This is a genomic window from Dokdonella sp. (assembly GCF_019634845.1).
Taxonomy (GTDB): Bacteria; Pseudomonadota; Gammaproteobacteria; order Xanthomonadales; family Rhodanobacteraceae; genus Dokdonella_A.
This window is the reverse complement of the sequence record NZ_JAHCAQ010000015.1, coordinates 1-98,149: the sequence shown is the minus strand read 5'-3', so window position 1 is coordinate 98,149 and position 98,149 is coordinate 1. Positions and strand designations below refer to the sequence as shown.

The 98,149-nt window shown below is 68.5% G+C and carries 84 protein-coding genes, 4 tRNA genes and 3 pseudogenes; 33 read left to right on the top strand and 58 right to left on the bottom strand.

The window, feature by feature from the left end:
* Positions 1-295: 295 nt before the first annotated feature.
* Entirely contained in the window at positions 296-2,686 is a 2,391-nt protein-coding gene (ligA, locus tag KF903_RS11595; protein ID WP_291214889.1) for an NAD-dependent DNA ligase LigA, read from the bottom strand.
* Positions 2,687-2,774: 88 nt separating this feature from the next.
* Between ligA and KF903_RS11590 the strand changes: the two genes are divergently transcribed.
* Positions 2,775-3,617 (top strand): hypothetical protein, encoded by an 843-nt coding sequence (locus tag KF903_RS11590; protein ID WP_291214886.1) that lies wholly within the window; start codon positions 2,775-2,777, stop codon positions 3,615-3,617.
* 6 nt (positions 3,618-3,623) lie between these two features.
* Here KF903_RS11590 and tadA read toward each other — a convergent pair whose 3' ends face one another.
* The 5 genes from tadA to KF903_RS11565 form a co-directional block, all read right to left on the bottom strand.
* On the bottom strand, positions 3,624-4,106 hold the full coding sequence (tadA, locus tag KF903_RS11585) for a tRNA adenosine(34) deaminase TadA (RefSeq protein WP_291214883.1): 483 nt from the start codon (positions 4,104-4,106) through the stop codon (positions 3,624-3,626).
* Between the two features lie 242 nt (positions 4,107-4,348).
* Positions 4,349-5,914, bottom strand: coding sequence for a glutamine-hydrolyzing GMP synthase (guaA, locus tag KF903_RS11580; RefSeq protein WP_291214880.1), 1,566 nt, complete (start codon positions 5,912-5,914; stop codon positions 4,349-4,351).
* A gap of 3 nt (positions 5,915-5,917) precedes the next feature.
* Positions 5,918-6,526 (bottom strand): hypothetical protein, encoded by a 609-nt coding sequence (locus KF903_RS11575; RefSeq protein WP_291214878.1) that lies wholly within the window; start codon positions 6,524-6,526, stop codon positions 5,918-5,920.
* A 2-nt stretch (positions 6,527-6,528) separates the two neighbouring features.
* A complete protein-coding gene (gene guaB / locus KF903_RS11570; protein ID WP_291214875.1) occupies positions 6,529-7,986 on the bottom strand; it encodes an IMP dehydrogenase in 1,458 nt (485 codons plus the stop codon).
* Between the two features lie 53 nt (positions 7,987-8,039).
* Entirely contained in the window at positions 8,040-8,759 is a 720-nt protein-coding gene (locus tag KF903_RS11565) for a pseudouridine synthase (RefSeq protein ID WP_291214872.1), read from the bottom strand.
* A gap of 82 nt (positions 8,760-8,841) precedes the next feature.
* Here KF903_RS11565 and KF903_RS11560 point away from each other — a divergent pair, with 82 nt between their 5' ends.
* The 5 genes from KF903_RS11560 (at position 8,842) to KF903_RS11540 (ending at position 16,541) form a co-directional block, all read left to right on the top strand.
* Entirely contained in the window at positions 8,842-9,507 is a 666-nt protein-coding gene (locus KF903_RS11560; RefSeq protein WP_291214870.1) for a response regulator transcription factor, read from the top strand.
* Positions 9,494-10,909 (top strand): histidine kinase dimerization/phospho-acceptor domain-containing protein, encoded by a 1,416-nt coding sequence (locus KF903_RS11555; RefSeq protein WP_291214867.1) that lies wholly within the window; start codon positions 9,494-9,496, stop codon positions 10,907-10,909. The genes KF903_RS11560 and KF903_RS11555 overlap by 14 nt, the downstream gene beginning before the upstream one ends.
* 204 nt (positions 10,910-11,113) lie before the next feature.
* Complete coding sequence (locus KF903_RS11550) at positions 11,114-12,184, top strand: efflux RND transporter periplasmic adaptor subunit (protein ID WP_291214864.1); 1,071 nt, start codon at positions 11,114-11,116, stop codon at positions 12,182-12,184.
* Positions 12,185-12,189: 5 nt separating this feature from the next.
* On the top strand, positions 12,190-15,264 hold the full coding sequence (locus KF903_RS11545) for a CusA/CzcA family heavy metal efflux RND transporter (protein WP_291214862.1): 3,075 nt from the start codon (positions 12,190-12,192) through the stop codon (positions 15,262-15,264).
* Positions 15,261-16,541 carry a TolC family protein gene (locus KF903_RS11540; protein ID WP_291214859.1) on the top strand — a complete coding sequence of 427 codons (1,281 nt, stop codon included), beginning with the start codon at positions 15,261-15,263 and terminating at the stop codon, positions 16,539-16,541. The genes KF903_RS11545 and KF903_RS11540 overlap by 4 nt, the downstream gene beginning before the upstream one ends.
* Before the next feature lie 16 nt (positions 16,542-16,557).
* Here KF903_RS11540 and KF903_RS11535 read toward each other — a convergent pair whose 3' ends face one another.
* The 12 genes from KF903_RS11535 to ndk all read right to left on the bottom strand — a co-directional run bounded on the left by KF903_RS11535 (position 16,558) and on the right by ndk (position 28,422).
* On the bottom strand, positions 16,558-17,838 hold the full coding sequence (locus tag KF903_RS11535) for a TRAP transporter large permease (protein ID WP_291214856.1): 1,281 nt from the start codon (positions 17,836-17,838) through the stop codon (positions 16,558-16,560).
* Complete coding sequence (locus KF903_RS11530) at positions 17,835-18,341, bottom strand: TRAP transporter small permease (RefSeq protein ID WP_291214853.1); 507 nt, start codon at positions 18,339-18,341, stop codon at positions 17,835-17,837. Before KF903_RS11530 ends, KF903_RS11535 begins: the two co-directional genes overlap by 4 nt.
* Positions 18,338-19,345: a TRAP transporter substrate-binding protein DctP gene (gene dctP / locus KF903_RS11525; RefSeq protein ID WP_291214850.1), complete on the bottom strand. Its 1,008-nt coding sequence runs from the start codon at positions 19,343-19,345 to the stop codon at positions 18,338-18,340. The genes KF903_RS11530 and dctP overlap by 4 nt, the downstream gene beginning before the upstream one ends.
* Before the next feature lie 154 nt (positions 19,346-19,499).
* Positions 19,500-20,357 (bottom strand): TRAP transporter TatT component family protein, encoded by an 858-nt coding sequence (locus KF903_RS11520; protein WP_291214847.1) that lies wholly within the window; start codon positions 20,355-20,357, stop codon positions 19,500-19,502.
* Between the two features lie 31 nt (positions 20,358-20,388).
* Complete coding sequence (gene folD, locus KF903_RS11515) at positions 20,389-21,249, bottom strand: bifunctional methylenetetrahydrofolate dehydrogenase/methenyltetrahydrofolate cyclohydrolase FolD (RefSeq protein ID WP_291214845.1); 861 nt, start codon at positions 21,247-21,249, stop codon at positions 20,389-20,391.
* A 106-nt stretch (positions 21,250-21,355) separates the two neighbouring features.
* Positions 21,356-22,759: a ribosome biogenesis GTPase Der gene (gene der / locus KF903_RS11510; protein ID WP_291214842.1), complete on the bottom strand. Its 1,404-nt coding sequence runs from the start codon at positions 22,757-22,759 to the stop codon at positions 21,356-21,358.
* A gap of 119 nt (positions 22,760-22,878) precedes the next feature.
* Positions 22,879-24,081 carry an outer membrane protein assembly factor BamB gene (bamB, locus tag KF903_RS11505; RefSeq protein ID WP_291214839.1) on the bottom strand — a complete coding sequence of 401 codons (1,203 nt, stop codon included), beginning with the start codon at positions 24,079-24,081 and terminating at the stop codon, positions 22,879-22,881.
* The gene (locus KF903_RS11500; RefSeq protein WP_291214836.1) at positions 24,078-24,734 is read right to left on the bottom strand and encodes a tetratricopeptide repeat protein; all 657 of its coding nucleotides are present in this window, start codon (positions 24,732-24,734) and stop codon (positions 24,078-24,080) included. The genes bamB and KF903_RS11500 overlap by 4 nt, the downstream gene beginning before the upstream one ends.
* A gap of 127 nt (positions 24,735-24,861) precedes the next feature.
* Entirely contained in the window at positions 24,862-25,797 is a 936-nt protein-coding gene (locus tag KF903_RS11495; RefSeq protein ID WP_291214833.1) for a RodZ domain-containing protein, read from the bottom strand.
* A 248-nt stretch (positions 25,798-26,045) separates the two neighbouring features.
* A complete protein-coding gene (pilW, locus tag KF903_RS11490) occupies positions 26,046-26,822 on the bottom strand; it encodes a type IV pilus biogenesis/stability protein PilW (protein ID WP_291214830.1) in 777 nt (258 codons plus the stop codon).
* On the bottom strand, positions 26,812-27,987 hold the full coding sequence (gene rlmN, locus KF903_RS11485) for a 23S rRNA (adenine(2503)-C(2))-methyltransferase RlmN (RefSeq protein ID WP_291214827.1): 1,176 nt from the start codon (positions 27,985-27,987) through the stop codon (positions 26,812-26,814). The genes pilW and rlmN overlap by 11 nt, the downstream gene beginning before the upstream one ends.
* A 9-nt stretch (positions 27,988-27,996) precedes the next feature.
* On the bottom strand, positions 27,997-28,422 hold the full coding sequence (gene ndk, locus KF903_RS11480; protein WP_291214825.1) for a nucleoside-diphosphate kinase: 426 nt from the start codon (positions 28,420-28,422) through the stop codon (positions 27,997-27,999).
* Between the two features lie 225 nt (positions 28,423-28,647).
* Between ndk and KF903_RS11475 the strand changes: the two genes are divergently transcribed.
* From KF903_RS11475 to KF903_RS11460, 4 genes are all read left to right on the top strand, one after another.
* Positions 28,648-29,265, top strand: coding sequence for a TetR/AcrR family transcriptional regulator (locus KF903_RS11475; RefSeq protein ID WP_291214822.1), 618 nt, complete (start codon positions 28,648-28,650; stop codon positions 29,263-29,265).
* 100 nt (positions 29,266-29,365) lie between these two features.
* The gene (locus tag KF903_RS11470) at positions 29,366-31,741 is read left to right on the top strand and encodes a 3-hydroxyacyl-CoA dehydrogenase/enoyl-CoA hydratase family protein (RefSeq protein ID WP_291214820.1); all 2,376 of its coding nucleotides are present in this window, start codon (positions 29,366-29,368) and stop codon (positions 31,739-31,741) included.
* Positions 31,742-31,832: 91 nt separating this feature from the next.
* On the top strand, positions 31,833-33,029 hold the full coding sequence (locus KF903_RS11465) for an acetyl-CoA C-acyltransferase (RefSeq protein ID WP_291214816.1): 1,197 nt from the start codon (positions 31,833-31,835) through the stop codon (positions 33,027-33,029).
* Between the two features lie 7 nt (positions 33,030-33,036).
* Positions 33,037-33,963: an MBL fold metallo-hydrolase gene (locus KF903_RS11460; protein ID WP_291214813.1), complete on the top strand. Its 927-nt coding sequence runs from the start codon at positions 33,037-33,039 to the stop codon at positions 33,961-33,963.
* Positions 33,964-34,060: 97 nt separating this feature from the next.
* Here the strand turns inward: KF903_RS11460 and KF903_RS11455 are convergent, their stop codons facing one another.
* Entirely contained in the window at positions 34,061-34,969 is a 909-nt protein-coding gene (locus KF903_RS11455) for a hypothetical protein (RefSeq protein WP_291214810.1), read from the bottom strand.
* A gap of 106 nt (positions 34,970-35,075) precedes the next feature.
* On the opposite strand from KF903_RS11455, the gene KF903_RS11450 reads away from it, so the two are divergent.
* Positions 35,076-35,498, top strand: a complete 423-nt coding sequence (locus KF903_RS11450) for a hypothetical protein (protein WP_291214807.1) — start codon at positions 35,076-35,078, stop codon at positions 35,496-35,498.
* 4 nt (positions 35,499-35,502) lie between these two features.
* On the opposite strand, the gene KF903_RS11445 is transcribed toward KF903_RS11450, so the two are convergent.
* The 15 genes and pseudogenes from KF903_RS11445 to serC form a co-directional block, all read right to left on the bottom strand.
* Positions 35,503-36,669 carry an aminotransferase class I/II-fold pyridoxal phosphate-dependent enzyme gene (locus tag KF903_RS11445; protein ID WP_291214805.1) on the bottom strand — a complete coding sequence of 389 codons (1,167 nt, stop codon included), beginning with the start codon at positions 36,667-36,669 and terminating at the stop codon, positions 35,503-35,505.
* A 6-nt stretch (positions 36,670-36,675) separates the two neighbouring features.
* Complete coding sequence (locus tag KF903_RS11440) at positions 36,676-36,936, bottom strand: hypothetical protein (protein WP_291214802.1); 261 nt, start codon at positions 36,934-36,936, stop codon at positions 36,676-36,678.
* A 3-nt stretch (positions 36,937-36,939) separates the two neighbouring features.
* Complete coding sequence (gene galU, locus KF903_RS11435; protein ID WP_291214799.1) at positions 36,940-37,821, bottom strand: UTP--glucose-1-phosphate uridylyltransferase GalU; 882 nt, start codon at positions 37,819-37,821, stop codon at positions 36,940-36,942.
* Positions 37,822-37,835: 14 nt separating this feature from the next.
* Positions 37,836-39,713 (bottom strand): nucleoside-diphosphate sugar epimerase/dehydratase, encoded by a 1,878-nt coding sequence (locus KF903_RS11430; protein ID WP_291214796.1) that lies wholly within the window; start codon positions 39,711-39,713, stop codon positions 37,836-37,838.
* Positions 39,700-40,788: a glycosyl transferase family 4 gene (locus tag KF903_RS11425; protein WP_291214793.1), complete on the bottom strand. Its 1,089-nt coding sequence runs from the start codon at positions 40,786-40,788 to the stop codon at positions 39,700-39,702. The genes KF903_RS11430 and KF903_RS11425 overlap by 14 nt, the downstream gene beginning before the upstream one ends.
* Complete coding sequence (gene lapB / locus KF903_RS11420; protein WP_291214790.1) at positions 40,781-41,956, bottom strand: lipopolysaccharide assembly protein LapB; 1,176 nt, start codon at positions 41,954-41,956, stop codon at positions 40,781-40,783. Before lapB ends, KF903_RS11425 begins: the two co-directional genes overlap by 8 nt.
* Complete coding sequence (locus tag KF903_RS11415) at positions 41,953-42,198, bottom strand: LapA family protein (protein ID WP_291214787.1); 246 nt, start codon at positions 42,196-42,198, stop codon at positions 41,953-41,955. The genes lapB and KF903_RS11415 overlap by 4 nt, the downstream gene beginning before the upstream one ends.
* 94 nt (positions 42,199-42,292) lie before the next feature.
* Entirely contained in the window at positions 42,293-42,586 is a 294-nt protein-coding gene (locus KF903_RS11410) for an integration host factor subunit beta (RefSeq protein WP_291214899.1), read from the bottom strand.
* 101 nt (positions 42,587-42,687) lie between these two features.
* Entirely contained in the window at positions 42,688-44,355 is a 1,668-nt protein-coding gene (gene rpsA / locus KF903_RS11405; protein WP_291214785.1) for a 30S ribosomal protein S1, read from the bottom strand.
* A gap of 155 nt (positions 44,356-44,510) precedes the next feature.
* Complete coding sequence (cmk, locus tag KF903_RS11400) at positions 44,511-45,221, bottom strand: (d)CMP kinase (protein WP_291214782.1); 711 nt, start codon at positions 45,219-45,221, stop codon at positions 44,511-44,513.
* A 62-nt stretch (positions 45,222-45,283) separates the two neighbouring features.
* On the bottom strand, positions 45,284-46,591 hold the full coding sequence (gene aroA / locus KF903_RS11395; RefSeq protein WP_291214896.1) for a 3-phosphoshikimate 1-carboxyvinyltransferase: 1,308 nt from the start codon (positions 46,589-46,591) through the stop codon (positions 45,284-45,286).
* Positions 46,592-46,614: 23 nt separating this feature from the next.
* Positions 46,615-47,736 (bottom strand): histidinol-phosphate transaminase, encoded by a 1,122-nt coding sequence (gene hisC / locus KF903_RS11390; protein WP_291214779.1) that lies wholly within the window; start codon positions 47,734-47,736, stop codon positions 46,615-46,617.
* Positions 47,733-48,794: pseudogene (gene pheA, locus KF903_RS11385) on the bottom strand (prephenate dehydratase); the annotation flags it as partial. The pseudogene pheA and the gene hisC, both read right to left, overlap by 4 nt.
* 43 nt (positions 48,795-48,837) lie before the next feature.
* On the bottom strand, positions 48,838-50,004 hold the full coding sequence (locus tag KF903_RS11380) for a phosphoglycerate dehydrogenase (RefSeq protein WP_291214776.1): 1,167 nt from the start codon (positions 50,002-50,004) through the stop codon (positions 48,838-48,840).
* Between the two features lie 48 nt (positions 50,005-50,052).
* Entirely contained in the window at positions 50,053-51,132 is a 1,080-nt protein-coding gene (serC, locus tag KF903_RS11375; protein WP_291214773.1) for a 3-phosphoserine/phosphohydroxythreonine transaminase, read from the bottom strand.
* Positions 51,133-51,478: 346 nt separating this feature from the next.
* Between serC and KF903_RS11370 the strand changes: the two are divergent.
* Positions 51,479-52,450: pseudogene (locus KF903_RS11370) on the top strand (thioredoxin family protein); the annotation flags it as partial.
* A gap of 32 nt (positions 52,451-52,482) precedes the next feature.
* On the opposite strand, the gene KF903_RS11365 reads toward KF903_RS11370, so the two are convergent.
* On the bottom strand, positions 52,483-53,271 hold the full coding sequence (locus tag KF903_RS11365) for an FHA domain-containing protein (protein ID WP_291214771.1): 789 nt from the start codon (positions 53,269-53,271) through the stop codon (positions 52,483-52,485).
* A 136-nt stretch (positions 53,272-53,407) separates the two neighbouring features.
* On the opposite strand from KF903_RS11365, the gene KF903_RS11360 reads away from it, so the two are divergent.
* Complete coding sequence (locus tag KF903_RS11360; protein WP_291214768.1) at positions 53,408-53,683, top strand: polyhydroxyalkanoic acid system family protein; 276 nt, start codon at positions 53,408-53,410, stop codon at positions 53,681-53,683.
* Between the two features lie 134 nt (positions 53,684-53,817).
* Positions 53,818-54,285 (top strand): phasin family protein, encoded by a 468-nt coding sequence (locus KF903_RS11355; protein ID WP_291214765.1) that lies wholly within the window; start codon positions 53,818-53,820, stop codon positions 54,283-54,285.
* Between the two features lie 301 nt (positions 54,286-54,586).
* Here the strand turns inward: KF903_RS11355 and KF903_RS11350 are convergent, their stop codons facing one another.
* Positions 54,587-56,566, bottom strand: coding sequence for an SDR family oxidoreductase (locus KF903_RS11350; protein WP_291214762.1), 1,980 nt, complete (start codon positions 56,564-56,566; stop codon positions 54,587-54,589).
* Between the two features lie 135 nt (positions 56,567-56,701).
* Here KF903_RS11350 and KF903_RS11345 point away from each other — a divergent pair, with 135 nt between their 5' ends.
* Together KF903_RS11345 and KF903_RS11340 are read left to right on the top strand one after the other, a co-directional pair.
* A complete protein-coding gene (locus tag KF903_RS11345; RefSeq protein ID WP_291214760.1) occupies positions 56,702-56,959 on the top strand; it encodes an acyl-CoA-binding protein in 258 nt (85 codons plus the stop codon).
* Positions 56,960-57,052: 93 nt separating this feature from the next.
* On the top strand, positions 57,053-57,754 hold the full coding sequence (locus tag KF903_RS11340) for a TetR/AcrR family transcriptional regulator (protein WP_291214758.1): 702 nt from the start codon (positions 57,053-57,055) through the stop codon (positions 57,752-57,754).
* A gap of 10 nt (positions 57,755-57,764) precedes the next feature.
* On the opposite strand, the gene KF903_RS11335 is transcribed toward KF903_RS11340, so the two are convergent.
* Positions 57,765-58,385: a rhomboid family intramembrane serine protease gene (locus KF903_RS11335; RefSeq protein WP_343214981.1), complete on the bottom strand. Its 621-nt coding sequence runs from the start codon at positions 58,383-58,385 to the stop codon at positions 57,765-57,767.
* Between the two features lie 86 nt (positions 58,386-58,471).
* On the opposite strand from KF903_RS11335, the gene KF903_RS11330 reads away from it, so the two are divergent.
* Positions 58,472-59,401, top strand: a complete 930-nt coding sequence (locus KF903_RS11330; RefSeq protein WP_291214755.1) for a CorA family divalent cation transporter — start codon at positions 58,472-58,474, stop codon at positions 59,399-59,401.
* A gap of 2 nt (positions 59,402-59,403) precedes the next feature.
* Here KF903_RS11330 and KF903_RS11325 read toward each other — a convergent pair whose 3' ends face one another.
* From KF903_RS11325 to KF903_RS11305, 5 genes are all read right to left on the bottom strand, one after another.
* The gene (locus KF903_RS11325) at positions 59,404-59,970 is read right to left on the bottom strand and encodes an NAD(P)H-dependent oxidoreductase (RefSeq protein ID WP_291214752.1); all 567 of its coding nucleotides are present in this window, start codon (positions 59,968-59,970) and stop codon (positions 59,404-59,406) included.
* Between the two features lie 177 nt (positions 59,971-60,147).
* Positions 60,148-60,357, bottom strand: coding sequence for a cold-shock protein (locus KF903_RS11320; protein ID WP_291214750.1), 210 nt, complete (start codon positions 60,355-60,357; stop codon positions 60,148-60,150).
* Between the two features lie 255 nt (positions 60,358-60,612).
* Positions 60,613-60,798: a 30S ribosomal protein THX gene (locus KF903_RS11315; RefSeq protein ID WP_291214748.1), complete on the bottom strand. Its 186-nt coding sequence runs from the start codon at positions 60,796-60,798 to the stop codon at positions 60,613-60,615.
* A gap of 112 nt (positions 60,799-60,910) precedes the next feature.
* Entirely contained in the window at positions 60,911-61,900 is a 990-nt protein-coding gene (locus KF903_RS11310) for a cation diffusion facilitator family transporter (protein WP_291214745.1), read from the bottom strand.
* Positions 61,901-61,966: 66 nt separating this feature from the next.
* Complete coding sequence (locus KF903_RS11305) at positions 61,967-62,458, bottom strand: MerC domain-containing protein (protein WP_291214742.1); 492 nt, start codon at positions 62,456-62,458, stop codon at positions 61,967-61,969.
* 45 nt (positions 62,459-62,503) lie between these two features.
* Between KF903_RS11305 and KF903_RS11300 the strand changes: the two genes are divergently transcribed.
* Positions 62,504-64,522, top strand: a complete 2,019-nt coding sequence (locus KF903_RS11300) for a TonB-dependent receptor (RefSeq protein WP_291214739.1) — start codon at positions 62,504-62,506, stop codon at positions 64,520-64,522.
* Between the two features lie 25 nt (positions 64,523-64,547).
* Here KF903_RS11300 and KF903_RS11295 read toward each other — a convergent pair whose 3' ends face one another.
* The 6 genes from KF903_RS11295 to KF903_RS11270 all read right to left on the bottom strand — a co-directional run bounded on the left by KF903_RS11295 (position 64,548) and on the right by KF903_RS11270 (position 70,939).
* On the bottom strand, positions 64,548-65,042 hold the full coding sequence (locus KF903_RS11295; protein ID WP_291214737.1) for a transcriptional repressor: 495 nt from the start codon (positions 65,040-65,042) through the stop codon (positions 64,548-64,550).
* Between the two features lie 75 nt (positions 65,043-65,117).
* Positions 65,118-65,519, bottom strand: coding sequence for a hypothetical protein (locus KF903_RS11290; protein WP_291214734.1), 402 nt, complete (start codon positions 65,517-65,519; stop codon positions 65,118-65,120).
* 11 nt (positions 65,520-65,530) lie between these two features.
* The gene (gene gltX, locus KF903_RS11285; RefSeq protein ID WP_291214732.1) at positions 65,531-66,931 is read right to left on the bottom strand and encodes a glutamate--tRNA ligase; all 1,401 of its coding nucleotides are present in this window, start codon (positions 66,929-66,931) and stop codon (positions 65,531-65,533) included.
* 136 nt (positions 66,932-67,067) lie between these two features.
* A complete protein-coding gene (locus tag KF903_RS11280) occupies positions 67,068-68,507 on the bottom strand; it encodes a delta-60 repeat domain-containing protein (RefSeq protein ID WP_291214730.1) in 1,440 nt (479 codons plus the stop codon).
* A gap of 12 nt (positions 68,508-68,519) precedes the next feature.
* Positions 68,520-68,966, bottom strand: coding sequence for an LCCL domain-containing protein (locus KF903_RS11275; RefSeq protein ID WP_291214728.1), 447 nt, complete (start codon positions 68,964-68,966; stop codon positions 68,520-68,522).
* 50 nt (positions 68,967-69,016) lie between these two features.
* On the bottom strand, positions 69,017-70,939 hold the full coding sequence (locus KF903_RS11270) for a delta-60 repeat domain-containing protein (protein WP_291214726.1): 1,923 nt from the start codon (positions 70,937-70,939) through the stop codon (positions 69,017-69,019).
* Here KF903_RS11270 and KF903_RS11265 point away from each other — a divergent pair.
* The gene (locus KF903_RS11265; RefSeq protein WP_291214724.1) at positions 70,859-73,720 is read left to right on the top strand and encodes a winged helix-turn-helix domain-containing protein; all 2,862 of its coding nucleotides are present in this window, start codon (positions 70,859-70,861) and stop codon (positions 73,718-73,720) included. The two genes, KF903_RS11270 and KF903_RS11265, sit on opposite strands and share 81 nt — an antisense overlap.
* On the opposite strand, the gene KF903_RS11260 is transcribed toward KF903_RS11265, so the two are convergent.
* Positions 73,699-74,061 (bottom strand): hypothetical protein, encoded by a 363-nt coding sequence (locus KF903_RS11260; RefSeq protein WP_291214722.1) that lies wholly within the window; start codon positions 74,059-74,061, stop codon positions 73,699-73,701. The two genes, KF903_RS11265 and KF903_RS11260, sit on opposite strands and share 22 nt — an antisense overlap.
* 169 nt (positions 74,062-74,230) lie before the next feature.
* Between KF903_RS11260 and KF903_RS11255 the strand changes: the two genes are divergently transcribed.
* Positions 74,231-76,243 carry a bifunctional 2',3'-cyclic-nucleotide 2'-phosphodiesterase/3'-nucleotidase gene (locus tag KF903_RS11255; RefSeq protein ID WP_291214719.1) on the top strand — a complete coding sequence of 671 codons (2,013 nt, stop codon included), beginning with the start codon at positions 74,231-74,233 and terminating at the stop codon, positions 76,241-76,243.
* Between the two features lie 23 nt (positions 76,244-76,266).
* Complete coding sequence (locus KF903_RS11250) at positions 76,267-78,075, top strand: DUF885 domain-containing protein (protein WP_291214716.1); 1,809 nt, start codon at positions 76,267-76,269, stop codon at positions 78,073-78,075.
* A 66-nt stretch (positions 78,076-78,141) separates the two neighbouring features.
* On the opposite strand, the gene KF903_RS11245 is transcribed toward KF903_RS11250, so the two are convergent.
* On the bottom strand, positions 78,142-78,582 hold the full coding sequence (locus KF903_RS11245) for a DUF4399 domain-containing protein (RefSeq protein ID WP_291214713.1): 441 nt from the start codon (positions 78,580-78,582) through the stop codon (positions 78,142-78,144).
* A gap of 102 nt (positions 78,583-78,684) precedes the next feature.
* Here KF903_RS11245 and KF903_RS11240 point away from each other — a divergent pair, with 102 nt between their 5' ends.
* From KF903_RS11240 to KF903_RS11220, 5 genes are all read left to right on the top strand, one after another.
* Positions 78,685-80,481 carry an ABC transporter ATP-binding protein/permease gene (locus KF903_RS11240; protein WP_291214710.1) on the top strand — a complete coding sequence of 599 codons (1,797 nt, stop codon included), beginning with the start codon at positions 78,685-78,687 and terminating at the stop codon, positions 80,479-80,481.
* Between the two features lie 102 nt (positions 80,482-80,583).
* Positions 80,584-81,564: a hypothetical protein gene (locus tag KF903_RS11235; RefSeq protein WP_291214708.1), complete on the top strand. Its 981-nt coding sequence runs from the start codon at positions 80,584-80,586 to the stop codon at positions 81,562-81,564.
* Positions 81,565-81,657: 93 nt separating this feature from the next.
* Positions 81,658-81,733 (top strand) — tRNA-Ala (locus KF903_RS11230).
* A 21-nt stretch (positions 81,734-81,754) separates the two neighbouring features.
* A tRNA-Glu gene (locus KF903_RS11225) sits at positions 81,755-81,830 on the top strand.
* Positions 81,831-81,880: 50 nt separating this feature from the next.
* Positions 81,881-81,957: transfer RNA gene (locus KF903_RS11220), tRNA-Asp, on the top strand.
* A gap of 224 nt (positions 81,958-82,181) precedes the next feature.
* Here the strand turns inward: KF903_RS11220 and KF903_RS11215 are convergent.
* Positions 82,182-85,133, bottom strand: coding sequence for a glycoside hydrolase family 5 protein (locus tag KF903_RS11215; RefSeq protein WP_291214706.1), 2,952 nt, complete (start codon positions 85,131-85,133; stop codon positions 82,182-82,184).
* Between the two features lie 345 nt (positions 85,134-85,478).
* Between KF903_RS11215 and KF903_RS11210 the strand changes: the two genes are divergently transcribed.
* Positions 85,479-86,369 (top strand): GIY-YIG nuclease family protein, encoded by an 891-nt coding sequence (locus tag KF903_RS11210; protein ID WP_291214704.1) that lies wholly within the window; start codon positions 85,479-85,481, stop codon positions 86,367-86,369.
* Between the two features lie 42 nt (positions 86,370-86,411).
* Here KF903_RS11210 and KF903_RS11205 read toward each other — a convergent pair.
* Together KF903_RS11205 and KF903_RS11200 are read right to left on the bottom strand one after the other, a co-directional pair.
* A pseudogene (locus tag KF903_RS11205) lies at positions 86,412-86,672 on the bottom strand (hypothetical protein); the annotation flags it as partial.
* Between the two features lie 237 nt (positions 86,673-86,909).
* Positions 86,910-86,985: transfer RNA gene (locus KF903_RS11200), tRNA-Phe, on the bottom strand.
* Between the two features lie 199 nt (positions 86,986-87,184).
* On the opposite strand from KF903_RS11200, the gene KF903_RS11195 reads away from it, so the two are divergent.
* Positions 87,185-88,477 carry an MFS transporter gene (locus KF903_RS11195; RefSeq protein ID WP_345777761.1) on the top strand — a complete coding sequence of 431 codons (1,293 nt, stop codon included), beginning with the start codon at positions 87,185-87,187 and terminating at the stop codon, positions 88,475-88,477.
* On the opposite strand, the gene KF903_RS11190 is transcribed toward KF903_RS11195, so the two are convergent.
* Complete coding sequence (locus KF903_RS11190; protein WP_291214702.1) at positions 88,462-89,520, bottom strand: NADH:flavin oxidoreductase/NADH oxidase; 1,059 nt, start codon at positions 89,518-89,520, stop codon at positions 88,462-88,464. The two genes, KF903_RS11195 and KF903_RS11190, sit on opposite strands and share 16 nt — an antisense overlap.
* A gap of 117 nt (positions 89,521-89,637) precedes the next feature.
* On the opposite strand from KF903_RS11190, the gene KF903_RS11185 reads away from it, so the two are divergent.
* Positions 89,638-90,882: an ectonucleotide pyrophosphatase/phosphodiesterase gene (locus tag KF903_RS11185; RefSeq protein WP_291214700.1), complete on the top strand. Its 1,245-nt coding sequence runs from the start codon at positions 89,638-89,640 to the stop codon at positions 90,880-90,882.
* An 82-nt stretch (positions 90,883-90,964) separates the two neighbouring features.
* On the opposite strand, the gene KF903_RS11180 is transcribed toward KF903_RS11185, so the two are convergent.
* Complete coding sequence (locus KF903_RS11180) at positions 90,965-92,347, bottom strand: formimidoylglutamate deiminase (RefSeq protein ID WP_291214698.1); 1,383 nt, start codon at positions 92,345-92,347, stop codon at positions 90,965-90,967.
* 156 nt (positions 92,348-92,503) lie between these two features.
* Between KF903_RS11180 and hutI the strand changes: the two genes are divergently transcribed.
* Entirely contained in the window at positions 92,504-93,736 is a 1,233-nt protein-coding gene (gene hutI / locus KF903_RS11175) for an imidazolonepropionase (RefSeq protein ID WP_291214696.1), read from the top strand.
* 136 nt (positions 93,737-93,872) lie between these two features.
* Positions 93,873-94,025, top strand: a complete 153-nt coding sequence (locus KF903_RS11170; protein WP_291214694.1) for a hypothetical protein — start codon at positions 93,873-93,875, stop codon at positions 94,023-94,025.
* A 268-nt stretch (positions 94,026-94,293) separates the two neighbouring features.
* Here KF903_RS11170 and KF903_RS11165 read toward each other — a convergent pair whose 3' ends face one another.
* Together KF903_RS11165 and KF903_RS11160 are read right to left on the bottom strand one after the other, a co-directional pair.
* Positions 94,294-94,896, bottom strand: a complete 603-nt coding sequence (locus KF903_RS11165) for an FABP family protein (protein ID WP_291214692.1) — start codon at positions 94,894-94,896, stop codon at positions 94,294-94,296.
* 627 nt (positions 94,897-95,523) lie between these two features.
* A complete protein-coding gene (locus tag KF903_RS11160) occupies positions 95,524-97,092 on the bottom strand; it encodes an RHS repeat-associated core domain-containing protein (RefSeq protein WP_345777760.1) in 1,569 nt (522 codons plus the stop codon).
* Between the two features lie 48 nt (positions 97,093-97,140).
* Here KF903_RS11160 and KF903_RS11155 point away from each other — a divergent pair, with 48 nt between their 5' ends.
* Both KF903_RS11155 and KF903_RS11150 read left to right on the top strand, forming a co-directional pair.
* Complete coding sequence (locus KF903_RS11155) at positions 97,141-97,434, top strand: hypothetical protein (protein ID WP_291214902.1); 294 nt, start codon at positions 97,141-97,143, stop codon at positions 97,432-97,434.
* A gap of 73 nt (positions 97,435-97,507) precedes the next feature.
* Positions 97,508-97,732, top strand: coding sequence for a SymE family type I addiction module toxin (locus tag KF903_RS11150; RefSeq protein WP_291214689.1), 225 nt, complete (start codon positions 97,508-97,510; stop codon positions 97,730-97,732).
* A gap of 50 nt (positions 97,733-97,782) precedes the next feature.
* On the opposite strand, the gene KF903_RS11145 is transcribed toward KF903_RS11150, so the two are convergent.
* The coding region (locus KF903_RS11145) for a hypothetical protein (protein WP_291214687.1) at positions 97,783-98,149 on the bottom strand (367 nt) is incomplete at its 5' end.

Genomic DNA, 98,149 nt, shown 5'->3' with positions numbered 1-98,149 from the left:
TACAAATAGACCCCGCAACCGGGGCGTATGCACCGATGGTCGGCGATGGTAGCGTGGTGGTCAAGTGCAATTCCTTCGCTGGATCATGGACTTGGCGCTGCGGGCTCGTGGTTGGATTCGCTGAACGGTGGCGAGTTATGCGACGCAGACGGGGGTGTAACCGGTTATTGGGTCGCATGTGCGGGCGTATTCGGGGTCGCTGGTGCGGCCGCCAGGGGGCGCTGCCCCGGCGGCAGTGCCGGGGGCAGCGCTCGACAGCGGGCGCGATGCGTGCGGGCCGTGCCCTACGGCTGCTTCAGGTCTGGTCGTCATCGTGGTCGCGCGACGGCGCCGTTCCGTCGGCGCCAAGGAACGCCAGCAGGCGCGCTTCGTCCCAGATCGCCACCCCGAGTTCGCGCGCCTTGTCGAGCTTGGATCCGGCCGCCTCGCCGGCAACGACAAAGTCGGTTTTCTTCGACACGCTGCCGGCGACCTTGGCACCGAGCGCCTCGAGTCTGGCCTTGGCTTCGTCGCGCGTTAAGGTCGCCAGCGTTCCGGTCAGCACCACAGTGCGGCCATCGAGCGGCAGGCTCGCGGCTGCCGCCACATCCGGCAGGGCTTGCTGCAGCCGCGCGGCCGCGGCAACGGCGTCGCGCAGCAGTTGTCGATGGGCTGGCTCCGCGCGCCACGCCAGCCAGGCATCGGCGACCTCGACCGGCAGCCCGGCTGCGACGAGACGGTGCTGGTCGGCTTCGAGCAGGTCGTGCAGCTGCGGGCACGCCGCGGCGAGTACCTGCGCGCGCACTGCGGTGAGCCGCGGCACCTCGAGGCATGCCAGCACGCTCGGCAGGTCGAGTCCACCACGCAGCTTGGGCGATGGCGCATGCAGGTCGCCGAGATCGACGCCGCGCGCGAGCAATTCGTCGATGACCTGCTGGTTGCCGCGTTGGGCGAAAAAGGCACCGATCGCGCGCGCGACCTCACTGCCGACGTCAGGGACGAGCTTGAACAGCGGCCACGGCAGGTGGCGGATCAAGGCCAGTTGCCCAAACCAGTTGGCGAGCGCCTTGGCGGTCGCCTCGCCGACCTGGCTGATGCCGAGCGCGTAAAGGAAGCGCGCCAGCGTGGTGCGCCGGCTGCGGTCGATCGCCTCGATGAGGTTCTCGGCCCACTTGGTCGCCACCTTGCCGGCCTTGACGGTTTCCGGCGTGGTGCCGTCGCGTGCGTCGGCACGACGCTTCATGTCGAGCAGGTCGTCGAGGCTGAGCTTGTAGAGGTCGGACACGGCGCGCACGTAGCCGAACTCGCCCAGGTCCTCGATGTAGCGCTCGCCGAGGCCGTCGATGTCCATGGCGCGGCGGGTGGCGAAATGAAACACACTCTGCGTGCGCTGCGCGGCGCAGACGAGTTCGCCGCTGCAGCGAGCCACCGCCTCGCCCTCCTCGCGCACGATCGCCGAACCGCAGATCGGGCAGTGGCTGGGCATCCGCCACGCATGCGTGTGCGCCGGGCGCAGCTCGGGCACCACCCGCACGACTTCGGGGATCACGTCGCCGGCGCGGCGCACGATCACGGTGTCGCCCACGCGCACGTCGAGCCGCGTGACCTGGTCGGCATTGTGCAGCGTCGCGTTGGTGACGGTGACCCCACCCACCTGCACCGGAGCGAGGCGCGCGGTGGGCGTCGCCGCGCCGGTGCGGCCGATCTGCACGTCGATCGCCTCGACGCGCGTCTGCTGCTCCTGCGCCGGAAACTTGTGTGCAATGGCCCAGCGCGGCGTGCGCCCGACGAAGCCGAGCCGGTCCTGCGCAGCGAGGTCATCGACCTTGTACACCACGCCGTCGATGTCGAACGGCAGGCCGTCGCGCTGCGCGCCGATGCGGGCGTAGTAGTCGAGGCAGCCGCCTGCGCCGTGCGCGGTCGCCACCAGCGGGCACACCGGCAGGCCCCATTCGCGCAACTGCCGCAGCATCGCCGAATGCGAGCGCGGCAACGCACCGCCGGCGACCTCACCCAGCGCATAGGCAAAGAACGCGAGCGGACGCTGCGCCGTGACGCGCGGATCGAGCTGACGCAGGCTGCCGGCGGCACCGTTGCGCGGATTGGCCAGCGGCTTGAGCGTGCCGCCCGATGCGCGCGCTCGTTCGTTCCAGGCCTCGAACCCGGCCCGCGGCATGTAGACCTCGCCGCGCACCTCGAGCACGCGCGGCCAGCCGCGTCCGCGCAAGCGCAGCGGAATGGCCTTGATCGTGCGCAGGTTCGCGGTCACGTCCTCGCCCCGCTCGCCGTCGCCACGCGTGGCGCCCTGCACGAAATGTCCATCCTCGTAACGCAGGCTGATCGCCAGGCCGTCGAACTTGGGCTCGACCGAGAACAGCGGGTCGCGCAGGCCAAGCCGCTCCTCGACCTTGCGCTCGAAGTCCTCGACCTCGGCGGCGCTGAACGCATTGGCCAGCGACAGCATCGGGATCGGGTGGCGCACCGGCGCAAACTCGCGCGAAGGCGCGGCGCCGACGTGGCGCGTGGGCGAGTCGGGGGTGACCAGCTCGGGATGTGCGGCCTCGAGCGCCTCGAGCTCGCGCATGAGACGGTCGTACTCGCTGTCGGCGATGTCCGGATCGTCGAGCACGTGGTAGCGATAGTTGGCATCTTCCAGGCGCGCGCGCAGCGCGGCGGCCCGGTCGGCGACGGCGGCAGGGTCATTCATACGGCAAGTTTAGCCAGTTGTCGCAAGGCGGCGTGACGGCATGGCCACCGACGCGGCACACTGCGCCGAACCACCGGAGGGCATTGCGATGGCGAACAAGGGTTGGGCGGCGTTTCCGCATCCGAACAAGGCGTTCGACTACGCCGGCGACAAACTGGCCAAGGCCTGGAAGCAGCTGCATGCAGGCGACCTGGAAGCGTTCCCTGACGAGCGGCACATCGCCGCGCTGCTGAAGAACAACCCCAAGCTCGGCAAGGACGCGGCGGCGATCGCCACCCAGTTGCAGGACGCCTGGCGCGCGTTCCACCGCGGCGATTTCCACCACGCCTACGAGCAGGGCGTCGCCCTCAAGGCGCTCGGCGCCTCGGTCGCGATCAAGGCCGGCGGCATCCACGCCACCTACCTCGTCGACGATGCCAAGGCCCGCACCGCGCGCTACGAAGAACTCACCCAACTGGCCGAAGCGGCCATCACCGCCCTGCCCGGCGAAGCCAACAGCCACTATCGTCGCGCCTTCGCGATCGGGCGGCTGAGCCAGGCCATTTCGATCACCAAGGCGCTGGCACAAGGCCTGGCCGGCAAGGTGCGCGAGTCGCTCGTTGCCACGCTCGAGCTCGCGCCCAAGCACGCCGAGGCCACCACCGCGCTCGGCCTCTATCACGCCGAAATCGTCGGCAAGGTCGGTGGCATGCTCGCCAAACTGACCTACGGCGCCAGCGCCGCCGAGGCCGAGAAGCACCTCAAGCAAGCGCTCAAGCTCACGCCCGACTCGCCGATCGCGTGGATCGAGTACGGCAACGGCCTCATGCTGTTGCATGGCGACAAGCGCGAGGACGAAGTGGCTGAAGCCTGGGACAAGGCCGCCGGGCTCAAGCCGCACGATGCGATGGAAGCACTCGACGCGGCATGGGCGAAGGAACAGCTCGCCTGAACCGCGTCAGCGCCGGCTGCGGAAGAACCCGCGCAACAGCGCCGCCGCTTCGTCGGCCAGCAGGCCGCCCTCAACCGCAACGCGATGGTTGTGGCGATCGCTGATGAGGGTGTCGAACACGCTGCCGGCGGCACCGGTCTTGGGATCGGCCGCCGCGTACACGACTCGCGCCACACGCGCGTGCACGAGCGCGCCCGCGCACATCACGCAAGGCTCCAGCGTCACATACAGCGTCGCGCCGGTAAGGCGGTAGTTGCCGACGCAGCGTCCGGCGGCGCGCAGCGCCTCGATCTCGGCATGCGCGGTCGGGTCATTCGCGCTGATCATGCGGTTGCGGCCCTCGCCGATGACGCGCCCGTCGAGCACCAGCACCGCGCCCACCGGCACCTCGGCATCGTGCGCCGCCGCCTCGTGGGCAAGCTCGAGCGCGCGGCGCATGAACGCCGTGTCGTCGCACACGCCCGCCGTCGCTTGTGGCGACTCCTGCACCGTCATGCTCCGCCCCACCCCGGACTCCGGATCACTGCCCCCACTCCTTACTTCGACGGCTCGCGCTTGTCGGCAGTCGTGGTCTTCGGCAACCCGACCTTGATTCTTACCGTCGGCTCCACCGCCTACGTTTTCTGTCGGCCGCCGATCGACACCGATCGCTGACGTGACGCATCTGTTTCCAACCCAACGCGTTGCGACAGTTTTTCAATCGTTGGCGACAGTCCTCGACGGATCTGAATTCACTCCCACTCGATCGTCGCCGGCGGCTTGCCGCTGATGTCGTAAACGACGCGGGAAACGCCGCGCAACTCATTGATTATTCTGTTTGATACGGCGCCAAGAAACTCATACGGAAGCTGCGCCCAGTGCGCGGTCATGAAGTCGACCGTCTCCACCGCGCGCAGTGCGATCACCCACTCGTAGGCGCGGGCATCGCCGACCACGCCGACCGATTTGACCGGCAGGAACACGGCGAAAGCCTGGCTGACCTCGTCGTACAGGCCGGCCTTGCGCAACTCGTCGATGAAAATGGCGTCGGCGCGGGCGAGCAGTTCGGCGTACTCGGGTTTGACCTCGCCGAGGATGCGCACGCCGAGGCCAGGCCCCGGGAACGGGTGGCGATAGACCATCTCGCGCGGCAGGCCCAGCTCGACCCCGAGGCGGCGCACTTCGTCCTTGAACAGCTCGCGCAGCGGCTCGACGAGGCCGAGCTTCATGTGCTCAGGCAGGCCACCGACGTTGTGGTGGCTCTTGATCACGTGCGCCTTGCCGGTCTTGCTGCCGGCCGATTCGATCACATCCGGGTAGATCGTGCCCTGCGCGAGCCATCGCGCATTGCGCAAGCGGGCCGATTCCTCCTCGAAGATTTCGACGAACAGGTTGCCGATGACCTTGCGCTTGGCCTCTGGATCGGTCACGCCCTCGAGCGCACGGAAATAGCGCTGCGCGGCATCGACGCGAATGACCTTCACGCCGAGGTTCTGCTGCATCGTCGCCATCACCTGGTCGCCTTCGCGCCAGCGCAGCAGGCCGGTGTCGACGAATACGCAGGTCAGTTGCGCGCCGATCGCCCGATGCAGCAAGGCGGCCACCACCGACGAATCGACGCCGCCCGACAGGCCGAGAATCACCTCGTCGCTGCCGACCTGGGCGCGCACGCGCGCGATCTGGTCCTCGATGATCTGCGCCGGCGTCCACAGCGTGGCGCAGCCGCAGATGTCGACCACGAACCGACGCAGCAGCGCGTTGCCCTGCCGCGTATGGGTGACCTCGGGATGGAACTGCACACCGTACCAACGCCGCGCGTCATCGGCCATCGCCGCGATCGGGATGCGCTCGGTGCGGGCCGTCACCACGAAGCCCGGCGGCACCTGCGACACATGGTCGCCATGGCTCATCCACACGTCGAGCGCCTGCCGCGCGGCGTGGTCGCTGAGGCCCGCAAGCAGCGCATCGGCGCCGGTCACCGCCACTTCGGCATGACCGAATTCACGCTGGTCGGCCGCCTCGGTGGCGCCGCCCAGTTGCGCGGCCAGCGTCTGCATGCCGTAGCAGATGCCCAGGATCGGCACGCCGCTGTCGAATACCGCCTGCGCCGCACGCGGCGGATTGACGGCAGTGGTGGATTCTGGGCCACCCGACAGGATGATGCCCTTGGCACCGAACGCGGCGATCTCTGCCGGGTCGTGGTCCCAGGCCCAGATTTCGCAATAGACGCCGATTTCACGGATGCGGCGCGCGATGAGCTGGGTGTACTGCGCGCCGAAATCGAGGATGAGGATGCGATCGCGATGGATGAGATCCAAGGCTCAGAACTCCAGGGTGGCCGAGAGGCGCGCGCGCATCTCGAGGTATTCGGCAGTGTGTTCGCCGGCGTCGGTGAGCGCGTCCTGCAGCACGAGCAGCCATGACGACTTGCCGCTGTCGATGACGAAAATTTCGTTGCTCATCGTGTAATTGACGACCTTGATCGTCGTCGCGACACCACTGAGCGTGCCGGCCTTGGCCGTCGCCAGCAACGCCTTGGCGCGGCGCGGCGCCGCGCCGCGCAGCAACAGCCCTTCGATGGCCTCGGCTTGCGCCTCGGCGCTGCGCCTGGGCGCGACGTTCTCGAACACCATGAGCACGGCGTTGTTGCCGTCCAGCGTCCAGCTGCGGGGCGGCTCGGGATCGTGCTCCCAGGGAAAATGGCGCGGGTAGTCGAAGCGCAGCCGACCCGCCTCGAAGTGCCGCCACGGCAATTCCTCGACACGCAGCGGCAGCTTGCGCCCGCCGACGTCGACTTCGATTGTGGTGCCCGTGTTGCCAACATAGGCCTTGCCATCGACCGTGACACGCACCTGTGTCGGCGGCTCGGTGCTGGCCGCCAGGCATGGCGCCGCCAGCAAGGCGGCGAGGATCGTCGGCACGGCGCGCATGGTCAGTCCAGGCGGTAGTTGGGCGCTTCCTTGGTGATCGCGACATCGTGCACGTGCGATTCGCGCATGCCGGCGCTCGTCACCTTGACGAACTGCGGTTTGCGGCGCATTTCGTCGATGCTCGCGCAGCCGACATAGCCCATCGACGCGCGCACGCCGCCGGCCAGCTGGTGCACGATGTTGCGCAACGGCCCGCGGTAGGGCACGCGACCTTCGATGCCCTCGGGCACGAGTTTGTCGGCGTCGGCCTCATCCTGGAAGTAGCGATCCTTGGAGCCCTTCTCCATCGCGCCAAGCGACCCCATGCCGCGGTAACTCTTGTAGCTGCGGCCCTGATACAGCTCGACGTCGCCGGGCGATTCCTCGGTGCCGGCGAACATGCCGCCGATCATCACGCAGTCGGCGCCGGCCGCGATCGCCTTGGCCACGTCGCCCGAATAGCGGATGCCTCCGTCGGCGATCAGGCCGACCTCGCTGCCGTGCAGCGCCTCGGCCACCATGTCGATCGCGGAAATCTGCGGCACGCCGACGCCGGCCACGATGCGCGTGGTGCAGATGGAACCGGGCCCGACACCGACCTTGACCGCATCGACGCCGGCGTCGACCAGCGCGCGCGCGGCGTCGCCGGTGACGATGTTGCCGGCGATCAGCGACAGCTCGGGGAAGTTCCGCCGCACCCAGCGCACGCGCTCGAGCACACCTTGCGAGTGACCATGCGCGGTATCGACGACGATCGCATCGACGCCGGCCTCGACCAGCGCGGCCACGCGCGCCTCGGTGTCGCCGGCGACGCCGACCGCCGCGCCCACGCGCAGGCGCTCGTGTTCGTCCTTGCACGAATCGGGATTGTCGCGCGCCTTCTGGATGTCCTTGACCGTGATGAGGCCGCGCAGGCGGAACGCTTCGTCGACCACCAGCACCTTCTCGATGCGGAATTTGTGCAGCAGTGCCAGCACCTCGTCGTCGCTGGCCCCCTCGCGCACGGTCACCAGGCGATCCTTGCGCGTCATGATGTTGCGCACCGGATCGTCGGCTTTCTTCTCGAAGCGCAGGTCGCGGTTGGTGACGATGCCGACGAGCTGCTCGCCATCGACCACGGGCACGCCCGAGATGTTGTGACGGCGCGTGAGCTGGCTGACCTCGCCGATCGAGGTGTAAGGCCCGACCGTGATCGGATCGCGGATCACGCCGGCCTCGTACTTCTTGACCAGCCGCACTTCGGCGGCCTGGCGTTCGAGCGGCATGTTCTTGTGGATGATGCCGATGCCGCCGCATTGGGCCATCGTGATCGCCAGCCGCGCCTCGGTGACCGTGTCCATCGCTGCCGAGATGATCGGCAGGTTCAGGCGGATGTTGCGGGTCAGGCGGGTGGCGAGGGAAACGTCGCGCGGCAGCACGGCCGAATGGGCCGGGACCAGCAGGACGTCATCGAAGGTGAGGGCGTTGGTGAGGATGCGCATGCCCTATTTTACGGAAAGCGCGGCCGCGCACAAAGCACCGCCGCTGAACGCCCTCATGCGGCCGGCAGCGCCCCGCACCAGCCAAATGCTGCGAGCAGGCGCTGCCACTGCGCATCGAGCGGGGCCTCGAGCGCCAGCTCGGTGCCATCGACCGGATGCACCAGGCGCAGGCGCCAGGCGTGCAGGAACAGTCGGGCGAGGCCGAAATGGATGCGGATCAAGCGATTGTGATCGCCGCGCCCGTGACTGGTGTCGCCGAGGATGTGATGCGAGACATGGTGGAAATGGCGCCGGATCTGCCGGTAGCGGCCCGTTGCGGGCGCCACGTCGAGCAATGCGTAGCGCTGCTGCGGATAGCGGCCCACCGCGATCGGGACCTCGACCGTGGCCAACCGTCGCCAGCAGGTCAGTGCCGGTTTCGCCTCGCCGCGCAGGCTCGCACCGGACAGCGGATAGTCGATCTCGCCCTGTTCCGCCGGCCAGCCGCGCACGACGGCCAGATACGACTTGTCCACCGTGCGCGCCATGAGCTGTCGCCCGAGTTCGGCGGCGACTTGCTGCGACCGCGCCACCAGCAACACGCCGCTGGTGGCGCGATCGAGCCGATGCGCCAGGTACAGCTCGCCGCCGACCTGGGCGCGCAGTCGGTCGATCAGGTAGTCCTCGTCGCTGCCGACGAGCCGGCTGCGATGCACGGCCAGGCCCGGCGGCTTGTCGACGGCCAGCAGATGGGCGTCCTCGTGGATCAGATCGAGCGGTGCGGCGTTGGTCATCGCGCCAGTGTAGCCGCTGCCCTGCCCGACACCGCAGCGTGCTGCCACAATGGCGCGCCTTCGCCCCGCCACTGTGTGCCGCATGCGCCTGCTCATCGTCGAGGATTCCGCACCGCTTGCCACCGCGCTCATGCGCGGCCTCGGCGCCGACGGTTACGCCTGCGACCACGCCGCCGACGGCGAGCACGCACTGGCCTTCCTCGACGCTGCGAGCTATGACCTCATCGTGCTCGACCTCATGCTGCCCGGCATCGACGGACTCGAAGTGCTGCGCGCGCTGCGTCGCCGCAACGACACCGCACGCGTGCTCGTGCTGTCGGCGCGCGACCAGGTCGGCGACCGCGTCACTGCGCTCGATGCCGGTGCCGACGATTACCTGGTCAAGCCGTTCGCGTTCGACGAACTGCTGGCGCGCTTGCGCGCGCTCAAGCGCCGCCCGCCCGATGGCGCCGCGCCGCTGCTGCACCACGGCGCGATCGTGCTCGATCCGCGCGCGCGCAGCGTCCACCACGGCGCCTGCCGCCTCGAGCTCACGCCCAAGGAGTTCGCGCTGCTCGAACTGCTGCTGCGCGAGCGCGGCCGCGTGCTGACCCGCGCGCAGATCTTCGCCCGGCTCTACGACGGCGCCAGCGAAACCTCCGACAAGGTGGTCGAGGTCATCGTCTCGACGCTGCGCGGCAAGCTCGCACGCTGCGGCGCCGTCGATCCCATCCAGACGCGGCGGGGCTTTGGCTATGTCATCGCCTGAGCGCGCCGCGCCCTCGTTGCAACGGCGCCTCGCGCTGCAGTTCTCGCTGGCGCTGGGCGCCTTGCTGGTGACGCTGTTCGTGGTGCTCGATGCGCTCGTCGACCGCGAGCTGTACGCACGCATGGACCAGGGCCTCGCCGACCGCGCCCACACGATCGCCGCCTTCGTGCGCGCGCACCCCGACCCGGCCGAATTCGGCGAGCTCGGCCGCCTCATGCCCGAGTACGAGCTGCCGGCCCACACCGACTTCTTCGAATTGTGGAATCCCGATGGCAGCACCTGGGCGCGCTCGGCCAGCAGCGCGGGCCACCCGCTCGCGCGCCCGCCGCAGGCGCCCACCACCGATGCGCCGGTCCACTACGACCTGCGCCTGCCCGACCGCCACCCCGGCCGCGCGGTGGCAGTGGCGCTGCGCGACACCCCGCGTGCGGGCGATCCGCCGCGCCTGCTCGTCGTGGCCAGCGAACGCGCACCGCACGATCAGCTCGAACGCGCGATCCACCACACCTTGCTTGCCGGCATCGTGCTGGCGATCGCGCTGACCGTGCTGATCGCGCATTTCGCGGTGCGCCGCGGCCTGGCGCCGCTGCGCGCGTTCAGCCGCCGCCTGGCGGCGCTCGACCCGCAGCAGCCACCGCGCGAAGGCCTGCTGGCGCCGGCGCTGCCGCGCGAGATCGAACCGTTCGCGCAGGCGCTCGAGGCGGCCTTTGCACGCCTGTACGCGACGATCGACAGCGAACGCCGCTTCGCCCGCGACGTGGCCCACGAACTGCGCACGCCGCTGGCCGAAATTCGCACCTCGATCGAGGCCGCGCGGCGCACGCCGGCCGACGACGAGGCGATCGGCGCGGCGTTCGCCGCCTCGATCGAAGCGGTCGAGCGCATGCAGCGCGCGATCGACACCCTGCTCATGCTCGCACGCCAGGAAGCCGGTCTCGCCGCCGCCGCGGTCGATCCGCTCGACCTGCCGCCGCTGCTGGGCCAGCTCGCCGATGCGCTGGCCGCGACCGCCGCCGCACGCGGCGTGCGGCTCGTGCGCGCGCTGCCGCCACAACTGTGGGTGCGCTCCGACGTCGGTGCGCTCGAACGCATCGTGTCGAACCTGTTGCGCAACGCGATCGAGTACGCGCCCGCCGGCAGCACGCTGACGATGTCGCTCGAGGCCGGCCACGATGGCGCGCGCCTGTGCATCATCAATCCGGCGCCGCAACTGCACTGCGACGACCTGCCGCACCTGGGCCAGCGCTTCTGGCGCAAGTCGCGCTCGGGCGGTACCGCGGCGCACGCCGGCCTTGGCCTTGCGCTCGCCGCTGCGCTCGCGCAGGGCCTGGGCCTGCGCCTGACATTCGCGCTTCACGACGGCGACCTGCACGCGGTGCTCGCACCGCTGCCGACGCTGTAGCCGGCAACGCCCGCGGCAGCCTCGCCCGCTGCCGCGCCGGCGCCATGCACACGCAAGACGCGCAACCCGCTGGCCGCGGACAATCGCCGGCTGGCTGCGCGGCTCGTGCCGCTGCGTGCCTGCCGGATCGGCCGACCCATTCTTAAGCGTCGCCAAAGCCACCGTGCCTATGCTGCGCGCACGTTCCGCCGCTGGTGCCATGCCTTGCCGATCGTCCCGCCACGCTCCCGTGCCGCCGCCGGCGCACTCCTGCTCGGCTTGCTCGCCGGCAGCCTGCCGGCGCTTGGCGCCGGACTCATCGAATTGACCCCGGCGCAGGTGCAGTCGCTGCAGATCACGACGGCCGCGGTGACCGGCGCGAGCTCGCTCGAACTGGCGCGCCTGCCGGCGCAGATCATCGCGCCGCTCACCTCGAGCCGGGTCGTGAGCGTGCCGTTCGCTGGCGTGGTCGCCAGCGTCATGGTCGACGACGGCGCCATCGTCGGAGCGGGGGCACCACTCGCGCGCATCCACAGCCGCGACTTCCTCGCCGCGCAGGCCGAGTTGGCACGCAGTCGCAGCGAGGCCACGCTCGCGCACAGCCAGGCGCGACGCGACGAGATGCTGCTCGCCGAAGGCATCGTCGCACGGGCACGCGCCGACGAGAGCCGGGCCCGCGCCAGCCAGGCACAGGCACAACTGGCGCAGGCGCGTGACGCGCTGAGCAGCGCCTTCACGCCGGCACGGACCGGCAACGGCGAATACGAACTGCGCGCGCCGATCGCCGGTCGCGTGCTGCAGCGGACGATCGCGCCGGGTCAGGCCGTCGCTGCTTTCGAAGCGGCGTTCACGCTGGCCGCCGATGACGGTGTGGACGTGTCGATCCAGGCGCCACTCGAACACGCCGCCGACTACGCGGCGGGCCAGGTCATCGTCATGGCCGACGGCAGCCGCGGCGAGGTCGTCGCGGTGAGCGGCGCGATCAGCGACGGCAGCCAGAGCGTGCGCCTGCGCGCCCATCTGCCGGCTGCACCGGCCTGGCGGGTCGGTCAGCACACCAGCGTGCGCCTGCAGCTGCCGGCACCGGCCGATGCGCTGCGCGTTGCGGCCAGCGCGTTGCTGGCCGACGGCAGCACCACGCTCGTCTTCGTCGCCGACGGCCATCGCTACCGCGCGTTGCCGGTCGAGCGCATCGGCAGTGAGGGCGAGGATGCGCTCGTGCGCGGCGCGCTGCGCGTCGGTGACCAGGTCGTCAGCCACAACGCCAGCGCCCTGCGCGCGATGCACGGCGAGTAGGCATCATGCTGGCGCGTCTCGTCGAATGGTCGCTGGCCCAGCGCGTGCTCGTGTTCGCCGCCACGGCCGCGCTCGTGGTTGGCGGCGTGCTGGCCTGGCGGGCGCTGCCGATCGATGCCTATCCCGACATCGCGCCAACCCAGGTCAAGCTCATCCTCAAGGCGCCCGGCATGACGCCAGAGGAAGTCGAATCGCGCGTGATCACGCCGCTGGAGCTCGAACTGCTGGGCCTGCCGCGCGCCAGCGTGCTGCGCTCGGTGGCCAAGTACGCGGTGGCCGACATCACGATCGACTTCGAGGAAGGCGCCGACATCTACTGGGCCCGCCAACAGGTCACCGAGCGCTTTGCCGCCGCGCAGGACGAGCTGCCGCGCGGCGTGGCCGGTGGACTGGCGCCGATCGCCACGCCGCTGTCGGACATGCTCATGTTCACGATCGAGGGCGGCGGGCTCAGCCTTGCCGAGCGGCGCAGCCTGCTCGACTGGACCTTGCGGCCGGCACTGCGCACGATCCCCGGCGTGGCCGACGTCAATGCGCTCGGCGGCGAAGTCACGAGCTACGCCGTCATCCCCGATCGCAACCGGCTCGCCGCGGCCGGCATCGGCTTCCGCGAGCTGGCCGAGGTGCTCGCGCGCAACAACAGCAACGATGGCGCCGGTCGGCTCGAAGCCGGCGACCTCAGCCTCATCGTGCGGGCCGAAGGCGCACTGCGCACGCCCGAGGATCTGGCCCGGATCGTCATCGCCCACGATCGCGGCCGCCTGCTGCGCGTGGGTGACGTGGCACAGGTGCGCGTCGATGCGCTCACGCGCTATGGCGCCGTCACGCGCGATGGCCACGGCGAGGCGGTCGAAGGCATCGTGGTGGCGCTGCGCGGAGCCGATGCCGGCCGGCTCGTGCGCGCCGTGCGCGAGCGCCTGGCGCAACTCGCGCCGGGCCTGCCACCGGGCGTGCGCGTCGACATCTTCTACGACCGCAGCGCGCTGATCGAGCGGGCGGTCGGCACCGTGCGCGGCGCGCTCGTCGAGGCCACCGTGCTGGTCGTGCTCTTGCTGTTCGTGTTTCTCGGCGAGGTGCGCGCGGCGGTCGTGGTGGCACTGATCCTGCCGCTGGCCGCACTGTTCACGTTCCTGGCGATGCGTCTGACCGGCATGAGCGCCAACCTCATGAGCCTCGGCGGGCTCGCGGTTGCGGTCGGCATGCTGGTCGATGCCGGCGTGGTCGTGGTCGAAAACACGGTCAGTCGCCTGCACCCGCACGCCGCCGACGCATCCGCGCCGCGCCTCCAACGCATCGGCGCCGCGGTGCGCGAGGTGGCCGTCCCGGTCGCCGCCGGCATCCTCATCATCGGCCTCGTGTTCCTGCCCCTGCTGACCCTGCAGGATCTTGAAGGTCGCCTGTTCCGACCGGTCGCGCTGACGATCGTGTTCGCCCTGGCCGGTTCGCTCGTGCTGTCGCTGAGCTTCGTGCCGGTGCTGGCTTCGTTGCTGCTCAAGGAACGTCCCCACGCCGAGCCCTGGCTCATGCGCCGGCTCGACGGTCTGTACCGTCCACTGCTCGAACGCAGCCTGCGCCGCCCGCGCCTGCTCTACGCCGCAGCCGCCGCCTCGCTCGTGGTCGGACTGGGCACCTACCTCGCCATCGGCAAGAGCTTCATGCCGACGATGGACGAAGGCGATCTCATCATGCAGGTGGTCAAGCTACCATCGGTGAGCCTGGCCCATTCGCGCGACCTCGACCTGGCGCTCGAGCGCGAGCTGCTGGCGAAGGTGCCCGAAGTCGAACACGCAGTCGGGCGGCTCGGCTCCGACGAACTCGGCCTCGACCCGATGGGCCTCAACGACACCGATCTGTTCCTGCAGCTCAAGCCGCGCTCGCAATGGCGCCAGCGCGACAAGGATTGGCTCGCCGCGCAGCTGCGGCAGGTGGCCGATCGCTTCCCCGGGCTCGAGGTCGGCTTTACCCAGCCGATCGAAATGCGCGTGGCGGAAATGCTCACCGGCAGTCGCGGCGACGTCGCGATCAAGATCTTCGGCAGCGACCTCGCCACCCTGGCCGAACTCGGCCAGCGCGTGGCCACCATCGTCGGCAAGCTCGAAGGCGCACAGGACGTGATCGCACAGAGCGAGGAAGGAATGCAGTTCCTGCAGGTGGCGATCGATGCCCAGGCGGCTGGCCGCGGCGGGTTCGACATCGCCTCGATCCAGGACGAATTGCGCGCCCAGCTCGAGGGACTGCCAGCGGGCCAGGTCATCCTGCCGGGGCGGCGTATCCCGCTGCTCGTGCGCGGCGATGCGGCGCTGCGCGGCGACGGCGAGAGCTTCGCCCGCCTGCCGCTGGTCGGCGATGCCGGCAGCGTGCTGCCGCTCGATCAGCTTGCGCGCCTCACCGCAACCACCGGGCCGGTGCGCGTCGACCACGAGAACGGCTCGCGCTTCGTGCTGGTGCAGGCCGGCGTCGCTGGCCGCGATCTGGTCGGCTTCGTCGACGAGGCACGCCGGGCGGTAGCGGGCGGGCTCGCACTGCCGGCGGGCTATCGCATCGAGTGGGGCGGTCAGTTCGAGAACCAGCAGCGCGCCGCCGCGCGGCTCGGCCTCGTGGTCCCCCTCGCGCTCGGACTCATCTTCCTCGTGCTGTTCCTGACGTTCGGCTCGCTGCGCCAGGCGCTGCTCGTGCTCGGCAACATCCCGTTCGCGCTGGTCGGTGGCATCGTCGCGCTGTGGCTCAGTGGCCAGTACCTGTCGGTGCCGGCCTCGATCGGCTTCATCGCCCTGCTCGGCATCGCCGTGCTCAATGGCCTCGTGCTGATCACCTGTTTCAACCAGTTGCGCGCCGCCGGCATGCCAGTCGAGCAGGTCGTGCGCGAAGGCGCGCGACGCCGCCTGCGGCCGGTGCTGATGACCGCCAGCATCACCGCGCTCGGCCTCGTGCCGCTGCTGTTCGCCAGCGGCCCCGGTTCGGAAGTGCAGCGCCCACTGGCCGTGGTCGTGATCGGCGGTCTCGTCACCTCGACCGTGTTGACCCTGCTCCTGCTGCCGCTGCTGTATCGCCGCTTCGGCTGCGCGGAGGACGCGCGATGAGTCTGTCGCCACGCCTGTTGTTGGTGCTCGCCATGGCCAATGCGCCGCTCGCGGCGCAGGATTTCCTGCCGCCGCCACAGGCGGCCCATGCCGCAATCGCGACGCACGCCGAAGTGCGCGCAGCCGATGCGCGTGTCAGCGAGGCACGCGAGCGCGCCCGCGCACTCGCCGCCGGCCCGCACGACACCACGCTCGGCATCGCGCCTGTGCGGCGCAGCGTGCGTGATGCGGCCACGCCGAGCGGGCGCGCCAGCCAAGCCGAATGGGAGCTGCAGCTCAGCCGCGCGATCCGCCTGCCCGGCAAGGCCGCCCTCGACCGCGAGAGCGGCGCGCACGGACTGGCCGCCGCTGCGCTGCTGCAGGGTGATGCCGAGCACCAGGCCGCGCGGCGACTGCTGGCCCTATGGTTGGGCTGGCTGCGTGCCGAGGCCGTGGCGCACTTCGCCAGCGCGCGTCACGACTCACTCGTCCGCGAACGCGATGTCATCCAGCGCCGGCTCGACCTCGGCGCAGCCGCGCAGCGCGAACTCGACCAGATCGAGGCCGAACTGGCCGGCGCCGTCGGCGCGCTGCGGCAGGCACAGGGCGACGCCGCCGCACAGCGCCTGGCGCTGGGCACCGACTTTTCGCTGCTTGCACTGCCTGCGCGCGCGCCGCAGCTGCCGGCGCCGGTCGCGCTCGACGCGGGTGCGTCGAGCTGGGTCGAACGCATCATCGAGCGCAGCCACGAGATCCGCGCCAGCGAGGAGCTGGCCGCGCAGCGCGAGTCGCTGGCCGCCCGCGCCCACCGTGACCGCCTGCCCGATCCGAGCATCGGCCTGCGCAGCTTCTCCGAACGCGACGGCATGGAGCGCGGCATCGGCATCGTGCTCAACATTCCGTTCGGCGGCAGCCGGCGCAGCGCCGAGGCGCGCGCCGAGGACGCCGCCGCCGAGGCGGCCCGCGACGAGGTCGATGCGATGCGCCGCGACATCACGCGCGAGGCGCAGCTCGACGTGGCACGCAGCCAACTTGCGCTGGAGCTGTGGCAGGCCGCGCTCGCGGCGCAGACTGCCCACGCGACCAGTGCCGCGCGCCAGCGCCGTGCCTGGGAGCTGGGCGAAATCGGCCTGGCCGAGCGCCTGCAGGCCGAGCGTCTGGCTGCCGATGCCGCACTGGCCGAGCTGCGCGCACGCGCCGATGCGCACGAGACACGGCTGCGCGTGCTCATCGACGCCCATGAGCTGTGGCACCTGGCCGACGACACCGCCGACCACGCCAGCCACGCATTGCCGTGAGCGCCGCGCAGCCGACTCAGCGCACGAGCACGAGCGACAGTTCGGGCCAGTAGGTGATGACGAGCACGGCAACCAGCAGAATCAGGAAGAACGGCGCGCTGGCGCGCACCAGGGTCATGATCGGCTTGCCGAAGCGCATGCTGGCGATGAACAGGTTCATGCCGACGGGCGGCAGGAAGATGCCAAGCTGCAGGTTGGCCAGGAACAGGATGCCCAGGTGCACCGGATCGATGCCGTAGCGCAGCGCAACCGGCAGCACCAGCGGCACCAGAATGATGATGGCCGGAAAGCCTTCCAGCAGCATGCCGAACACGAGCAGGAACAGGTTGAGCACGAGCAGGAACGCGCCGCGGCTCGTGATGTGGGTCTGGATCGCACCGAACAGCTGTTCCGGCACTTCGGCATCGATGAGCCAGTTGGTCAGCGCGAGCGAGAAGCCGAGGATGATGAGCAGGGCGCCAACCAGCAACATCGCCTCGCGCGCGACCAGCGGCAGTTTGCGCCAGGGAATTTCGCGTCGGATCAGCACGGTCACGACGAACACGTACAGCGCGGTGGCGGCTGCCGCTTCCGAAGCCGCGAGCCGGCCCGAGTAGATGCCGCCAAGGATGACGAACGGCAGCGGCAGGTCCCACAACGCATCGCGCAGCGCGGCGCGCAGCTCCCTGCCATCGACGAGTTCGCGCCGGACGCCGACGCGCCGCGCGTGCCACATGCTGTAGAACGACAGCAACGCCACCATCAGCAGGCATGGCAGCACGCCGGCCAGGAACAGGGCATCGATCGTCACCGGCGGCGTGGTGTGGAACTGCTGCGCGACGACGCCATACAGGATCAGCGGCATCGACGGCACGAGGATGAGACCGAGGCTGCCGGCCGAGGTCAGCAGGCCCAGCGAAAACTTCTCGCCGTAGTTCTGCTGCAGCAGCGCCGGATACAGCACCGCGCCGAGCGCGACGATGGTGACGCCGGTGGCGCCCGTGAACGCGGTGAACATCGCGCAAGCGAGCACGGCCACCACGGCGAGCCCGCCCGGCAGCCAGCCCAGCAGGGCATTGCTGAGCCGCACCAGACGCTGCGGCGCGCGGCTCTCGGCCAACAGGTATCCGGCCAGCGTGAACAGCGGGATCGCGATCAGTGCCGGCATGTCGGCCAGGCGGTAGAACTCGATCGCCACCGCCACGCCTTCCTGCCCGGCGGCATGGAAGCCCAGCAGCGCCACCGCCGCCAGCAGCGCATACAGCGGCGCGCCGAGCGCCGCCAGCAGCAACAGCGCGACAGCCGCCAGCACGATCACGGCAGCTCCGGCGCGAGCACGGGCATGGCCTCGTTGCGCGCGGGCAGGAACGCATGCACGAGCAGGCGCAACGCGATCAGACCGAAGCCGACCGGGATGATGATCTCGATGAGCCAGCTCGGAATCCCGGCGATGCGCCCGTTGCCGCCATAGTCGAGCATGACGAGACCGTAGCCGTGCCACGCCATCAGGCCCGACACGCCGGCGCTGAACAACAGCGTCACGAAATGGATGAGCCGGCGTATCCGGCCGTGCACGAAGTGGGCGAGGACGTCCAGCCCGATGTGCTTGTCATCGCGCACCGCGGCGAGCGCGCCGAGCATCGCCGCCCACAGCACCATGGCGCGCAACAGTGGATCGGCCCAATCGAGGCCGGTGTCGAACAGGTTGCGCAGCAGGATCTGCGCACCGGCGAGCAGCACCATCGCCAGCACGAGGACGGCGATGAGCCCGGTCTCGAGCCGATCGAGCCAGCGCAACAGCGGACGGGCGAGGCGGCTCACTGGCTGCTGCCACCATGCAGCGTGGCCAGCACTTCACCCAAGGCCTTGAGCATCGGTGGCGTCAGCTCGCCCTGCGCGCTCACCTTGCGGAAGACCTCGGTGCCGATGGCCTGCCAGTTCTTGCGCTCGGCGTCGTTGGGGGCGTCGATCGAGATGCCCTGCGCCTTGAGCGCCTCGCGCGCGGCATCGTTGTCCTTGCGATTGATCGCCTCGAGGCGGCTGAAGGTGGCGTGGAACTCGTCCTCGACGGTCTTGCGGTCGGCCTCGGAAAGATCGTCAAACACCTTCTTGCTCACCACCACCTCGCCAACCACGAAGCTCAATGGCAGGTCGACGATGTGCTTGATCTTGGTGTGCCACTGGAACGCGAGTGCGCCCGACAGCGTGTTGGCGGCGGTATCGATGAGGCCGGTCTGCAGGCTCGTGTAGACATCGGCCAGCGGCAGCGGGATCGGCGCCACACCGGCGGCCGAAAACGCCATTTCGGCGATCTTGTCGCCGAGCGGCACCCACACCTTGGCGGCCTTGAGGTCGTCGCGCGAATGGATCGGCCGCGTGCTCATGAGGTAGGCGAAGCCGCCGCCGCTGATGCCGAGCAGCTCATAGCCGTCGCGGGCGAACGATTCCTTGAGCAGCGGATCGAGCCTGGCGCGCGCAGCCGCGATCTCGTCGAAGTTGCGGAACGTGAATGGCAAGCTGTAGACCTGCGCGTCGCGGGTCAGGATCGAGGCCTCGCCGCCGGTGAAGGCGCCGCCCTGCAACTGGCCGATCTTCATCTTGCGCAACACGGTCGCGTCGTCGCCCATGACGCCGCCCGGATAGAACTTGAATTCGACGCGGCCTTCGGTCTTGGCCTTGACGGCCTCGCCGGCCGCACGCATCTCGCGCATCCAGGCCGTGCCATCGGGTGCGATCGTGGCGATCTTGAACGTCGTCGCGGCGCTGGCGCCGGCAGTGAGGCTGGCGAGCGTCAGTGCCAGCAGGGTCTTGCCCAACATCTTCATCGGTGACTCCCGTATTGATCATCGGCGCCGCGCGCTTGCACGCCGCGCCACCTTCGAGCGGATCGAGCGGGCCCTGCGGCAGCCATCCGGGCTGCGCGCGGCCGTCGCTATCCCGCCATTTTTGCGGGCGCCCGTGGCGCCCTCGCCTGCCGTCCTAGAAATAATCCTTGCCCGATGCCAGCAGCTGGCGCGCGCGCGCCTGCGCCAGCACGTTGATGAGCGTCAGGCCCGGCGCGTGCGGATCGGCATCGAGTACCTCATGCAGCAGGCGGTCGTGCAGTTCCTGGTCGAACACCAGCCGCGCATACTTCTCGGCGTAGAGCACGCGCACCATCTGGTTGCGGCCACCCGACAGCGCAAGCGCGCGCTCGAAATCGGCCTTGCCCTGTTCGGGCTGACCGCCGAGCGAAGCCGGCCGCAGCGTCGCCAGCACGCCCAGGTACATGTAGGGCTCGCCATCGCCAAAGGTCGGCTCGAGCGCGACCTCGCGCTCGAGCATCGCCTGCACCTTGGGGATGTCGGCAATGGCCTTCCAGTCGTCGCTGTTGGCCTGGATGCGACCGGCCCAGGCCGCGGCGAGCGCATGCGTCATCGGCACGTCGGCCTTGCCCAGTCGTTGCACCTGGGCCGCGAAGGCGTCGAACGGCGCACCGAGCTCGGCGCACAGCGCCGCGCGCCGCACGCAACTGGCGCGTCGGGCGTAATCGAAGCTGCGCGCCGCCAGCCGCCTGGCGCGCTCGCCATCGCTGACGAAGCCACCGGCATAGGCGCCGTAGAGCTTGCTGCCGGCCAGCAGCAGCGCCTCGTTGCGCGGATCATCGTGGATCAGGCCATCGACCAGCAGCAGCCACGCCGGAATGCCATCGCGCGCGGTGGCGATGTCGTCCTGATCGAGGATGCCGGCACTGAGGCTGGCCGACAGCCGTGCGCCAGCGCGGTTGGCGACGCTGGCGCAGCCACCGAGCATGCCCAAGGCGACGATGACGAGGAGTCCTGCACCGAATTTGCGCATCACTGGATTGCCCTCCTTGCGGCCCCGCGCCTCATGCGGCCACGCCGAACTGCTCGGCCGCCTCGAGCGTATTCTCGATCAGCGTGGCGACCGTCATCGGCCCGACGCCGCCGGGCACCGGCGTGATCCATGCCGCGCGTTCGGCCGCCGCTGCGAACTCGACGTCGCCGACGAGGCGGCCATCGTCGAGGCGGTTGATGCCGACATCGATCACCACTGCGCCGGGCTTGATCCAATCGCCCTTGACGATGCCGGGCCGACCGACGGCAACCACGACGATGTCGGCCGCCCGCACCTCGGCCTCGAGATCGACGGTGAACTTGTGACAACCCGTGGTGGTGCAACCGGCCAGCAGGAGTTCGAGGATGAGCGGCCGCCCGACGTGGTTGGACACGCCGATCACGACGGCCTTGCGTCCGCGCACGGGGCGATCGGTGTGCGCCAGCAGCGTCATCACGCCCTTGGGCGTGCACGGCCGCAGGCCACGCTGGCGCAGCGCCAAGCGGCCGACATTGGCGGCCTGGAAGCCGTCGACGTCCTTGTGCACGGCGATGCGGTCGATCAGCGCGGTGGCGTCGATGGCGGCAGGCAACGGCAATTGCAGCAGGATGCCGTGCACCTGCGGATCGGCATTGAGCCGATCGATGAGCGCAACGAGCTCGGCCTGAGCGGTGCTTGCCGGCAGGTCGAAATCGAACGAACGGAAGCCAACCTGCTTGCAGGCACGGCGTTTGTTGCGCACGTAGACGGCTGAGGCGGGATCGTCGCCGACCATCACCACCGCCAGGCCCGGGGCCGGCAGGCCGGCCGCGCGGCGCGCGTTCACGCGCACCGCCACGCGCTCCAGCACGGCGTCGGCGATACGGCGGCCATCGAGCAGTTGTGCACTCATCGTCGATCCATCGGAAACGGGCATTATCCACTGCCCGGCAATGCCGCTCAAACCAGGCCGGCAACGCCTGCGGCGTGCGACGGCATTGCGCGCGGCGCCTGGCGCTTCAATCCTTGCCGCGGCGCGCGTTGCGGATCATGCGCGTGCGCCGCCGCTGCTGGCCTTCGGTCAGCTCGTTGCGCTTGCCGGCGAACGGATTCTCGCCATCGCGGAACTCGATGCGGATCGGCGTGCCCTCGAGCCGATAGCGCTTGCGCAGGAAGTTCTCGAGGTAGCGCCGGTAACCGTCGGAGATGTGCCGCGTGCGCGCGCCGTGGATCAGGATCGATGGGGGATTGGTGCCGGTCGGGTGGGCGAATTTCAGGCGCGGACTGTGGCCGCGCACGAGCGGCGGCTGATAGGCCGCGGTGGCGGCCGCGATCGCGCGCGTCAGCTCCGACGAGGTGAACTTGTGGTTGGAAGCCGCGTAGGCGCGATGGATCGCCTTCATCAGTTCGCCGATGCCGCTGCCATGCAGCGCCGAGATGAACACCTGCCGCGCCCAGGCGACGAAATCGAGGCGACGCGACAGCGAAGCCACGCACTGGTCGCGTTGGTACTTGTCCATGTCGTCCCACTTGTTCACCGCGATCACGAGCGCGCGGCCCGATTCGAGCACGTGACCGAGCAGCGTGGTGTCCTGCTCGGACACGCCCTCGCGTGCATCGAGCATCATCACGGTGACGTGGGCCGCCTCGACCGACTGCAGCGCCTTGATCACGCTGAACTTCTCCAACGCATCTTCGATGCGGGCACGGCGCCGCACGCCAGCGGTGTCGATGAGGGTGTAGCGCCGGCCATCGCGCTCGAGCGGAATGCGGATCGCATCGCGCGTGGTACCGGCGACCTCGGAGGTGATCACGCGCTCCTCGCCGAGCAGGCGATTGACGAGCGTCGACTTGCCGGCATTGGGGCGACCGATGATCGCGATGCGGATGCCGTCGTCGGGCTGCGCCGCCAGCTCGTCCTCGACCACGGCGGGCAGCTTTGCGCCGATCGCCTCCAGCAGCGGCGCCATGCCGCGGCCATGCGCGGCCGCGACGCCGAACACCTGCGCCACGCCGAGCGCGGAAAAATCAGCCAGCGCGGCGTGTTCGTCGAGACCATCGACCTTGTTGACCACGAGCAGGGTCGGCTTGCCGCCACGGCGCAGGCGATCGAGGATCGCGCGATCGGTCGGCAGCAGGCCGTCGCGCGCATCGACGATGAGCAGCACGATGTCGGCCTCGTCCATCGCCAGTTCGGCCTGGCGCGCGGTATGCGCATCGAGCCCGACCGCGGCATCGACGAAACCACCGGTATCGACCACGGCGAAGGCCCGCTGCGGCAACAGTCGGCACACGCCATAGTGGCGATCGCGCGTGACGCCGGGCAGGTCGTGCACGAGCGCATCGCGCGTGCGTGTGAGCACGTTGAACAGGGTCGACTTGCCGACGTTGGGGCGCCCGACCAGCGCGACTACGGGAAGCATCGACAACTCCAGGATTGAACGGGGTGGGCAGGCTTGCCCGCCCCGGCACAGCATGGGTGCACGATGCCGCGCAACGTGCACATGCCTGCGCGCGCCGGCATCGACGGCGATCGCCCGGGTTACGGGCGGATCCGGTACGCGCCGAGACGGCCGCGGATGTCCTCGACGTAGACGATGTCGGCCGCCACCACCGGTGCGCCCTCGATCGGATGCTTGCCCAGACGCTGGCGCGCCACGAACTTGCCTTCGGCCAGGCTCAACCAGTGCACGTAGCCCTCGACATCGCCGACCACCACGTAGTCGCCCTGGATCGCCGGCGCGCTGAGCCAGCGATACTTGAGCTGGTCCTGCTTCCACAGGTTGGCGCCGGTATCGCGGTCGAACGCCCACACGTTGCCGTCACTGTCGATCGCCACCACGGTGGTGCCGGCCACGGCGACGCCGACGTAACTCGACAGGTCACGCTGCCACAACGGGCGACCGCTGTCGGGCGCGAGCGCAGCAATCTGGCCGCGGTAGCCGATCGCGTACAGCGAACTGCCGTCACTGGCGATGTTGCCGTCGACGTCGGACAGACGCTCGACTTCGGTGCGGCCTTCGCCAGTGGACAGCGTCTGCGTCCACAGCTCGTTGCCATCGTCCAGGCGCACCGCGCTGACGCGCCCACCGTCGGTGCCGTTGTAGACCACGCCATTGATGATCAGCGGCGCCGAGTTGCCGCGCAGGCTCAAGGCCGGCACGCTCTGGTCGAACACCCATTTGCGGCTGCCGTCACCGGCATCGAGCGCCTGCAGGCGACCATCGTTGCCGCGCACCACGACCAGGCCACCGGCGATCGCCGGTGCCGAAATCACTTCCGATTCGATGCGGGTCTGCCAACGTTCGCTGCCATCGTGCGCCGACAGCGCATGCACCTGGCCATCGAGCCCGCCAACGACGAGCAGATCACCGTCGACGCTGGGGCCGCCCGACCAGCGCGTGGAGTGCTCCGAACGCCGCCACAGGAAGCCGCTTCGGCCGCCCACGCGCTTGCGCCATGCGCTGCGGCCAGTGGCGCCATCGAGTGCCTCGATGCTGCCGTCGACCGAGGCGACGTAGACGCGGCCATCGGCCGCCGCCAGCGGCGCCATGCGCGCGCCGGACAGGCCTGCGCCGTCGCCCACACTCCCGCTCCACAGGCGGTCGACCTGCACGGCAGGTGCGAATTCGACCAGCGGCGTCGGTGGTTCGACGTTGTCCTTCTTGCCGAGGTTCTTGATCCAGTTGCAACCACCGGCAGTGAGGGCAAGCGCAGCAACGGCAACAGCGAATACGGGCTTCATGTGGCGGACTTCTCCGTCGGCGCGCCGCCCAGGTCGTCGAGCTTCATCTGCACCGTGCTGCGGTCGAAGGCCTGGCCGCCTTCGGCCGCCAGTGCCGCCGCGTAAGCCTTGCGCGCCTCGTCGATGCGACCGAGCTTGACCAGTGCGTCGCCGCGCAACTCGCCGGCAAGTGCCGGATAGTTGTCGGCCGCGGCGCCTTCGGCCAGCTTGAGGGCGCCATCGGCATCACCCTGGGCCAGCTTGACGCGACCGATGCGCAGGTCGATCAGCGTGCGCAGGCTCACGTCCTTGACGTGGCCACGCGCCCAGTCGAGCTGCTGCGCGGCGGTCGCCAGGTCGTTCTTGCCGGCGGCGACTTCGGCCTGCTGCAGGGCGGCCAGCACGGCATAGGTGGAGTCGGGGTAGTCCTTGCGGATGACCTCGGCAACCTTGAGCGCGTCGTCGGGCTTGCGCGCGGCGACGGCCTCGGCCAGCGCCTGATACTGGCCGGCGGCGGCGGCCACCTGACTGGCCGTATGCGCCTTCCATTGCTGCCAGCCGAAAATGAGCGCAAGACCGATGACGATGCCGGTCACGATCGCCATCGCGTTCTCGCGCAGCCACTTCTGGACCAGTTCGCCTTGTTCGTGTTCGTCTAGGAGGTCGAAAGCCATGTATTCACCTGCCGGAAAAAGCGCATGACAGCGGCACGCGGCAATCGCGCGGGCCAAAGAGCGAAGATTAACAGGAATCCGCGCCGCGGCGTGTCGCCACGCGCGCGGCATGGCTGGCGTTCAGCCGTTACGGCTGGCCCCGCTCGGCGACCGCGCTGCCGTCGGCGAACAGCCGCAGGTGGGCGACGTTGCCGCGCTGGAAGCGGCTCAGGTCGATGGCGTTGCCATCGGCATGCAGCTGCGCGCCGCCGGTATTGCCGACGCTGATGTTGAGCACGCCGTCACTGCGGTATTCGTGCACCGAACCGGCTGCCAGCATCGCGTATTCGAGCTTGCGGCCATCGGCGGTCGAAACCTCGACCCAACTGGGTTCGGCCAGGCGCAGCACGAGGCGGTGCGCGCCCTCACCCGCCTGCGCCGTCGCCGTCTCCACGGCGGGTGGTTCTGGCTGGCGACTGGGCTCGGTCAGTTGGAATGGCGTCATCGAGGCCACGATCGGGGTCTGCTCGCGCGGCGTGAGGGTGATCGCGCCCGCAGCGTCGGTCGGCGACATGGCAAGCGATGCGGCGCTGCCGCCTGCTTCGGTGCCAGCACCGGCCGCAGCCGAATCGGGCAGCGGCGCCGGCACCGACCGCATCGCCGGCGGATCGAGCGGAGTGACGCGCGCCAGATCCTGGCGCAGGCCACCATGGGTGGCCAGCCATACCGCTGGCACCACGATCAATGCCGTCAGCGTGAGATAGGTGGCGCTGGCCGAATAGCGCTCGAACAGGTAGCGCGAGCGCGAGATCGTGCCGGTCGCCACCAGCGGCGCAACCTGCGAGTGGGCATCGGCCACGCCGAGCGCCTGTTCGACCGGCAGGCCGACCAGCGTGGCGTAGCTGCGCAGGTAGCCGCGCAGGAACACCGCATCATTGATGCCGGCGTAATCGTTGCGCTCGAGCCGCTCGATGACGTGCAGGGGCAGGCGCAACTGCGTGGCCACCTCGGTGCTGCTCCAGCCATGGGCCTGGCGGGCCGCCGCCAGTCGCTCGCCCAGCGAAGGTTCGCCGGTCGAGGGCATCCGGAACTCCGCTACTGCGACATCATGTTGGGGTTGCTGGACGGTCGTCACTGATTCTTCCTCACGCAGCGGCGAGCTCACCCGCTCGCCTGCCGCATCGATTCGTTCTTCGATCCCCGGCGTTCCAGCAGGGGAGTCGCACCGGCAATCCGTTGCCGTGGTGGTGTCCGCCATCGTGGCGGGCGGTTGATCGGCGCGCCTCACCCGGCGCCGGCAATCAGTTGCAACACAGTGTCGGCCACGCCCACTCAGCCCTGCGGCCCCAGCGACAGCGCCTCGGGCGACTGCGGGAACGTCGCCAGCAACCGGCGCGAATACTCGCTGGCGCCCTTGGCATTGCCGAGCCGCAACTCGATGTTGCGCCCGAGCAGCAACGCCGCGGGCTGCGCACTGGCCACCGCCTCGAAGCGCTGCAGGAAGGCCCGCGCGTTCAAGAATTCACCCTTGTCGAACAGCACCGCACTGAGCGAGTACAGCGCAGTGGCGTCGTTGGGGCTCAGCGCCAGCGCCTGACGCAGCATCTTCTCGGCTTCATCACGCTTGCCGGCATGCAGCAGGCAGGAGCCGGCGTTGCTCATCGCCAGCGCCGGCGTGTCGTAGAACGGATCGGCCAGCGCCTTCTTGAAGTACTCCTGGGCCTGGTCGTAACGCCCCTGCGCGCACAGGAAGCGCCCGTAGTTGTTGTTCTCGGCGCCGCCCTTGGGCTTGAGCTGGGCCGCGCGCCGATAGTGTTCCTCGGCCTTGGGCAGGTCGTTGATGCTCTCGTAGAGCACGGCGATCACGGTGTGCGCGTCGACGTAACCGGGGTCGAACTGCAGCGCCTTGTTGAGCTTCTCGAGCGCGGTTTCGGTCTTGCCCTGCTGCAGGTATTTCTGCCCCAGTTCGGTATGGATGCGGGCCGCCTCGGTGCGCTCGGCTTTCACGTCCTGCTTCTTGACCGGCGCCGATGCGGACGCGCCACACCCCGTCAGCGCCACACTCGACAGCGCCACCGCACACCCGAGCGCGAATGCACTACGCCGCATCGGCCACGCCTCCTTCGAGCTTGCGCCGGAATTCTTCCTGGCGGCGCGTGCGATCGACGACCTGGCCCTTGAGCTGGCCACAGGCCGCATCGATGTCGTCACCGCGCGTGCGGCGTACCGTGGTCAGCACGCCGGCATCGAGCAGGATCTTCTGGAAGGCGCGGATCACCGCCTCGTCGGAACGCTCGAACTGGGTGCCATGAAAAGTGTTGAACGGGATCAGGTTGACCTTGGATGGCACCTTGCGCATGAGCTTGACCAGCTGGCGCGCGTGCGCCGGCTGGTCGTTGACGCCCTTGAGCATCGTGTACTCGAACGTGATCGTGGTGCGTGCGCGGCGCTGCGTGTAGCGCAGGCAAGCCTCGAGCAGCGCCTTGATCGGATACTTGCGGTTGATCGGCATGAGCTCGCTGCGCAGCTCGTCGTTGGGCGCATGCAGCGACACCGCCAGCGACACGTCGGCCACCTCGCCGAGCTTGTCGATCATCGGCACCAGGCCGGCGGTCGACAGCGTGACGCGCTTGTTGGCCAGCCCGAAGCCGAGGTCATCGCGCATCACGCTCATCGCGGTGACGACGTTGTCGAAATTGAGCAACGGCTCGCCCATGCCCATCATCACCACGTTGGTGAGCTTGCGCTGGTGATGCGGCACGTTGCCCAGGTGGCGCGCTGCGATCCACACCTGACCGACGATCTCGGCCGCCGACAGGTTGCGGTTGAAGCCCTGGGCACCGGTTGAACAGAACTGGCAGGCCAATGCGCAACCGACCTGCGAGGACACGCACAAGGTGCCGCGCGAGGTTTCGGGAATGAACACGGCCTCGATCGCGTTGCCGCCATCCATGCCGAGCAACCACTTGTGGGTACCGTCGCTCGCCTGCTTCTCGAAGATCGTGTTGGGCGGAACGATCTCCACCGCCTGCGCGAGCTTGTCGCGCAAGGCCTTGCCCAGATCGCTCATCTGGGCGAAGTCGGTGACGTGGCGGTGATACATCCACTTCATCACCTGGTCGGCACGGTAGGGTTTTTCACCGAGTTGCGCGAACAGTGCGCGCAACCCGTTGCGATCGTGGCCGAACAGATTGGGCTTGCCCGACGCGAGCCCGGCAGCCCGCGCCGCGGTGGCGGACGGACGTGCTGCAGGTGCTGGCGTTGCTGCTGTCATGGCCCGACCTTAGCGCGAACAGAGCTCGGCGTCGGTGAAGAAGTACGCGATTTCGCCCTTTGCCGTGTCGGCGCCGTCCGAGCCATGCACCGCGTTGGCGTCGATCGACTGGGCGAAATCGGCGCGGATCGTGCCGGGCGCCGCGTCCTTGGGATTGGTCGCGCCCATGAGCTCGCGGTTGCGCGCGATCGCGTTGTCGCCCTCGAGCACCTGGATCATGACCGGACCCGAGATCATGAAGTCGACCAGCGGCTTGAAGAACGGACGCTCGCGATGCACCGCGTAGAAGCCTTCGGCGTCGCTGCGCGAGAGCTGCTTCATCCGCGCCGCGACGATGCGCAGGCCGGCTTTTTCGAAGCGCGAATAGATTTCGCCGATGACGTTTTTGGCGACGGCATCGGGTTTGATGATGGAAAGGGTGCGCTCCAGCGCCATGAGCCGGTATCTCCGCAAGTGGTTGTCAGGGGCACGCCCGAATGGGCGTGGCGGGCCAAAACTGCGCCAATCCGCAGACTTGGACCACATTGTCAGCGCGGATTCTAGCGAAAGCGGGCGCTCTTGTGCACTGTCGCGACGCCGCTGCCCGCACGCGGTTTGACCGCCAGCATGGCACGCGCCTACCATTCAAACGATCGTTTGAGAGCATGCAGTCCGCCTGCCATGAGCCAAGCCAGCTTCTCGACCCGCGAACGCATCCTCGGCGTGGCCGAAGCACTGTTCGCGCGCCACGGCTTCGCCGGCGCCTCGCTGCGCCAGGTGACCGCCGGCGCCAAGGTCAACCTGGCCGCGGTCAACTACCACTTCGGCTCCAAGGAAGGCCTGATCGAAGAGGTGTTCCGGCGCCGCCTGGACGAGCTCAACCGCGAGCGTCTGGCCGCGCTGGCGGCGCTGGCGGCACGCAGCGACATCACGCTCGAGGCCGTGCTCGACGCCTTCATCCGCCCGGCGCTCCAGCAATCGCTGCAGGCCCACGGCGGCGGCGCCTTCGTGCGCGTACTGGCGCGCGCCTACGCCGAGCACGATGAGCGCCTGCGCCGGTTCCTGTCCGAGAACTATGGCCACGTCCTGCGCGAATTTGCCATTGTTTTCCTGCGCTTGCTGCCCAATCTCGACAAGGATGAACTGTACTGGCGGCTCGACATCATCGCCGGCGCGGTGACCTATGCAATGGCCGATTTCGGCATCATCAAGCGCCGCAGCGCCATCAGCGAGGACGCGCATCGACGCCAAGCCGTGACCCACCTGATCGCCTTCGCCGCCGCCGGCCTGCGGGCATGACATCGAGCGCAACGCCGTGCGGCCGAATCGGCGCCGGCGTGCCGCCCTGCCCACCTCACCCCATCCATCTCACTCATCCATCCGTCATCGGGAGCCGTCCATGAACCATCCGCCCCTTCGCATCCGCAAAGCCGCCGTACTCGGCGCCGGCGTCATGGGCGCACAGATCGCCGCACACCTGGCCAATGCCGGCGTCGCCACCGTGCTGTTCGACCTGCCCGCCCGCGAAGGCGGCAAGAACGGCATCGTCGACAAGGCCATTGCCAATCTCGGCAAGCTGTCACCGGCACCGCTGGCCAGCAAGGCGGTGCTCGCGGCGATCACGCCCGCCAACTACGAGGACGATCTCGCCGCACTGCGCGGCTGCGACCTCATCATCGAGGCGATCGCCGAGCGGCTCGACTGGAAACTCGATCTCTACGCGAAGATCGCACCGTATGTATCTGATTCGGCAGTTGTTGCGAGCAATACTTCGGGCCTGTCGATCAACGCGCTCGCCAGCGCCCTGCCGGCCGCGATGCGACCGCGCTTCACCGGCATCCACTTCTTCAATCCGCCGCGCTACATGCATCTGGTCGAGCTGACCCCCGACACCGAGACCGACCGGGGAGTGTTGGCCGGCCTCGAGGCCTTCCTCACCACCACGCTCGGCAAGGGCGTGGTGTATGCGCGCGACACGCCCAACTTCATCGGCAACCGCATCGGCGTGTTCTCGATCCTGGCCACGATGCACCACACGGCACAGTTCGGCCTGCCGTTCGATCTGGCCGATGCGCTGACCGGCCCGGCCATCGGCCGCCCCAAGTCGGCGACCTATCGCACGGCCGACGTGGTGGGCCTGGACACGATGGCCCACGTCATCAAGACCATGGCCGACACTCTCGCCGACGACCCCTGGCACGGCTACTTCGCCGCGCCGGCCTGGCTCGGCGCGCTCATCGCCAAGGGCGCACTGGGGCAGAAGTCCGGCGCCGGCATCTACACCAAGCGCGGCAAGGACATCCTCGTGCTCGATCTGGCCAGCCAGGACTACGTGCCCAGCGCGGCACAGCCGTCGCCTGAAGTGGCGGCCATCCTCGCGATCAGGAATCCCGTGGAGCAGTTCGGCAAGCTGCGCGCCTCGACCGATCCGCAGGCGCAGTTCCTGTGGGCGATGTTCCGCGACCTGTTCCACTACAGCGCGTATCACCTGCAATCGATCGCGCAGACCGCGCGCGATGTCGACCTCGCGATCCGCTGGGGCTACGGCTGGAAGCTCGGCCCGTTCGAGACCTGGCAGGCGGCCGGCTGGCGGCAGATCGCGCAATGGATCGACGAGGACATCGCCGCCGGCAAGGCGATGGCGAAGGCGCCGCTGCCCGACTGGGTCGGCCGCATCGACGGCGTCCATCATGCCGAAGGCTCATGGTCGCCGCAGTCGGCGCGGTACGAACCACGCTCCAGCCATCCGGTCTACGCGCGGCAGCTCTATCCCGACGCCCTGCTCGGCGAGCAGCCGGCCAGCGGCACCACGCTGTGGGAGAACGAGGGTGTGCGCCTGTGGACGCTCGGCGACGACGGCGTCGGCATCCTCTCGTTCAAGACCAAGATGAACACCGTCAACGACGCCGTGCTCGATGGCATCCAGCACGCAATCGACTACGCCGAACGCAACCTCAAGGCCGTGGTGATCTGGCAGGCCTCGGACAAGGCATTCTCGGCCGGCGCCGACCTCAAGGGCATGCTCGGCTTCGTGCAGGGCGGACAGGTTGAACGCCTGGAGTCGATGATCGCGAACTTCCAGCGCACGAGCCTGTGCCTCAAGTACTCGCTGGTGCCGGTGGTGGCGGCCGTGCGCGGGCTGGCGCTCGGTGGTGGATGCGAGTTCCAGATGCACTGCGCGCGCACCGTCGCCGCGCTCGAGAGCTACATCGGCCTGGTCGAAGCCGGCGTCGGCCTGCTGCCGGCCGGCGGCGGCCTCAAGGAGATCGCCGTGCGCGCCGCGCAGCGGGCGCACGATGAGGATGTGTTCCCCGAGATCAAGCGCATGTTCGAGGTCGTGGCCCAGGCCAAGACCTCGGGCAGTGCACTCGAGGCGAAGCAACTCGGCCTGCTGCGCCCTGACGATGTCATCGTGTTCAACAGCTTCGAATTGCTGTACGTGGCCAGGCAGGTTGCTGCCGCGATGGCCGAGGCCGGCTATCGTCCGCCACTGCCGGCGCACGCGGTCGGCGTCGCCGGCGACGTCGGCCTGGCCACGCTGCGCATGATGCTCGTCAACATGCGCGAAGGCCGCTTCATCTCCGAACATGACGAGGTCATTGCCACGCGCATCGGCGACGTGTTGTGCGGTGGGCGCATCGAACGTGGCGCGCAGGTCGACGAACAGTGGCTGCTCGATCTGGAGCGCCGCCACTTCCTCGAACTCGCCCAGATGCCCAAGACCCAGGAACGCATCGCGCACACGCTGGCCAGCGGCAAGCCGCTCCGCAACTGAGCATCGGGAACCGCCAAACGGGACTGGCGCGCGTGCGAGCCACCGCCCATGCCCTGGCCCCCGCCCAACTTCCCGATCGAGGAACCACCCCATGAACAAGCAAGTACAAGACGCCTACATCGTCTCCACCGTGCGTACGCCCGTCGGCAAGGCGCCGCGCGGCGTGTTCCGCAACACCCGCCCCGACGACCTGCTGGCACACGTGCTGCGCGCTGCCCTGGCGCAGGCGCCGGGCGTCGACCCGGCACGGATCGGCGATGCCATCATCGGTTGCGCGATGCCCGAAGCCGAGCAGGGCATGAACGTGGCGCGCATCGGCGTGCTGTTGGCCGGCCTGCCCGACTCCCTGCCCGCCGTCACGGTCAACCGCTTCTGTTCGTCGGGCCTGCAGTCGATCGCGATGGCCGCCGATCGCATCCGGCTCGGCGAGGCCGACCTCATGCTGGCCGGTGGCACCGAGTCGATGAGCATGGTGCCGATGATGGGCCACAAGATCGCGTTCAACCCGGCCGCATTCGACAACGAACACGTCGCCATCGCCTACGGCATGGGCATCACCGCGGAAAAGGTCGCCGAACGCTGGAAGGTGAGCCGCGAGGCGCAGGACGAATTCGCCTATGCCAGCCACCAGAAGGCGCTGGCGGCGATGGCGGCCGGCGAATTCGGCGACGAGATCGCCCCGTTCACGCTCGATGATCGCTATCCCGACCTCGCCACGCGCGCGATCCACGCCGATCAGCGTGTCATCAGCCACGACGAGGGCCCGCGCAAGGACACGAGCCCGGCGGTGCTGGCCAAGCTCAAACCCGTATTCCGTGCCGGCGGCAGCGTCACCGCCGGCAACTCATCGCAGATGTCCGACGGCGCCGGCGCGGTGCTGCTGGCCAGCGAGCAGGCGCTCAAGGACTACAACCTCACGCCGCTGGCACGCTTCGTCGGCTTTGCGGTCGCCGGTGTGCCACCCGAAATCATGGGCATCGGTCCGATCGCGGCGATTCCCAAGGCGCTGGCCGGCAGCGGCATCCGCAAGGAACAACTCGACTGGATCGAACTCAACGAAGCGTTCGCGGCCCAGGCGCTCGCCGTCATCCACGACATCGGCCTCGATCCGGCCAAGGTCAACCCGCTCGGCGGCGCGATCGCACTCGGCCACCCGCTCGGCGCGACCGGCGCCGTCCGTACCGCCACCCTCGTGCACGGCCTGCGCCGGCGCCGGCAGAAGTACGGCATGGTGACGATGTGCATCGGCACCGGCATGGGTGCAGCCGGCATCTTCGAAGCGCTGTAGGCCCGTCATGGTCGAGCACGGCATCCATCGCATCGACACCGGCTTCCACCGGCCGCGCTTCGACGCGAGCCACCTCGTGGTCGAGGGCAGTCGTGCCGCCTTCATCGACTGTGGCACCAACCATAGCGTGCCGCGCCTGCTGCATGCGTTGGCCGCAGCCGGACTCACGCCGGCTGCCGTCGACTGGCTGATCCTCACCCACGTGCACCTCGACCACGCCGGGGGCGCCGGCGAACTGCTGGCGCGGCTGCCCAACGCACGGCTCGTCGTGCATCCGCGCGGCGCGCGCCACATGATCGACCCCACCCAGCTCATTGCCGGCGCCACCGCAGTGTATGGCGAGGCCGAGATGCAGCGCAGCTACGGCACGCTGCGCCCGGTACCGGCGCAGCGCGTGGTCGAGGCCGCCGACGGCCACGTGGTCGAGCTGGCTGGACGCGCGCTCGTCTGCCTGGACACGCCCGGCCACGCGCGCCACCACAACGCGATCCACGACGAGCGCAGCGCCAGCGTGTTCACCGGCGACTGCTTCGGCCTGTCCTACCGCGAGTTCGACACCGCGCGTGGCGCCTTCATCATCCCCACCACCTCACCCGTGCAGTTCGACCCCGACGCCATGCATGCCTCGATCGAGCGCGTGCTCGAGTGCGCCCCGCGTGCGCTGCACCTGACCCATTTCGGCCGCATCGCCGAACCACGCCGCTGCGGCGACGACCTGCACGAGCAGATCGACGCCATGGTCGCGATCGCGCGCCGCCATGCGCAGGCCGGCGATCGCCATGCAGCGATCGCGGCCGAACTCGCGGCGCTGTACCTCGCTCGGGCACGCACGCACGGCTGCGAGGTCGATGCCGCGCGCCTCGCCGCCTTGCTCGACGTCGACATCGAGCTCAATGCGCAGGGACTCGAAGTCTGGCTCGAGCGGGCGCGCTGACGCCCAGCGCAGCACCGCAGCAGCCGATGGCCTGGCGAGTGACAACCACGCCGAAGATCGCCGCGTCGACGCGCATTGCCATCGATCGCGGCCCGCGTCACGGTGTCGCCGCAGCGCGTTCCAGTCCGACCTGCAGCCAGCCGAGGTTGATGCCGATGCGGTTTGCCTCGGGATTGGCCCAGGCGTAGGCCAAGGTCTGGCCGCTGGCATCCTCGATGACGGCCAGCTTGAGCACGGGCACGTTGCCGCCCTGGTAGGCAATCCGCTCGAGTTCGAGCGAATAGCCGCTGGCGCTGCCATCGCGCCAATGCAGCGCGTAGTGCCCGCCTTCGTTCTCGATCTGCAGCGCGCGATCCATGTGCCAATCCTGGCTGTCCGCGGCGGCCTTGGGGCCGCCGCCGTTGAGCGCCGCCCAGCCCGTGAACAGTTGGATGCGGCGCAGGTCCTCACGCGCGTCGCCGCCGCGAGCCTGGTCGGCGTACAGGCGCAGGCGCAGCCACTCGCCATCGTGCGTGATCGCGAGCGGCAACAACGCCATGTCGGTGCCAATGCCCGGCGCCAGCACCGTACACGTGGCAGTGTCGCCCGCGTAGCGGCCGGCGTCGCTGCGCAGCGCACAGGCATCGAGCGCGGCCCACTGCGCCGGATCGAACGCCTTGCCGGTCGCCGGCGCGGCGACGAGTGCGCGATGCGGCACCAGCACGGGCGCCGGCCCGCTGCTGTCCTCTCGCAGCGCCCACAGCGCGCTCATCGGCGGCGTGCCGTCGAGGTCGATGCGCCACAGTGTCCAGCCAGGCTTGCCCGCCGCCTCCAGCGTCACGCGCAGATGCGGTGGCGCAATCGCCTTGCCCTGCCCGCGCGCCTGCCAAACCTGCTCGTGGTTGTCGTACCGGCCGACCACGACGCGTTGGGCTGCGGCAGCCGCATGCGCGGCCGGACGGGGTGCCATGTTCTGGCAGGCCGTGAGTGCCAACGCGAGCACGGCCGCAAATGCGAAGGTCTTCATCGCGCAAGCATAGCAGCGGCGACAAGCGCAGCGATTGCACGATGAACGGCGCGCCGCGCGCGACCGAGGCCACCTATGATGCGACCACCTTGCATGGGGAGCTTGCATGAGTGGGGACATCCAGCGCGCCGACCCGGCGTATCGTCGCCGCACGCTGTTGCTGCTCGCGCTGAGCGCGGTGGCGGCTGGCGTGGGCCTGTACCTCATGCAGCGCTGGCTGTATGCCCAGGCCGTGCTGGCGACACCCGATGCGGCCGCGCACCAACTGCGTGCCTGGATCGGTGCCAGCACGATGCTGGCAGGCGTCTCGCTGCTCGTACTCGGTGCCCATGCCTGGCGGCAGTCGCTGCGCGCGCTGCGCGCCGGTCGTTGGCCGCTGCCGACAGCGCGCGTGATCCGCGACACGCCGGTGCGGCGCGGCGCGGCCATGGTCGCGCTCGTGCGTTGGCTGCGCGTGAGCGCGATGCTGTGCGTCGTGCTGGCGATCGCGGCGATCGCGATCGGCTGGCGTATCCGCAGCCTGCCGTAGCGCGCTACAGACGCGCCAACGCCTGCTCGAGGTCGGCAATGAGCACGGCCGCATCCTCAAGCCCGATCGACAGGCGCACCAGGGCGAGGTTGGTGTCGCCGCCGGGGCGCAGCGGCGTGCCGGGCGGAAACACCGCGCAGACCGGAAAGGCCAGCGACTCGTAACCACCCCACGACACCGTCATGAGAAAGCGCGTGAGCGCATCGCAGAAGCGCTCGACGGCGGCGACTTCGCCGGTGGCAAGCTCGATCGTGAGCAGCCCGCTCGCGCCACGCAACTGCCGCTGGCTGAGCGCAAGCTGCGGATTGGCGCTGGCCTGCGGTGAATGGACCTGCCGCACGCGCGGATGGGCTTCGAGATAGGCCAGCACCTCGCGCGTCGTGCGCGCGATGCGCTCGATGCGCACCTGCAGCGTGCGCAGCCCGCGCAGCAGCAGCCAGGCATCGTGTGGCGAGAGGATCGCGCCGAGCGCCATGTAGGGCCCGCGGAATACCTCGCGCAACAGCGCGCTGCTGCCGCACAAGGCGCCGGCCACCACGTCGCTGTGGCCGTTGAGGTATTTGGTGGCCGAGTGCACGACGAGGTCGATGCCCAAAGCCAGCGGCGACTGGTTGAGCGGCGTCGCGTAGCTGTTGTCGCAGATCGTGCGGATGCCGCGCGCCTGCGCGAGCGCGGCCACGGCGGCGAGATCCTGCTGCTCAAAGGTCAGCGAATTGGGGCTTTCGAGCACGATGAGGCGCGTGCGCTCGCGCAGCGCCGCCTCGAAGTACGCGACCTCGCAGCCGTCGACGAAGCTCACCGCCACGCCGTAGCGGCCGAGCAGGTCGCGCAGCAGCGCACGCGTCCAGCTGTAGGGCTTGGCCACGCAGACCACGTGGTCGCCAGCGACGAGATGGGTCATCACGCCGGCCGCCATCGCCGCCGCGCCGCTGCCGAACATGAGGCAATCCTCGGCGCCTTCCAGCGCCGCGACCTTCCGGCGCAGGATCTCGACCGTCGGATTGTTGCCGCGCGTGTACAGGTGCCGGCCGTACTCGTCGGCAAACGCGTCGCGCATGGCCGCCACGTTCGGGAACGCGAAGATCGACGACTGCACGAGCGGCGGTGCCACCGCACCGAAATACTGCGCGCGGTCCTCGCCGAGGTGATTGAGGATGTAGCTGAGGTCCATGGTGTCTCAATGCGAAGCCAACAGGCCCACGTACAGGAACGGAACCACCGCCACCAGCGCGCACCACAGCATCAGCCAGACGTATCGCGCCTGCCACGGCGTCGCGCCCGTGAAGCAGCGGTACAGCGCGGTGAAGAATACGGCAGCGGGAACCACTTCGTAGAGCAATCCGTGCGGCAGATGCAGCACGAACAATGCAAAAACACCCGCCGCCAACGCGAATACCGGGGCCGTCCACGCCCATCGCGGAATCGCTGGTCCCGGCATCGGCTAACCCATGGTGTCGGCGATGTAGGCGCGCGTCGGACCCGCCAGCGCAGGATCGGCCAGCGCCATCGCCAGCGTTGCCTTGACCAGGCCGAGCTTGTTGCCGCAGTCGAAGCGTGTGCCTTCGAAGCGATAGGCCAGCACCGAGCGTTCACCGAGCAGCGCCTCGATCGCGTCGGTGAGCTGGATCTCGCCGCCTGCGCCAGGTTTGGTGTTTTCCAACAGCTCGAAGATGCGGCCCGGCAACACGTAGCGGCCAACGATCGCGAGATTCGACGGCGCGACCTCGGGTTTGGGCTTCTCGACGACGAGATTGATCTTCGCCGCGCGTTCGGACAAAGGACGCGCATCGACGATGCCGTACTTGTCGGTCTGCTCGCGCGCGACTTCCTCGACGGCGATCACGCCAGCGCCGTTCTCGCGCACGGAAAGGTCGGCCATCTGGCGCAGCGCGCCGGCGCCGCTGCCGTTCCAGATCAGGTCGTCAGGCAGGATCACGCCGAACGGTTCGTCACCGACCACGGGCTTCGCACACAACACCGCGTGGCCAAGCCCCAGCGCCTCGGGCTGGGTCACGAACACGCAGCGCACATGGCGCGGCAGCGTGCCCTGCACCATCGCCAGCAGCTCATTCTTGCCCGACTGGGCGAGCTTGCTCTCGAGTTCGTAGGCCTTGTCGAAGTAGTCGGCGATCGCGTGCTTGTAGCGGTTGGTCACGAACACCAGCGTGTCGGCGCCCGCATCGACGGCTTCGTCGACCGCGTACTGGATCAGCGGCCGGTCGAGCACCGGCAGCATCTCCTTGGCGACCACCTTGGTGGCGGGCAGGAAGCGGGTGCCGAGGCCGGCAACGGGAAACACGACTTTGCGCAAACGATTGGGCATGGCGGCACGGATACTCAGGCGGGTCGCAGGTTGACGACGTTGTCGGTACTGGTCTGGGCGCCCGCGAATTCGGGCAGCAGCTGCTCGACGATGCGGCGCAGGGACACCTCGTCGAACTCGCGCACGGCGATGTCGGCCTGCGCGAGCTGGGCCAGCAGCAGCGGCCAGGCCATGCTGCGCGGCTGGGCGAGGTAGATCTTGGCGTGCGCCGTGTTGACGTACTGTTCCTGCGGGTGGAACAGTTCCTCGAACAGCTTCTCGCCGGGGCGCAGGCCGGTGTAGACGATGGCGATGTCGCGATCGACCTGGCGGCCGGCGAGGCGGATCATCTGCTCGGCGAGATCGCGGATGCGCACTGGCTCGCCCATGTCGAGCGCGAAAATCTCGCCGCCCTGACCGAGCACCGAAGCCTGCAGGATGAGCTGGCAGGCTTCGGGAATGGTCATGAAATAGCGCGTGATCTCGGGGTGGGTGACCGTCACCGGCCCGCCGGTGCGGATCTGCTCGCGGAACAGCGGTACCACCGAGCCGGCCGAATCGAGCACGTTGCCGAAGCGCACGGTCATGAAGCGGGTCTGCGACTGGCGCGCGAGGTTCTGGCAGTACAGCTCCGCCACGCGCTTGCAGGCACCCATGATGCTGGTTGGATTGACGGCCTTGTCGGTCGAGATCAGCACGAACGCCTCGACGCCGCAGCGATCGGCCGTCTGCGCCAGCATCCGCGTGCCGAGCACGTTGTTGCGGAACGCCTCGCGCAGCTGCCCCTGCAGCAGCGGCACCTGCTTGTAGGCGGCGGCATGGAACACGATCTGCGGACGGGCGCTGGCGAACACGTGTTCGCAGGTCGCCGCGTCGCCACAGTCGCCGAGCACCGCGCGCAGCAACAGGTCCGGGTAGTCGCGCCGCAACTGCTGTTCGATCGTGTAGAGGTTGTATTCGGATTGTTCGAGCACGGTCAGCGACTCGACCCCCAGTCGCGCCACCTGGCGGCACAGCTCGGAGCCGATCGAACCGCCGCCGCCGGTGACGAGTACGCGCCGCCCCGACAGGCGGGTGCGGATCGCGGTCCAGTCCAGCTGCACCGGCTCGCGGCCGAGCAGGTCGTCGATCGCCACTTCCTTGAGCTCGTTGAAGGCCGAGCGCCCTGCCACCACCTCTTCCAGCCGCGGCACCGTGCGGAACGGCAAGCCGCTCTCCTCGCACACGTCGACCGCGCGGCGCATCTGCGCCTTGTTGGCTGACGGAATCGCGATCACGACCATCTGCGCCGCGGTCTCGCGTGCGACATGCGGCAGTTGCTCGAGCGAGCCGAGCACGGGCACGCCGTGCACGCGCGCACCGCGCAGGCTGCGGTCGTCATCGAGGAAGCCGACCGGAATGTAGCGCCGCTCACGGCGCAGGTCGCGCACGAGTGCTTCGCCGGCCTTGCCGGCACCGAGCACGAGCACGCGTTCGCTGGCACCACCGCCCAGGTCGAGACGACTGTCCTTCCAGTATCGATACGCCAATCGCGGCACCCCGAGCAGCAGCGCGAGCACGAACGGATAGATCGCCAGCACCGTGCGCGGCACCTGCTCCAGGCGGTTGTAGAGGAACAGCGTGACCGCCACCGCCACCGCGCCGACGATGCAGGCGCGCAGGATGTTCCACATGTCGGGCATGCTGGCGAAACGCCACAGGCCGCGATAGAGCCCGGTCCACCAGAACACCAGCCCCTGCGCGCCGAGCACGAGCCAATTCTGCACGCCCAGCAGCGACACCGGCATCGCGTCGGCTTCGAGCGACCAACGCACCGTGTTGACCGCGGTCCAGGCCAACCAGACCATGAACAGGTCGTGCACCACCACCGCCAGTCGCGGGTGGATGCGCGCGATCGCCTTACGCGGTCGCATCGGCGCCTCCGCTGGCCACGCGGCGCAGGCACCAGCGCTTGCCGACCAGCCACAGGCCGACGCCGAGCGCATAGACGCCCAGCATGACGCCGCTGCCACCGGCATGGGCGCGCGGACGATTGATCCACAGCAAGGCGGGTACCACGATCACGACATTCCAGGCCATGTACAGCGCAGCCACGCGCGCATGGGACAGACCCGTGCGCACCAGCCACTGATAGAGATGCTCGCGATGCGCACTATACCAACGGCGCCCGCGCAGCATGCGGCTGGCGAGCGTACAGCTGGCGTCGACGACGAAGCCTGAACACGCCAGCAGGCCGCTGGCGGCCGCGATGCCCGGCGCGAGACTCAGCAGCAGGACCACGATGCCGATCATGAGGCCCAGTGCGCCACTGCCGACGTCACCGAGGAACACGCTCGCGCGCGGAAAGTTGAACGGAATGAAGCCCACGGTTGCGGCGAGCAAGGTGGCGCTGCCCACGGCACGCGGCATGCTGCCGGCATGCGCGAACGCAAGCGCGGCGACCGCGAACACGAACGCCGCCTGACAGGCAGCCAGGCCATTGATGCCGTCCATGAAGTTGTGCAGGTTGATCGACCACACCAGCCCCACGCCAACCAGCAGCGCCAGCGCCGCGATCACCAGATGCAGCCCATCGCAGTCCATGCCGAGCGGAAACTGGCAGGCGCCGCGCCAGAAGCCGGCGACGAGCGGCGCCAGCCACAGTGCCGCCGCCACGCCGTGCGCGAGCAGGCGCCAGCGCGCCGCAAGGCCCCCGTGGTCGTCGATCCAGCCGACCCCGGCGACCAGCACGAGCGCCGCCACCAAGGCCCAGGCCTCGCTCCGCAGCGGCCACCACAGCGCCGCCGCCAGCACCACCACTAGGACGATGCCGATGCCGCCACCGCGCGGCGTGGCCTGCGCGTGCGAACGGCGCCGTCCCGGCAGGTCGAGCAGGCGACGGCGCCGCGCATAGGCGGTCGCCAGCGCAGTCAACAACGCCGACGCCAGTGCCGTGCCGAGCAGCAGCGCCGCGATCGCCGCGGCGTGCGGACCCGCGGCTTCACTCACTGGCCGCCCCGTGCACCGGCCGTACCGAGCCCCAGGTCTTGCAGCTCGGACACTGCCAGTGGTGCGCCTTGGCGCCGAAGCCGCAGCGGTTGCAGCGGTACAGCGCCTTGCCTTCGACCAGTTGCGCGGTCAGGTCGCGCAGCGTGAGGAAGTTCTCGCGCACCTCGCCCTGCACCGTGCGCAGGTTCATGTCGACCAGCGCCATCAGGGCGCGCAGCGACGGCCGCTGGCGCAGGCTCAGGGTCAGGAACTCGACCGCCTTGGCTTCGCCGCGCGTACTCGCGTACAGGCGCGCCAGTGCCAACACCGGCGTCACGCCGCGATGGCGCTCGGTCATGCGCAGCAGGAACTCCTCGGCGCGCTGCATGTGCTGGGCGCGCGCGTAGCAGTCCAGCAGCGGCGAGAGGATTTCCGGCAGGTAATCGGGATCGAGTTCGGCAACGCGCTCGAAGGCCTCGATGGCGGCATCGAGCTCGTTGTCGGCGCTGTTGAGATGACCGAGGATCATGCACGCCCGCACGCAGTCGCCCTGTACCGCAAAGGCGTCGGCCACATGCGCGCGCGCGCCCTCGCGGTCCCCCTGCCCGCGCGCCTGCTCGGCCAGTTCGCAGTGGAACTGGGCGATCGTGGTCGCCTGCGGCTCGCCAGCGGCCTGCTCCAGTCGCCGCGCGTGCTCGATCGCCTTGTGCCAGTCGCGCTCGTGCTGGTAGATCCCGATCAGGTGCTGCAGTGCCGACGGTGCCAGCGCGTCCATCGCCACGAGGTCCGAGAACAGCGTTTCGGCGCGGTCGAGCAGGCCCGCGCGCATGTAGTCCTCACCGAGCTCGAGCAAGGCGACGGTCTTTTCCTCATCGCTGAGGTTCTGCCGCGCGATGAGGTTCTGGTGCACGCGGATCGCACGATCGACCTCGCCGCGGCGACGGAACAGGTTGCCCAGCGCAAGGTGTGTCTCGACCGTGTCGCGGTTGATCTCGGCGAGCTTGAGGAACACCTCGATCGCCTTGTCCTGCTGTTCGTTGAGCAGGTAGTTGAGGCCGCGGAAATAGCTCGTGGACAGCTCGTTGACGCGCGCGCCCGAGGTGCGTTCGCTGCGCCGCCGCCCGAGCACCCAGCCCGAGAACGCCGCCACCGGCAGCAACAGGAACAGTAACGGCAACACGCCGTTCATGGCTGCCGCTCCGCCGCCTCGATCGCGGGCCTGGCCCGCTCGCGGCCGAACCGTTGGCCGCACCAGGCCAGCGCGCCGCCGAGCAGCCAGCCCAACGCCAGCGCGACCAGCAAGGCCACGCCGAGCGCGCCCTGCCAGTGGGCAAAGCCGAAATCGATGGTCACGGGGCTCGAATTGAGGGCGCCGAACACGGCTCCCGCACCGATGACGAGCAGCAACACGAGCAGCGCGATCAGGCGCATGGGGGTTGGCAAACAGGGACCATGGCCGATGATAGCCGCAGCCAGCGACTTGCGGCACGCGGCGGCGCCTGCCTGCCGGGCCGATCGGGTGGCATCAGTCGGTTGGCGGCTCGCCGTTGACGCGCGTACGCAATTCCTTGCCGGGCTTGAAATGCGGCACGTGCTTGCCCGGCAGCGCGACCGAATCGCCGGTCTTGGGATTGCGGCCCATGCGCGGCGGCCGATAGTGCAGCGAAAAACTGCCGAACCCGCGGATCTCGATGCGTTCGCCGACCGACAACGATTGGCTCATTTGCTCCAGCACGCTCTTGACCGCGAGTTCCACGTCGTTCGGGGCAAGATGCTTCTGGCGCCGCGCCAGCGCTTCGATCAATTCGGATTTGGTCATCGCCATCGAGGCCGTTCCGCAGGTTCCCGGGAATGTGCGCACGCCCGCTGGCGCACGCGAAAAGACGTGGCGCGCCAGCCGGCGCGCCACGTGGTTCCGCATCAGCGGTTGAGCTGCTCCTTGAGCAGCGCACCGAGCTTGGTGGTGCCGCCCGTGGCGCTCTGGTACTCCTCCAGCGTGCTCTGCAGTTCGTCCTCGTCCTTGGCCCGGATCGACAGTTGCAGGCTGCGGCCCTTGCGGTCCATGCCGACGAACTTGGCTTCCACCGCATCGCCGACCTTGAGGTGCTGGGTGGCATCCTCGACGCGCTCCTTGGCGATGTCGTTGGCGCGCAGGTAACCCTCCACGCCGTCGCCGAGGTCGATCGTCGCGCCACGCGCATCGACTTCGCGCACGGTGCCGTTGACGATGCTGCCGCGCGGATGCGCCGCCATGTACTGGCCGAACGGATCCTGCTCGAGCTGCTTGAGACCCAGCGAAATGCGCTCGCGCTCGGGATCGACTGCCAACACCACCGCTTCGATCTCGTCGCCCTTCTTGAAGTTGCGCACGAGGTCTTCACCGGTTGCCTGCCACGAGATGTCGGACAGGTGCACGAGGCCGTCGATGCCACCGTCGAGACCGACGAACACGCCGAAGTCGGTGATCGACTTGATCGTGCCGGCGACCTTGTCGCCCTTCTTGTGGATCGCCGCGAAGGCTTCCCACGGATTGGCGCGGGTCTGCTTCATGCCCAGCGAGATGCGACGGCGCTCTTCGTCGACGTCGAGCACCATGACCTCGACCTCGTCACCGACCTGGACCACCTTGGCCGGATTGACGTTCTTGTTGGTCCAGTCCATTTCCGAGACGTGGACCAGGCCTTCGACGCCGGGCTCCAGCTCGACGAAGCAGCCGTAGTCGGTGACGTTGGAGACCTTGCCGAACAGGCGCGTATTGGCCGAGTAGCGGCGCGCGATGGCGACCCACGGATCCTCGCCGAGCTGCTTGAGGCCGAGCGAGACGCGGTTGCGCTCGCGATCGAACTTGAGCACGCGCACGTCCAGCTCGTCGCCGACATTGACCACCTCGGACGGGTGGCGCACGCGCTTCCACGCCATGTCGGTGATGTGCAGCAGGCCGTCGATGCCACCGAGGTCGACGAACGCGCCGTAATCGGTGAGGTTCTTGACCACGCCCTTGATCACCGCACCCTCGACCAGCTTCTCGAGCAGCTGCTCGCGCTCCTCGGAGTGTTCGCTCTCGACCACCGCGCGACGCGAAACCACCACGTTGTTGCGCTTGCGATCGAGCTTGATGATCTTGAATTCCAGTTCCTTGCCTTCCAGGTAGCTCGGGTCGCGCACCGGGCGCACGTCGACCAGCGAGCCCGGCAGGAATGCGCGGACATCCTTGATGTCGACCGTGAAGCCGCCCTTGACCTTGCCCGAGATGCGGCCGGTGATGGCGGCATTGGCGGTCTGTGCTTCCTCGAGTTCGTCCCACACCAGCGAGCGCTTGGCCTTCTCGCGCGACAGCATCGTCTCGCCGAAGCCGTTCTCGATCGCGTCGAGCGCAACCTTGACGTCATCGCCTACGTGGATTTCGAGCTCACCCTTGTCGTTCCTGAACTGTTCGATCGGGATGATGCCTTCGGACTTCAGGCCCGCGTTGACCACCACCACGTCGGAACGGATCTCGACGATGGTGCCGGTGACGATGGCGCCGGAGCGCAGCTTGGAGAGCGCGGATTGGCTCTGTTCGAACAGTTCGGCAAAACTCTCAGTCATGTTGGATTCCAGTGAATGAAACAGGCGCTCGGCGGCTTGCCGACGCCCACCCATCAACGATGCGGGAAACGCCGCACCGACGCGTTGCCGGCGCCATGCCGGCGTGCCCTTGCGGGCGATACTACGGGTCGCGACCCGGCTGGGCCGCAGCTCAATCAACCGTCGAGCGCAGGCATGGCCGCGCGTGCAATCGCCAGCACGCGCGCCACCACTTCCGCGATGGACAAAGCCGTGGTGTCGATGACGACTGCGTCGCGAGCTGGCTTGAGCGGCGCCACCTTGCGGGTCGCGTCACGCTCGTCGCGTGCCTCGATCTCCCGCAAAAGGGTAGCGAGAGTAACAGACAAACCCTTTTCCTTCAACTGTTTATACCGCCTTTTCGCGCGCTCCTCGGCGCTGGCGGTCAGGAACACCTTGCACGGCGCATCGCTGAACACCACGGTGCCCATGTCGCGGCCGTCGGCGACCAGGCCCGGCGCCTTGCGAAACGCGCGCTGGCGCTCGAACAATGCGTTGCGCACGGCCGGGATCGCCGCGATCGCCGAGGCCGCCGCGCCGCAGGTTTCGGTACGGATCTCGTCGGTGGCGTCGAAGCCGTTGACGATGACGCGGGTCTGGCCGCCATCGCGTGCGGCGCGGAACACGATCCTCGCCGCCTGCGCGCAGCGCGTGACCGCGGCCGCGTCGGACAGGTCGACGCCGGCCATGCTGGCCGCATAGCCCACCGCGCGGTAGATCGCGCCCGAATCAAGCAGATGCCAGCCCAGCGTGGTGGCAACGGCGGCGCTGATCGTGCCCTTGCCCGAACCGGACGGACCATCGATCGTGAGCACGGGAACGGATGGCTGACTGCTGCTGGCGGACATGGCGGACGCGGCGCGGGAAAGACGGCAATTCTAGCCGCCATGCCGGCGCCGCGGCAGGCGCTTCAGGCGTCGTGCTGCTGCAGCGCGAATCCGCCGCCATTGGCCAGTTCCAGAAAGCCCGGGAACGAGGTCGCCACGTTGGCGCAGTCCTCGATCCGCAGCGGGGCACGCGCCACGAGGCCAGCCACGGCAAAACTCATCGCGATGCGGTGGTCGGTGCCACTGTCCACCTGCCCGCCGCCGATCGGGCCGCCCTCGATCGTCGCGCCGTCGGGCGCCTCGTCGACGCGCACGCCGAGCCGCGCCAGCCCCTGTGCCATCAGCGCGATGCGATCGGATTCCTTGACGCGCAGCTCGGCTGCACCGCGAATGTGCGTGGTGCCACGCGCGGCGGCGGCGGCAACGAACAGGATCGGGAACTCGTCGATCATGTCGGGCACCAGGTCGACCGGCACCTCGATGCCGTGCAGCGGCGCATGCCGCACTTCGAGATCGGCCACCGGCTCGCCGCCCTGCACGCGCGGCGCATGCTCGCGCACATCGGCGCCCATCAGCCGCAGGACCGCCAACAGGCCGGTGCGGCGCGGATTGAGTCCGACCGCCCGCAGCAACAGGCGCGAACCCGGCACCAGCGTCGCCGCGACGATGAAGAATGCGGCCGAGGAAAAATCGGCCGGCACCACGACCGCGGTGGCGCGCAGGCGATGCCCGCCACGCAACCGCGCACAACCCGGCGCGAACTCGATCGGCCAGCCGAACGCGGCGAGCATGCGCTCGCTGTAGTCGCGTGTCGGGTGCGGCTCGCGCACACAGGTCTCACCCTGCGCATACAGGCCCGCCAGCAGCAGCGCCGACTTGACCTGGGCGCTGGCCACCGGCAATGCGTAGTCGATGCCATGCAGGACCGAGCCGCCATGGATGTGCAGCGGCGGGCACCCGCCCTCGGCGGCGTCGATGCGCGCGCCCATCTGCGCCAGCGGCTCGATCACGCGCTGCATCGGGCGCCGCCGCAGCGAAGCATCGCCGCTCAGCGTGCTGTCGAAGGCCTGACCGGCCAGCAGGCCGGCCAGCAGGCGCATGCCGGTGCCGGCGTTGCCGCAGTCGAGCAGCGTGCCCGCAGGCTGCAGGCCATGCAGGCCCACGCCATGCACGATGCGCTGCGTGGCCGACGGGGTATCGATGCGTACGCCCATGCGGCTGAAGATCGCTGCGGTCGCGCGGGTGTCTTCACCTTCGAGGAAACCGTCGATCTGCGAGCGCCCCTCGGCGAGCGCCGCCAGCATGATCGCCCGGTGCGAAATCGACTTGTCGCCAGGCACATCGAGCTCACCCGCGAGCGGTGCCGCCACCGGCGCGCTGCTCCATGCAATGGGCGCGGCGAGCGCGACGTTGCTCACGGCAGGGCATCCAATGCGGCGAGCAGGCGCTCGTTCTCGTCGCGGCGGCCGATGCTGATGCGCAAGGTTTGCCCCAACCCATAGCCGCCCATCGGCCGCACGATCACACCCTCGCCGAGCAGGTGCCGCTCGAGCGGCGCCGCATCGCGCCCCAGATCGAGCAGCACGAAGTTGGTCTGCGACGGTAGGCAGCGATAGCCGCGCCGGGCGAGTTCGTCGACCAGCCAGCTGCGCGCGGCGCTGTTGTAGCGCCGCACCGCAGCCAGATGCGCCTCGTCGGCGACCGCCGCCGTGGCAGCGGCGAGCGCCAGCGAGTTGACGTTGAACGACTCACGCATGCGCTCGAGCACCGCCACCACGCTGGCGTCGGCGACGACATAGCCCACGCGCGCGCCGGCCAGTCCGTGGGCCTTGGAAAACGTGCGCGCCACGACGAGATTGGGGTACTGCGCCGTGAACGGCAGCGCACCGGCCAGGTCCGGCAGGTCGACGTATTCGTGATAGGCCTCGTCGACCACCACGAGAACCTCACGCGGCACGCGGGCCAGCAAGGCGGCCAGCGCCGCATCGTCGAACCAGGTACCGGTCGGATTGTTCGGGTTGGCCAGGTAGATCAGGCGCGTGTCGGCGCGCACGGCCGCGGCCATCGCCGCGAGGTCATGGCCCAGCGGCGCGCGCGCATCGGTACGCGGCAGCGCGGGCACAGCGATGCCAGCGGCACCGGCCGCCGCGGCCGCAATCGGGTACACGGCGAAGCCGTAGCGGGAATACACCACCGAGTGCGCGGCATCGGCAAAGCACTGCGCCAGCATCATCAGCAGCTCGTGCGAACCATTGCCGAGCGCGATCTGCTGCGCCGTCACCCCGAGCCGGTCGGCCAGCGCCGCCTTGAGCGCGGCGCCGCGCGGGTCGGGATAGCGATACACGTCGTCGAGCGCGGCACGCATTGCGGCCAGTGCGCGCGGGCTGGGCCCGAGTACATTCTCGTTCGAGCCCAGCTCGGCGATGGCGGTGCCCAAGCGTGCGCGCAGTGCCGGCAGGTCGTGGCCCGGATCGTAGGCCCGCAGCGCCGCGCAGGCGGGCGTGGCCAGACGCGCGGCGTCGAACGCGTCGGTCACGGTACCGCGACCGGGTAGGAACCCAGGATCTTGATCTGCGCAGAATGTTCTGCCAGTTCCTCGAGCGCGCCCTTCATGGCCTCGTCCTCGACGTGGCCGGCGAGATCGATGAAGAACCCATACTCCCACTTGGCCTGGTGCGAGGGCCGCGACTCGATGCGGTTCATGCTGATGCCGTGGCGCGCGAACGGACTGAGCACGTTGAACAGCGCACCGGGCTGGTCCTTGATGAACACGAGCACCGAGGTGCGGTCGTGGCCCGACGAGGGGAAGATCTGGCGACCGATGACGAGAAAGCGCGTGGTGTTGTCGGCGTGATCCTCGATCGGCTTCATGATGACCTTCTTGAGGCCATACACGTGGGCGGCCGACTCGCTGCCGATCGAGGCCGCGTCGTCGGCGTTGCGTGCGCGCCGCGCGCCTTCGGCATTGCTCGCCACCGGGATCTTCTCGACCTTGGGCAGGTTCGAGCGCAGCCAGCCGGCGGTCTGCGCGAACGACTGCGGGTGGGCGTAGATGCGCTCGATGTCCTCGACATGGCCCGAGCGCGACAGCAGGTACTGATGCACGCGCAGCTCCACCTCGCCGCAGATCTTGAGGTTGGAGGTCAGGAACATGTCGAGCGTGACCTGGATCGTGCCCTGCCCCGAGTTCTCGACCGGCACCACGCCGAAGTCGGCATTGCCGGCCTCGACCTCGTTGAACACCTCCTCGATGCTCGACATCGGCAGACCCAGCGCCGAGCGCCCGAAATGCTTGTGCACGGCCTGCTGGCTGAACGTACCCTCGGGACCAAGGTAGCCGATCTTGAGCGGCTCCTGCTGCGCCAGGCAGGCCGACATGATCTCGCGGAACAGGTGCACGAGCACCTCGTCGCTGAGCGGACCATCGTTGCGATCCACCACCATGCGCAGCACCTGCGCCTCGCGTTCGGGCCGGTAGTAGTCGACCGCCGCAGCGAGCTTGCCCTTGGCCTTGCCGACCTGGTGCGCGAACTGCGCGCGCTCGGCGATCAACGACTGGATCTGCCGATCGATGCCGTCGATGCGCGCACGCACCGCCACCAGGTCGGGTTTGTCGGGCTTGTCCTGACTCATCGTCCTAGTCCTCGATCACGCGGACCGACAGGATGCCATCGATGCCGGCGATCGCGCTCACCAGCGTGGCGGGAATCTTCGAATCGACGTCGATCAGCGTATAGGCAAGGTCGCCACGCGAGGCATTGAGCATCTGCGCGATGTTGACGCCGGCCTCGCCAAGCACGTGCGACAACTGACCGATCATGTTCGGCCGGTTGCTGTTGGCGATGCAGATGCGGCCATTGCTCGCGCGCGCCATGCGCGCCTCGGGGAAATTGACCGAGTGGCGCACGTTGCCGTGCTCGAGAAAATCGCGCAGCTGGTCGACCACCATCACGGCACAGTTCTCCTCGGCCTCGCCGGTCGAGGCGCCCAGGTGCGGCAACGCGATGACACGCGGATCGGCCAGCAGGTCACTTTCGGGAAAGTCGCTGACGTAGTGGCCGATGCGGTTGTCGGCCAGACCCTGGCGCAGCGCCTGCGCATCGACGATGCCCTCGCGGGCGAAATTGAGCACCACCACGCCACGCCGCGCCAGTTCCAGCGCCTGCATGCCGAACATGCCGCGCGTCTTGTCGTTGAGCGGCAGGTGGAAGGTCAGGTAGTCGCTGGCGGCAAACAGCTCGTTGAGCGTAGCGGCCCGCGCCACCTGCGCCGACAACTGCCAGGCCCCGTCGATCGTCATGTGCGGATCGAAGCCGACCACGCGCATGCCGAGCGCATAGGCGGCATTGGCAACCTTGACCCCGATCGCACCGAGGCCGACCACGCCCAGGGTCTTGCCGGCCAGCTCGCTGCCGACGAAGCGCTTCTTCTCGGCTTCGACCCGTGCATGCAGATCATCACCCGGCGGCAGCTCGTGCACGAACGCCAGCGCCGGCGCGAGGTTGCGCGCGGCCATCAACATGCCGGCGACGACGAGCTCCTTGACCGCGTTGGCGTTGGCGCCGGGGGCGTTGAACACCGGCACCCCGCGCGCCGACAGTGCCGCCACCGGGATGTTGTTGGTCCCGGCGCCAGCCCGCGCCACGGCCTTGACGCTGGCCGGGATCGGCGCACGGTGCATGTCGGCCGACCGCACGAGGATCGCGTCGGGCTCGGCCAGCTCGTTGGCGATGGCGTAGAGCGTGCCCGGCAGGCGATCGAGGCCGTTGCGCGAAATGTTGTTGAGGGTCTGGATCTTGAACATGGGGATGCCGGAACCTGGAATGGGGAATCGGAGCGCGACCGCCGCGGCTCAACCGTGGCGGCGGGCGAAATCGGCCATGAAGTCGACCAGCGCCTGCACGCCGGCCAACGGCATCGCGTTGTAGAGCGAGGCGCGCATGCCGCCGACGAGGCGATGGCCCTTGAGCGCAAGCAGGCCGGCCGCTTCGGCCTGCTTGAGGAAGGCCGCATCGAGCGCCGCGTCGGGCAGCGTGAACGGCACGTTCATCCACGAGCGCGCCGCGGGCTCGACCGGGTTGCGGTAATAGCCCGACGCGTCGATGTAGCCATACAGCAGCTCGGCCTTGGCGCGATTGCGCTGTCCCATCGCGGCTACGCCGCCCTGCGCCTTGATCCACTTGAACACGAGGCCGGCCAGATACCAGCCCCAGGTGTTGGGCGTGTTGAGCATCGAGCCCTGCGCCGCGTGTTCGGCGTAGTTGAAGATCTTGGGAATGTCCTTGGGGCAGCGTTCGAGCAGGTCATCGCGCACGATGAGCACGACCAGGCCGGACGGACCGATGTTCTTCTGCGCACCCGCATAGAGCAGCGCGTAGCGCGACACGTCGAGCGGCCGCGACAGGATCGTCGAGGACACATCGCCGACCAGCGGTACCGCGCCGACCGCGGGAATGTCGTGGAATTCGACGCCGCGAATCGTTTCGTTGGGCGTGATGTGCACGTAGGCCGCCCGCTCGTCGAGCTGCCATTGCGCGCGCGGCGGAATACGGTCGTGGTTGGTGTCGGCCGCGCTCGCCGCGATGCGGACCTGGGTATAGGCGCGCGCTTCCTTGGCGGCCTTCTCGCTCCAGTCGCCGGTCAGGACGTAGTCGGCGCTGCCGCCGCCGGCGAAATTGAGCGGGATCTGGGCAAAATGTTGCGTTGCACCGCCCTGCAGGAACAGAACCTTGTAGCCGGCGGGAATCGCCAGCAGCTCGCGCAGGTCCTGCTCGGCGGCTTCGGCGAGGGCAATGAACTCCTTGCCGCGATGACTGACCTCCATCACCGATGCACGCGCACCACCCCATTCCAGCAGCTCGGCCTGCGCCTGGCGCAGCACCTCCTCGGGCAGCGCGGCAGGGCCGGCGCTGAAGTTGTAGGCACGACTCACGCGAGTTCCTCCGGTTGGGATCGTCACTTTATGGCGCGTTGCAACATCCGCGCAAGAAGCAACTTCCAGGCGGCGGCGCCGGCCGATCGTGCAAGATGACTGCCAGCGGCCCGGTCTGGCAGTGGCGCGGATTGCGGCGCGCGGCCGCTGCGTGCGCCACGCCGCCAGGCCCTGCCCAGCTTCCGGATCTATCGATATGCCGACGCCGACTCGCCTCGCAAGCCACCGCCTGATCGGCCTCGCCGTGGCGCTTGCGGTCGGCATCGCCGCCGCGCTCGGCGTGGGCGGCACGCGCATCATGCACAGCACCGCCGCGGCGCAGGCGCCGTCGCCGACGCCGGGCCAGCCGCTGCCGGTCGAGAGGGTCGCGCCGCCGCTCGATGGCGCCGTGGCCTGGCTCAACTCGGCACCGCTCGGCGGCCAGGCGCTGCGCGGCAAGGTCGTGCTGGTCGACTTCTGGACCTACACCTGCATCAATTGTCTGCGCGCGTTGCCGTACGTGCAGGCTTGGGCCGACAAGTACCGCGCGCAGGGACTGGTCGTGGTCGGCGTCCACACGCCCGAGTTCGAATTCGAGCAGGAGCTGGCCAACGTGCGGCGCGCGGTGACCGCGCTCGGCATCCGCTACCCGGTCGCCGTCGACAGCAAGTACCGGATCTGGCAGGCGTTCGACAATCACTACTGGCCGGCCCATTACTTCATCGACGCGCAGGGGCGCATTCGCCACCACCACTTCGGCGAGGGCAACTATGCACAGTCCGAGCAGGTGATCCGCGACCTGCTGGGCGAAGCCGGACACGCGCCGCCGGCTTCACCCTTCGTGACCGTCTCCGGCAGCGGCGCCCAGTTGGCACCCGACTTGGCCCAGATCGGCTCACCCGAAACCTACCTCGGCTACGCGCGCGCCGAGCGCTTCGCCTCGAGCGGCGGCATGCGTGCCGACCGCAGCTACAGCTACACGGCGCCGAGCGGGCCGGCCTTGAACCGCTGGGGACTGGGCGGACGTTGGCGCGTCGGTGCCGAGCAGGCCACGCTGCTCGACGCGGGTGGCCGCATCGTGTTCCGCTTCCACGCGCGCGATCTCCACCTCGTGCTCGGCCCCGGCGCCGACGACAAACCGGTGCGCTTCATCGTCCGCCTCGACGGCGCCGCGCCAGGCCCCGACCACGGCGTGGACTGCGACGCCGACGGTCGCGGCGCGGTCACGAGCCAGCGCCTGTATCAGCTCATCCGCAGCAGCACGCCGGTGGGCGAGCACACCTTCGAGATCGAGTTCCTCGATCCGCAGGTGCAGGCCTTCGCGTTCACGTTCGGCTGAACCGCTGCGCCGCGCCGATCACGGCGCCGGCATCACAGTCCGCGGTTGATCAGCACGTACAGCGCCAGCGCGATCAGCGCCGCGGCCGCCAGCAGCCAACCGATCGAGTTGCCATCGCGCGCCTGTGCCGTACTGTCCTCGACTGGCGCCGGCGCGGCGGCGGCAGGCGTCTGCATCGGGGCGGCCGCGGCCGCCAGCCCGGGCGCCTCGATGAGGAAATGCTGGCGTGCGAACACCACCTGGTCACCAGCCTGCAGGCGTGCATCGAGCGCGACCACGCCGTTGACGAGCGCGCCCTGCCCAGGGGCCAGGCTGCGCAGCCACAGGCCATCGCCCATGCGTTCGATGACCGCATGACGCGGCGCCACGCGCACATCGTCGATCACGACGTCGGCCGCGGGATCGCTGCCGATGAGCAGGCGCTGCTCGACGCCGATCGCACGGCCGGCACTGGCACCCGACAGGCCACGCAGCGTCACTCGTGGCACCGCTGCGGACACTGCAGTCCCAGCGGCCGGCAGCCGCGTGTCGAGCGCATCGCTGTCGGCCTTGATCGCGACGGCCTCGTGGCCGAGGTGCACGACGTCGCCACGGCGCAGCAGGGCCATTTCGCGCACCGGTCGCGCGTTGACGTGGGTCTTGGCGTTGGGGTCGAGCACCTGCAGCACGAGCCCACGCGCGTCGGCGATGATGCGCGCGTGCCACGGCGACACGTCCTTGCCGTCCAGCAGCACGTCGTTGCCCGCCGCACTGCCAAGGGTGAGGCTGCCGTCGCTCAGGACGATGTCCCGGTGGGCGCCGTTGCCGAAACTGAGACGCATCGCATCCGTTCGAAAGGGGTTGCCGCACTCTAGCACAGCCCCCCCGGCCGCCCCGGCCTCGGGCCGGCGCGGCGGCGGCTGCCGGCCAGCCGCGCCTTGAGGCATCATCCGCACTCCGATCCGACACGAGGCCCACATGGCGGTCATCGACATCAAGCGCGTCCATGGCGGCACCATCAAGTCCACCAAGGCCGCCATCACCCGCGTCGCCACTTCGCTCGGCGCGGAATACGGCGTCAGCCACGACTGGGCCGGCAACACGCTGTACTTCGAACGCAGCGGCATCAGCGGCTCGATCGAGGTGAGCAAGGCCGAATTGCATGTGCATGCCGAACTCGGCTTCCTCATGGGCGCGCTCAAGTACACGATCGAGCGCGAGATCGAACGCCTGCTCGACGAACACCTGGGCTGAGGCATCGTCAGAACCGCTGCGCGCGGCAGTGGCCACCGCAACCTGCTCCGCCCCATCCCTAGGGTGACTGCTCTAGTGGCGGGCGCCAACATGGGCCATCGCGGCATGTGCCGCCACTACCGGAGAACGCGACAATGGCCAAGCCCAAGCTCAAGACTGCCGCCAAGAAGCCCAGCAGCAGCGCCGACAGCCGCCACATCGGCAAGGGCGTGATGGATTCGGCGCAGCAGATCTGGTTGGCCGGACTGGGCGCCTTTGCGAAGGCGCAGCACGAAGGCAGCAAGCTGTTCGAGGCGCTGGTGAAGGAAGGCAGCGCGCTGGAAGCCAAGACGCGCAAGTTCACCCAGGCCAAGGTCGACGAAGCCCGCGGCAATGTCGAGAGCACGCTCGGCCAGGTCCGCGAGCGCAGCCAGGAAACCTGGGACAAGCTCGAGAAAGTGTTCGAGGATCGCGTGTCGCGTTCGCTCAAGCGCCTGGGCATTCCCGGCCATGCCGACATCAAGCGCCTCGAGGCGCGCATCGACGAGCTGGCGCGCGCAAGCGGCAAGCCGGCTGCCAAGGCTGCGGCCAAGCGTCCGGCGCGCAAGCGCAGCGCGGGCTGATCGCGGCGGCCACGGCCACCAGGTTGGATCGACACGAGGAGCGGGCTGCGGCCCGCTCCTTTTTTTATCGGGGATTGCTGGCGGCGATGGTCCCTGCTGCGCAGCGCCCGCTGCCCGTGGCGACTTCGGCCGGCCTGGCCAACCGCAGGCCACGGCGATCACTTCGTTCGGAACCGGCGCCAGCAACCCTCCCTGGTGCGCAGCTCCAGTCGGCATCCTTGCCTCCTCCTCAGTCGCTCGTGGCGACTTCGACCGGTCGGCATCCCTGCCTCCCCAGAACCGGCGCCGGAGGGCGCCGGTTCTACCAGTGCACTCCGCGCATGAGCGAGGCGAACGCGATCTGCTCGCTGGTGGGTGCCGCGGCACCCTTGTCGCCCTTGGCCGCCGCCGAGTCGGGGAACAGCCGGAATGCGGTGTTCATGACGATCTCGTACACGCGCGGCGCCAGCGTGTAGAACACCTGGGCGAAGGTGCCGAGCCGGGTGGCGATGCGCACGGGCCGCTCGATGATCGCCTCGACCACGATGTCGGCCGCTTCCTCGGGTGATAGTGTCGGCACCGATTCGTACATCTGGGTCGGCGCGATCATCGGCGTTTTCACCAGCGGCATGTTGATGGTGGTGAAGTTGACGCCGTTGTCGGAATACTCGGCCTGGGCGCAGCGCGAGAACGCATCGAGCGCGGCCTTGGAAGCGACATAGGCCGAGAAGCGCGGCGAATTGGTCAGCACGCCGATCGACGAGATGTTGATGATGTGGCCGTGATGGCGCTCGCTCATCGTCGGCAGCAAGCCCATGATCAGACGCAGCGCACCGAAATAGTTGAGCTGCATCGTGCGCTCGAAATCGTGGAAGCGGTCGTAGCTGGCGCTGATCGCGCGCCGGATCGAGCGCCCGGCGTTGTTGACGAGGATATCGACGTGACCATGGTCCGCCAGCACGCGCGACACCAATTCGTCACACGATTTCAGGTCGGACAGGTCGGCCACATAGGTATGACAGATGCCGCCGGCGGCTTCGATCTCGGCCTTGGTCTGCGCCAGTTCCTCCTCGCCGCGCGCGCAGATGACGAGCTGCGCCCCGGCAGCGGCCACCTTCGTCGCCACCGCGCGACCGATCCCCGACGAACCACCGGTCACCAGCACCACCTTGCCGCGCACCTTGCCGCCGAGCGAGCGGTCGACGAACAGGTCCGGATCGAGATGGCGCTCCCAGTAGTCCCACAGCTTCCAGGCGTAGTCGTCGAGCCTGGGCAGCACGATCTTCGAGCCCTTGAGCGCGCGCTCGGTCTCGCGGCAATCGAAACGCGTGGGGTAATTGATGAACTGCATGATCGCCGCCGGGATACCCAGATCACGCAGCAGCACCCTGGCCACGCGGCGCACCGGCGGCAGGCTGCCGATCGCCGCGCGGATGCTCGCCGGAATGAAACCGAACATGCGCGCATCGAGCCGCATCGTCATCTGCGGTGCATGTCCCGCGCGCGCGAACAGGTTGAGAACCTCGCCGATCCGGCGTGGCGCCGGGTCGGTCAGGTGGAAGGTGTGGCCATCGAGTGCGGCCTTGTGGGCGATGTGGTCGAGCGCGGCGGCCACCCAGTCGACCGGCACCAGGTTGATGCGCCCGCCCTCGAGCCCGACCGTCGGCATCCACGGCGGCAGGCTCTGGCGCATCTTCTTGATGAGGCGGAAGAAGTAGTAGGGGCCATCGATCTTGTCCATCTCGCCCGTGCGCGAATCGCCGACCACGATGCCGGGGCGATACACGCGCCACGGGCGCTTGCACTGGCTGCGCACCAGGCCTTCCGAATCGTGCTTGGTGCGGAAATACGGATGCTCCAGCTCCTCGGCCTCGTCGAACATGTCCTCGCGGAACACGCCCGAATACAACCCCGCCGCGGCGATCGAGCTGACGTGGTGGAAGCAGCCCACGCGCAGTGCTTCGGCCGCCTCGATGGCGTGGCGCGTGCCCTCGACATTGGCCACGATCTGGCTGTCGGCGTCGGCAGCGAGGTCGTATATCGCGGCAAGGTGGAAGAAATGCCTGATCTTGCCGCCGAGGGCGCGCAACGTCGCCGGCGCGATGCCAAGCCGTGGCTTGGCCAGGTCGCCGACCACCGCGACCAGGCGCTTGCCGTCATCGCCGCACGTTTCGACCAGCGCCTTGAACCGCGGCATCGATTCCTTGCGCACGAGACAGTGGATGGTCCCCTTGCGCGTGAGCAGTTTCTCGATGAGGCGCTTGCCGATGAAACCCGTCGCGCCGGTAACGAAATACGTCATGTGCCACGTCCTCTGCCGATGACTCGCCGCGCAAGCATAGCCTTGCCGGCGCGCCGCTGGCTACGCGAATGGCCGCCGGCGGCGACCCTGTTGTAAGCTGCGCCAATTGCCGCTGCGATGCTACGGAACCACGCCATGGCCGACCTGAAAGCACGATTCGAGAATGCCGCCGCAGCCGTCAAGAAGCTCGACGAACGTCCCGACAACGACACCCTGCTCAAGCTCTACGCGCTGTACAAGCAAGGTGCCGAAGGCGACGTGTCCGGGCCCAAGCCGGGCTTCTTCGATTTCGTCGGCACCGCCAAGTACGAGGCCTGGGCCAAGCTCAAGGGCACCAAGGCCGAGGACGCGCAGCAGAAGTACATCGACCTGGTGAAGAAGCTCGGCGGCTGAACGTCCTTGAAAAAGGCAGTCTCGACGCCAGGCCGCCAGGATCCGCCCACGCCGCGCGCGCGCAAGGGTCGCGGCAGCGCGCCGGACTGGCGAATGAAGGACCCGCCACCCATCGACCTTGCCGCCAGCGCGGCCAACGCGCCCGTAGGCGCCGGGCGGCGTGCCGCGCGACCGACCCGCGAGCGCATCCTCGACACCAGCCTGGCGATGTTCAACGCCCACGGCGAACCCAACGTCACCACCAACCACATCGCCGACGAAACCGGCATCAGCCCCGGCAACCTGTACTACCACTTCCGCAGCAAGGACGACATCGTCGAGCGCCTGTTCGGCGCCTATGAAAATCGCATCGACGACGCCCTGCTGCTGCCGACCGCGCGCAATCCCAACATCGAGGACCTGTGGCTGCAGCTGCACCTGCTGTTCGAGACCATCGGCGACTACCGCTTCCTGCACCGCGATCTGGTCGACATCCTGGCGCGCAACCGGCGCATCCGCACGCGCTTCGCCCGGATCCTCGACCGTGCCACCGTCAGCGCGCGCACCCTGCTGCGCCAATTCGTCGCCGACGGCGTGTTGCGGCTGGCGCCCGCCGAACTGGACGTCCTCGTCGAGAACGCGATGGCACTGGTCACGTTCTGGGTCGGCTACGACAGCGTGCGCAACAACCACTATGACGGCAGCATCGGCGACCCGCGCGCTGCGATGCGCCGCGTCATCGCCCTGCTCGCACCGCACCTGGCACCGACCGAACGCGACCACCTGACGGCACTGGCCACCGCCTACGCCGACTGACGCTGCACCATCACTGCGCCAGCGGGCGCAGCAGTTGCGACACGAACGCACCGAGCACGCGCGGCTCGACCAGCGCCGTCACCACGACGCCGTACAGGGCACCCCACAGATGCGCGCTGTGGTTGATGTTGTCGCTGCGCTGGCGCTCCATGTAGATCGTGTAGCCCAGGTAGAGCACCGCGTACAGGATGGCCGGCATCGGCACCACGAAGACGATGATCTGCGACCATGGCCGCAGCAGGATGTAGGCGAACAGCACCGCGCTGACGGCGCCCGAGGCACCCAGACTGCGATAGCCGCCGTCATTGCGGTGCTCGTACCAGCTCGGCAGCGACGACACCACCAGGCCCGCCACGTAAAACAGCACGAAACCGAGTTCGCCGACCCGCACGCTGTAGAACGCCTCGATCAATGCGCCGAAGAAGTACAGCGTGATCATGTTGAACAGCAGATGCGGCACGTCGGCGTGGATCAGGCCGCAGGTCGCCAGGCGCCAATACTCGCGGCCGCGCGTGATCGCCGGCGACCACAGGATCAGCCGCGAGATGAGCGCCGGGTTGGAGAACCCCATGAACGAGACAACACAGGTAACGGCGATGATCGCCAGCGTTGCGTAGCCTTGAGCCATCATCCGGACCGGACCTCGTGCAGTGGCGGGGCGGTGAACGATATGATGCGCGCCATCGCGGCAACAAGTCTTGCGACGGCCACTGCCCCATGTTGATCCACCACCATCCCGGCCGCAGCGGCGGCGCCAGCGGCGAGATCGGCGCCGTCTGGCTCGATCTCATCGCGCCGACGGTCGACGAGATCCGCCAGGTCGAGCAGGCCTGCGCCGTGACCCTGCCCACGCGCGAGGAACTGGGCAGCCTCGAGTTGTCGAGCCGCATCGACGTCAGCGACGGCGTGCTGCGGCTGGGCGTACCGTATTTCAGCCACAGCGACAGCACCGCACAATCGCCGGTCGGCTTTTTGTTGCTGCCACGGCGCGTGATCACGATCCGCTATGCGGTATCGCCAGCCTTCGAACTCGCCGCAGCGCGCGTCAGCGCGGCGCCGTCGCTGACCGCCGCCGAAGCGCTGCTCACGATCATCGAGGCCATCGTCGCCACCAACGCTGACCGGCTCGAACACGTTTCGGCCGAAACCGGCCAGCTCTCGCTGCGCATCTTCGGCACGGCGCGCGAGCGCGGCGACACCCTGCGCCAGGCGCTGGCCGAACTGGGTCACCTCGAAGCGCGCCTCACGCGCATGCGCCAATCGGCCACGGGACTGCAGCGACTGATGCTGTTCCTGCGCGATTGCCACGGCCACGGCATGGATCGTCCCCTGCACCAGCGCGCCGATGCGATCGGCAAGGATCTGGAAGTTCTGGCCGAATTCGACAGCCAACTGACCGACAAGCTGCAGTTCCTGCTCGACGCCGTGCTCGGCTTCATCAACATCGAGCAGAACGATGTGATCAAGATCCTCACCATCGCCTCGGTGGTATCGATCCCGCCGATGGTGCTGGCCGGCATCTGGGGCATGAACTTCCACAACATGCCCGAACTGCAGTGGCCGTATGGCTATGCGATCGCGCTGGGCGTGATCACGCTCAGCGCCGTACTGCCGCTGGCATGGCTGCGGCGGCGCGGCTGGGTCTGACCTCAGGCACGGCCGAGCAGCCGCTCGACCCAGGCTGCGTAGGCCTGGATGAACCTGGCGGCAAACTCGCGCGTGCCGGCATTGCTCAACTCGCCCTGGGCGTCGAACAGACTACCCGCCCCACCGATGTAGGCCTCGGGTTGCTGCAACACGGGCATGTCGACGAACACCAACGACTGACGCAGGTGATGGTTGGCGCCAAAACCTGCGATCGCACCGATCGACACGCTGGCCACCGCGGCCGGCTTGCCGGCCCACACGCTGTGACCGTAGGGACGCGAACCGACATCAATCGCGTTCTTGAGCACGGCGGGTACCGAACGGTTGTATTCGGGCGTCACGAACAGCACGCCCTGCGCCGCGCGCATGCGCTCGCGGAACGCGGTCCAGGCCGGCGGCACCACCGCACCGGCCTCATCGAGATCCTGGTTGTACAGCGGCAAGGCACCGATCTCGACGATCTGCATGCGCAGGCTGGCGGGCGCCAGATCGATCAGCACGCGCGCAAACTTGCGGTTGAACGATTCCTTGCGCAGGCTGCCAACGATGACGGCGATGTCATGGGCCATGACGCAATCCTCCACTGCAGGGATCGACGCCAGAGGATGCCACGCCAGCGCCGACCGCGGTCGGCCGGCGCGCATGGGGCGGTCACGGGTTGGCAGCGATTCAGCCGCGCTGCGCGGCCAATAAAAAACCCCGGGTGTCGCCACCCGGGGTTTGGTCATTCGCTGAACGATGCTCGATCAGACGACCTGCACCTGATCAGCCTGCATGCCCTTCTGGCCCTGGACGGCGATGAAGGTCACGCGCTGGCCTTCCTGCAACGACTTGAAGCCGGTGCCCTGGATGGCGCGAAAGTGCACGAACAGGTCGGGGCCGCTCTCGGGCGTGATGAAGCCGAAGCCCTTCGCATCGTTGAACCACTTGACCGTGCCGCTTTGACGATTGGACATCTTTGCAAAACTCCTGGAAACACAATGGAATCGCGATCACGGAAATGCCCGTGTCGAGACTGGGTTGCCGGGAGCAAGCGAGGCGAAACGATGAAGCGGATCGTCAGATCGACTGCATCAAGGTCACGATTCACGGTGACCCTGGCGAACACAGTGCGCGCGACTATACCGGTATCAAGACAGAAAAGCTAACTTTTCGTTGAGTCGCCGCCAATGCCCACCGACCGGCCGCGCAGGGCCTGCCCGGCGCGATGCTCAGGCCGACTTCTTGGGGGCTGCCTTCTTGGCCGGAGCGGCCTTCTTGACCGGAGCGGCCTTCTTGGCGGCCGGCTTGCCGGCCACGGCTGCCGCGCTGCCCTTCCTGCCCGCGTGCGGGCGTGCATTGCCGTAACTGCAGATGGAAATCTTGCCCTTGCGTGTCTTGCGATCGCCCTTGCCCATGGTGGCTCCTGATCCGGTTCGATAAACGGGCGCGCAGGATAGCAGCCTGCGGCGCCTGCGCAACCGCCGCGGCCGTGGCAGCGCGACCCCGGGCGGCAGACTGCGTCGCCACTCAGGCGTGATCATGGCCACAACGGGCCGGCGGGCACGGCTCGGACTCGAGCTGGATCGTGGCATGCGCGATGCCGAACTCGCGACGCAGCACGGCGCGCACCGCGTCGAGCGCGGCATCGGCTGACTCGCCTGCCCGCACACGGGCATGCAGCGTGGCGACGCTGCTGCCGCCGGCGAGCTGCCACACATGGACGTGGTGTACGTCGCACACCGGAGCGGCAGCGCGCTCGAGCGCCGCGACCACGCGTTCCTCGTCGACTCCCGACGGTGCACCCTCGAGCAGGATGTGGGCGCTGCGCGCGACCAGCCGCCATGCGCTGCGCACCAGCAGCAGCGCCACCAGCACCGAGATCAGCGGATCGGCCCACAGCCAGCCGAACCAGCCGATCACGAGTGCCGCCGCGACCGCACCGAGCGAACCGAGCAGATCGCCCAGCACATGCAGACGCGCACTGGCCGTATTGAGATCGTCCTCGTCATGCGCGTGCAGCATGCGCAGCACGAGTGCGTTGACGACCAGGCCAGCGAGCGCCACCGCCAGCATGACGCCACTGAGGATCGGTGCCGGCGTGAACAGCCGCGCCGCCGCCTCGACCACGATCCAGCTGACCAACACGAACTGGGCCAGTGCATTGGTATAGCCCACCAGCACCTCGACGCGGGCGTAACCATAACTGCGCCGCGCGTCGGCGGCGCGTCGCGCCATGCGCGCCCCGAGCCAGGCGAACAGCAGCGCGAACGCATCGACCAGCATGTGGCCGGCGTCGGCCAGCAGCGCCAGCGACCCCGCCACGTAACCGCCGACCGCTTCGGCCAGCAACGTGACCAGGGTCAGCGCAAAGGCAACGAACAGCTTGCGCTCGCGACCCGCGCCGGCGGCCCGTGCATGGTGGTCGTGATCGTGATCGTGATCGTGATCGTGATCGTGATCGTGATCGTGATCGTGGGCGTGATCGTGATCGTGGGCGTGATCGTGGGAATGCGCCATGGTCGGAACTGCATCGCCTGCGGCAACCGCGCGGCGATGCTAGGCAAGCGCGATGCGGTTACACAATCACGCCACGTCGGGGACGCGGCAAGCGGGCCTGACGCAGCCGCGCGCCAGACGCAGGTTGACCACATGGGCGCCGGCCACCAGCACGCCGCCAACGGCCACCAGCATGCTGTGCAGGGCGGAACCGTGCGCAAACGCGCTGAACGCACCGGCCAACAGCAGCGCGATGCCGGGCAGCAGCAGCCACAGCGCGAGCAGGCGGCGATGGCGGCGAAAACCGTAGGCCACCATCAGCGTGGCCAGCACACTCGCGAAGGCAATGAACATCGCCTCATAACGATGATCGGCGAGGAAGCTCAGGCCCAACACCGGCAGCGCGCCGAGAACGAGCGGCAGCAGCGCGCAATGCACCGCGCACACCAGCGAAGCGACTGCGCCAAAGCGGTCGGCGCGGCCATGCCAGTGCGCCGCATCGCCCGCACTCGTGCGCAGATCGCGCAGCGCAGACGGCGCGGCCACCAGTGATGACTCCCGGCACATCGACTCGATCATGGCTGTTATCTTATAACATCACGCACGGTCATTTCGAGCCCTGCCATGCCCACCCGCCTGTCGCCCCTGCCCCTGCTCCTGCTGCTCACCGCCGGCTGCGCCGCTGCGCAGTCCGCCGCACCGCCACCAACCGACGCGGATACCGAACACAGCGGCAGCCTGCCGGCGGTGGACCGCCGCGCACAGACCGAGCTGTCGGTGGTGACCGTGCGCGGCGCCGCGCCATCGCGCGACGCCGTCCGCAATGTCACGCCCGCCAGCGTCCTGAGCGGCACCGACCTCGACGAGGCGCGCGCCAGCACGCTCGGCCAGACCGTGGCCAACCTGCCCGGCGTGCAAACCACGGCCTTCGGACAAGCCGCCGGGCGCCCCGTCATACGCGGTCTCGACGGCCCGCGCGTGGCCGTGCTCAGCGATGGCCTCGGCGCCGGCGATGTCTCCGCGATCAGCCAGGACCATGCCGTCGGCATCGAGCCATTCCTCGCCGACCGCATCGAGGTGCTCAAGGGGCCAGCCACGCTGCTGTACGGTTCCGGTGCGATCGGCGGCGTGGTCAACGTGAGCGATGGCCGCATCGCGCAGCAGGCGCCCGACGCTGGATTCAGCGGACGCGTGCAGGCCGGCTACGACAGTGTTTCACGCGGCCAGACCGAGCTGTTTCGCGTCGATGCCGGCAGCGCCGGTTTCGTGCTGCACGCCGACGGCATGAACCGCCGCGACGGCGACTACGCCATTCCCGGCGGCCGCCTGCCCAACAGCCATGTCGACACCAACGCCGGCGCGCTCGGCGGCTCGTGGCTCGGCGCCTGGGGCTATGCCGGCTTGTCGGTGTCGCGCTACCTCGACAGCTACGGCAACCCAGCCGAACCGGGCGACGCCGCCCATGGCGTGGCCGCCGTCCACCTGCAGTTGCAGCAGACGCGCTACGACCTCAAGGGCGCGCTCAACGCGCCGCTGCCCGGCATCGACCGCATCGAATACGCGTTGGGCCGCACCGACTACCACCACACCGAGTACGAGGGCGACGCGCCCGCGACACGGTTCAGCAACCTCAGCGACGAGGCCCGTGTGCTGTTCATGCCCACGCCGCTGGCGGGCTGGCAGGGCAGCATTGGCGTGCAGGCGCTGCAGCGTGACTTTGCCGCGCTCGGCGAAGAAACCTTCGTGCCGCCCACGACCACGCGCGGCCTGGGCCTGTTCGCGGTCGCCAGTCACGCCTTCGCTGCGCTGGACCTGGAACTGGGCGCCCGCCTCGACCACCGCAGCAGCCGTCCGCGCGACTCGACGCGACGCAGCTTCGCACCTCACAGTCTGTCGGCAGGTCTCACCTGGCGCATCGACGACGCCTGGCACCTCACGCTCAACCTCGACCGTGCGCAGCGCGCGCCGGCCGAGGAGGAACTGTTTGCGCACGGCCCACACGCGGCATCGGCGACGTTCGAGATCGGCAATGCGCTGCTCGGCGAGGAAACCGCCAACCAGGCCGAGCTCGGCCTGCATTTCCACGGCCAGCTCGTCGATGCCAAGCTGGCGATCTGGACCAACCGCTATGCCGATTTCATCTATCTCGCCGACACCGGCCTGATCGAGGACGGCCTGCCGGTACGCCACTGGTCGCAGCGCGATGCGCTGCTGCGCGGCGGCGAGGCCGAAGCGACGTTCCACCTCGCCGCCACCGCGGTCGGTCACTACGACCTGCGCCTGTGGGGTGACACCGTGCGTGCCACGCTGGCCGCGCACGGCGGCAACGTGCCGCGCATCCCGGCCGCGCGCGCAGGCGGCGAGCTCAAGTGGCACAACGACGACTGGCGCGCGAGTCTGGGCGTGACGCGCTATTTCGCCCACGACGACGTCGCTGCCATGGAAACGCGCACGGCCGGCTTCACCCTGGTGGGCGCGCATCTGGCCTGGGCCTTCGCGAGCACGCCGCGCACGAGCTGGGAAGCGTTTGTCGATGCCGACAACCTCGCCAACCAGACCGCGCGCCTGTCGACCTCGCTGATCAAGGACAGCGTGCCACTGCCCGGGCGCAGCCTGACGCTGGGTCTGCGCGGCCTGTTCTGAGCGCAGCGCGAACCGCTCGCGACGCTCACGAGGTGCGCGCCGCGGCGGCACAGGCGGCGCACACGCCATGCACCTCGAGCGTCTGCGCGCGTGGCACGAAGCCGCGCTCGCGCGCCTGGCCGCCAAGCAGGGTGGCAACCCGTTCGTCGCACAACTCGACCGCGCTCGCGCACACGTCGCAGATGAGAAACGGCACCTGATGCGCCTCGTCGGGATGGTGGCAGCCGACGAAGGCATTGATCGACTCGAGCTTGTGGATGAAACCGTGTTCGAGCAGGAAGTCGAGCGCACGGTACACGGTCGGCGGCGCCGCACTGCCCTGCTCGCCGCGCAACCGGTCGAGCAGATCGTAGGCCTTGACCGGTTTGGCCTCGGCGGCGACGAGCTCGAGCACGCGCAGCCGCAGCGGCGTCAGACGCAGGCCGCGCGTCGCGCAGGCCGCCTCGACCGCGGCCACGAACGCGCCTGCATCGTGGCGATGCAGGTGGGCGTCATGCGCTGGATGGACGGTCGTGGACATGGCAGTGCGCAGCGGAGATGCCGTCATGCTAACGCGATGCCCGACGTGCCGATACCGCCACGGGGCGAGGCCGCGTCAACGCCACTCGTTGCTGCGCGTCGAATCGCGCAGGCGCGAGCGCGACGAGCGTGCCGCCGCGACGGCCAGATCCACGCCGCAATGCCGACAGCGCTTGCGTCCGGGCGGATTGAGCCGGGCGCATTCGGGACAGGGTCTGTCCGCGGCGGCCGACAGCAGCACCACGATCCAGCCGAGCGGACCCAGCGCGGCGCCCCACACCAGGCCCCACAGCCAGCGCCCCTTGGCCAGGCCCAGCAACGCGCCGATCGCGGCGCAGGCCGCGGTGAGACCGAGCGCCCACAACCACAGCGACGGCGACAGCAGCGTGCGCGTGCAGGCATCGAGCAGCGCCTGCACCGCATCCAGATCGCTCTGGTCGAGGTTGCGCAATGCATCGAGGCTGCATTCGAGCGCCACCGGCCGCTCCGCTAGTCGACCTTGGCCAGCGCCGCGTCGATGCGGCGCAAGGCCTCGTCACGCCCGGCCAGATACACGGTCTGGTCGATCGAAGGCGACACCTGGGTGCCCGTGATCGCCACCCGCAGCGGCTGCGCGATTTTGCCCATGCCCTCGCCGATCGCCGCGGCGGCCGCCTCGATCGCGGCGTGGATCGCCTCGACGCGCCACGCGGCCAGCGCGTCGAGCTGCGCATGCACGGCCTGCAGCGCCGCGCGTGCGGTCGGCGTCCGCAGGTGCTTGGCGACCGCCGCCGCGTCATAGTCGGTGAGCGGCGCATACCAGACGCGGGCCTTGGCGGCCATCTCGACCAGGGTGTGCGCGCGATCGCGCAGCGCGACGACCACATCGGCCAGCGCCGGCCCACTGCGCACGTCGATGCCCTGCGCATCCATGTGCCAGCGCAGGTGCGCGGCGACCTCGTCCGGCGGATCGCTCTTGAGGTACTGCTGGTTGAGCCACTTGAGCTTGTCGAGATCGAAGCGCGAGGCCGACTTGTTGACGTCGGCGATGTCGAACAGCTCGATCATCTGCGCGATCGAGAAGATCTCCTGATCGCCGTGCGACCAGCCCAGCCGCACGAGGTAGTTGAGCAGCGCATGCGGCAGGAAGCCGTCATCGCGGTACTGCATCACGCCGACCGCGCCGTGGCGCTTGCTGAGCTTCTGCCCATCGGGACCAAGGATCATCGGCAGGTGGGCGAACCGCGGCACGCTGGCACCGAGCGCGTGGTAGATGTTGACCTGGCGCGGCGTGTTGTTGACGTGGTCGTCACCGCGGATGACCTCGGTGATCGCCATGTCGATGTCGTCGACGACGACGGCGAAGTTGTAGGTCGGATAGCCGTCCGAGCGGATCAGCACGAGATCGTCGAGCTCGGCATTGCTCCACTCCACGCGCCCCTTGACCTGGTCGTCGAACACCACGCTGCCGGCGGTCGGGTTCTTGAACCGCAGCACGCGATTGGGATCGTCGCGATACGGCAGGTTGGCGTCGCGCGCGCGGCCGTCGTAGCGCGGCTTGTCGCCTTTGGCCATCGCCGCCGCGCGCATCGCCTCGATCTCTTCCTTCGATTCGTAGGCGTAGTACGCCTTGCCGGCCTTGAGCAGGTCTTCGGCGACGGCCTTGTAGCGGTCCATGCGCAGGGTCTGGTAGTACGGACCCTCGTCGTGCGCCAGCCCGAGCCAGCTCATGCCGTCGAGGATCGCCTGCACCGCCGCATCGGTCGAGCGCTCGCGGTCGGTGTCCTCGATGCGCAGCACGAATTCGCCGCCGCGATGACGCGCCTCCAGCCAGCAGTACAGCGCGGTGCGCGCGCCGCCGATGTGCAGGTAACCGGTGGGACTGGGGGCAAAACGGGTACGGACGCTCATGCGCTGGCTTCGTGCGGGGAAGGCGCACAGTTTAATCGAAGGCCGCTGCGCGACGCGCAGCGCCGCAGCGACCATCGGTGCCCGGCGCCGCAGCGCTGGCCGGCGTGGCCGCGCTGCGGCGCCGGGCGGCGCAAACTCAATCGAAGCCGTCGGCGAAGATCGCGTCGCTGAACCACAGCCGGCTCACGACCTGCCCGCGCGAAGCATTGCCGGCGCCGTCGGCGGTCGTGCCGAGCGCGCGCAGGTAGAACGGCGCGCCGTGCACATCACCGCTGGTGGTGGCGCGCCAGCCGCCGGCGATGCGCATCATCGTCGCCACCGTGGCGAAGTTGGTGCCGTCGCTGGAGCGCTGCAGGAGTGGCGCCTGCACGAGTTCGGCACCGGCACCGCCACGCGTCCAGCTCATCGTCACGTTGCCGCTGCCGGCTTGCCCGGCAAGGCGGTTCATCGCGTATTGCGCACTGTTGATGCGCGCCATGCCGGCGCGCGCCTGGCCGTTGGCGAGCGTGAAGTTGCCGTTGACGATGATGCGGCCATCGGCCTGGGCGGCGATGCCGTAGATGTAGCCGTTCGGATTGCCGGCATCGAAGCTGAACTGCAGGTCGGCGAACGCCGCATCGAGCGCGCCGTTCGCGCCGAGGCGCGCGAGAGCGTGGCGCGGCTGGCCGCCGACCTGCTCGAAGGTGCCGCCGATCAGCACTCTTCCGTCCGGCTGCAACATGATGCTGTTGATGTCCTCATCCACCGCGGCAGCGACGAACGTCGGGTCGTAGCTGCCATCGGCGTGGAGGCGGACGACGGGCTGCGCAGGCGCAGCGCTGACGTACACCGAATCGTCCGGCGCAACCCGCAGCACCAGTGCCACGAGTGGAACATCGTCCGGCACGCTCGGGAAGGAGGGATCGAACGCGCCGCTGCCCGAATAGCGCGCCAGGTTGAAATGGGCAATGCCACCAGCCTGCGAAAAGTAGCCGCCGACCAGCACGTGGCCGTCGGATTGCAGCGCGACCGCGCGCACCGGCAGGCAGCACAGCTGCGGATCGGCAAATCCGCTGTCGAAGCTGCCGTTGGCGGCAAACCGCGCGAGGTAGTTGCGTGCGGTCGCGCCGACATGGTCGAAATCGCCGCCGGCCAGCACCTTGCCGTCGGGCTGCACCGCGAGCGCCCAGACGGTGTCGTTGAGTCCGGTATCGGCGAAGCTCGTGTCGAGCGTGCCGTTGGCGTTGAGCCGTGCAAGGGAGTGCCGTACGGCGCCACCGACGTGGGTGAAACTTCCGCCTATCAGCAGCTTGCCATCGGCCTGCACGGCGACCGCCTTGACCTCGCTGTCGACGTTCGGATCGACGAATGTGGCATCCACCGAGCCGTCGACGTTCAGGCGTGCGACGCGCGTGTAGCTGGCTGCCCCCACCGCCAGGAAACCGCCGACGATGACGAGCTTGCCGTCGGCCTGCATCGCCAGCGAGGTCGGCGGACTCAGTGGATGCGGATCGTAGGAATCAAGCGTTTGTGCTCCTGCGCGCGGCACCAAGGTGGCGACGAGCAAGGGCAACAACCAGACGCGGATGCATCGCATGGAAATCTCCTTTCAGGGTTTGGAGGGAGTTGCATCGCCGCCAATCACGACGAAGCTGCCGCTCCAGCCGGCGTCCTCGTCGGAGGAGCGGAGGTAGTGGCGCTGCGATCCGGCGTAGCGGCGCTCGCCGGGACGGATTTCGATGGTCACCTCACCGCCGTCGCGCGCGCCAAGCGCACCCGCATGCACGGCGGCGGCGCAGATCGACGAGGCGTCGGTGTAGGGGCCGCTGCCGACGACGCGGCTCGGCTGCGGCTTGCCCGGCGGGCAATGGAACGTGTAGCGCTCACCGTTCATGCCGCGCAGGTCGAGATCGAGCGGACTGGTGCGCCAGTCGAGTTCGGGCGGCGCGGCCGATGCAGGCACCGCCGCATGCGTCGGCACAGTCGCGAACAGGAGGCTGCCAGCCAGCACGCAGGCCAGCCCAAGTCTCTCGGGAGGCGGCATCGTTGCGTTCATCGCAAGCTCCATCGGCACGCGGCAGTACCAAGGCACTGCCGCCTGCGCTCTCAATCGAAGCCGTTGGCGAAGATGCGGTCGCTGATGACGACGTTGCCGTCGATCACCGCGCCGAGAAACCACGCGTACAGATTCGGCGCGAGCGAGATCAGCACCGAACGCTCGCCGACAAAGACGATGCGGCCGTGCAAGGGGTCGAACGCGACCGCGTTCGCCCACTCGCGCTGCGCCTGCGCGATGCCGGCGACGCCGGTCGTGTCGAGCGATGCAAACAAGGTCCCGGAATGATCGGCCGCGAACGAACCGTCGACGCTGTAGTCAGCGTTGAAGCGGCGCACGACGCCATCCGACGGGGCATGCGCTTGGTCGCCGTTGGCGCCAATACCGGCGTAGCCGACGGCGACGAGTTTGCCGACGTTGTCCCAGGTCAAGCCGAAGATCGAGTTGTACGCGCCGTTCTCATTGAGATCAGCAAAGAAGGCGAAGGCGTCATGACGCGCCACCGTGCCGGCAGCGTCGACATCGGCGAGCGCGTAGTAGCTGGCGAGCCCGGTGCCGGACGTCGGCACGAAGTAGCGCTCGCCGCCAACGACCACTCCGGTCGGGCCAAACAACCCGCCAGCGCGCGGACGCTGCGTCGCCGTACGGCAGATCGTGTCGGTATCGGACGCGCCGACCGGAAAGTCGACATTGACGAAGCCATTGCCGTTGAAGTTCGTGTCAAGCGAGAACGCGCCTCCGTCGGTGCGCCGGAACGCGACGATGCCGCAGGAATGATGCGCAAGCCCGCTCGCATAGCCGGGTTCGTCGACGACACCGGTGATGTACACCTCGTCGTATGAATGGAACTGGCCGATCGTTCCCGACGACCACGATTCGAGCACGGCGGCGTTGGCGCCATCGTTGCGGTCGCTGCCGGCGGTGTCGAAGGGGAGCCACGCCTCGTCCTTGATCTGTCCGCCCGAGCTCAGCGTGGCGAGATAGAAGTCGGTATCGGAGAAATGCCCCTGAATCGCCGAGCCGCCGACGAGAATGTCGCCGTTGCCGGCGACGAGCACCGCATTGGCGTCGTAGCCAAAGTTGTAGGCGAAGCCGCCATTGACGAACGAGCCGTCAGAGGTGCCATCGGCATTGAGGCGGGCGACCATGATCGTCGGCGTCGTCACACCATTGGCATAGGCGAGCTGACCGGCGTAGACGATCTTGCCGTCGGGCTGCACGGCGATCGACTTGGCGTAGCAATCGAGTCTCGGATTGCTGCCGCTCGCGTGCCAGTTTGTCACCACCGCGCCGCCCATGTTGCCGAAGGCGGTGTCGACGCTGCCGTCGGCGAAATAGCGGCGCACGATGCAGGCGTTCTGGTCGGTGCCGTTGTAGGTGTTCCAGCCGAAGCCGGCGACGAGCACCTTGCCGTCGGCCTGAACGGCGGTCGCCGTCGCGGTCATGTCGCCTTGGTACGTGCCTGTACCGCCGAGTGCCCAGGTATCCTCGAACAATCCTGCAATGCCCTTCTGGTCACTGTTGCGGGGCGCCCACGACGCGTCCCAGGTGCCGTCGGCCGCGTGCAGCACCGAGGCGGCGAGCAAGGCCGCGAGCCCGACTGCGCCGATTGCGCTTGAAGTGCGGTGAAACATGGCGAACGTCCTCCGTTGTTGGCGCCTTGGGGGTTGGCGCGGGCGTCGGCCGCGGGCGCGCATGCGCCGGTGTGCCGATCGGCGCATGCTTGCGGGCCGCCGGATCGTTCGTCTTGGGCGGCTGTCTGGTATTTTTCTGGCAGATTTCCTGCTGTGGCCAAGCTCTTGTCCGAACAAGAAAAACCCCTGTTCCGCTTCGGCCCGTTCGAGCTCGACCCGGAAGAGCGGCGGTTGTCCGCCAGCGGCCAGCCGATCGCCTTGACGCCGAAGGTGTTCGACACGCTCGTGCTGCTCGTCGAACGCGCCGGCCGCGTCGTCGGCAAGGACGAGCTGATGCAAGTGCTGTGGCCGCGCGGCTTCGTCGACGAGTCGAACCTGACCAAGCACATCTGGCTGATCCGCAAGGCGCTCGACGAGGGCGACGGCGACACCCACATCGAAACGGTGCCCAAGCATGGCTATCGCTTCAGCGCCGCGGTCGAGCGCGTGGCGCGCGACAACCTCGACCGGCCCGCCGCGCCAGTCGCGCCTGCGGCCGCTATCGTCGCCCGCCCTTCCGACCAGGCGGTTGCCACCGCGGCCGCCGATGCGCTTGCCCCGGCGCTGCCGTCCGGCGCCACCACGACGTCGGCCGACGCCGCCCAGGCAGCCGATGCTGCGCCGCCGCGTCCGCCACGGCGCCGGCTGGGCTGGATCGCCGCCAGCGCCGGTGCGCTTGTCGCGATCGTCGCGGCAATGCAATGGCTGCCACGTTCGCCGGCACCGCGCGACGTCGCCGCCGACGGCGGTGTCGTCATCGTCGATTTCCGCAACCTCTCGCAGAACGTGCGCGACGGCTGGCTCGCTCCAGCGCTGACGCAGATGCTCGCGACCGAACTGGCTGGCGACAGCGCCGCGCATGCGCTACCCGACGAACTCGTGCGTCCCGCCTTCGCCAACCTGCCCGCGCTCGCGGCGGGCGGCTACGCGACGCGCAGCCTCGACCGCTTGCGCGAGCGCGTCGGTGCCGACTACGTCCTCAGCGGCAGCTATCTCGTTTCCGGCGATGCGACACGACCCGATCTGCGCATGGACATCACGCTGCAGGACACCCGCGACGGGCACGTCGTCGCTGCGCTGGCCCGCTCGGCGCCGCTGGCCGAACTGCCGGCATTGGTGGCACAGGCCGGCAAGGAACTGCGCGCACACCTCGGCGCAGTCGGCCCGGACCGCGACGAGCTCGACCGCATCGCCGCCGCGCAGCCGCCCAGCGCCGACGTCGCCCGGCGCATCGGACTTGCGCTCGACGCGATGCGACGCAACGACGCCGCGCGCGCCCGCGACGAACTGCTCGATGCGATCGCGCAGGCGCCCGACTACGCCCCAAGCTACAGCCACCTCGCACGAGCCTGGTCGGCGCTCGGCTATCAGGCGAAGGCGCTGGCCGCCGCGCAGCAGGCCGCCGCGCACGCGGGTGGCCTGCCCGAGGAGCAACGCCTGCAAATCGACGCGCAGGTCCAGCTCGCAACGCACGAGTGGGACAAGGCCATCGCCACCTTGCGCGCACTGACCGCGCTGCGGCCCCGCAATGCCGAATACCGCTATCAGCTCGTCACCACGCTGATCCAGGCCGGCAAGGCGGAAACCGCGCAGGGCGAACTGGCGACGTGGGCAGCCGCGCGAGGGGCGAAACCCGATGCACGCATGGAACTCGCGCTGGCGCAGGTCGCCTCCGCACGCGAGGACGATGCCCAAACCGCGGCGCACGCCCAGCGCGCGCTCGACCTGGCGCGCAGCCTCGAACTGCCGGGTCTCGCTGCCGAGGCGGGCACGCGCCTGGGCATCGCCCGCACCAATCTGGGCGACCTCGCCGGCGCCGAGCAGGCACTCAAGCAGGCGCGCGCCGATTACACCGCCGTCGGCAATCCGCATGGCGAGGCCTGGGTCGACCAGAATCTCGGCAACGCGTGGATGCAATCCGATCCGGTGCGCGCCCGCGAGTCCTACCAGCGCGCGCTCGCCGGCTACCAGGCCATCGGCGACCGCAACGGCGAAGCGGCCGCCTACAGCGATCTCGGCATCATGTTGTGGAACGGCGGCGACCGCGACGGTTCCGAAACCGCCGTGCGCAAGGCGCTCGCCCTGCGGCGCGAAACTGCCGACCTGAGCGGACAGGCATGGGCACTGGCCGCACTCGGCACGATCCTCGCCGACGAATCGGCAAGCGACGAAGTCGAGCAGGACTACCGCGACGCGATCAGTCTCGACGAGCGCAGCGGCGCCCGTTCACATCGCGCCTTCACGCTCGGCCTGTACGCGGACGAGCTGCGTCTGCGCGGCGATCTCGACCAGGCCGCACGCTTGTGCCAACAGGCCGGCGACGGCTTTCGCGACATCGGCAACGCCGACGGCGTCGCCTCGATGCGGTTCGAGTGCGCCCTCATTGCGCTGGATCGCGGCGATCTCGCCGCGGCGCGCAGCGGCATCGATGCGGCTGCGGCTGGCGCGAAAAACGCCGGCGATGCCACGATCGCCTTCAACGCCGACCTCGTGCGCGGCCATCTCGCGCTCGCCGACGACCAGCTCGACGCCGCCTCCGCAGCGCTCGACCGCGCGATCGCCACCGCATCGACTGCGCAATTCGTCGCGGGGGAAGCCATTGCGCAGGCCTTGCGTGCGCTGTCCGCACAGCGCCGCGGCGACACCGCCGCGCGCGACCGCGCCAAGGCACGAGCGATGCAATTGCGCAGCCGCGCCAACCAGCGCCAGGAAGTCTTCATGGTCGACATCGCGCTGGCCCAACTCGACGCGATGGGCGAGGCCCCGGCGGATGGCATCGCCAGGCTGCGCGCGCTGGCTGCCGATGCGCAGCGGCGCCACTGGCTGGGCTGGTCGCTCGAGGCGCGTCTGGCCGAGGTGCAAAGTCTGGCCGCCGCGAGCGGCACGCCGGCGGCGGACGCGCTGCGCCATGCGCTCGATGCCGATGCCAGGGCACACGGCTTCGGCTGGATCGTCGCGCGACTTGCGCGCGTGCCCACGCATGCCAACGCGCCTGCCAGACCCGCGCCCGGCGCCATGCCGGTTGCGTGGCGCGACTTCGGCGCGGCGCCGGGCGCTGCTCAGTCGGCGACGATGTTGTAACCGCGTCCGGCAAGGCAGCGGGCGACGATCGCGCGCTGCTCGGCGGCGCCATACGCCGCGCCATCGATGCCGCCGCTGGCCGCGCCCCAGGCCGCAACGCGACCGACATCATCGCCACGCAGACCCACCGCCGCCGCCAGCAGGCCGGCGATGACGGCGCCGGCGACCGCGCCGCCCGCCGCCTGCGCGGCGGCCGGGCGCTGCGCCGCCAACGCCTCGCAGTCGGCCAGGTCCAGCGCGTAGTCGCCACGGCTCACGCCGTCGTCGACCAACGGTCGATACGGCGCGGCGGCGCAGCCGCCAAGCAGCAGCAGTGCGGTCAGCAGCATCGTGCGTGTCATGTCCGTTCTCCGCTCCAGCCTCATCTGCAGCCAGCACGAACCATGCCATCGCGCGCGGGCCGTGGCCAAGCCCGCGTCCGATGGCCTATCCTGCGCCAATTCGGCAACCGCCGCCCACGCCGCTGCGCGCCGCGCGGCCCGCGCCGCACTGTCCCGGGAACTCCCTGCCATGAAGCTTCGCTCCGCAACCCGTCTGCCGCTGCTCTTGGCGCTGACCGCGCTGGCCGCCTGCGCCACCACCGCGCAGCGCCCGGCCGTGCCCGACGGCACGCGCGCGCAGCTGGCGATCCTCGAGACCACCGACCTGCATTCCAACATCCGCAGCTACGACTACTACCAGGACAAGGCCGACCCGAGCCTCGGTTTCGAGCGCGCGGCGACGCTGGTCCGGCAGGCTCGCGCGCAGTATCCGAACAGCCTGCTGTTCGACGCCGGCGACACCATCCAGGGCACCGCGCTGGCCGACTACCAGGCGCTCGTCCATCCGGTCGGCTGCGCCGAGGAACTGGCCATGTACCGCGCGATGGACGCGCTCGGCTACGACGGCGGCACGATCGGCAACCACGAATTCAACTACGGCCTGCCGTTCCTGGCCCAGGTCAGCGATCAGGCGATGAACGTCGACGGCGTGACATCGCGCGACTGCGCGGGGCCGCATTTCCCGCTCGTGCTCGCCAACGTGTTCAGCACGCGCGACGATCGCCCGATCTATCCGCCCTATGCCGTGCTCGAGCGCACGCTGCGGCTCGATCTGGACGGGCGCCGCGTCGAGGCGCCGGTACGGATCGGCATCATCGGCTTCACCCCGCCGACGATCATGCTGTGGGACAAGCGCAACCTCGAAGGCAAGGTCTACAGCAAGGGGCTGGTCGAGGCCGCGCGCCAGTTCCTGCCCGAACTGCGCGCGCAGGGCGTCGACTTCGTGGTGGCGATCTCGCATGGCGGCATCGATCGCAGCCACTACAGCCCCGAGATGGAGAATGCCAACCTCTACCTCGCGCAGGAACCGGGCATCGACGTGCTGCTGCTGGGCCACTCGCACACGGTGTTTCCCGAAGCCGGCCGCGCCGGGCACAAGCGCTTCGCCAACATCGCCGGCGTCGATGACGAACGCGGCCTGATCCACGGCAAGCCCGCGGTCATGGGCAACTACTGGGGCAAGAGCCTCGGCATCATCGAACTGGCGCTGCTGCGCAAGGACGGACACTGGACGATCGACACCGCCGCGACGCGCTCGCAGGTGCGCGACATCCGCAACGCCGACGGCAGCCATGTCGCGCCCGACCCGGCCATCGCGCCGCTGGTGGAATCGGTGCACGAAGCCACGCGCCAGTACGTCGCCACCCCGATCGGCGACAGCGATTTCGCCCTCACGAGCTATTTCGCCGACGTCGGCGACGTCACGGCGCTGCAGGTCGTCAACGAGGCCCAGGCCGACTACGTGCGGCGCTACGTTGCACAGAGCCTGCCGCAGTACGCTGCGCTGCCGGTCGTCTCCGCCGCGGCGCCGTTCCGCAGCGGCTTCGGCGGCGCCAGCGACTACACCGACGTGCCCGCCGGTCCGATCGCGATCCGCCACGCCGCCGACCTTTACCTGTACCCGAACACGCTGACGGCGGTGAAGATCGACGGCGCCACCCTCAAGGGCTGGCTCGAACGCGCGGCCGGCCGCTTCAACCGCATCGACCCGCAGCAGACCGCGCCGCAGCCGCTGGTGAACCGCAGCTTCTCCGGTTACAACTTCGACGTGATCCAGAACGGCATCAGCTACGCGATCGACGTGACCCAGCCCGCCGGCGCGCGCATCACCGACCTGCGCCATGCCGGCAAGCCGGTTCAGCCGCAGCAGGAATTCATCGTCGTCACCAACAACTACCGCGCCAGCGGCGGCGGCAAGTTCCCGGGCCTGGATGGCAGCAACATCGTGCTGGCCGCGCCCGACGGCAACCGCGAGGTGCTGATCGACTGGATACGCGCGCGCCAACACCTGCGCCGCGACCGCGACGGCGCCGACCGCAACTGGCGCTTCGTTGCGGTGCACACGCGCGGCCCCATCACGTTCGTCTCGGCCAGCGGCAAGCTCGCGCTGGCCGAAGCCGCCGGCCTCGCCGGCATCCGCCTGCTGCACGACAATGGCGATGGCACGAGCACCTATGCCATCGACCTCGCCGCGCCGCATTGAACCCCGCCGCACCAGGAGTCGCCATGTCCCGCCTGCCTCTCGTCACCGCACTTGCCCTGGCCCTTGCCGCCTGCGCACCGCAGGCCAGTCGGGCACCGCAGGCCACACCCGCGGTCAGCGCCGCCGCAGCGGCGGTCAGCGCCGACCCGCAGTTCGTCACCCTGTCCTCGCGCTGGCTCGACGGCATGCTGCAGGCCAGCCCGGTCAGCGCCACCGCGTTCGGTGAGCATCGCTACGACAGCGACATCGACGACCTCGGCGCGGCCGGACGCGAACACGCGCTGGCGCTCGCGCAACAAACACTGGCCGACCTCGAGCATCTCGACCCGGCGCGGCTGTCGCGCGAAAACCAGGTCGATTACGCGATCCTGCGCAACCAGTTGCGCGCCGACATCTGGAGCGCGCAGAACGCGCAGGAGTGGGCGCGCAACCCGCTGCTCTACAGCGGCATCGCCGGCAATGCGCTGTTCTCGCTGATGGCGCGCGACTTCGCACCGTTGCCGCAGCGCCTGCGCGCCGCCACGGCGCGCATGGAAAAGCTGCCGGCACTGTATGCGCAGATGCGCGCCAATCTCGACCCGGCCCTGGTGCCGAAGATCCACGCCGAAACGGCGGCGAGGCAGAACCAGGGCGTGCTCAGCATCGTCGATGAACAGATCGCGCCGCATGCGGCCGAGCTGCCGGAGGCCGAGCGCGCCCGTCTGCAGGCGGCGATCGCCGGCCTGCGCGAAGCAGTCGAGGCCAACCAGCACTGGCTCGACAGCGAACTCGTGCCCAAGGCCAAGGGCGAATTCCGCATCGGCGCGGCGATGTACGACGCCAAGCTCGCCTTCTCGCTCAATTCCACCCTGAGCCGGCAGGAGATCCGCCAACGTGCCGAGCAGGCGCTCACCGACACGCGGGCGCAGATGTATGCAATCGCACGCGAGGTGCTGCGCGGCAAGCGCAAGGCACCGGCGCTGCCCGAAAAACCGAGTCCGGCCCAGCAGCAGGCCGCGATCCAGGCCGCGCTCGAATTGGCCTATGCCGAGCGGCCGGCCCGCGACCAGGTGATCGCCACCGCCAAGGCCGAGCTGGCCAAGGCCACCGACTTCGTGCGCGCGCACGATCTGGTCGAAGTGCCCGATGCACCGCTGCAGGTGATCGAAATGCCCGAATTCGCACGCGGCGTGGCGCTGGCCTACTGCGACTCGCCGGGCCCGCTCGACAAGGGACTGGCCACGTTCTATGCGGTGTCGCCGATTCCCGCCGACTGGACCCGGCAGCAGGTCGATTCGTTCCTGCGCGAATACAACACGCGCTCGATCGCCGAGCTCACCGTGCACGAAGCCATGCCCGGCCACTACCTGCAGCTATGGCATTCCAACAAGTATCCGTCGGTGCTGCGCGCCGTGCTCGGCTCGGGCACCTTCATCGAAGGCTGGGCGGTCTATGCCGAGCAGCTCATGGTCGAACAGGGTTTCCTCGACCGCGACCCGCTGTTCGAGCTGATCCATCTCAAGTGGAACCTGCGCGTGATCGCCAATGCCCTGCTCGACCAGGGCGTGCATGTCGATGGCATGACGCGCGAGCAGGCCATGCACCTGATGACCGTGCAGACCTTCCAGCAGGAGCGCGAGGCGGCCGCCAAATGGGTGCGCGCGCAGCTCACCTCGACGCAGTTGCCGACCTACTTCGTCGGCTGGCAGGAACACCTCGACCTGCGCCGCGATGCGCAGCAGCGCTGGGGCCAGGACTACAGCCCGGCACGCTACAACAACGCGGTGCTGTCGTTCGGCTCGCCGCCGGTGCGCTACGTGCGCGAGCTGATGTTCGACCTGCCGATCCAGTGACACGCCGACGGGCGCCGCGCTGGCGCCCGTTGCGGCGCGGGCCGCCCGGCCCGCGCCAAGCTCGCGTCACTGCACGTGAATCGTGATCGCCTGCGACACGACGGGCGGATCGAACTGCATGTGGCGGCCGTCCGCAAACACCAGTTGCAGCAGGTGCGGACCCGGTTCCAGCGTCAGCGTATCCTCGGTCTGCCCCGCCCCGTAATGCTTGTGGTGGGCATCGGCCGGGATCGGCTCGTTGGCGGCCGGCCACTCACTCTCGTCGATGAACAGATGGTGGTGGCCGCTGTTGGGGCTCATGTCACCGGCGGGCTTGATAGCCATGCCGTGCACCCCGAACTTGACCTTGAACGTGCGCGGGACCGTGTCACCATCCTTGAGGTCGACGAAGAACACGCGGGCGTCTTCCGGTGCCACGGTGTTGCCGTCCGCGGCCATGACCGGCAGCGGCGCCACCAGGCTGCCACCGAACAACAAGCCAGCAACAATCAGTGAGATAGCACGCATGAGCCTTGCTCCATCGATGGCCGAGAGCCGCATCATAGCCCGATTGCGGCGCACCGGCCGAGACCGTGCAAACCAGCCGACGAACGGCTTGCGGCAGCACCGATGAGCCCACCCGCCTCGATCGACACGCTGGGCGTGCTGCGTCGCCTGTGGCCCGAGGTCTGGCGCTACCGCTGGCGTGTCGGCGTGGCGCTCGCGCTGCTGGTGGCCGGCAAGCTGGCCGCGATCGGCGTGCCGATCGTGCTCAAGCACCTGGTCGACGCGCTCGACATCACGCCCCGCCCGCTGCTGATTCCGCTCGCGCTGCTGCTGGCCTACGGCGCGTTCCGGCTCGGCATGGCGCTGTTCCAGGAATTGCGCCAGGTGGTGTTCGCGCGCGTGCTGGCGCGCACCTCGCGCAACATCACGCTGCGGGCCTTCGAGCATCTGCACCGGCTCAGCCTGCGCTTCCACCTCGATCGCCGCACCGGCGGCGTCGCGCGCGACATCGAACGCGGCATGACCGCCACCTCGGACCTGCTCGACTGGACCATCTACACGATCCTGCCGACGCTGCTCGAGGTGAGCCTGGTGTGCGGCATCCTGATCTCGCGCTTCGATTGGGGCTTCGCCGCGATTACGCTGGCGACCCTGGTCGCCTACATCGGCTTCACCTTTTCGATCACCGAATGGCGCATGCGCTACTACCGCGCGGCCAAGACCGCCGACACCGAAGCCAACGAATGCGCGGTCGATTCGCTGCTCAATTACGAAACGGTCAAGTACTTCGGCAACGAGGCGCACGAGCAGGCACGCTACGACGCCGCGCTGGTGCGCTACGAGGAGGCCACCGTCAAGAGCATGAAGACGCTGGCGGTGCTCAACGTCGGCCAGGCCACGATCGTCGCGCTCGGCCTCACCCTGCTGCTGTGGCGCTCGGCGCAGGGCGTCATCGCCGGCAACATGACGATCGGCGACTTCGTGCTCGTCAACGCCTTCCTGCTGCAGCTTGCCGCACCGCTCAACTATCTCGGCATGGTCTACCGCGAGGTCAAGCAAGGACTCATCAACATCGAGCGCCTGTTCGAGCTGCTGGCCGAGGGCCGCGAGGTCGACGACGCGCCCGCTGCCGTGCCGCTGGCGATGCGCGAAGGCGAGATCCGCTTCGAACACGTCGAGTTCGGCTACCAGAGCGAGCGCACGATCCTGCACGACATCGACCTGTGCATCCCGGCCGGGCATACGGTCGCGGTGGTCGGCACCACCGGTGCCGGCAAGTCGACGCTGGCGCGGCTGCTGTTCCGCTTCTACGACGTCAGTGGCGGCCGCATCACGATCGACGGCCAGGACATCCGCGAGGTGACCCAAGCCTCCCTGCGCGCAGCGATCGGCATCGTGCCGCAGGACACCGTGCTGTTCAACGACACGATCTACTACAACATCGCCTACGGGCGCCCCACCGCCAGTCGCGACGAGGTCATCGCTGCCGCGCGCGCGGCGCACATCCACGACTTCATCGAGTCGTTGCCGCACGGGTACGACAGCAACGTCGGCGAGCGCGGCCTCAAGCTGTCGGGCGGCGAAAAGCAGCGCGTGGCGATCGCGCGCACGCTGCTCAAGCAGCCCTCGATCCTCATCTTCGACGAGGCCACCAGCGCGCTCGACACCCGCACCGAGAAAACGATCCAGCACGAACTGGCCGAGATCGCGCGTGGCCGCAGCACACTGGTCATCGCCCATCGCCTGTCGACCATCGTGCATGCCGACCAGATCATCGTGATCGAGCATGGCCGCATCGTCGAACGCGGCAGCCACCAGCAACTGCTGACCGACGGCGGCCGCTACGCCCAGTTGTGGCAGTTGCAGCAGCGTGGCGGCCGCGATGCGGCGGTGGCGGCGGACGAAACGGTCCAAGCCTGACATTCAGCGTCAGTTTCGGCGCCGATCGCGCCGCCGCAGCCACCCATCGGCGCGGTACGTTTCTTGCTTTCCTGCGAGCATCCCCCTGACGGAACCCTGCCCGTGAACCAGCCAGCCCGCACCCTGAGCCTCCTTGGCGGCAGCCACGACGACACCGAACGACTCGGCCGCCTGCTCGCGGCACGCCCCGACTCGGCTTGGCGCACCGGACCGGCCAACCATGCCGACGTGCTCATCGTCGACGTCGATTCCGTGTATGGACACATGGACTGGCTCAAGGCGCAGGCCAGCGGGCGCATCGTGATCGCACTGACCTCGGGCGACGGCCACGGCGCCGACCACCGCCTGCGCAAGCCCGTGACCACGGCAACGCTGTTCGAACTGCTCGACCAGGTCGAGGGCCAGCCTGCCGCAGGCAACGGCCACGCCGCGGCGAATGGCTCCGCCAGCCATGCCGCGCCGGCTGCAGCGGCGCCACCGGCCCCGGCTGCACGGCCGACCACAGGCCCCGCCGTGCACGCCGCGCCAGCGGCGCCCGAAGCCGTCGCAGCCAAGGCACCGGCGGCCAGCAAGCCGCGCGCGCTGCTCGATCTGCTCGAAGCCGGCGGCCGCTGGCGCCTGCAGCGCGACGGTCAGCAGACCCTGTTCCTCGACGGCGACAGCCAGACCGTCCACGTCCAGGACAGCGCGCTCAAGGTGCTGGCGAGCTGGTGCAACCGCTCGCTCGCCGATGCCACGGTCGATCCGCTCGAGGCCGGCGCGTTTGCCGCTGCCACGCGCGGTCTGGCCACGCTGCCCTACGCACGCCTGTCCTGGCTGGCCCATCTCGTCGGCAGCGAAGGACGCCTCGAAGCCGGGCTCGATGCCGATGCGCGCTACAAGCTCGCGCGCTGGCCGCAGGTCGAACGCGACTTCCCGCGCCACTTCCGCATCGCCACCGCGATGATGAAGGCCGCCGGCACCGTCGAGGAGGTCGCCGAAGCCAGCGGCTCGGCGGTCGCCGACGTCGCCAACTTCATCAACGCCTACCATTCCAGTGGCCACATCGAGATCGAAGCGGGCGGCGCGCGGCGCAACCGCTGAGCGAAGCGCGCGCCCCGATGCGCCGGGCGCGCCAACCTGAAAAACCTTGTTGACGAATCGCGCGCACCTCACTATCCTCTCGCGCTCCCTTGAGGGGCCATAGCTCAGCTGGGAGAGCGCTTGCATGGCATGCAAGAGGTCGCCGGTTCGATCCCGGCTGGCTCCACCAACGGTTTTTGCGGTTTCCAGCGTCCCCATCGTCTAGAGGCCCAGGACACCGCCCTTTCACGGCAGTAACAGGGGTTCGAATCCCCTTGGGGACGCCAGTCGAGTGAAAGGTGCGAGTGCTGCAGGATGCAGCGGTCACATGCAACGCGGAGCGGTAGTTCAGCTGGTTAGAATGCTGGCCTGTCACGCCGGAGGTCGCGGGTTCGAGTCCCGTCCGCTCCGCCATCTGTTCAAGTGAAAAGGCCGATTCCTGCACGGGAATCGGCCTTTTTTTTTTCGCGCCATCGGCGCGGCCGTCCGGTTCGGGCGCGTTCTCCGCTGTGGCCGCGACCGCGCATGGGGCCAGCACTCCGCCAGCGGGCATCACCCGCCGGGACCCGGTGCGTGCTGGCCGTTGCACCGAGTCGATGTTCGCCGGGCGCGGCGCCTGCGCCGAACCCGCGGCGCTGCTATGGCTGCACTTGCACGCGGTTGGTGGTGCCGGAGAGATCGCGGTTGAGCGTCAGCCACAGCTCGTTTGGACTCGCACGCAGCGACGCGAAGTAGTCGGCGTCGGCCGTGAGCGTGCTGCCATTGAGCTTGACCGTGGTCGGATACGCGGTGACGCCGCGCACGATGATGAGCGGATGCCTGAGCGTGCCGGCACCCACCGCGACGTTGGCATCGAGCGCATTGCCGGCGGCGATGAAGGTCAGCGCACCGTAGACCGGATCGTTGCCGGCGGGCTGGTAGCTGATGGTGTCGCTGCGGCCCGCTCCGGCGGGTCCGCTGGCGGCGACACTGCCGATCGTCGCGCCCAGGCTCAGCGTCTGCCGCGTCTCGATTTCGCTGCGCTGCGCCTCGACCGGCGCGGTGCTGTGCGCGCCCAGCACGACATACACCGCGTAACTCTTGCGCGGATAGCCCGCAGCCGTGGCAACGACGCCATCGTGGACGTCATAGCTGGACTGGCCGAGAAAGCCGAACGAGGTTCCCCAGGTCAGGCGCGCATTGCTGTTGGGCGTGGACGGGCCGATCGAATAGGCATTGGCCTGGTAGGGCCAACTGTCCTGCCACGGCATCACATAGGTACCGCCGGCATTGCCTTGCGCACTGGTCTTGTTCCAGAACGCGGTGATGTCCTGGTAGTACTGGTTGCGCGCGCCGGCGTCCTGTTGCGTCATCGTCTGGCTCTGTACCAGGCCCATGGTCGCGTTCGTCGACGTCACCCACAGCTTCACGTAAGGCACGGTGTTGGGCGTGTTCCACGTCCATTGGCTGTTCAAGGTCACCGGCGAGGTGGTGCTGGTGAACTGCCAGCGGTCGCCCCAGCCCACACCACTGATGTTGGTGGCGCCCGCGCCGTCGATGTTGAGTTCGCCGTACGGTGCGCGCGAATCGTCGAACAGGAAGTTGGCCGGCAGTGCGCTCATGTCGTAGGTGATCGACCACAGCGGATTGTCGCGGCCGGTCGAGAAAGTCCAGTCGATCGTGACCGGCACCACGCTCGATGCGCCGCCGGCAGCCGCGCTGCAATGGCGCGGATAGTTCTGCGTGAAGCGGAAGATGGCATGGTGGCGGCCCTCGAAGACGCGCTGGAACGCGCCGGGGAAGCCGTATCCAAGCGGCGAGTCGTCACCGTTGCAGCCCCCGCCGTTGCTCGGCCAGGCCGAATGCGAGACGACATAACCGAAGCCGCCTTGGCCGGCGTTGCCGTAGCTGGTGACGCCGGCGACGCGGGTCGTGTCGTCCGGCATCTGGTAGCGGAACTCGCGCAGCGCGCCGCCACGATTCGTGTAGCCACCAGGCGCGGTCGGGCCAGTCTGGCCGTCGTTGTGGGCGAGCACGGCGACACGCGGCTTGTTGGCCGAATCGCGCCAGGTGAAGCGGTCGCTCACCATCGATGCCACGGTCACATCATGTTCCTGCACCAGGCCACCGACGGTCGGCAGCGCGCCGTCGAAGCCGTTGACGAAAATCACCTCGTTTCCGCTTGCGCCGGGTTGCAGCTCGATGTCATCGAAATACACGGTTGGCTGCGTGCCGGAGGATGCGCCTTCGATGTCGATGCGATCGAAGTCGCCGGTGTAGGACAGGGGCGCCTGCGTGATCGGTACCGTCACTTCGCGCCAGCTGTTCGCGCCCGCAGCGCCGCCGGCGATGAAGGCGTTGAGACTGGCTTGCGCCACCGGCGCGCAGACTGCGGTGCTGCAACCATTCTGCAGGACCAGATTCAGCGCCTGACCGCCGCTGCTGCCGCCGTGGATCCAGAAATGCAGCAGTGGATAGTTCGCCGTGGAAAGCGGACCGCTTTCATGGGTCATCGAAACGGCGTTGTAGTTGTTGCCGGTCAGGGCAATCGAACGGGTGCCGCCATGCACCGGTGTCGTGTTGGCGAAGTTTTCCCCGCCGCCGTAGGACCAGTCGCCGAAGTCGTTCTGCAGCGCGTCGTCGTAGACGATCAGTGATTGGCCCGGCGTTCCCGTCCCGGCGAGATACGGCTCGAGCCAGGCCATCTGCGGACGGTCGACGGTGAAGTTGCTGGTTGGTTCCAGCGTCAGCATGTACTCGCCCCACCACGGCCCGGCCGCCCACCAGGTCCAACCCAGCCACACGTCGGCATTGGCCTCGAGATGGTCCAGCGCACTCACCACCGCGTTGTGGCACGGGGTGTTGTTGGCGCCGCCCAACTCGGCAAGAAAGCCCTTGTAGCCATTCGTGCGCAACCATTGGGTGACGCCCTGCAGCTGGTTCGCACCGGTTCCCGCCGCACTGAGGCAAGTGGCCGAGGTGCCGCTGAAATCGGCATCGAAATACTGGTGCAGTTCGAACGCGAAGTGGTTGCCCGGGTCGACCACCCCCGTCATCACCTGGGCATTTGGTGTGCCGTACCAGTTCTGCGACCAGGCATGCGCGCCGGTCCAGGCATTGCCCGGCACGAGGATCAGATGCGTCGAGCCGGTGGCGCGAATGCCCGCAATGGCGGCATTGGCCGCCGCCAGCCACTGCTCGGTCGGCATCGTGTTGGGCTCGTTGACCAGCCCGAACACCGCCTGCGGCACCGTCTGGTAATGCTGCGCCAGGCGCGACCAGAAGTCGGCAAACTGCGCGTTGGAAACCTGGGGCGAGCCGACAAGATTGCCGTAGTAGCGCGCATAGTTGTGCGGATTGATGATGACCTTCATGCCGAGGCTCGCGGCATGGTTCACGACCGTGTCCAGTCCGGCCAGATAGGTTGCGTCCAGCGGCCCGCCAAGCGTGTGCTGGAGCCGCTCCCAGCGGAACCCCACGCGGATCGTGGTCATGCCCTTGGCATGGAAGTAGTCCACCTCCTGCACCGTGGGAAACGTGTAATCGACGCCATATTGTCCAGGCAGGTTGCCCTCGCCGAACTCCGCACCGGCCAGATTCACCCCACGCATCGGCAAGGCCGCCTGCGCCGCAGCAGCGCAACCAAGCCATGCCAGAACCACAGCAACTCGCGTTGCAGTCATCGGAAGCCTCCCCAAATCATCGCTGGCGAACCAGAGCATCCCCTTGCGCTGCGAATGGTAGCGCGTACCGCGCCGGCCCACGGCCGCGTCCCGGGCTCTGCACGCGGCAGCGTGGGCAACCGCCCCCGCGCAATTGCTCGCTGCCGGGAGTGGAAGTCGGCGATGAACCAGTTCGCGATAATCTACGGATACCGCTTCACGCTTCACCTTTGATCGGGACCGACGACGAAAACCGCCTCACACACAAAAACTCAGACGGGCTCCGGGATACCCATGCAACCGTTCTCCATCACGCTTTTCGCAACATCCGGTGACCCCGAAGGGATTCGTCACCTCGACAAGTCGAACTGGTCTGGCTACGGCGTCGTCTTCAACAAGGCGCTTTTCCATCTGTTGAAGCAGGAGCCGGGTTTCTCGCAAGCCGGTATCTACATCCTAGTCGGCAATGCCGCCGAAGAGACGATCTACATCGGCGAGGCCGACGCCGTTGGTGACCGGCTGAAGAACCACGTCTCCAACAAGGAAGGTTGGGTATGGGGCGTCTACTTCTTCGACCGCAACCACAAGATCGGCAAGACCGAAGTCCAGTACCTGGAATCGGCACTGGTTGCTCTGGCCAAGAAGCACGATCGCGCCATTCTGCTGAACAAGAACAACCCCACGGCTCCGACGATGGCTCCGGCGGCCAAGGCCACGGCGCAAGCGTTCCTGGCCGATATGCTGCTGATCCTGCCGATGCTCGGCATCAACGCCTTCACGCCGCCGAAGCAGGAAGACCCGAGCGATCAGGTGCAGCCCGTGGGGTCGGAGAACGACAAGTTCGACACCATCGTCGTCCCGGCCCGCGAGGAAGGTTTCAAGCAACGCTTCCTCAACGAGAACTGCTGGTTTGCCGTTCGGATCAATGCGAAGCACATTTCCAAGCTGAAGTTCATTGCCGCCTATCAGGTTGCCCCCGTCGCGGCCATCACCCACATCGCCGAGGTCGAGGCCATCCTGCCTTACAACGACACCGGCAAGTACATGATCAAGTTCAAGGGGCCAGCGACAGCGATTGTCCCGATCCCGCGCCCGGAAAGCAGCGAGGTCAATATGCAGTCGTCGCGCTACGCACTGCGGGAAAAGTTGTTGGCGGCGAAGAATCTGGACGAGGTTTGGGCGTAAGGGCGAGGCGCGTCAGGGAGGTAGAAGTCGGCCAGCATCCAGTCACTGTTTGGCGGCCGCATTCATTTCCCCAAGCCACACCTGCAACGCCCTCAGTTGCTCGGCGGGTTCAAAGCAGGTCTGGTAGTTGGCGGCAACGGTACCGGCGACGGCAGAGAGCGCAATGCCTGCGGCGGCCGCATCAGCATCTCGGGCGGGCCCGGGCAGTTCACCGGCGGCGGCAGCGTCGTGCAGGCGCACAAAGCCACGGTTGATAGCGCAAGCAGCATCGGCTGGTACGGGCACATGGACGGGAGCCTCCTTCCAACGATTCCGATCGGTACACGCACAAACCATTGACGGAAAACGCCGTCTGCGTGTGCCACGGCGAAGAAGTTGGCGCAGGTTTCGAGAGAAGACAGGGCGGAACAGGGACGAACCGGGCGCGTGGTGGCGGTCGGGCGACGGCGGGTGGCACACGCCGAACGGCGCGGAACCCCGCATGGCGCGCGCATTCCGCAAACGAAAACGCCCAACCGGGAACGGTTGGGCGTCGATTTTTGGTGGCCAGGGACGGAATCGAACCGCCGACACGGGGATTTTCAATCCCCTGCTCTACCAACTGAGCTACCTGGCCGGAATTGGGTGCCGATGCGGACCTGACGGTGCGCGGCGGGCCGCGTATTAGAGCCGCGCGCGCGGTGGACGTCAAGCGTCACGCTGCCGGAGCGTGGCAGGAAGCCGCCGCTGCCACGGGCGCAGCCGGCGGCGCGACGCCGCGCGCGCGTGCAGCGACAGGCCCGTGACACATGCGGTTGCGCGCGCGAGGACCGATAATGGCGCGTGGCCACTGTCTGCTGCGCATGGAAACGCTGACCCCCGATTCACCTTCACACGCCGATGCCGCCCTCGATGTCGGCACGCGTGCCGTGCCTGCGGCCACGGGCGCGGCGCTGCAAACGGCGTTCCCGATCCTGTTGATGCTGAGCACCTGTCATCTGCTCAACGACATGATCCAGTCGCTGTTGCCGGCGATCTATCCGCTGCTCAAGGACAGTTTCGCGCTGAGTTTTGGCCAGGTCGGGCTCATCACGCTGACGTTTCAGCTCACGGCCTCGCTGCTGCAGCCGCTGGTCGGCATCTATACCGATCGCCGTCCACTGCCCTACTCGCTGGCCATCGGCATGGCGTGCACGCTGAGTGGACTGCTGCTGCTGGCGCATGCCACGAGCTTCCCGGCGCTGCTGCTGGCCGCCGCCATGGTCGGCTCGGGCTCGTCGGTGTTCCATCCCGAATCCTCGCGCGTCGCGCGCATGGCATCGGGTGGCCGGCACGGGCTTGCGCAATCGGTGTTCCAGGTCGGCGGCAACATCGGCTCGGCGATCGGCCCGCTGCTGGCCGCATTCATCGTGATGCCGCGCGGCCAGGCCAGCGTGGCGTGGTTTGCGCTCGCGGCGCTGGTGGCGATCGCCCTGCTCACGCGCATCGGCGGCTGGTATCGGGCGCAGATCACGAGCTGGCGCGCGGCACAGGCGCGCGCCAAGAGCGACGGCAGCATGTACCCGCGGCGCACGATCGTGCTGACGATGTTCGTGCTCGGCATGCTGATCTTCTCCAAGTACTTCTACCTGGCGAGCCTGTCGAGCTACTACACGTTCTACCTGATGGAGAAGTTCGGGATCAGCGCGCAGCAGTCGCAGCTGCACCTGTTCTACTTCCTCGGCGCCGTCGCGGCCGGCACGCTGGCCGGCGGCCCGATCGGCGATCGCATCGGCCGCAAGTACGTGATCTGGGTGTCGATCCTGGGCGTCTTGCCGTTCACGCTGCTGCTGCCGCACGCGAACCTCGTGTGGACCACGCTCCTCAGCGTCGTGATCGGTCTCGTGCTGTCGTCGGCGTTCGCGGCGATCCTCGTCTACGCGCAGGAACTCGTGCCGGGCCGCACCGGCGTCGTCGCGGGCATCTTCTTCGGCTTTGCGTTCGGCATGGGCGGCATCGGCGCGGCCGTGCTCGGTCGCCTCGCCGACCACATCGGCATCGAGGCCGTGTATGCGATCTGCGCCTGGCTGCCGGCGATCGGCCTGTTGACCTGGTTCCTGCCCAATACCGACCCTCACCAGGCGCGTTGATACGGCTCGGGCGCGACGAGCGGCACCGCGAGTTCAGTGGCGGCGCGCCGCGTGAAGTAGGGATCGCGCAGATGCTCGCGACCGAGCAGGACGAGATCGGCGGCGCCTGCGGCGAGTACCGCCTGTGCCTGTTGCGCACCCGTGATGAGCCCAACCGCTGCCGTGGCGATGCCCGCTTCGCGGCGGATGCGCGCGGCGAACGGGACCTGGAAGCCGGGCTGCGCCGGCACGCGGGCATGTGCGACGAGCCCGCCCGACGAGCAGTCGATGAGGTCCACGCCATCGGCCTTGAGCCAGCCCGCCAGAGCAACGCACTCATCGATGTCCCAACCGCCGGGCACCCAGTCGGTGGCCGAGACGCGCACGGCCAGCGGCCGCGGCACCGGCCACACCTCGCGCACGGCGCCGACCACCTCGCGCAGCAGGCGCGCGCGATTGGCCAGCACGCCGCCATAGTCATCCTCGCGCTGGTTGGCCAATGGCGACAGGAATTCGTGCAGCAGATAGCCATGCGCGGCATGGATCTCGATGAGGCCGAAGCCGGCCTGCGCAGCGCGCTGCGCAGCGGCGCGGAATGCACCAATGACGCGCACGATGCCAGCCCGATCGAGCGCCTGCGGCACCGGCCCATCCGCCTGCTGGCTCAGCGCCGACGGTGCCAGCGGGGTCCAGCCGCCCTGCGCGCGTGGCAGCGGCTGGCCACCATGCCACGGCACCGCGCAGGCGGCCTTGCGTCCCGCATGCGCGAGCTGGATCGCCGGCAGCGCGCCATGCGCGGCGATGAACGCGGCGATCGGCTGCCAGGCGCGCCGCTGCGCCTCGTTCCACAGGCCGGTGTCGGCCGGCGTGATGCGCCCTTCCGGCGACACCGCGGTCGCTTCGGCGAACACCACGCCGGCACCGCCGACCGCACGGCTGCCAAGATGCACGCGGTGCCAGTCGTTGGGCAGCCCGTCGCTGGCCGAGTACTGGCACATCGGCGACACCCCGATGCGGTTGCGCAGCGTCAGCCCGCCGAGGGTCCACGGCTCGAGCAACTGCATGGCGACCCCGCGCGCAAAGCGTCGATCTTAGCCAGTCGCCACCGGACTTGACCAATGAACACTTGCGCCGCGGCCCGATTTGCCGACGATAGGCGTTTTGCCCCGTGGAGTGTGCCGATGCGCCTGCTGCGCCTGTTGTCGATCCTGCTGCTCGCCGCCTGCGCCGGTTGCGCCAGCCAGCCGCGCACCGAGGCCGCCGCGCCCGCCACGCGCCGACCGCTGGTCATCCTCGTCTCGATCGATGGATTCCGCCCCGACTACCTGCAGCGCGGCCACACGCCGACACTGGCTGCGCTGGCCGCCGATGGCGTGCGGGCCAAGGCCATGCAGCCGGCCTTCCCGACCTTGACCTTCCCCAACCACTACACGCTCGTGACGGGCCTGTATCCCGACCATCACGGCATCGTCAACAACCGCTTCACCAACCCCGACACCGGCGCGGCCTTCGTGTTCAAGGACCGCTACACCACGGCCGATCCGACCTGGTGGGGCGGCGAGCCGATCTGGATCACGGCGCAAAAACAGGGTCTGCGCACGGCCACGATGTTCTGGCCCGGCTCGGACGTCGCCATCAGCGGCGTGCGCCCCGACCATTGGCTCTACTACGACGGCAGCATGAGCTCGTCCGAGCGCGTCGATCACCTGCTGCACTGGATCGACCTTCCGGCCGCGCAGCGCGCGCAGTTCTACACGCTGTACTTCGATGCGGTCGACCACGCCAGCCACAGCCATGGCCCGCCGTCACCGCAGGTCGATGCCGCCCTGGCCGAAGTCGATGACGCGCTCGGGCGCCTCGTCGCCGGCCTGCGCGCGCGCGGCCTGTACGACGACACCGATCTCGTCATCGTCTCCGACCATGGCGGTGCCACGACCTCGAAGGCGCTGCGCACCTATCTCGACGACGTGGTGCCGCTGGCCGACATCAAGGTCGGCAACTACGGCGTGCTCGCCACCGTGACGCCGTTGCCAGGCAAGCAGGCCAGCGTCGAGCAGGCCCTGCTCAAGCCGCATCCGCACATGACCTGCTGGCGCAAGTCGCAGGTGCCGGCACGCCTGCACTACGGCAGCAACCCGCGCCTGCCGCCGATCCTGTGCCTGGCGGCCGAGGGCGGCATCATCACCGAGCATGCCTACGAGAACCAGGGTGGGCACACCTCAGTGGGCGAACACGGCTACGACAACATCGATCCGAAGATGCAGGCACTGTTCATCGCGCGCGGCCCCGATTTCCGCCGCGGCCTCGTCGTGCCGGGCTTTCCCAACGTCGACGTCTATCCGCTGCTGGCGCACCTGCTGCGGATCCAGCCGGCGCCCAACGACGGCGACTTCGCCGCCGTGGCGCCGCTGTTGCGCAAGCCCTGAGGGCCAGGCTCGCGCGCAGTCGACCACCGCAATCGCGCGCCGCCTGTCGCGCGGTTGCGCCTGCGCTGCTCGGCGCGGGCGTTCAGGCCTCGCGTTGCAGCGCCTCCACCACGGTGCGATAGCGCGCGGCGATGCGCGCTTCGTCGCGGTGGTGGAACTCACGCACGCGCCAGTGGCCACCGACCATCACGTCGCGCACGAGATTGCAATTGCCGGCGAACAGCCAGCTGTCGACGACGCTGGCGCAGTCGCGACCGGCCAGCAGCGCGGCGCTGTCGTCGAGCACGACGAGGTCGGCGCGGCCGCGATCCAGGCGGGCGAGTTCGACGCCGCTGGCCTGCGCACCACCGGCCAGCGCCCGTGCGAGCAGAAGCTGCCCCGTGCTCGGCGATGCGGCGCTCGCCGCCACGTTGCGGTGGTGGCTGACCAGGCGCTGGCCATATTCGAGCCAGCGCAGCTCCTCGACCGGTGACACCGAGATGTGGCTGTCCGAGCCGATGCCGAACACACCCTCGGCATCGAGCCAGCTGCGCAGCGGAAACAGGCCATCGCCGAGATTGGCCTCGGTGGTCGGGCACAGGCCGGCGACGGCACCAGTGGCGGCCAGGCGCCGCGTCTCGGCCGCGGTCAGATGGGTGGCATGGACGAGGCACCAGCGCGCATCGACCGCGGCGTGGTCGAGCAGCCATTCGACCGGCCGCGCCTTGCGCAGGGCCAGGCAGTCCTGCACCTCGCCGAGCTGCTCGGCGATGTGGATGTGGATGGGCCCGCTGCGCGCCGGCTCGCTGGCGAGCACCTCACGCATCGCGGCGGGCGGCACCGCGCGCAGCGAATGCAGGGCCAGGCCGACGCGCAGCAGCGGCGATTCGAGCGCGCGCAAGCGTTCGACCAGGGCCAGGAACGCATCGACCTCATGCCCGAAGCGGCGCTGGCGCGGGGTCAGTGCGCGGCCATCGAAGCCGCCGCTCATGTAGAGCGTCGGCAGCAGGGTGAGGCCAATGCCGGCTTCGCGCGCTGCCTCGATCAGCGCCAGCGACATCTGCGCCGGATCGGCGTAGGCGCGACCATCGGGCGCGTGATGCAGGTAATGGAACTCGCAGACCTGGGTATAGCCGGCCTTGAGCATCTCGACATAGAGCTGGGCGGCGATGGCCTGCAGTTCATCCGGGCCAATGCGGCCGGCAAACGCATACATGACCTCGCGCCAGGTCCAGAAGCTGTCGTTGGCGGCTGCGGCCTCGCCATCACCGCCAAGACTGCGGCGCTCGGCCAGCCCCGCCATCGCACGCTGGAACGCATGTGAATGCAGGTTCGGCATGCCGGGCACGACGTAGCGGCCGACGCGCACGCCACCGGCCGCGGCATCGCCCGGCTCGATGCGGCCATCGACCACGCGCAGCGCGGCGGCCTGCTGCCAACCGGCAGCCAGCCAGGCGTAGTCGGCAAACAGGATTTGCTCGCTCATGCTCATACTCCGCCTGCACAAAGCCTGCAGCCTAGCGATGCGCGATGGCCGATGCCAGCCGCCGCCACTGCCGGCGCGCGGTCGCGTCACGGTCGGCGCGGGCCGCGCTCTGGAATAATGCCGCCATTGCAGGCCGACCGCGGAGAGCGCACCGGGATGGACACGAATTGGGATGGCCTGTGGCTGGACTGTCGCCTTGCCACGCTGGAAGGCGATGGTCTTGGCCTCGTCGAGGATGGCGCGCTGGCCTGGCGCGATGGCGTCATCGTCTATGCGGGTCCGCGCGCGGGCCTGCCCGCACGACATGCGGCGCGGCACGAGGACAGTCTTGCTGGCGCACTGGTCACGCCCGGTCTCATCGATTGCCACAGCCACCTCGTGTTCGGCGGCGACCGTGCGCGCGAATTCGAGCAGCGCCTGCATGGCGCCAGCTACGAGGAGATCGCGCGCAGCGGCGGCGGCATCGCCGCGAGCGTGCGCGCCACGCGCGCGGCCGACGCCGATGCGCTGTTCGCGCAGTCGCTGCCGCGCGCCCGCGCGTTGCTCGCCGATGGCGTGACGACGCTCGAGATCAAGTCCGGCTACGGCCTCGACGTCGCCAGCGAGCTCAAGATGCTGCGCGTCGCGCGCCGCCTCGCCGCCGAACTGGGCGTGAGCGTGCGCACCACGCTGCTGGCGGCGCATGCGCTGCCGCCCGAATTCGCGGGCCGCGCCGATGCCTACATCGACCACGTCTGCGACGCGATCCTGCCAGCGGCGGCGAGCGCGGGACTCGCCGATGCGGTCGACGCCTTCTGCGAACGGATTGCGTTCTCGCCCGCCCAGGTGCGCCGCGTGTTCACACGCGCGCGCGAACTCGGCCTGCCGGTCAAGCTGCACGCCGACCAGCTTTCCGACCTGGGTGGCGCGGCGCTCGCCGCCGAATTCACGGCGCTGTCGGCCGATCATCTCGAATGGACCGCTGCCGACGGCGTCGCCGCGATGGCCGCGGCCGGCACGGTCGCCGTGCTGCTGCCGGGCGCCTACTACGCGCTGCGCGAAACACGGCTGCCACCGATCGATGGATTCCGCAAAGCAGGCGTGGCAATGGCGGTCGCCACCGACCTCAACCCCGGCACCTCGCCGCTGCTGTCGCTGCGGTTGGCGCTGGGCATGGCCTGCACACTGTTCGGCCTCACGCCGACCGAGGCGCTGCGCGGCGCCACCGTCAATGCGGCGCGCGCACTCGGCCTTGCCGACCGCGGCCGCCTCACGGTCGGCCTGCGCGCCGATTGCGTCGCCTGGCGCGTGCACGATGCGGCGGCGCTGTGCTACTGGATCGGCGGCTCGCTCGTGCGCGAGCTGCGCATCGGCGGACGGCTCCCGGCCCATCGTGCGGGCGGCGACTGAATCGCCGCTTTGCAGCAGCGCCACGCAAACGAAACGGCAACGAAACGCCCGCTGGCGATCACGTTGACGCGCCCGCTGCAGCGGATCAGCATCATGCCCGCCCAATGACCACAGGACTGATGTCCAGGAGGATCCCATGAAGGGCCTAGACCACCAGCGTCACCACGACAAGAAGAAACCGCAACACAGCTTCGAGGAAAAGCGTGCGCTCAAGCGCGCCAAGAAGATGGCCCGCACGATGGAAGCCAGCGGCATGACCAAGATGCCCGAAACCGCGCCGGCGCATTGAGCTGCCGCGCGCTGCGCGCACATGCCGTGATGCGGCATCGAGCCGCTCGCGACGCGAAACGGCCTCGTCCTGCGACGGGGCCGTTTGCGTATCGGCGGCTGCCTCGCCACGGCGCGTGGATGGCGCCGCGGCGCATACGGCACCGGTCGGCGCGCTCGGCGCAAGCCGCCACGCCATACCGCGCCGACGCCGCTGTGGTCGACTGGAGCCGTCGCCCCGCGCCTGACGCTCAGCGGCGTGGTGCCGGACCCGCCATGCCCGCCACCGCTCAGGCGTGCGCGCTGCCGGGATGCAGGCTCGCCACCCGATGCAACGTGTTGCGATCGGTGTGGTGCATCTGCTGGCCGGTGGCGGCGAGCTTGAGCACGAGGTCCGAGGTATAACTCAAGGTGCCGTCGGCATTGCAGGTGAACGTGCTGTCGAATCCCTTGAGCTCGGCGCGTTCGAGCAGGTACTTGTTCTGCAGGATGCCATACGACGGATCACCGGGCGTAGCGACGAAATTGAGCTTGCGGTCGCGCGGCTTGGCACTGCCGCCCGCAATGAGCGCGATGCCGCGGCCGAACACGACCACGCGCATGACCTGCCCACTCGCCTTTTCCCACAGCAGGTAGCCGACCTCGTCGTGGAACGGGTCCATCGCCTCCTCGCCATGGCGCCAGGCGGTCATCTTGTAGTTGAGACCTTCCAGCGTCTGCTTGCCGTTTTCCTGCAGCGGAATCGGGTGGAACCAGGCCTTCTCGAAGTAGCCGGTTTCGCCGGTCACGTCGTCCTTGTTGTGGTACGACAGATCGACGCCGTCGTCGCCTTCCCATTCGCCGACCAGTGGCGTGAGCGGACCAAGCCGCTGCGGACCGAGGATCGTTGCCATTGCACTGCCTCCTCATTGCGTGACTGGAAGCCGTGATCCTAGTCCTCGCCGGCGCACTCTGCCAAACGCCGAGCCGGCCACTGCGCCGTCCGATGCGATCCATTCAGCGAAACTCCAAGCGTGGCTGTTGGCGTTGATCCCTTTGACGCGGCCAGCGACCCTTCATCGAAACGCATGGGGTTGGCATCGGTGACACATCGATTCGTCATCGTCCACACATCGTCTTCCCGACTCTTTCCCAACGTGCTGACACGACCTGCGCGCGCTCGCGCCCGAGTATCCTCAGCACCCTGTTAAGGAAGCACTGAAATATACACCGAGTATGATATGCCAAGTTCTTTCGCCTTCTGGATCAACTCCGCGTTATTCAGCGGATAGGCGCAGTACAACATTTCGCTTGGCCCAGAGCTCAATCGGTACATCGCAAAATCATCATTGACAAACTGTATGAACGTTGCCTTCGCAAAATCAACGCTTACAAAATGTTTCGCGCTCCAACAATAGTCAAGAAATAGACCTGCTCGAAAAGCGTCCCCATCAACTATCGGAGCAATTTTGTTATCCGTTGATTTCTGTTGCACCGGACAGCATCCCACCAACAAGATAGAGCACCAAAGAGCTGCAAGCCTATTCCGGATCATATCGACAAACTCCGCCTTGCGGATCACCACCTTTCGCGCGCTTGCACTCACTTGGCGTGTGGTCTCTAGGAACCCCTCCCCCATCACAATGCATCCAACCGCAAAGATGCGAAAATTCATGAATGATTACTGCGCCCCACCCGCCACCAGCTTGATCGCGACTTGGATCAGTGTCCATGCAAAGAACGATATGGTTGTCACCCCTTCTTGAAAGGCCTGCAAATCCTCCAGATCTAGGAGCCGCATCACCATCGCATTTTACAAGGCAACGCGACTTGCATTTCACTTGCGCAGTCTGACATTTATTTCTTACACAACTCGCGAGACTTTTATCTCGAATTCGCTTTCCGAACTGGTCACACCATCTCTGCACGCGTTTGGATGTAACTCTATCATCACAATTTTCACACTGGGCATCCAGCCCCAAGGTATCGAAATAGAACGCAGGAGAGCCAAGCGCATAACCAAAAGTCGTCGATCCTCCATCCAACCCAATCGGATCACTCTCCACATACCTCCCCGTGCCCGGCTCGTAGTCGCGGAAGTAGTTGTAGTGCAGACCCGACTCCGGGTCGTAGTACTGGCCCGGGAACCTCAGCATGTTGGTGAAACTCCCGGTCGGCGCCTGCTCGCCGAACGGGTTGCCCGCGAAACTCCAGCTCCACAGCGGCGTCGCGCTGCCGGCTGCCGTGACCGCGCGCGGCGTACCGAGCTGGTCCGAATGGACGTAGTAGATGCTGCCGTTGCGCACCAGCGCAAGCGGCCGCCCGTCGACATGGACGTAGTCGGTCGGATTGGGATTGCCGTTGCCGTTGTCGGTCAGCAGCAGGCCCGCTTCGTCGTAGACGAAATGGGCGGAATTGTGCTGCGCCAGCGGGCCGCGCCCATCCTTGAACACGCGCTCGCCGCGCCCGTTGTAGTCGTAACTTCCGCTGCGCCCGAACCCGATGCCTGACTGGCTATACGCGGCCATGCGGTTGCGATCGTCGAAGGTCCACGTTCGCGACGGACTGCTGCCGCTGGTCTGGTTGCCGGCGTTGTCGTAATCGCGAGCGTCGCTGCCCACGCCGAGCAGGCGATGACTGGTGGCCAGGGTGTAGCTGTAGTTCGTCGTCGTGCTGCCGACGGTCTTGCTCAGCCGATCACCGGTCTTGCCGTAGCTGTAGCGTTCGACCGTCCCGCCGCTGCCGTTCTGCACCAGTGTCAAGCGGGACAGCGCGTCGTATCCGTACTGCTCGATGGCGCTGGCCGTGCACGCGGGCGCGCTGGCCGCGAGACGCGTGATGTTGGCGAGCCCATCGCGGCACAAGTGCAGGTTCAGCACGCTGCCGCCGACGTCGTTGAGCCAGTAGTTCTGGTCGTAGGTCAGCGCCAGCGACTGACCGCCGCTCGCAAACGCATAGGACTGCGCCGGACCGAACGGCAGGTAGGTGATCGACGAGACCACCGTCGTCAACGCCCCGCCCGGCGTGAGGCGCAACTTGAGCGCGCTGACGCGACCGAGCGCATCGCGCGTGTACTCCACTCGCACGCCGTCCGGGTAGGCGATCGCCATGAGCCGATCCGCCACGTTGTACTCGTAGCCAAGGACATAGGTCGAGCCATGCGTGACTTGCGTCTTGCTGATCACGTTGCCGCGGTGATCGTAGCACCAGGTCGTCGATCCGCTCGCATCGAGCATCCGCGTCAGGCGCCCGACCGACCGATCGCCAAAGCCCTCGACCTGTCGCTGGACGCGCTGTTCGGCGAAGCGGCGAAGAAGATCGGCAAGCGTGGACCGGCACCGAAGCTGCACGCGCAGATCGAACGCATTGCGGCCCTGCCGCGTTCCAAGCAACGCATGCTGCTCGACATGCTCGACGCCGCCCTCAACAGCGCGAACGCGCAGGCGGCCTGAGAGACAAGCGCGGCGCACCGGGGCGGCAACCCCGGCGCGCCGCTGACCACAACCCACTGACTAGGAGTGGATCATGGCTGATTCCGATCATACCCCCGCACCGCCGGCCGCCCGCCCGCACGAACGCCGGCTCACCGTCGCTACGGCCTATTACCCCGCTCGTGCGCGTTCGGCCGGCGATCGGCCGATCCCCTGGATACGCTTGCAAGGGCTCTGGTTGCAGGCGGCCGGATTTCATCCGCAGCAGCCCTTGCGCGTGCGCATCGCCCACGGCTGCCTCGTCATCACCATCGACTGACCCAGACGCCAACGCCCGGCGCAAGGCCGGGCGTTGGCGAGTTCTAATCCCTATTTTCTTTCACTTGATCGGCTACTAAAGACGATACAAAAATATAGAATACCAACAGCAATAAACAAAAGCCCAATAGGAAACATTATCTCCGCTCTCGCCTTATATATTTCCTGCGCAGCTGATCCAGCAGCAACCGAGAACGATGCGCCTTGCAGAGCCCACAAGATATAATATCCGCCGATAAAAATAAGAAGTGTTGCGAATATATATCCAAAGAAATGAATGATAAATCGCCTATTTAACTTTGCCATGACATTCACTTTGGCGGCATACCTGGTGGTCTCTTGGGCGGCGCAACTGTCGGCCCTGGTGGTTGAGATGGCGGTATCTGCGGCCCTGTTCTGCATTGATTGATGGTGCTGT

Bases quoted from the DNA above. Each gene is read 5' to 3' on its own strand.
- ligA (WP_291214889.1), bottom strand. From the start codon at position 2,686: ATGAATGACCCTGCCGCCGTCGCCGACCGGGCCGCCGCGCTGCGCGCG.
- KF903_RS11590 (WP_291214886.1), top strand. From the start codon at position 2,775: ATGGCGAACAAGGGTTGGGCGGCGTTTCCGCATCCGAACAAGGCGTTC.
- KF903_RS11575 (WP_291214878.1), bottom strand. From the start codon at position 6,526: ATGCGCGCCGTGCCGACGATCCTCGCCGCCTTGCTGGCGGCGCCATGC.
- guaB (WP_291214875.1), bottom strand. From the start codon at position 7,986: ATGCGCATCCTCACCAACGCCCTCACCTTCGATGACGTCCTGCTGGTC.
- KF903_RS11565 (WP_291214872.1), bottom strand. From the start codon at position 8,759: ATGACCAACGCCGCACCGCTCGATCTGATCCACGAGGACGCCCATCTG.
- KF903_RS11560 (WP_291214870.1), top strand. From the start codon at position 8,842: ATGCGCCTGCTCATCGTCGAGGATTCCGCACCGCTTGCCACCGCGCTC.
- KF903_RS11555 (WP_291214867.1), top strand. From the start codon at position 9,494: ATGTCATCGCCTGAGCGCGCCGCGCCCTCGTTGCAACGGCGCCTCGCG.
- KF903_RS11545 (WP_291214862.1), top strand. From the start codon at position 12,190: ATGCTGGCGCGTCTCGTCGAATGGTCGCTGGCCCAGCGCGTGCTCGTG.
- KF903_RS11540 (WP_291214859.1), top strand. From the start codon at position 15,261: ATGAGTCTGTCGCCACGCCTGTTGTTGGTGCTCGCCATGGCCAATGCG.
- dctP (WP_291214850.1), bottom strand. From the start codon at position 19,345: ATGAAGATGTTGGGCAAGACCCTGCTGGCACTGACGCTCGCCAGCCTC.
- KF903_RS11520 (WP_291214847.1), bottom strand. From the start codon at position 20,357: ATGCGCAAATTCGGTGCAGGACTCCTCGTCATCGTCGCCTTGGGCATG.
- folD (WP_291214845.1), bottom strand. From the start codon at position 21,249: ATGAGTGCACAACTGCTCGATGGCCGCCGTATCGCCGACGCCGTGCTG.
- der (WP_291214842.1), bottom strand. From the start codon at position 22,759: ATGCTTCCCGTAGTCGCGCTGGTCGGGCGCCCCAACGTCGGCAAGTCG.
- bamB (WP_291214839.1), bottom strand. From the start codon at position 24,081: ATGAAGCCCGTATTCGCTGTTGCCGTTGCTGCGCTTGCCCTCACTGCC.
- KF903_RS11500 (WP_291214836.1), bottom strand. From the start codon at position 24,734: ATGGCTTTCGACCTCCTAGACGAACACGAACAAGGCGAACTGGTCCAG.
- KF903_RS11495 (WP_291214833.1), bottom strand. From the start codon at position 25,797: ATGCCCTCGACCGGCGAACCTTCGCTGGGCGAGCGACTGGCGGCGGCC.
- pilW (WP_291214830.1), bottom strand. From the start codon at position 26,822: ATGCGGCGTAGTGCATTCGCGCTCGGGTGTGCGGTGGCGCTGTCGAGT.
- rlmN (WP_291214827.1), bottom strand. From the start codon at position 27,987: ATGACAGCAGCAACGCCAGCACCTGCAGCACGTCCGTCCGCCACCGCG.
- ndk (WP_291214825.1), bottom strand. From the start codon at position 28,422: ATGGCGCTGGAGCGCACCCTTTCCATCATCAAACCCGATGCCGTCGCC.
- KF903_RS11475 (WP_291214822.1), top strand. From the start codon at position 28,648: ATGAGCCAAGCCAGCTTCTCGACCCGCGAACGCATCCTCGGCGTGGCC.
- KF903_RS11470 (WP_291214820.1), top strand. From the start codon at position 29,366: ATGAACCATCCGCCCCTTCGCATCCGCAAAGCCGCCGTACTCGGCGCC.
- KF903_RS11465 (WP_291214816.1), top strand. From the start codon at position 31,833: ATGAACAAGCAAGTACAAGACGCCTACATCGTCTCCACCGTGCGTACG.
- KF903_RS11460 (WP_291214813.1), top strand. From the start codon at position 33,037: ATGGTCGAGCACGGCATCCATCGCATCGACACCGGCTTCCACCGGCCG.
- KF903_RS11455 (WP_291214810.1), bottom strand. From the start codon at position 34,969: ATGAAGACCTTCGCATTTGCGGCCGTGCTCGCGTTGGCACTCACGGCC.
- KF903_RS11450 (WP_291214807.1), top strand. From the start codon at position 35,076: ATGAGTGGGGACATCCAGCGCGCCGACCCGGCGTATCGTCGCCGCACG.
- KF903_RS11445 (WP_291214805.1), bottom strand. From the start codon at position 36,669: ATGGACCTCAGCTACATCCTCAATCACCTCGGCGAGGACCGCGCGCAG.
- KF903_RS11440 (WP_291214802.1), bottom strand. From the start codon at position 36,936: ATGCCGGGACCAGCGATTCCGCGATGGGCGTGGACGGCCCCGGTATTC.
- galU (WP_291214799.1), bottom strand. From the start codon at position 37,821: ATGCCCAATCGTTTGCGCAAAGTCGTGTTTCCCGTTGCCGGCCTCGGC.
- KF903_RS11430 (WP_291214796.1), bottom strand. From the start codon at position 39,713: ATGCGACCGCGTAAGGCGATCGCGCGCATCCACCCGCGACTGGCGGTG.
- lapB (WP_291214790.1), bottom strand. From the start codon at position 41,956: ATGAACGGCGTGTTGCCGTTACTGTTCCTGTTGCTGCCGGTGGCGGCG.
- KF903_RS11415 (WP_291214787.1), bottom strand. From the start codon at position 42,198: ATGCGCCTGATCGCGCTGCTCGTGTTGCTGCTCGTCATCGGTGCGGGA.
- KF903_RS11410 (WP_291214899.1), bottom strand. From the start codon at position 42,586: ATGACCAAATCCGAATTGATCGAAGCGCTGGCGCGGCGCCAGAAGCAT.
- rpsA (WP_291214785.1), bottom strand. From the start codon at position 44,355: ATGACTGAGAGTTTTGCCGAACTGTTCGAACAGAGCCAATCCGCGCTC.
- cmk (WP_291214782.1), bottom strand. From the start codon at position 45,221: ATGTCCGCCAGCAGCAGTCAGCCATCCGTTCCCGTGCTCACGATCGAT.
- KF903_RS11380 (WP_291214776.1), bottom strand. From the start codon at position 50,004: ATGTTCAAGATCCAGACCCTCAACAACATTTCGCGCAACGGCCTCGAT.
- KF903_RS11365 (WP_291214771.1), bottom strand. From the start codon at position 53,271: ATGCGTCTCAGTTTCGGCAACGGCGCCCACCGGGACATCGTCCTGAGC.
- KF903_RS11360 (WP_291214768.1), top strand. From the start codon at position 53,408: ATGGCGGTCATCGACATCAAGCGCGTCCATGGCGGCACCATCAAGTCC.
- KF903_RS11355 (WP_291214765.1), top strand. From the start codon at position 53,818: ATGGCCAAGCCCAAGCTCAAGACTGCCGCCAAGAAGCCCAGCAGCAGC.
- KF903_RS11350 (WP_291214762.1), bottom strand. From the start codon at position 56,566: ATGACGTATTTCGTTACCGGCGCGACGGGTTTCATCGGCAAGCGCCTC.
- KF903_RS11345 (WP_291214760.1), top strand. From the start codon at position 56,702: ATGGCCGACCTGAAAGCACGATTCGAGAATGCCGCCGCAGCCGTCAAG.
- KF903_RS11340 (WP_291214758.1), top strand. From the start codon at position 57,053: ATGAAGGACCCGCCACCCATCGACCTTGCCGCCAGCGCGGCCAACGCG.
- KF903_RS11335 (WP_343214981.1), bottom strand. From the start codon at position 58,385: ATGATGGCTCAAGGCTACGCAACGCTGGCGATCATCGCCGTTACCTGT.
- KF903_RS11330 (WP_291214755.1), top strand. From the start codon at position 58,472: ATGTTGATCCACCACCATCCCGGCCGCAGCGGCGGCGCCAGCGGCGAG.
- KF903_RS11325 (WP_291214752.1), bottom strand. From the start codon at position 59,970: ATGGCCCATGACATCGCCGTCATCGTTGGCAGCCTGCGCAAGGAATCG.
- KF903_RS11320 (WP_291214750.1), bottom strand. From the start codon at position 60,357: ATGTCCAATCGTCAAAGCGGCACGGTCAAGTGGTTCAACGATGCGAAG.
- KF903_RS11315 (WP_291214748.1), bottom strand. From the start codon at position 60,798: ATGGGCAAGGGCGATCGCAAGACACGCAAGGGCAAGATTTCCATCTGC.
- KF903_RS11310 (WP_291214745.1), bottom strand. From the start codon at position 61,900: ATGGCGCATTCCCACGATCACGCCCACGATCACGATCACGCCCACGAT.
- KF903_RS11305 (WP_291214742.1), bottom strand. From the start codon at position 62,458: ATGATCGAGTCGATGTGCCGGGAGTCATCACTGGTGGCCGCGCCGTCT.
- KF903_RS11300 (WP_291214739.1), top strand. From the start codon at position 62,504: ATGCCCACCCGCCTGTCGCCCCTGCCCCTGCTCCTGCTGCTCACCGCC.
- KF903_RS11295 (WP_291214737.1), bottom strand. From the start codon at position 65,042: ATGTCCACGACCGTCCATCCAGCGCATGACGCCCACCTGCATCGCCAC.
- gltX (WP_291214732.1), bottom strand. From the start codon at position 66,931: ATGAGCGTCCGTACCCGTTTTGCCCCCAGTCCCACCGGTTACCTGCAC.
- KF903_RS11280 (WP_291214730.1), bottom strand. From the start codon at position 68,507: ATGCGATGCATCCGCGTCTGGTTGTTGCCCTTGCTCGTCGCCACCTTG.
- KF903_RS11275 (WP_291214728.1), bottom strand. From the start codon at position 68,966: ATGAACGCAACGATGCCGCCTCCCGAGAGACTTGGGCTGGCCTGCGTG.
- KF903_RS11260 (WP_291214722.1), bottom strand. From the start codon at position 74,061: ATGACACGCACGATGCTGCTGACCGCACTGCTGCTGCTTGGCGGCTGC.
- KF903_RS11255 (WP_291214719.1), top strand. From the start codon at position 74,231: ATGAAGCTTCGCTCCGCAACCCGTCTGCCGCTGCTCTTGGCGCTGACC.
- KF903_RS11250 (WP_291214716.1), top strand. From the start codon at position 76,267: ATGTCCCGCCTGCCTCTCGTCACCGCACTTGCCCTGGCCCTTGCCGCC.
- KF903_RS11245 (WP_291214713.1), bottom strand. From the start codon at position 78,582: ATGCGTGCTATCTCACTGATTGTTGCTGGCTTGTTGTTCGGTGGCAGC.
- KF903_RS11240 (WP_291214710.1), top strand. From the start codon at position 78,685: ATGAGCCCACCCGCCTCGATCGACACGCTGGGCGTGCTGCGTCGCCTG.
- KF903_RS11215 (WP_291214706.1), bottom strand. From the start codon at position 85,133: ATGCGTGGGGTGAATCTGGCCGGTGCGGAGTTCGGCGAGGGCAACCTG.
- KF903_RS11210 (WP_291214704.1), top strand. From the start codon at position 85,479: ATGCAACCGTTCTCCATCACGCTTTTCGCAACATCCGGTGACCCCGAA.
- KF903_RS11195 (WP_345777761.1), top strand. From the start codon at position 87,185: ATGGCGCGTGGCCACTGTCTGCTGCGCATGGAAACGCTGACCCCCGAT.
- KF903_RS11190 (WP_291214702.1), bottom strand. From the start codon at position 89,520: ATGCAGTTGCTCGAGCCGTGGACCCTCGGCGGGCTGACGCTGCGCAAC.
- KF903_RS11185 (WP_291214700.1), top strand. From the start codon at position 89,638: ATGCGCCTGCTGCGCCTGTTGTCGATCCTGCTGCTCGCCGCCTGCGCC.
- KF903_RS11180 (WP_291214698.1), bottom strand. From the start codon at position 92,347: ATGAGCGAGCAAATCCTGTTTGCCGACTACGCCTGGCTGGCTGCCGGT.
- hutI (WP_291214696.1), top strand. From the start codon at position 92,504: ATGGACACGAATTGGGATGGCCTGTGGCTGGACTGTCGCCTTGCCACG.
- KF903_RS11170 (WP_291214694.1), top strand. From the start codon at position 93,873: ATGAAGGGCCTAGACCACCAGCGTCACCACGACAAGAAGAAACCGCAA.
- KF903_RS11165 (WP_291214692.1), bottom strand. From the start codon at position 94,896: ATGGCAACGATCCTCGGTCCGCAGCGGCTTGGTCCGCTCACGCCACTG.
- KF903_RS11160 (WP_345777760.1), bottom strand. From the start codon at position 97,092: ATGGCGATCGCCTACCCGGACGGCGTGCGAGTGGAGTACACGCGCGAT.
- KF903_RS11155 (WP_291214902.1), top strand. From the start codon at position 97,141: ATGCGTGACTTGCGTCTTGCTGATCACGTTGCCGCGGTGATCGTAGCA.
- KF903_RS11150 (WP_291214689.1), top strand. From the start codon at position 97,508: ATGGCTGATTCCGATCATACCCCCGCACCGCCGGCCGCCCGCCCGCAC.